Origin of the sequence: Candidatus Accumulibacter sp. ACC005 (assembly GCF_907163215.1) — a bacterium.
Taxonomy (GTDB): domain Bacteria; phylum Pseudomonadota; class Gammaproteobacteria; order Burkholderiales; family Rhodocyclaceae; genus Accumulibacter; species Accumulibacter regalis.
Genome location: NZ_CAJQUB010000016.1, coordinates 1 through 111,387 on the forward strand (window position 1 = coordinate 1; position 111,387 = coordinate 111,387).

The following is a 111,387-nucleotide window of genomic DNA, read 5'->3' on the forward strand; positions in this document are numbered from 1 at the left end:
CCCCGAGGGAGGGCCCTTGCCTACGGGGATGAGCCAGCTTGGTTGGTATGTTGGTATTGCCGCGCCCGGCCTTGACCGTCGTGCGTTCAGGCAGGTGCGGGTGGCGCGCTTGGCGCCGCATCCGGCGTATTGCCGCCTGAGGGAGCGCTTGGCATCCTGGTCTGTGGCTGCTTCGGCGGGCGTGGCGGTTTGCCCGCCATGATGTCGTCGATCTGGTCGCTGTCGATAGTTTCAAGTTCGAGCAAGGCGGCTGCCATCGCCTCGACCTTGTCACGATGCTCCTCGAGGAGCTTGCGGGCGAGGCCGTACTGCTCATCGATGATGCGGCGTATTTCCTGGTCGACCTTCTCCATCGTCGCTTCGGACATGTTCTTGTGCGTGGTTACCGAACGCCCGAGGAAGACCTCTCCCTCGTTCTCGCCATAAACCATCGGGCCGAGCGCATCCGACATGCCGTAGCGGGTGACCATGTCACGGGCCATTTGCGTTGCCCGCTCGAAGTCGTTGGAGGCGCCGGTGGTCATCTGGTCCATGAACAGTTCTTCGGCGACGCGGCCACCAAAGAGGACCGCGATGCGACTCATCAGATAGACGCGATCGTAAGCGTAACGGTCCTCTTCCGGCAGTTGCATGGTCAGTCCAAGTGCCCGACCGCGCGGGATTATGGTGACCTTGTGCACCGGGTCGGACTTCGGCATCAGTTTGGCGACCACGGCATGTCCGGACTCGTGGTAAGCGGTATTGCGCTTTTCGTCCTCGTTCATGACCATGCTGCGCCGCTCGGCGCCCATCATGATCTTGTCCTTGGCTTTCTCGAAGTCATCCATGTCCACCAGACGCTTGTTGCCGCGCGCCGCAAACAGGGCGGCTTCGTTGACCAGGTTGGCGAGATCGGCCCCGGAAAAACCGGGTGTGCCACGGGCGATGATGTCGGCCTTAACGTCTGGCGACAGGGGTACCTTGCGCATATGAACGATCAGAATCTGCTCGCGGCCACGAATGTCGGGCAGCGGTACGACCACCTGGCGGTCGAAGCGACCGGGACGCATCAGTGCCGGATCGAGGACGTCGGGACGGTTGGTGGCGGCGATGACGATGACCCCGACGCTGCCTTCGAAGCCGTCCATCTCGACCAGCATCTGGTTCAGGGTTTGCTCGCGCTCGTCATTGCCTCCGCCCAGTCCGGCTCCCCGCTGCCGTCCGACGGCATCCAGTTCGTCGATGAAGATAATGCACGGGGCGTGCTTCTTGGCGTTTTCGAACATGTCGCGGACGCGCGCCGCGCCGACACCGACAAACATCTCGACGAAGTCCGAGCCGGAGATCGAGAAGAAAGGCACCTTAGCCTCGCCAGCAATTGCTTTCGCCAGCAGGGTCTTGCCGGTTCCCGGGTTGCCGACCAGCAGCACGCCTTTCGGGATACGGCCACCGAGTTTCTGGAACTTCGAGGGGTCACGCAGGAAGTCCACCAGTTCGGAGACCTCTTCCTTGGCTTCGTCGCAACCGGCGACGTCGGCAAAGGTGATGGTATTGGTCGACTCATCGAGCAGGCGTGCCTTGCTCTTGCCGAATGAGAAAGCCCCGCCGCGGCCACCGCCCTGCATCTGACGCATGAAAAAGATCCAGACGCCAATCAGCAGCAGCATCGGGAACCAGCTGACGAAGATGCTCATCAGGAAGGACTGTTCCTCTTCCGGCTTGGCTTCGATGGTGACGCCATTCTTCAGCAGATCCGAGACCATCCACAGGTCTGGTGGCGCGTAGCTGGTCAGCTTGCGCCCATCGGTTGTCGTCGCCTTGAGCACGCGGCCCTCGATCACCACCTTGGCAATTGTTCCCTTGCCCACCTCGTCGATGAATTGTGAATACTCCATCGTCGATTGAGCGACCTGGCGGGTGTTGAACTGGTTGAAGACGGTCATCAAGACCAAGCCAATAACCAGCCAGACTGCCAGATTCTTGAACATGTTATTCAATACTTCACCTCTTCTACGTTGTCCGGCGCACCAGCGCCGGAAACCCTGCTGTTCCACGAACTCAGCATTCTAAACCGATTAATGCTCGTTGAAGCAAAGACGGCATCGCAGATGCTCTCACGTTTTCAAGGCCTTGCCCAGCAGGTAGACTTCCGGGCTACGATCCCTGGAGGCATCCGGTTTGCGTGCAGACACGGTTCTGAATGACTGGCGCATTTCCTGCAGAAATTCGCCGAAGCCATGGCCCTGAAAAATTTTGACCAGAAAAGCGCCGTCGGGTTTCAGCCAGTTGCGCGCAAATTCCAGGCCCAGCTCGGCCAGATGCATTACCCGAGCCTGGTCGCAGACGGCGATGCCCGATATGTTGGGGGACATGTCTGAAAGAACAAGCCCCGGCCGGGCTCCGGCGAGCAATTCTTCCAGCGCGAGCAGGACGTCCTGCTCGCGAAAGTCGCCTTGCAGAACAGTGACGCCGCGCATCGGCGCCATTTCCAGCAGGTCCAGGGCGATGACGCGACCACTGCCCCGTAGCCTCTGCGCCGCGACCTGTGACCAGCCACCCGGCGCGGCTCCCAGATCGACGATCGCGTCGCCGCTGCGGATTAGGCCATCCTTGTCGTCGATCTCCATCAGCTTGTACGACGCGCGCGAACGGTAGCCTTCGGCCTTGGCCCGTTGCACATAGGCGTCGTTGACATGTTCGTTCAACCACGCGGTGCTTGATCTGCTTCGTTTCATTGGCTGAAACCCGCTAAAATGCGTTGCTCAAGAAAAGGTGTCCCGCATGCTCAATCTCAGCTCCGACGAGCGCCGCGTCCTGCGCGCCCGTGCGCACTCTCTGCAGCCGGTCGTTTCGATAAGCCAGAACGGCCTGTCCGAATCGGTCGTCCGCGAGGTCGAGGTCAATTTAGGCAGCCACGAACTGATCAAGATTCGTGTCTATAACGACGACCGGCAGGTTCGCGAGCAGTTTCTCGCGACCCTCTGCGAGCGCCTCGAGGCTGCCCCGGTCCAGCACATCGGAAAGCTGCTGGTCATCTGGCGGCCGCGAGCGGACGATCCGGCGCCGCCCGCCAGGCCGCGCGCGAAACGCAGCGAGCCCCGCCGGAGCAAGCGCAGCTTCCAGAGCGGTTCGGGCGCTTGAGACGAACGTCCGGGCGAGGCGGTGGTCGCCAGCCCGGTAGCCCACTCTGCGAGGCTGGCCAGCTGCTCGCGCCGTGACCTATTTGACGGGACGCCGGAATACACTGATCAGGAGCACGCCGAGCAGGCTCTGCGCGACGTAGACGACGCCGGAGACGCCATGCCAGATGGCAAAGCGCTTGTTCAGCACGCTTTCCATCGCTTGTCTTGCCAAGGTGTCGGCCTTGATCTGCGCCAGCAGCGGCTGAATGCCGAACAGATTGACGACGGTGAGCAGCAGCATGCCGATCAGCAGCCAGAAGGTCCACCGGCGCAAGGCGGTCGTCCCCATGCGCAGCAAGCTGTGCAACAGGAGGTAACTGGCACAGCCCAGACCGACCCAGCCGATCAAGGCAAACAACTTGCCGGCGAGCAGGCCGGCCAGCTGGCGATCACTGGCGAGGGCGGAAAAAAAGCGTTGGCGCGACGAGAAAACCGATGGCCCACAAGCCGCCGACCCACAGCGTCAGCGTGATGTCATAGAGCGCGTCGGCGAAGCGTCGCATGGTCAGGACTATTCGTAGCGCACGGCGATGATTTCGTATTCGCGCACACCACCAGGGGCCTGCACTTCGGCAATGTCGCCAGCAAACTTGCCGATCAGCGCCCGTGCGATCGGCGAGTTGATCGAAATCTTGCCAGCCTTGATATCGGCTTCGTCTTCGCCAACGATCTGGTAGCTGACGCGGGCGCCGGTTTCCTGGTCGTCAAGATCGAGCGTTGCTCCGAAGACGCAACGCCCGTCGGCGTCGAGCAGTTTCGGGTCGATGATCTGGGCATTGGCCAGTTTGCTCTCGACTTCCTGGATGCGCCCTTCGACAAAGCCTTGCCGTTCCTTGGCCGCATCGTACTCGGCGTTCTCCGAGAGATCGCCGTGCGAGCGTGCTTCGGCGATCGCGGCGATGGTTCGCGGCCGCTCGACGGTCTTCAGGTGACGCAGTTCGGCGGCCAGTTTTTCAGCGCCATTTACGGTCAGAGGTGTCTTGGTCATTTCTCTCGCTGCCAACGGCGAAGCACCGACACCCGCCAGGCGGGTGGTCGCGACGCTTCGATGGATTAATCAACGCAATTGTGCGTGCAATTCCTGGATCGGATAGACGACCAATGCGCCGCGATTTCTGATTCCTGCGGCGGCTGCTTCGGCGCCCCAGATCGTGGTGTAGATGGTTACGCGCGCGGCCAGGCCGGAGGTCCGGATAGAGCGCGAGTCGTTGATCGCCGTACGCTTCTCGTCCACGGTGTTGATGATCAGGACGACTTCGTTGTTCTTGATCATGTCGACGACGTGCGGGCGCCCTTCGGTGACCTTGTTGACCGGCGTTACCTCAATTCCCGCCGCGGCGATCGCGGCGGCCGTGCCGCGCGTCGCAAGCAGGGTGAACCCCTCCGCGCGCAGATCGCGGGCAATGACTACGGCCTGCGGCTTGTCGGAGTCCTTGACACTGACGAACACCTGCCCTGAGCGGGGAAGGCGCACACTGGCCGCCGTCTGGCTCTTGACGAAGGCCTCGGCAAAGCTGACCCCGACGCCCATGACCTCGCCTGTCGATTTCATTTCCGGGCCAAGAATGGTGTCCACGCCGCGGAACTTGACGAAGGGGAAAACGGCTTCCTTGACCGAGAAGTAATTTGGGATCACTTCCTTGTTGAAACCCTGGCTGGCCAGTGACTGCCCGACCATGCAGCGCGCCGCGATCTTGGCCAACTGCAGGCCGGTGGCCTTGGAGACAAAGGGCACGGTACGCGAGGCGCGCGGGTTGACCTCGAGGACAAAGACAATGTTGTCCTGGATCGCGAACTGGACGTTCATCAGGCCGCGGACGTTGAGGCCCTTGGCCATCAGCCGTGTCTGCCGGCGCATTTCATCCTGCAACTCGGCCGACAGTGAATGGGGCGGCAGCGAACACGCCGAATCACCGGAGTGGACCCCGGCCTGTTCAATATGCTCCATGACGCCGCCGATGAGCACCTCGTCGCCATCGCAGAGGGCGTCGACGTCGACTTCGCAGGCGTCGTTGAGGAAACGGTCGAGGAGGACCGGCGAGTCGTTGGACACCTTCACTGCTTCACGCATGTAGCGTTCGAGGTCGCGCGGGTCATGGACGATTTCCATGGCCCGCCCGCCGAGGACGTAGGACGGACGGACGACCAGCGGGTAGCCGATCTCGGCGGCCAGGCGCAAGGCGTCGGGCTCGGTACGTGCGGTACGGTTGGCCGGCTGCCTGAGACCTAGATCGTGCAGCAGTTTCTGGAAGCGTTCACGGTCTTCGGCAGCATCGATCATGTCCGGGCTGGTGCCGATGATCGGGACTCCGTTGGCTTCGAGGTCGCGCGCCAGTTTCAGTGGCGTCTGCCCGCCATATTGTACGATGACGCCATAGGGCTTTTCGACGGCGACGATTTCCAGGACGTCTTCGAGCGTCAGCGGTTCGAAGTACAAGCGATCCGAGGTGTCGTAGTCGGTCGATACGGTCTCCGGATTGCAGTTGACCATGATCGTCTCGTAGCCATCTTCGCGCAGTGCCAGCGCCGCATGCACGCAGCAGTAGTCGAACTCGATCCCCTGACCGATCCGGTTGGGGCCGCCGCCGAGGACCATGACCTTCTTGCGGTCGCTGGGATTTGACTCGCACTCGTCCTCATAGGTCGAGTACATGTAGGCGGTATCGGTTGCGAATTCGGCGGCGCAGGTGTCCACGCGCTTGTAAACCGGGCGTACCTGCAGGGCGTGGCGGCGCTCGCGAACCGCGGTCTGGGTGGTCTGCATCAGCGTCGCCAGACGCTTGTCCGAGAATCCTGCGCGCTTGAGGTGCCGCAATTCCTCGCGTGACAGCGACTCCAGCGGCTGGCCGCGGATTTGTTCTGCCTGCTTGTAGAGGTCCTCGATCTGCGCCAGAAACCACGGGTCGATCGCCGTCAGGCGGTGAATTTCATCGACGCTCATGCCGATGCGCATGGCGTCAGCGATGTACCAGATCCGTTCCGGGCGCGCTTCGCTTAACGCTATCTCGATTTCCTCACGGTCGGTTGTCCGCTCGTCGAAGCCATCGACGCCGATTTCCAGACCACGCAAGGCTTTTTGCAGCGACTCCTGAAAGGTCCGCCCGATGGCCATCACTTCGCCGACCGACTTCATTTGCGTGGTCAGGCGCGAGTCGGCCTCGGGGAACTTCTCGAAGGCGAAACGCGGTACCTTGGTGACCACGTAGTCGATCGACGGTTCGAATGACGCCGGCGTCTTGCCGCCGGTGATTTCGTTGGCCAGCTCGTCGAGCGTATAGCCGATCGCCAGCTTGGCGGCCACCTTGGCGATCGGGAAACCGGTGGCCTTCGACGCCAGCGCCGACGAGCGCGAGACGCGTGGATTCATTTCGATGACGATCATTCGCCCGTCACGCGGGTTGATCGCGAACTGCACGTTGGAACCGCCGGTGTCGACGCCGATCTCGCGCAAGACCGCCACCGAGGCGTTACGCATGATCTGGTATTCCTTGTCGGTCAGCGTTTGCGTTGGCGCGACGGTGATCGAATCGCCGGTGTGCACGCCCATCGGGTCGAGGTTCTCGATGGCGCAGACGATGATGCAGTTGTCGTTGCGGTCGCGAACGACCTCCATCTCGAACTCTTTCCAGCCGATCAGCGACTCCTCGATGAGCAGCTCGCGGGTCGGGCTGGCCTCCAGGCCGCGCTCGCAGATGTCGAGGAATTCCTCCTGGTTGTACGCAATACCGCCGCCCGAACCGCCCATCGTGAACGAGGGTCGGATGATGGTCGGATAACCAATCATCGCCTGCACCTGCAGCGCTTCCTCCATCGAGTGCGCCATTGCCGAGCGCGCCGAGCCGAGACCGATCCTGGTCATCGCCTGCTTGAACTTCTCCCGGTCTTCAGCCTTGTCAATGGCCTCCTTGGTGGCACCGATCATCTCGACGCCGAACTTGTCGAGAACGCCATGCCTGGCCAGGTCAAGGGCGCAGTTCAGCGCCGTCTGCCCGCCCATCGTCGGCAGCAGCACGTCGGGCCGCTCGCGGCTGATGATCTTCTCGACGGTCTGCCAGTTGATCGGCTCGATGTAGGTCACGTCGGCCATGTCCGGATCGGTCATGATCGTCGCCGGGTTCGAGTTCACCAGGATTATCCGGTAGCCTTCCTCGCGCAGTGCCTTGCAGGCTTGCGCGCCGGAGTAGTCGAACTCGCAGGCCTGACCGATGACGATCGGACCTGCGCCGATGATGAGAATGCTCTTGATGTCAGTGCGTTTGGGCATTTTGCCCCTTCTTGTCTTGCATCATCTGGACAAAGCGGTCGAACAGATGGGCGATGTCGTGTGGCCCCGGGCTGGCTTCCGGATGGCCCTGAAAGGAAAAGGCGGCGACGTCGCTGCGTGCGACGCCCTGCAGCGAGCCGTCGAAGAGCGATACGTGCGTCGGCAGCAGTGTCGGTGGCAGCGTTTCGGCGTCCACCGCGAAACCGTGGTTCTGGCTGGTGATCAACACCTGCCCCGTACGCAGGTCCTTGACCGGGTGGTTGGCGCCATGATGACCGAACTTCATTTTCGTGGTTCTGGCGCCCGACGCCAGCGCCAGCAGTTGGTGGCCAAGGCAAATACCGAAAGTCGGCACCCCGGCGGCAAGGATTTCACGGATCGCCTCGATGGCGTAGGCGCAGGGTTCCGGGTCGCCTGGGCCGTTGGACAGAAATACGCCGTTGGGCTGTCGCCTGAGGACTTCGGCAGCCGGTGTTTGCGCCGGCACGACCGTGACCTGGCAGCCGCGATCGGCAAGCATGCGCAGAATGTTGTGCTTGACGCCGAAATCGTAGGCCAGGACATGAAATCGTCCCTTGGCGACCGAGCGATAGCCGTCCAGCGTCCATTCGCCGGCTGCCCATTCGTAGGGCGCAGCAGTGCTCACCACCTTGGCCAGGTCCATGCCGGCGAGACCGGGGAAGTTCCTTGCTGCGGCGATTGCCTCCTGCTCATCAACGTCGACGGCCATGATGCAGCCAGCCTGGGCACCGCCTTCGCGCAGAATGCGGGTGAGCTGGCGAGTGTCGATGCCGGCGATGGCGACGATACCGTGTTTCTGCAGGTAGTCGGGCAGGGTTTCCTGCAGGCGCCAGCTCTCGGCGCGAATCGGCAGGTCGCGGATGACCAGGCCGGCCGCGTAGTTGCCACGCGACTCGAAGTCTTCGGCGTTGCAGCCGACGTTACCGATGTGCGGGTAGGTGAGAGTAACGATCTGGCGGCAGTACGAGGGATCGGTAAGAATCTCCTGATAGCCGGACATCGCGGTGTTGAATACGACCTCGCCGCTGGTGCTGCCGCCGGCGCCGATGGCATGGCCGCGGAAAATCGTCCCATCGGCCAGTGCGAGAATCGCCGGCGGAAGAGTGGGTAACAAGGGCACGAAAGACTCCTGTTGATGCTGCTGGTGAATGCGTCGCCGGTCCGGGCTGAAGACATGCAAAAGCGGGACGGGCGCACGGCCCTCCCGCTCGGATCCTTGCAAGCCGAGGCATTATACGGGAGCGCACCGTTGTTGGGCAATCTGCGCCGTGCGTTGGGGTGTGTCGCAAGGTGCATCGAAGGGAGCGTGGGCTCACCCGGAGGGCATCGACAGTGTCCTACACGGTCCGCTCGCCACGTACGAAACGATCCATTTCGGGTTTCAGCCGCTCCATTTCCTCGGCAAGCGCGTCAGCGAGCCGAATGCACTGCGACCAATCGACTTCGCCACCGGCGGCGGGCTTCGCTGCATGCTCGATAGCGAGCGCCAGACGGCGAGCCTTCTCGGCATGAAACATGGCGAGCAGGCTTTTCAGGGTATGCGCGCCCATCGACAACTGTGCCGCTTCCCGGTTGCGCAGACTGGTCGTTATCCACCCCAGGTGCTGTTGCCATTCGGCGACCAGCATTCCGGCCATGGTCAGCAGCAACTCGCGATCACCCAGATCACGCGCTGCCGCCGTCAGATCGAGCGAGGTGGCCGACAGCGTCGCATTCGGCAGTGACGGTGCCGAATCCTCGTTGCTTTCCGGGGCCAGGCAGCGATCGATGGCTGCATACAGATCTTGTGGCTTGACCGGTTTGGCGACGTAGTCGTTCATCCCCGCTTCGAGGCATAACTCGCGGTCACCCTCCATGGCGTTGGCGGTCATGGCAATGATGCTCACCGATTTGAACTCGTGCGACATTACCCAGCTGCGCCGCATCTCGCGGGCGCGAATCGATTCCGTCGCCTCGATTCCGCCCATGACCGGCATCTGCACGTCCATCAGGATCAGATCGAAGGGCTGCTGCTCAAAGTGATCGATCGCTTCCGCGCCGTTGTTGGCCAGGGTTACCTGGTAGCCGCGCTTTTCCAGAAGGCGTCGCGCAAGTTCCTGGTTGACCGGATTGTCTTCGACCAACAAGGCGTTGATGTGCCCAGTGCTTGTCCGTCCCGCGTCCGCCGCGAAGTCAAAGGGCGCCAGGATCTCCGTTCCTTCGTCACCGGCGCCGGAGAGCAGCTTGAGAGCGGCGACCAAGTCCTCGGCGGCGATCGGTTTGACCAGGTGCGTGCCGACGGCTAGCTCGCGCAGGCGATCGAGCTCTTGCCGCTGTTGTTCGGTGGTCAGCAGGACGATCAGTTTTTCGGGACAGCTGCCTCCCCGCCATGACTCGGCCAGGGCCAGTCCGCCCGGCGGCGGCATCAGCGCGTCGACCAGTACGTAGTCGTAAGGGAAGCCGATGGCGCGTGATTTTTCGATCGCCCGGATAGCGGCCTCGGAATCACTGATTTTCGCCGTGTCAACGCCGCATTGCGCGAGTACTGTGGCCAGTTGTGCGGCAACGGTCGGGTGCCGTTCAAGGAGCAGGGCGCGTTGGCCGCTGAATTGCGCTACCGGTGGCGACCGTTGCGCGCTGGCATCGACACCAAGACGGGCGGTGAAATAGAAGCAGGAACCCTGGCCTTCGACACTGTCGAGCCACACCCGGCCCTTCATCATCTGTACCAGGTGGGTACAGATCGTCAGGCCCAGGCCGGTCCCACCAAAACGCCGCGTTGTCGAATCGTCCGCTTGCGAAAACGCGCCAAAGATGGCCGCCTGCCGGGACGCAGGAATGCGGATACCGGTGTCGCGAACGGCAAAACGCAGGAGGGTCGACTCGGTCCTTGCCTCGTCGATCGAGACGGTGACCTCAATCTCTCCGCGCTCGGTGAACTTGATCGCGTTGCCAATGAGATTGCCGAGTACCTGACGCAGGCGCGCGGGGTCGCCAATTACCCTGCCCGGAACATCCGGAGCCAGCGAAATGATTAGCTCGAGTCCTTTCTTGTGGGCGGTGATCGCCTGCGTGCGGGCGGCGTCGAAAACCAGATTGGACAACGGAAAGGGGATTTCTTCAAAGCGCAGTTTGCCCGCTTCGATCTTGGAAAAGTCAAGAATGTCGTTGACGATGGCCAGCAGAGACTCAGCCGAAGACTTGACCGTTTTCAGATAGTGCCGCTGCTCGGCGTCCAGTTGCGTGTCGAGCGCGAGGTCGGTCATGCCGATGATTCCGTTCATCGGCGTGCGAATTTCGTGGCTCATGTTGGCCAGGAAGGTGCCGCGCGCCCGGTTCGCCGATTCGGCCGCTTCTTTGGCCACCAGGGCCGCTTCCTCGGCTTGTTTGAAGTCGCTGATGTCGCGCTGTAGAAGCAGCATTCGCAAGGGGGCGCCATGCTCGTCGTGGGCGATGATCCGGCCTTTCAGCAGCAGCCATTTCCATTTTCCTGTCTTGGTGCGCAGGCGACAGGTGCAATGGAAGACGGGTGTCTCGCCCTGAGCGTGCGCGGCGACCACTGCATTGAAGGCCTTCAGATCCTCCGGATGAGCCAGCTTGCGCCAGGCAGCGATACTGTCGGCAAGTTCATCCTCGGCGTAGCCGAGAAGCTGTTTCCAGTTGCGCCCCGACTCGATGCGACCGCCGCCAAGGTGCCAATCCGAAAAGGCATCCCCCGAAAGTTCGGATTGCACGCCGTGCAGGCGCGCGTATTTCGATACCAGGCTGTCGGCCGCTTCGAGAACGCGGGAAACGCTGCTCGCCAGTGCGGGCGACTGCTCGGCAAGCACGGACTGCAGATGCTCAAGCGCAGCCTCTGGATCGTCGCCCAGTACGCTGGCCAGTTTGCGCGCCAGTTGCGGGTTGTGCAGCGCCAAAGTCGGGGCCGTCGGCGGAAGGTTGGGGAGGCTTCAGCGCAGGCCGAGGACATCCTGCATGTCGAACAGGCCGTGCTTCACACGCGACAGAAAATGGGCCGCACGCAGGCTGCCCAGCGCATATGGCATACGGCTGCTTGCCCTATGGCCGATCTCCACGCGTTCGCCGAGACCGCAGAAGAGTACATCGTGATCGCCGACGATATCGCCACCCCGGACAGTGGCAAAGCCGATGGTCGACGGCAGTCGCTCGCCGGTGACTCCCTGGCGACCGTAGATCGCGCAATCTCCCAGATCGCGACCAAGCGCATGGGCGACGACCTCGCCCATGCGCAGTGCGGTTCCTGACGGCGCGTCGACCTTCTGGCGGTGGTGCGCCTCGACGACCTCTACGTCATAACCCTCGTTCAGGATTCGGGCGGCCACGTCGAGCAGCTTGAAAACGACGTTGACGCCGACGCTCATGTTCGGCGCAAAGACCACCGGGATATCCTGCGCGGCGGCGGCAATCGCCTTTTTGCCGACGGCATCAAATCCGGTGGTGCCAATGACAATTGCCGTACCATGTCGGCGACAGCTTTCGAGGTGCTGAAGCGTGCCCTCGGGTCTGGTGAAGTCGATCAGGCAGCTGGCCTGGGCAATTCCGGCGTCGCTGTCGCTGCTGATCGCTACCCCGCAAGGTGCGCCGACCATTTCGCCCGCATCCTTGCCAAGCACTGCTGCGCCGGGTTGGTCGATTGCCGCAGCCAGCGTCGCGTGCGCGTCCTTGAGCGTGGCTTCAACCAGCATTCGCCCCATGCGTCCGCCAGCGCCTGCGATAGCGATTCTCAATGCGTTCATGTCACAGTCCCACGCTGTTCAACATTTTCCCAAAAAAGCCCGGTTCGTCCGGCGGCGGCACGGCTACACTTCCGTCGGTCGGGAGCGAGCCGAGGTCGATCTCCCGAATCCGGTTTTCGGGCCTCGCGGCACCGTCCCCTGGCTCCGCTGGCGCGACATCGCCAGCGACTCGCGCCAGCTTGCCGTCATCGTCAAAGAAAACGGCAAAACGCCGCGTCTCGGCCTTGGTGCTATTGCCTTTCTTCAGCCAATAGAAATAATCCCAGCGATTGGCATGAAACATGTCGACCAGGACCGGCGTGCCCAGAATGAAGCGTACCTGATCCTTGGTCTGTCCGGGGCGCAACTGTGAAACCATCTCCTGCGTCAGCACGTTTCCCTGCTGTACGTCGATCCGATACTCGGAAATGATCCGCGGGACCTCGGAGCAAGCCGATAGCGCGCAAAGAACAAGGACGGTAGTGGCAAATCGCGGGAAGATCATGTTTGGGTCGGATCGTGGTAAGTGATCAAGGAAGAGTGAGTGTTGGCCTGCGGGTAGCCACCACCGGTACCCGGATCGACCGTCAAACCGATGGAATAGGCGCCGCGGCTGATCACGAGGGCAGTCGACGGTATATGATAACCGAAAAAAAGGCCCACTCCGTCCGCAGCTGACCAAGGTAAACGATGAGTAACTCCGACAATCTGAAGAGTATCGGGCTGAAAGCCACGCTTCCGCGCCTCAAGATTCTCGCCCTGTTCGAGAGGACCGAGGTCCGCCACCTGACGGCAGAGGATGTCTATCGGCTGCTGCTCGCCGAGAACCTTGACGTTGGCCTGGCGACCGTTTACCGCGTTCTCACCCAGTTCGAACAGGCGGGCTTGCTCGAACGTCACTATTTCGAATCGGGCAAAGCGGTTTTCGAACTCAGTGCCGGGCAACATCACGATCATCTGGTGTGCATCGACTGTGGACGCGTCGAGGAATTCTACGATGCCGAGATCGAGCGCCGACAAACGAAAATCGCCAAGGAGCGCGGCTTCCTGATTCGCGAACACGCGCTCTACCTCTACGCGGAATGCAGCAAGGCGCAATGCCCGCATCGCGCCAGTTCGAGCAGCAATCCTGGCGAGCGCGACAAGTTGACACCCCCTGACTGAGGCGCGGCGGCGTCGACCGTCTATCGTCGAACCCGTAGGTCGAGCGCTCATGCGCTGGCCAGCGCTGACCGTTACCGACCACGTACCGCGCAAACCTTGTTGACGGTCCAAGGCGTCAGCGTGCTTCGCCGGGCCTGGTCACGAACAGTTCCGGATTCACCATCGCGCCGTTGAGGATCACGCTCCAGTGCAGGTGGGGACCGGTGGCCCGACCGGTCATTCCGGTAGCGCCGATGCGCTGCCCCTTGGCTACGGCGTCGCCGGGGTGCACTGCGGCGCTGTCGAGATGGCAGTACATGCTGATCAGGCCGTTGCCGTGATCGACAAACACCGTCTTGCCGTTGAAGAAATAGTCATCGACGGCGAGCACCTGGCCATGCGCACTCGCCTTGACCGTAGCCCCGCGCGCGACGGCAATATCGAATCCGGCATGCGGTGAACGGGGTTCGCCGTTGAAAAATCGGCGCAAGCCAAAACGCCCGCTGTGGCGTCCTTGCGCCGGCAGGACGAAAGCCAGGTCGGTGTCCGCCGCCTCCCGCCAGTGGCGCTTCAGTTGCTGGATGGTGGCCAGTTCCCCCTCGGCACGCGTCAGGTCGCTGGCCGACAGCTGCACCTTGCTGCTGTCCTTCATCGTGATCCGCTGCGCGGGATAGTCCTTGTCGGCGACGGTAAAGGGTTGCAACTGCCATTCGCCGGCCATGTCGACGAGCAACTCGTACGTCCCCGCCGCGGTCGCCAGGTCGAGGCCGACCACTGCGACCCACTGCGCGTCCTCGGCGGCCACCAGTATCTGCTGTTCGCCCAGCCAGGCCAGCGGCCGGGGGCTGTTGGCCGCAATCGGGCCAAGGACGATCAACGCCACGCCGCCCGGGACACTGGCTGCCGTGGGCAGGGCGGCGTGCGCTGATGGTGCTGGCAACAGGGCCATCAGCAGAGCCGTGCTCGGGAGCGCAGCTCTGGCGACGATCCTGGCCATGCGCTCGGCCATCACAGCGACTCCGGCGAAAAAGTGTCGCATTGTCGGACGTCGCCGCTGTCCATGCCGCGCTTGAACCAGCGTACGCGTTGCCTGGACGTGCCGTGGGTGAACGATTCCGGCACGACCTGGCCCTGCGTTTGTCGTTGCAGGCGATCGTCGCCGATCGCCGCGGCTGCAGCCAGCGCCTGCTCCATTTCGCCGGGTTCGACGATCTGCTGCATGGTGTCGGCGCGATGACCCCATACGCCGGCAAAGCAGTCGGCCTGCAGTTCGAGTCGCACCGACAGTTCATTGGCCGCCGCTTGTCGGCCGCCGCCTTGCTGTGCGGCGTGTATCTTGGCCGAGATGCCGAGCAGGTTCTGCACGTGGTGAGCCACTTCGTGGGCGATGACGTAAGCCTGGGCGAACTCGCCAGGGGCACGAAAGCGTTCCTGGAGGTCGCGGTAGAATGCCAGGTCGATGTAGACCTTCTGATCCGCGGGGCAGTAGAAGGGACCCAGCGCCGAACGGCCGGTGCCGCATGCGGTGGGTGTTGCGCCGGTGAACAGGACCAGTTTCGGTTCCTGGTAGCGCCGCCCTGCCTGCTGGAAGATGTCGTGCCAGACGATTTCGGTGCTGCCCAGCACTCTGCTGACAAAGCTCGTCATCTCGTCCTTGGTTGCTGGCGCCCTCGCCGGCCGCCCGGCCGGCGAGGGCGTGCTGGTGCCCGACCCGGAATCCATAATTAGGGCAGGGTCGATGCCCAGGAAGTAGCTTGCGGCGAGCGCAATGACCAGGGTGCCGATGCCGACGCTGCCGCGCAGCATGGTTCCGCCGCGGCGGTCCTCGACGTTCTGACTTTCGCGTTGATTGTCCAGGCGCATGATTTGTCCTCGGGGTGAACATTTTTTGCTGAAAATGCCATCGTAAAGTGTGCTAAACAAAATTTTCGTGCATAATCCGCCCACTTTTTACAAGTAGAGGTCCGCAGAGGCCTTTTTTACAAGAAGGGTGCGTATGGATACTTTGTTCTGGATGGCTGTAGCCACAGTGGTGGTCGTGTTGATCTTCGACTACACCAACGGCTTTCATGATGCCGCAAATATCGTGGCCACTGTGATCGCGTCGCGGGCGATGACCCCGATTCAGGCCGTTTGCATCGTCGGGTTTTTCGAATTCATGGGCCCACTGCTCGGCGGCACCGCGGTCGCCAACACCATCGGCAAGTTCGTCGATCTGGGGGATGTGCAGCCACAGCTTGCGGTGCTGATCATGTTCTGCGGCCTGCTTGGCGCCATCGTCTGGAACCTGGCGACCTGGTGGCTCGGCATTCCGTCTTCGTCGTCGCATGCCCTGGTAGGTGGGCTGGCCGGCGCCGTGGTTGCGGCGGTGGGTTCCGACCATGTGATCTGGGGCTTTCAGGAACTGATGACTCAGGGCAAGCTGACCGGGGTGATGAAGGTTCTCCTGGCGCTGTTCGTTTCGCCCCTGCTCGGGTTCTGGGTCGGTTTCGGGATTCACCGCCTCGGGCGCCGGCTGCTGGCGGGCGCCAAACCGACGGCCAACGCGACCCTGCGCAAGATGCAGTTCGTTACCGCCGCCGGGCTGGCCTTTTCGCACGGCGCCAACGACGCACAGAAAAGCATGGGCATGCTCACCCTGGTGCTGTTGCTCGGCGGCTTCATCCCCACGTTCGAAGTGCCGTTCTGGGTGGTGCTGTCTTGCGCTGCGGCGATTACCCTAGGCATCATGTCCGGCGGCTGGCGCATCGTGCGTACCCTCGGCTTTGCCATCTATCGGGTTCGCCCCTTGCACGCTTTTGACTCGCAACTCACTTCGGCGCTGCTGATTTTTTCCGCGTCGATGATCGGCGCGCCGGTATCCACGACGCACGTGGTTGCCACTTCGATCATGGGCATCGGCTACTCCGAGCGTCCACGTGCCGTACGCTGGAAAAAGGCGAAGGACATCGCCAAGACCTGGGTGATTACCATCCCGGCTTCGGCGCTCACGTCAATCGTTATTTATGCCATTACCAGAATCATGCTTGGCCAGACCACCTGACACCTGACACTTGAGGAGATGAACCATGGAAGAAAACGAGACCCACGCCAACAAGCCAATTTTCCGCCGTCTGTACGAGCGCGTCTTCCCGACGGTCGCCGACTTTTTCGGCATGCTTGCCGAACAGAGCGCCAACGCGGCCGAGACCACGCGTCTGCTGGTCGAGTTCATGGAGACCGGCGACGTGGTGGTGAGCCAGAAAGTCCGTGCCGACGAGCACCAGGCTGATCGCATGAAGGCCAGCAACCTGGGCGTTCTGGCAGAGGCGTTTTCGACGCCGATCGACCGCGAAGACATCCACCGCGCGATCATGACTCTTGATGACATTGTCAACTACTGCAAGTCGACTGTCGTCGAGATGGATGTTCTCGGCCTGCAGCCCGACAAGTACAGCCTCGAAATGGCGCTACACCTCAGGGAGGGTGCCGACGCGCTGGCGCGCGGCTTTGCCCGCCTGGCGAGCGACCCGGCTGCTGCCGGCGTCGACGCCGCTGCCGCCCGAAAGGCTGAACGCACGGTCGAGAAAGCGTATCGGCGAGCGATTGTCGAGCTCTTCCAGGGCGACGATTACCTCAATATGTTCAAGCGGCGTGAGACCTATCGCCACATGTCCAATGCCGGGGATCGGGTGGCCGATGCCGCCAACGCCCTCGATGACATCGTCGTCAAGCTGTGCTAAAAACCGCTGTTGCGATCGGGGTTGTATTGGCCAGACCTTAGGCCTACATTGGAGCTGCCAACGTCGGCACAGTCACAAGGAGATGCGTATGAAGAAGCTTACCGCCGGCCTGATGGCCTTGGCGTTGACGCTGTCAAGTGCAACGGCTGTTGCCTGTTCGGCTGATAAAGCCAAGGATGGCCGGGCTGAAATGAGCACTCCGTCAAAGCCCAAGAGCTGACCGGTCGGGACCCTTTAACCACCGCGGCGCGTACCCCAGGTACGCGCCGCGGTCATTTTGTCGCTCACGCTATGCTTATGCCCAGCGTGGTCAGTCGCAACTCGCGCGGCAGGCGGCTGGATGGCCAGCACAGTCGCCTTTGCCGGCGACGGTGCATTGTCGCCGCGAACGATAGCTGAAGCTGATACCGTCGCCGTAGCTGCAGGTCAGCAGGCTTATCTTGCCCTGCTTGCCCGCCGCTATGCGTGATACCGGCATCGCCTTGATCGTTTCCGCTGCCAGGTCGCACGAGACGTAGGCGGAAAAGGCGCCGTCGGCCGATTCCCATTGGGCGACATTCTTCAGTTTTCGATAGGCCTGATAGTCGGTGCACACGCTGGTGTCTTGCTCGTACATGCGTCGATTGTCGCTGCAGTAGCCGTTGAAGGTGTACTTGAGCTCTGCCTCGCTGGGGCAGGTGCCGACCTGGACGGCAGTGGCCAGGTCCGGGCACGACAGGGTCTCGGCGGCACTTCCGGCGGCTGCCGATGCGAGGACAAGAAAAGCGACAATAGCGGATGATTTCATGGCATGGTTCTCCGATGGCAAGAGACTACTTTGAAGCGGGCGCCCGGCGCAGTCCGTTGCTGGCCATCATGTCTAGAACGTGCTCGGCGATCTGTGCTGCCGGCATAGCATAGGCAAATTTCCGGATAAAGCGACCGTCGGGACCGAGAAGAATCATTCCTGCGCTGTGGTCGACCGCGTACTGGTCAGGTGGAGCATCCGGTTCGCGAACTTTTTCGTAGCGCACCTTGAAGTTGTCGGCAGCTTTCCGGACCAGCGCTGGCGAACCGGTCAAAGCGATGATGCGCGGGTCGAAAAAGGCAACGTAGCTGCGCAGGGTGTCCACAGTGTCACGCTCCGGGTCCACCGTGATGAACAGCGCTTGCAGCGCCTCGGCGTCCTTGCCGAGCCGGTTGATGACCATCGCCATCTCGGCGAGCGTCGTCGGACAGACGTCCGGGCAGTAGGTGTAGCCGAAGGTGAGCAACTGAAAGCGGCCGCGGAAGTCCTGGTTGCTGACCGCGCGCCCGTTGGCGTCCATCAGCAGGTAGCGGCTATTGATGACGCCTGTTTCGCGCTCGGGGGGCACCTGTTCTGCGGCAAGATCGACCGCCGCGGACGGTAGCGAAAGCCCTGCGGCAAGAGCAAGCAGGAGCAGCCGTTTTTTCATCATGCCCTACTGCCCTGCAGCTTGTGTCGCTGGCAGCAAGGTCTGCAAGCGGCTGGACAGTTCACCTAGCCGGCTGGCAAAAGTCGCCGCCGAGGGGCAGGGCGCCTGGCCTTTCTGACCCTGGGCGAGGAAGGCGGCATTGGTCTGCTCCTCGAAGGCTTCGCCGTAATGACGGCTTTTCGGCGCATGCCGGATGACCAGTTTCTTGGCCTCGCCGGCGGTCGCCATCTCGCCACAGGCGAGCGCCTGGCCGTTCAGCTGTCCGAGATCGCCGATCGTGGCGATTGCGGAAGCGGCGGCTTGCGGCGTTGCCACGGCCGGCCCGGCGAGAAAGCAAAAGACGGCGAACAAGGTCAGGCGTTTCATGGCGGCTCCAGTGCGTACGGTGCAGTATGCGGCGCTTGATTATAGGGGCTGCCGGCCGGGGCATTCGTTGATGGCGCTCAAAAAGTCCCCTGCCGAGTGCGGCGCTGGACGGCCAGCAGGCACCGATTTCGGCAAGGGCCCGCAGCGCCGATGGGCGTAGCCGGTGTGGCTGGTGTACACTGCGCCGCTCTTACCTCAATGCCGCTTGGACATAGCGCCGGGCGCTGGATACCCCGCATGGCCCAACTCGTTCTTTTGCCGGGCAAGGATCGTTCCCTTGCCCGCCGTCATCCGTGGATCTTCGCTGTTTCGGTCGATCGCTTGCGGGGTCGTGCCCGCCCCGGCGACACCGTTGATGTCGTCGCCGCCAACGGTCGGCCGCTGGCAAAGGCCGCCTGGAGCCCGGAATCGAAGATTCGCGCCAGGGTGTGGAGCTTCAATGCCGACGAAATCATTGACGACGCTTTCTTCAAGCGGCGCATTCTGACGGCCGTCGAGCGTCGCCGGCTGATGCCGGAATTGAGCAGCGAGGGAGGCATGCGCTTGATCCACGGCGAGTCCGACGGCCTGCCGGGCCTGATTGCCGATCGCTATGGCGATACGGCGGTCGTCCAGCTGACCGCCACCGGCCCGGAAAAGTGGCGCGCGGCGATTGCTGGCGCGCTGCAACTGGCAACGGGCTGCAAGCGCATCTACGAGCGATCCGATTCGGACGTGCGTCGGCTGGAAGGGCTCGAACCGGTGAGCGGCTGGCTGCTCGGCGAGGCGTCGGAAGCAGCGCTGCTCATCGTCGAAAACGGTGTGCGTATCAAGGTTGACGTGGTTACTGGCCACAAGACCGGCTTCTATCTGGATCAGCGCGACAATCGCCTGCTCACTCGTCAGCTTTCTGCCGGCCGCTCGGTGCTCAACTGCTTCTGCTACACCGGCGCATTTTCGCTGCAGGCGCTGGCCGGTGGCGCGGCGAGCGTGCTGTCGATCGATTCGTCGGCGCCGGCGCTGGCCATGGCTGCCGACAATCTGGCGCTCAACCCGCAGCTCGATGCAGACCGCGCCTTGTGGCGCGAGGCCGACGTCTTCGAGTCCTTGCGCGCGCTGAAAAGCGATGGCCAGCGTTTCGACCTGATCATTCTCGATCCGCCCAAGTTCGCGCCATCGGCGGCGCACGCCGAACGCGCCGCGCGCGCCTATCGGGATATCAATGCATTTGGTTTTCGCCTGCTCAACCCGGGTGGGTTGTTGATGACTTATTCATGCTCCGGCGGCATACGCAGCGAGCATTTCCAGCAGATCGTCGCCGACGCCGCGGTTTCTGCCGGTTGCAGCGCTCGCATCCTGCGCCGCCTGGCCGCGCCGCCCGATCATCCGGTGGCGCTGCACTTCAGCGAGGGCGAATATCTCAAGGGCTTGCTCTGCCAAGTGGATTGAGGGCCGTCAGACAGCCTCGCAGCCTGTCTGACGGCCGCAGCTAGCGACTACCCCACAGATTCTGCACCCGGATGTCGCGCCCGCAACCGCTGCGGTAATAGGCGTAGCGGACAGGGTTCTTCTTGTAGTAATCCTGGTGATATTCCTCGGCCAGGTAGAAGGTCGATGCCGGCTGCAACTCGGTTTCGATGCGCGCGATCTTGCCGCTCTTGAGAAGTGCGTCGCGACTGCTTTCGACGACCTTCCGCTCGGCGTCGTTTTGCCAGTAAATACCACTGCGGTACTGGCTGCCGACGTCGCAGAACTGGCGGTCCTTGACCGTCGGATCTATGTGCCGCCAGAAGTATTCGACCAACTGTGAATAGCTGACTTTTTGCGGGTCGTAGCGCACGCGGACCGCTTCGGTATGTCCGGTGCCTCCTGCACTGACCTGTTCGTAGGTCGGGTTGACGGTCTGGCCAGCGGTGTAGCCGGATTCGACGGCAATCACCCCGGGTAGCTTTTCGAAATCGGCTTCGATGCACCAGAAGCAACCGCCGGCAAAGATCGCCGTCTGTGGCGCGGCCGGGCTCGGCACCGCCATCATATTGTCCGGCCGGTGCGTGGGCGTGGGCTCCGTTGCGGTTCCCGCTGCGCCGGCTGTGGTGCCGAGAACCAGCAAGGACAGTGCCGTCAGGAGTCGCCGAGCGCTCATGTCCGCAACTCCGGCAGCTTCTCGTTACGCGCCACGAACTGTAGCGCGACGCCATTGTTGCAGAAGCGCTTACCCGTTGGTTTGGGGCCGTCGTTGAAGACGTGCCCCTGATGCCCACCGCAGCGCGTGCAGTGATATTCGGTGCGCGGATAGAAGAGCTTGAAGTCGGTCTTGGTGGCCACGGACTGTGGCAGGTGCGCCCAGAAACTCGGCCAGCCGGTACCACTTTCGTACTTCGTCGAGCTGTCGAACAAGGGCAGGTAGCAAGCGGCGCAGATGAACGTTCCGTCACGCTTTTCCTGGTTCAGGGGGCTAGTACCCGCGCGTTCCGTATCCTCCTCGAAAAGGACACGATAAGCGGCTGCTGGCAGCAAGTCGGCCCATTCCGTTTTCGATTTTGACAGCCCGGTGGTGGCGGCGGCGCCGCTACCTCCCCAGCTGGTGCCGGGAATCGCAAGCGGCAGGATGAAGGCGGTCAAGCCGCCCAGCCATTTTAGTGATTGACGACGATCCATTGTTTTCTCCATAGAAAAATCAGCTTCGTGCTGCCGTGGCGGCGGTCGGCTGCAGGCAGCCAGGCATGGCTAGCGCTTGTAAGACATCACCGCCTTGTGGATCCTGCACAAAGGCCGCGACGCCGAGATGCTTGCGCTGCCAGTCGGCCGGGATTTTCAGTGTCTGCCGCCAGAGTGCGCTTCCGCCTGCACTGCCGAGCGGCAAGGCCATCGACCAGAAGCGGACCACTCGGTCGTGTTGCAGCTTGACGCCGCTGTTTTCGCCGGCACGAATGTCGCTGCGCAGCTGGTTCTCGTAAACGATCACGAAGGCTTCCGCCGCACGTTCCACGCGCGCGCCTTCGCGGAGCGTGAAGCGTGCCTCCAGATCAATGGCGTTATCGCCTGCCGGCCGCATCTGCAGAGCGATGTCGGCGGCCGCGGGCAGCCGGTTGATTTTCTCGATGCGCTCGGCGAAGTGAGCCGGGGTGTGCCATGCGCGCAATTCCTTCATGTTCGTAAACACCTCGGGGGTGTACACCGTGCTTGATCTGGCCAGACGCGCCAGCCAGCGCTGCCGTTCGGCGAAGGCTGGCCGGGCGAAGGGATCCTGCCAGCCAATGTAGTCCCAGTAGTCGACGTGCAGTGACAGGGCGACCAGCTGTTCGGCCGAAAAGCGTTGCGACAGTTCCCCCAGCCACTGGTCTGCGGGTGGGCAGCTGCTGCAACCTTCGGAGGTGTACAGCTCGACCAGCGCAACGCGGTGCGCGGGACTCTGTTTCGCGCAGCCCGCCGCTTGCGCAGCGGGCGACGGCGTCAGGCAGAGTACGCCCAGCACAGCAACTGCTGCTGACCATCTGCGCGTGGAAGACATCGTTTTCTCCTGGTTGGATTTGCCAGATGGTCGTAGCAGGACGAGAAAACCTTACTCTTTTTTCGGCGGGCAAGGGCTGCACCGCCGGACACCCTGCTTGGCAGAGAACATCGTCTGCGCCGTTAATTTGCAGCCCTGCCACGCGTAGACCTGCAGCGGGCCACTCCGGTCATCCTGCTGGTTTCCTCGGTGCTGGCAAGGCGATGATGCTGCTCAATCATCTGCTGCGGCAGCCGGAGCTCGCCGACGCGGCGGGGATGATCAAGGAGTTCGGCGAAGTCGCGGCAGATCACCAACTGGTCGAAAAAGCTGACGACGATCTCATCGTTCTCGCTTCCGCCTGCCTTTGTTGCAGCGTTCGTGGCGAACTTGCGCGTAGCCTGCGCGACCTGTTCATGCGCCGCTTGCGCCGCGGAATTCCCGCTTTCTCGCGCCTGCTGATCGAAACCACGGGTCTCGCCGATCCCGCCCCCCGTGTGTTAGACCTTGCGCGAAGACTTTTTCATCGCCGAGCGCTTTCGTATCGGCGGAGTCGTCTCGGCGGTCGATGTCAGGCACGCGGATGGCCAGCTCGGGCGCCATTTCGACGCCGTTCGTCAGGTGGCGATGGCTGACTGCCTGTTGCTCGCCGAATGCGATCTGGCGACGTCCGACGAGATTGCCCGTGTGGCCCGGCGCTTGCCGTGCGTCAATCCTGGTGCAACACAAATCGAGCTCCGTCTGGGGCGCGTCGACGCCGTGCCCCGACCGGAATCGACATCGCGCCAGCGGCCGAAGGCGCCTCAGCTGCTCATTTCGCTGACTTTGCCGAAGTCGCCGGATTTCTCGAATCCGGGTTCAAATTGCAGTGTGCTGGACGATGTGTTACAAGGGGATTCCATCGCAAAATCACCTGCATTCCCTCTCGCCCATGGTCTTTTCATTTTTCAAGAAGCAGCCGGAAAAGATAATGCGTGCCCGGCCGGCAGCTGTCCCGCAGCCAACAAACGATCGCGGCTCGGCCACCGGCGTTTCGTCCAAGGAAAAGCCGAAGCCGGTCGCTGCTCCGGTGGGTCTGGCCCGCTCCGATGTCCCCTTCGCCACGCCGGCGCCGACCGGCGAAAATCCGCCGCTGGATCTCAGCGAGTTCGTGTTCAGCGAGATTGCTGCCGAGTTTCAGGTCGAAGCGGAACTTGATCCGCTTGACGCCGAAGCCGAAGAGGCGGCGATGTTTTTTGCCAATGGGCAGGACGCTGCGGCTCGCGCGTTGCTGGAAAAGTCGACCAGCGCACGTCGCTCTGGCCCTGGGGAGCGGTTGTGGCTGATGCTTTTTGATCTCCTTCGCCTGACCGGGCAGAAATCCGCCTTCGAGGCCCTTGAGATCGAGTACGCGCAAGCCTTCGAGAAGCAGCCTCCGGTGTGGCGCGACGCCGCAGTCGGCGCACGCGAGGCGGGAAAAGTGGTTGGAACGGCGCTCTTCAAGGGTGACTTGCTCGGCGACAACGACGCCGGCTTTGAGGCGGTTCGCCTGGCACTCAAGACGAATTCGCAGCTTCGCCTTGATTTGTCGAAGGTGCGTCAGCTGGACGCGGCGGGCTGTGAACGGCTCCTCGCGCTGCTGCAGCAGGCGCGTCGGGGTAGGGGAGCGATCGATTTGCTGGGCCGCGATGGTCTCGGCGCCCTGCTTGACAGCCGCATTGCTGCCGGCCGCCCGGAAGACCGGGCTTGCTGGTTGCTGAAGCTCGAGCTTTGCCAGCTGCGCGGGCAGCTGGAAGTGTTCGAGGAAATGGCGATCAACTACGCGGTGACCTTTGAAATATCTCCGCCGTCCTGGGAGTTTGAGCGAGTGGCCGATAACGAGCCTGCGCCGCTCGAACTGGCAGCGGCCGACCAACTGCTGACCGAGGCCTATGTCATCAAGGGCGAAATCAGGGGTGCCCGTTTCAGCGACCTGCAGGCGTACGCTGCGGCCAAAGATCCGGTTCTGGTCGACTGTTCGACGGTGACGCGCATGGACTTCCTCAGCGCCGGAGCCTTGCTCAACGCTTTGACCACGGTCAAACGCTCGGGGCGACAGATCATTGTCCGTCATCCCAACCACTTGCTTGCCGAGTTGTTCCGGGTCGTGGGCTTGCGCAGCGTGGCGGAAATCGATCTGGCCAGGAATTAACAAACCACGGGAGTTGTTGATGGATCAGTACCACGGGACGACGATTCTGTCGGTTCGCCGCGGCAAGCGTGTGGCCATGGGCGGCGACGGGCAGGTGACACTGGGCAACCTGGTGATCAAGGCCAGCGCGCGCAAAGTTCGCCGCATACACCAGGGCGAGATTCTCGCCGGCTTTGCGGGCGGAACGGCGGATGCCTTTACGCTTTTCGAACGCTTTGAAGCGAAGCTCGACAAGCACCAGGGAAATCTTATGCGTTCGGCGGTCGAACTGGCCAAGGACTGGCGCAGCGATCGGGCGCTGCGACGCCTTGAGGCGATGCTCGCCGTTGCCGACCGGGAGAATTCGCTGATCATCACCGGCAATGGAGACGTCGTCGAACCGGAATACGGAATCGTTGCCATTGGCTCCGGCGGCGCTTTTGCGCATTCGGCGGCGCGGGCACTGGTCGAGAACAGTGAGCTTGATCCGACCGAGGTGGTTCGCAAGTCGCTACAGATCGCCAGCGATCTTTGTATCTACACCAATCAGAATTTCACCATCGAGGTGCTGGAATAAACATGTCGTCCATGACTCCGCAGGAAATCGTCCACGAACTCGACAAGCACATCGTTGGTCAGGGCAAGGCCAAGAAGGCGGTGGCCATTGCCCTGCGCAACCGCTGGCGGCGGGCGCAGGTGGCCGAGCCGCTGCGGCAGGAGATTACCCCCAAGAACATCCTGATGATCGGCCCCACTGGCGTTGGCAAGACGGAAATCGCTCGCCGCCTGGCGCGGCTGGCGAACGCGCCCTTCATCAAGATCGAGGCCAGCAAGTTCACCGAGGTTGGCTACGTCGGGCGCGACGTCGAGACGATTATTCGTGACCTGGTCGAGATTGCCATCAAGAGTGTACGTGAGCAGGCGATGACGGGCGTTCGCGAGCGCGCCCAGGACGCCGCCGAAGAGCGTGTTCTCGACGCTTTGCTACCCTCCGCGCGTGCGACCTACTTCAACGACACGCAGGCGAGTGAAGAGAGCACGACAAGGCAGAAGTTTCGCAAGAAGCTGCGCGAAGGCGAGCTCGATGACAAGGAAATTGAAATCGAGGTGGCAGCACCATCTATGCAGGCCGAGATCTTTGCGCCGCCGGGCATGGAGGAGCTGACCTCGCAAATCCAGGGCATGTTCCAGAACATGGGTGGCGGTCGCAAGAAGTCGCGCAAGCTGAAGATTTCCGAGGCGCGCCGGCTGTTGGTCGACGAGGAGGCCGCGAAGCTGGTCAACGATGAGGACGTCAAGCTGACGGCGGTCAGAAGCGTCGAGCAGAACGGCATCGTCTTTCTCGACGAAATCGACAAGATTGCCTCGCGTAGCGACACCCAGGGCGTCGACGTCTCGCGCCAGGGCGTGCAGCGTGACTTGCTGCCGCTGGTCGAAGGTACGACCGTGTCGACCAAGTACGGGATGATTCGTACCGACCACGTGCTGTTCATTGCCAGCGGTGCTTTCCACTTGGCCAAGCCCTCGGATTTGATTCCCGAGTTGCAGGGCCGCTTTCCGATCCGTGTCGAACTCGATTCGCTGTCGGTGGCCGACTTCGAGTGCATTCTGACGCAGACCGACGCCTGCCTGACCAAGCAGTATGAGGCCTTGTTGACCACCGAAGGCGTGACCCTCGACTTTTCGGACGAGGGTGTCAGGCGGCTGGCCGAGATCGCCTGGTCGGTCAACGAGCGTACCGAAAACATCGGCGCCCGGCGGCTGCATACGGTGATGGAGCGCTTGCTTGAGGAGGTGTCGTTTGTTGCCAGCGAGGGACGCTTCGAGAGAGTGGCCATCGACGCCGCCTACGTTGACGCGCGTCTCGCCGAACTGGCGAAGAACGAGGATCTGTCGCGCTACGTCTTGTAGGCCTTGTCGCAGGCGGTGGCCGCCGTCACCTCGATGAGCGCCTCCGGCGCAGCCCTGCGCCAGATTTTTCCTCGAGTCGGATTGACGAAGTCGCCGTGTGACGAGCGTGCGGCGTTGCCTATTTGATCACGACGACTGGCAACTCGGACAGATGTACGACCCGCGTGGTGACCGAGCCGAGCAGGATGCCGGCGACCGCGCCGAGACCACGCGAGCCCATGACGATCAGCGTGCAGTCGTGCTCTCTGGCGTAATCAGCGACGGCCTGGGAGGCTTCGCCGACCAGGATGTGCGTCGAGTAAGCGATGCCCGCCGCCTCCAGTCTGGCGCAGGCTTGCGCCAACGCCGCCTCGCCGGATTCCCGGTGGTAGTCGTCGACGTTTTTCTTGCTGACAAAACGCGTGATGTCCGAGGGTAGTGCCGCCTGCACGTTCACTAGGCTGATCGTCGGCGTGACGGTAGCGGACGGCGCCTGGCGCACGACATATTCGACGGCTCGCAGACTGGGCGCCGAACCGTCGACAGGAACCAGCCAGTGTGCTCTCACTTCGGTTTTCCTTCCATTAGTTCTCTGCCGCTTGCCGTGGTCAGCTCGCCACTCGGATGTCCTGCATGCTGCCGGCTCGCCAGCGCCTTTCCGGCCAGGACCACCAGCAGTGCCCCCAGTGCTGACGCCAGATAAGTACTGTAGGGAACGATTTCGCGCCAGCTTGCCGGGATGGTGGGGTCGGTAAGCAACATGCCGCCGCCGATCCAGCCCAGCAGTCCGCCGCCGGCGGTGATCACCACCGGGTAGCGATCCATCAGCAGAAGGACCAGTTTGCTGCCCCAGACGACGATAGGGACCGAAACCGCGATGCCAAAGACCACGAGAAGGATCGATCCGTGCGACGCTGCAGCGACGGCGATGACGTTGTCGACGCTCATGACGGCGTCGGCGACAATGATGGTCTTGATTGCGCCGGCCAATGTCGCGCTGGTCGCGACGTTGCCATGTCCCTCGTCGTTCTCCGGGATTACCAATTTGATGCCGATCCAGAAGAGCAGCAATCCGCCGACGATCTTAAGGTAAGGAACGGCAAGGAGTTGCAGGGCGAAATAGATGAGGACAACACGTAGGCCGATCGCTCCGATTACCCCCCAGAAAATGCCTTTCTTGCGCTGCGCATCGGGCAGCTTACGGCAGGCCAGCGCAATGACGACGGCGTTGTCCCCGCCGAGCAGAATGTCGATGGCGATAATCTGCAGGACTGCGATCCAGAAGGTCGGTGAGGCGAGGTCGAGCATGGGTCTGTCTATCCTTGTTGCAGCTTCCTCCGGCCACCCGTCCGCGTGCGGGGAGGTTCCGACATCGGAGGCGCGATGCGAGGGTGATGCGCTTTGGAGTGCCGAGCTTGCTGATTGTCTCACACCTGCCCGGGCCGATTGACCCCGTCGATTCAGTTGGTGACGGACTGGAAAGCCTTCGCGTCGCGGCTCTGCGCAGGAAGACGGCGGACGCGGGATTGGCCAATGAACAAAAAAAGGCGCCGCGTACGTGCGGCGCCTTTTCAGCGAGCTTTTTGCGCCGCCCTCAGTCCATCGCTTCGTACAGCGGCAGGGTCAGGAACTCGGGGTACTCGGCGCTCAGCGACATCTTGTCGAAGATCACCGCGGCCCGGTCGTAGGTGGCCGTGTCTTCACCCTGTTCGCTGACTGCCGCCTTCACCTTCACCAGTTCCTCGGCAATCATGGCGCGCACCATTTCGGCGGTGACCTTGCGCCCATCGTCGAGAACGCCTTTCGGGGACACCACCCATTGCCAGACCTGCGAGCGCGAGATCTCGGCGGTTGCCGCGTCTTCCATCAGGTTGTGGATGGGCACGCAACCGTTGCCGGCGAGCCAGCTGCCGAGGTAGTGGATGCCGACGTTGATGTTGTTGCGCACGCCTGGTTCGGTGATCGGTTGCGAGGGCTGGAAGTCGAGGAAGTCGGCCGCGGTAAACACCTCGTGGCGCTGTTTTTCCCATTGATTCGGGCGATCGCCGAGCACTTTCTGAAACTCCTCGGCGGCGATCGAGACCAGGCCCGGGTGGGCGACCCAGCCGCCGTCGAAGCCGTCTTTGGCATCGCGCGCCTTGTCGTGGCGGATGCCGGCGAGCGCCTTTTCATTGGCCTGCGGATCGTTCTTGATCGGAATCAGAGCGCTCATGCCACCCATCGCCGGCGCGCCACGCGAGTGACAGACCTTGACCAGCTGCAGCGCATAGCTGCGCATGAAGGGAACTTCCATGGTGATCGCGGCACGGTTGGCGAGGCAGAAGTCCGGATTCTTCTTGAACTTCTTGATGCACGAGAATATGTAGTCCCAGCGGCCGGCGTTGAGACCGGCCGAGTGTTCCCGCAGTTCATAGAGGATTTCTTCCATCTCGAAGGTCGCCAGAATGGTCTCGACCAGTACCGTCGCCTTGATCGTGCCGCGCGGCAGGCCGACATGCTCCTGAGCCATGACGAAGATGTCGTTCCACAGACGCGCTTCGAGGTGCGACTCCATCTTCGGCAGGTAGTAGAAGGGGCCGGCGCCGCGCGCGATCTGCTCTTTGGCGTTGTGGAAGAAGACCAGCGCGAAGTCGAAGATGCCGCCGGAAACGCGTCGACCGTCGACGGTCACGTGCTTCTCGTCGAGGTGCCAGCCGCGCGGACGAATCTGCAGCGTGGCGACCTTGTCGTTGAGGCGATACTCCTTGCCGGCTTCGTTGACGAACGACAACTCGTGCCGGATGGCCTTGTAGAGGTTGACCTGGCCCTGAATCTGGTTGTCCCACTTCGGGCTGTTCGAGTCTTCGAAGTCGGCCATGTACGAGTCGGCGCCAGAGTTGAAGGCATTGATGACCATCTTCGCTTCAACCGGACCGGTGATCTCGGTGCGCCGCCGCTCGAGTGCCTTGGGCAGCGGGGAAACGCTCCAGTCGCCCTCGCGGATATTCCTGGTCTCAGGCAGGAAGTCGGGCATTTCGCCAGCGTCGATAGCCGCCTGGCGGTCGATGCGCGCCTGCAGCAACTCCTGGCGGATGCCTTCGTACGCACGGTGCAGTTTGGCGACCAGAGCCAGCGCGTCAGCAGTCAGAATGGTTTCGTAACCGGGCTTGATGGGGGCGTTGATTTCCATTCCAGCGGGCAGATTGAGGCTCATGTCGTGGCTCCTGTCGAAGGTTTATGATGCAGTGCGGCAATTCTATTAGACGCAGCATTGAAAGAGAAGACCGATTAGAATCAAATGATCTTTTACTTCTGGTATGTAATCGCTGGCGTGGATCACCTCAAGCAAATTCGTGCTTTCGTTGATTCAGCGACGCGCGGCAGCCTGTCGGCGGCGGCCAGGGTCGAGGGCGTCACTCCCGCGGTCATCGGACGCCGTCTTGACGCGCTCGAGGCGCGCCTTGGCGTCAAGTTGCTGCTGCGCACGACGCGAAAGCTGTCCTTGAGCTTCGAGGGACAGGCCTTTCTCGAAGACTGCCAACGCATCCTCAATGAACTGGCGAATGCCGAAGCGGCGGTTTCTCTTGGTGGCGTTCGTGCCAGCGGTCACCTCAAGGTTTCAGCGCCAGCGGGTTTCGGACGGCGGCACGTGGCGCCACAGGTGGTCGCTTTCATTGAGGAGAACCCCGACGTCAGCGTACGGCTGGACCTCAGCGATCGCGTCGTCGACCTGCTCAACGAGGGCGTTGACTGTGCCGTGCGCATCGGGGAAATGGCGGATTCGAGTCTGGCCAGCAGCAAGCTCGGCGAAATGCGGCGGGTGGTGGTGGCCAGTCCCGCCTATCTGGCCAGGCACGGGCAGCCCTTGGCTCCTGCCGATCTGGCGGCGCATAACTGCCTGTCGCTTGACCAGCAGCGTGGCTGGACCTTGCGCGAAACACCGGCCGGAGAGGTCGTGCAGCGCAAGGTGTCGGGAGCATTCGAGTGCAACGATGGCGCGGTTCTGCACGAGTGGGCAGTGGCCGGCAAGGGCCTGGCCTGGCGATCCGTATGGGAAGTGGGGGACGACCTGCGCTGCGGGCGACTGATTTCCCTGCTCGACGACTATGCCGCACCGCCGGTGGGCATTTACGCGGTATTCCCACAACGCCGCCATCTGCCGCTGCGCGTACGCTTGTTCATTGACCGCTTGAAGACGACTTTCGGCAACCCGCAGTACTGGGGGCTCGGCCGTTGAAACCCTGGCGCGCACGCCTTGCGGTGGCGCTCGCTGCGCGAGTGCTCGCCTTCTGGCGGCGAGCCGGTGAAGTGCCGTGGCGCCGGGCAAGAATTCCCGGCCAAGCGCTTGCTTGCCGGGCTGCCCAGCGCCGTCCGCCGTTTATTGAGAGCTGGCGGCTGCCTTCTTCGCGGCTCTCAGCAAGGCCTTGCGCGCCTTCTCGGCCTTGATGTGCGCTAGTGCCTGCGCACGGTTGCACTCCTTGCAGTAGGAATGCAGGCCATCGGCACTGCGCGAGTTCTTGTGGAACTCGAGCAGGGGTTTTTCCTGCTTGCACTTGACACAGACTTTCGTGGTCATGGGGGTTACCGGATCAGGGGAGTGGTTTGCGGAAAGGGCGCCGGCAAGCGTGCAGACTCTCTGCGACGGAGACGCGTAGGGGGCCGTGTCCTTGGCTTTCTCGGCGCACAGGCCATGCTCGCGAATCTCGTTCAGATGGCGTGGAAAAGGCGGTGGCGATCGGTCGATGCTCGTCGCTGGATCGCTTGGCGGGGGGGCAGTGAGCGTTTTCATTGGCTAAGTGAGTCGCGCAATAGCTGCTCGAGGCAGCGGTTTTTCGGAACTATCGTGGTCATCAACATCGGGGTACGGCAATGTGCTCGGGCGGAAAACTGTAAAAACTCTGTTAATGCACGGCATGGGTTTGTGCCTCGCCAATAAGTGGTCGCCAGGCCGTTCGCCGCTTAGGTGAACGGCGGCTTTTGCCGCCCGCCGGCGACGGAGGCGCCGAACGAAACAGTCTGCGGAATCCGTGCTGGCGACAAGCGCCTGCGCCGCTCCATGACCGCAAAGCGCCTGCGGCTGGCTTAAAAACCCCATTCCGTTCAATGGCCTAGCGCAGCGTCTGAGGCGCTCGACCAAGAAACCTCCGGGAGGCGGCAAGTCGTGGCGCTCGCCCGGTCCTCGCCCGGGAACCCGCCAGCCTTGTCAATCATAGATAAGCAAGGACCATGCCGGCACATAAGGGGGGCTTATGTAATCAGTGAGTTACAGGCTGATTTATCAGGTCGTTTTAATGTTCCCCGCTGTCGCTGTAAAGAAAGCTGACAGTCTTCTCCTGCCGGGATCGGGGCGACTGACGCCGCCGGTTCATGGCGTCGCGTCGCAGTTCACGACCTCTGCCGGAAGGGGGCGGGAGTTCGATCAGTTTTTGGGAAGTGAGAACCCGGAGCGCAGGTCCACCCCGCCGGGCGTCAAGTGCCGCGAAACGCGTGTGTCGACGGCACTTTCGGCGCGCTGGCCAAGGCTCCGCCGGTCGCAGGCGAAGTGGGGGGGTGGTTCCTAACGCCTGTTCAGGAAAGCCTCGACGGTGCTGCGGAGCTGGGACAACGTGAAGGGCTTTGCCAGGTAGCCGTCCATTCCTGCCGCGTAGCAGGCTGTGGCGTCGCCTTCGAAAGCGTTGGCCGTGACTGCGATCACCGGCACTCTCGGCAGACCCAGTGCAGCCTCGCGCTGGCGAATCCTGCGAGTGGCCTCGAAGCCGTCCAGGACCGGCATCTGGCAATCCATTAGGACCAGCACGAAGGAATCCGATGCCAGCGCAGCGAGCGCCTCTTCGCCCTGGGTTGCCTCAACAACGGTGAAGCCTAGCGATGACAGCATGCTGTTCCCGACCAGGCGATTGATCGCGTTGTCGTCGACCAGCAGCAGTTTTCCGGCAAGTGCGGAAGCCGCCGTTCGGCCTGTCAACAGCGCGGGAAGGTCTTCCTTTGCTGCCGTGGCCGAAGCCGCGGCCGCCGGCTCTACATTCGGCTGCTCCTCATCGCTCGTCCGAGGCTTCTGGTACGGGATGCGGACGATGAAAGTCGATCCACTGTTTCCGGCGGCAGTGCTGCTGTGCCAGCCTATGCTACCGCCCATGGCGTCGGCGAGCTGTTTTACCAACGCCAGGCCCAGACCTGTGCCTTGATGCTGCCCGGTGCTCACCTGGTCGGCCTGGCTGAATGGCTGAAAGAGCGCTGCGTGCCATTTCTCGTCAATGCCGACACCGGTATCGCGGACGGTGAACAGAATCATCGGCGACTGATCGTCGCTGGCGGCGTCGGCATCGTCCTTCCCCACGGAGAGCGAGATTTCGCCGCGCTCGGTGAACTTGAGCGCATTGCCGAGCAGGTTGAGCAGAATCTGCCGGGTGCGCGCCGAATCGCCGATCAATCGTCGCGGGATGTCTGGTGCCAGGGTGGCAAACAAGCGCACGCGCTTGCCCGCCGCAGCTGCCGAAAAGAGGGCGACGGCTGCCTCGGCGACAGCAGCCGGGGAAAACTCCTCCTGGCGAAGCCGCAGCTTTCCGGCTTCGATCGACGACAGGTCGAGGACATCGTTGATGACCTCGAGCAGCGCGCGGCTGGAGGATACCGCCGTATTGACCCAGCGCTCCTGCGTCGCCGTCAATGGCGAGTTGGCCAGCAGATCGAGCGTGCCGATCATGCCGTTCATTGGCGTGCGGATCTCGTGACTCATCGTCGCCAGGAAGCGCGACTTGGCCAGGTTCGCGTCGTCGGCCTGTTGTTTGGCAAGCGCCAGCGCCGTGGCAGCATCTTCGAGAGCGATCCGTTGCCGAATCTCGGCGGTGGCCGCCGCGAGCTGGTCGCGTGCAGCACGGACAGTGATCAGCCCGTAAACGGGCGCCACGGCGGCCAGGGCGTGACCGTGGCCGTCACCCTGGAGCAGCGAAACGACCATCGTCGTCAACAAGGGGGGCAGCAGCCAGAGCAGGAGTGCCCACCTGACAAGGGTGAGAAACAAGGCCGCGACGGTGAGCGCGGCGAGAAGGACGATGAGAACCAGCGCTGCCGCCTGCGCGGGTACTTGCGGATAGACCGTCGCAATGCTGAGCACGTTGATCGTTGCCAGCACGCTGACCATCCCCAGGAAGCTCAAGCGCGCACGCCGGAAGCCCGTCGCGGTCGACGCCATCAGTGGCCAGCTGTGGTGCAGGGCGCGTCGCCAGGCGGCGACAAGCACCGCCGTCGTCAGGATCAGCAGGGCGATCCCCTGCGAGACGTAGAGCCAGGCGATCACGGCGACGATGGCTTGACCAAAGACCATTGCCAGCGCCGAGGCGCTGGCCTTCTGGATGGCGCTACCGGTCAGCTCGAGGTCGACGCGATCAGCGTCAGAAGTCATCGTTCATCGGCGGGTGGTAGTCGGAGTCACGCGCTGCTTGCGCAGCTGTTCGAGAGTCCACTTTACACCAGCGTGCGCCAATGTTTTTCCGAACGCCGATGTCGTGGATCGGCGGCAAGAACGGGCTGCGCGCGGCTGCTCGCGAGAAGGGTGTGCTGGAAGCGGAAAAAAAAAACCGCGCCTGCGCGCGGTTCCCTTGGCTGTCCCTGTCGCTTAGTGAAACTGGTCTTCTTCGGTCGATCCGGTCAGTGCGGTGACCGACGAGGTGCCGCCCTGGATGACCGTGGTTACGTCGTCGAAGTAGCCGGTACCGACTTCCTGCTGGTGCGATACGAAGCTGTAGCCGCGATCGCGCGCCGCGAATTCCGGTTCCTGGACTTTTTCGACGTAAGCGGTCATGCCGCGTTTGACGTAGTCCTGCGCCAGATCGAACATGTGGTACCACATGTTGTGGATGCCGGCGAGGGTGATGAACTGGTACTTGTAGCCCATCGCGCCGAGTTCCTTCTGGAATTTTGCGATCGTTGCGTCGTCGAGGTTCTTCTTCCAGTTGAACGATGGCGAGCAGTTGTAAGCGAGCATCTTGCCCGGGTGTTTGGCATGCACGGCTTCGGCAAACTGGCGCGCGAATTCGAGATCGGGCGTGCCTGTCTCGCACCATACCAGGTCGGCGTACTCGGCGTAGGCGACGGCGCGTGAGATAGCCTGTTGCAGACCTTTCTTGGTCTTGTAGAAGCCTTCCGAAGTGCGCTCGCCGGTGACAAAGGGCTTGTCGTTGTCGTCGCAATCGGAGGTCAGCAGATCGGCTGCTTCAGCGTCGGTACGGGCGATGACGAGGGTTGGTACGCCGCAGACGTCGGCGGCGAAGCGCGCGGCGATCAGCTTCTGGACCGCTTCCTGCGTCGGCACCAGGACCTTGCCGCCCATGTGGCCGCATTTCTTGACCGACGCCAACTGGTCTTCCCAGTGCACGCCGGCTGCGCCCGCGCGGATCATCGCCTTCATCAGTTCGAAGGCGTTCAGCACACCGCCAAACCCGGCCTCGGCATCGGCGACGATTGGCGCGAAATAGTCGATGTAGCCCTTGTCACCAGGACCGATGTCTTTCGAGCACTGGATTTCATCGGCACGACGGAAGGAGTTGTTGATGCGCTCGACGACCTTGGGTACCGAGTCGACCGGATACAACGACTGGTCGGGGTACATCGCCGCGTACGAGTTGTTGTCGGCGGCAACCTGCCAGCCGGAGAGATAGATCGCTTTGACGCCGGCCTTGACCTGTTGCATCGCCTGGCCGCCGGTGAGCGCACCGAGGCAGTTGACGAAGGGTTCGTTGTTGACCAGGTTCCACAGCTTTTCGGCGCCGCGACGGGCGACGGTGTGCTCGATTGGGAAGGAACCTCGCAGGCGCACGACATCGGCAGCCGAGTAGCCGCGCTTGATGCCCTTCCAGCGGGGATTCTCGGCCCAGTCTTTTTCCAGTTCGGCGATCTGCTGTTCTTTGGTACTCATGATTGGCTCTCCAAAATTAGGAAGTGCGGTTGCGACAAGAGTGGCGCCCGGGGTCGAAGCAGCAGGGGGTCAGAGGCTCGACAGCGGGTAACCAATGGCATCCAGTATAACGGCCTTTGCTAATGCTCGCAATGGTCTTATATAAGACATAAGATATATTTTTTGTCGAGACAAAACAGCCGTTTGTCGTCGTGTTTTCGCATTACGAGACGTAATTGTCGTGTGCGAAATGCTTCTTGCCTATGCTCAAGGGATTTCTGGTACCAAGGCCCGTCCCGGAAGGGTCACTTTCCAGCGTTCTTGGCGCAGCTGGCCGAAGGGCGCTCTGGCTTGCTGCCCGTGCCCTCGGCGACAGCGCTCTCGCGGCAGTACTCGTCCACCGCTTCGGTGAGCATCGCGACCAGCCGGGCTGGGCTCTCCGTTCGCTGGTCGAAGTGGACGGTGATTGCGCCGCTTGTAACCAGGCAATTGGCGTAGCCGTTCAGCCAGACGAGCTACGCCTGCGTTTCACGCCGGCGCCAGAAGTGTGCGCTTTCCTTGTTGGCCATATCTGCCCCGGAACGCCGCGCGCTGTACGCTGGCTGCAGCTATTTCCACACTCGCGCGCGATCAGCGTACAGCGTGCTCACTCGCCATCGCCGCTCAGGGCGAGCAGTCGCGGGCGGATTCGTGCCGCTACTTCTTGTCCATGTCGCGTGCCGCACGGATCAGGTCGGCGTCTAGGACCGAGGTGTCCGTGCCGTAGCAGCGGATCATTTCGATTTCCTCGAAAACCGGGTGTTCGTCGCTCGACTCTGCTGCCTCGCTGGTGCTCGTCGCGCCGTAGTGGCGCCCGCGCCAGCGCGCGATCAGCATTTCCTGGTCGGTCAGCCCGGTCACCATGCCAGGTGGGACATCGGCCCCCAGTTCGATCAGTGCCTTCACAACTTCGGTCCGGCGACCACGAAGGGCCATCGACAAGGGCGAGGTGAGCTGGCCGTTGTCCGCTGTATTGACTTTTGCGCCGCGGCTGATCAGTTCCCGAACGATATCAACGTGCCCCATGAAGCACGCAACACCCAGCGGTAAGCCGGGATCTCCCCGGCCGTCATCTATCTCGACCGAGGTCCCGGCGTCGAGCAGGGCTCGTACCTCTTGCAGGCGGCCTGTCCGGATCGCTTTGAGCAGGTCAATGGCAGTGGTCACAACGTATCTCCGATTCTCTTGGCAACTCCACGATAGCTGGCAGGCGAAGTATCGTCCGTGTCGCCCCTCTGGTCAATTCGTGGCGCCTGCGCTCTTGACAATATTACCGAGGCGGGCGCAGGACCAAGTACTTCCGGCCTTCAGCAACGCATTCAGTACCCGTACTCTGGGCGGCCTGGAAAGGGTGGCGGCGCGTTGGTGCGCTTGGCATGCATCGATCACTGTCGCGGTGGAAGAGACGCCACCAAGTGCGCGCTCACGCCACTGTCGCGCTTGCGGGAAATGTTCAGCGTCAACCGCTGGCGGGTCCTCGCGCCGTTCAAGTCAGTGGCTGGTCGCTGACAACCAGGCCGTCGTCATCGACATAGATCCAGTCTCCGGGCCTGAAGGTCACGCCGCCAAAGCTTACCGGCAGGTCTCGTTCGCCAACGCCCTTCTTGATGCTTTTCAACGGGTGCGTGGCAAGTGCACGCACCCCAATCTTGATCTCGCCTATGTCATGCGAATCGCGGATGCAACCGTAGACGACAATTCCCTCCCACCGCTTCTGGTGCGCCAGGATGGCCAGCTGATCGCCGACCAGCGCGCAGCGCAGGGAGCCGCCACCATCGATGACCAGAACCTTTCCTGCACCATCCTCGGCAAGCGCTGCGCGCACCAGAGAATTGTCCTCGAAGACCTTTAGAGTGACGATCTCGCCACTGAACGTACTTTGCCCGCCGTACGGATGAAACATCGGCGTCACGACGCGAACACTTTCGTCGCGCAGCTTGCTTTCGTTGTCGTCGAGCAGATCGGCGGTCTTGAAACTCATTGTGCGTGCCTCGTGTGCTTGGTTTGCAGTTGTTCGACGAGCGGCGTGCGTGTCCCGTGGCGGTCGCCACGGCCTGCCATGATCAGGCAATCGCCTCGGACGCCTCTTCGAAAATCAGTTTCACTTTCTGGTCTTCGTCAAGGTCGACGGTGACGTGGCCCCCGTGCGCCAGCCGGCCGAACAGCAACTCGTCAGCCAGCGAAGCGCGGATGGTGTCCTGAATCAGACGTGCCATCGGACGCGCGCCCATCATCGGGTCAAAGCCGTGCGTAGCCAGATGAGCCTTGATCGCCGCAGTGAAAATGGCTTCGACCTTTTTCTCGTGCAACTGGGCTTCGAGTTGCATCAGGAACTTGTCCACGACCCGCAGGATGACTTCGTGATCGAGCGACTTGAAGGAGATCGTGGCGTCGAGCCGGTTACGAAACTCGGGCGTGAAGATGCGTTTGATCTCGATCGCTTCATCGCCCGCCTGTCGTGATGCCGTGAAGCCCATCGTCGCTTTTTGGATTGCCTCTTGGCCGGCATTGGTGGTCATGATGATGACCACGTTGCGAAAATCTGCCTTGCGGCCGTTATTGTCGGTAAGCGTGCCGTGGTCCATCACTTGCAGCAGGATGTTGTAGATGTCCGGATGCGCTTTTTCGATCTCGTCGAGGAGCAGAACGCTATAAGGTTTCTTGGTAACGGCTTCGGTCAGCAGGCCGCCCTGGTCGAAGCCGACGTAGCCGGGTGGCGCGCCGATCAGCCGCGAAACCGCGTGCCGCTCCATGTACTCGGACATGTCGAAGCGTATCAGCTCGTTACCGAGGCAGTACGCAAGTTGCTTCGCGACTTCCGTTTTTCCGACGCCGGTGGGGCCCGAAAAAAGGAAGCTGCCGATGGGCTTGACCGGGTTGCCGAGGCCCGAACGAGCCATCTTGATGGCCCTGGCCAGCGCGTCGATCGCCGCATTCTGACCAAAGACGATAGCCTTCAGATCACGGTCGAGGTTGCGCAGGTTGTTGCGGTCGTCTGCTGAGACGTGCGTCGAAGGGATGCGTGCGATCTTGGCAACGATTTCCTCGATGTCGACCTTGCCAATCATCTTTTTCTGCCGGGACTTGGGCAGGATCCGCTGCGCGGCGCCCGCTTCGTCTATGACGTCGATCGCTTTGTCCGGGAGGTGACGGTCCGTGATGAAGCGCACCGACAGCTCGACCGCCGAACTCAGCGCCGCGGCCGAGTACTTGACGCCGTGGTGGGCTTCGAAGCGCGATTTCAAGCCCTTGAGAATGTCTACCGCTTCCGCACTCGACGGCTCGTTGACGTCGATCTTCTGGAATCGCCGCGAGAGCGCGTGATCTTTCTCGAAAATGCCGCGATATTCGTTGTAGGTGGTCGCGCCGATACACTTCAGCTGCCCTGAGGACAGTGCCGGCTTGAGCAGATTGGACGCGTCGAGGGTGCCGCCCGAGGCCGAGCCGGCACCGATCAAGGTATGGATCTCGTCGATGAACAAGATTGCCTGTGGATTTTCGCTGAGTTGCTTGAGAACGGCCTTCAGGCGCTGTTCGAAGTCGCCACGATACTTGGTGCCAGCGAGCAAAGATCCCATGTCTAGGCAGTAAACGTTTGCTTTGCCCAGGATTTCGGGAATGTCGCACTCGACGATTCGCCGCGCCAGCCCCTCGGCGATCGCTGTCTTGCCAACCCCGGCTTCGCCGACCAGCAGGGGGTTGTTCTTGCGCCGGCGGCATAGCGTTTGGATGACCCGTTCAAGTTCCCGGTCGCGACCGATCAGCGGGTCTATCTTGCCCTGAAGAGCCAGGGCGTTGAGATTGATGGTATAGCTTTCGAGCGGCCCGGCAGCACTTTGCTGTTCGCCTTCGGGTTCGACCTCCGGCTCACCGCGTGGCGTGCTCTGTGGAATCCTGCTGATGCCGTGGGAGATGAAATTGACCACGTCGAGGCGGGTCACACCCTGCTTCTGCAGGTAATACACCGCGTGCGAGTCCTTCTCGCCAAAGATGGCAACAAGAACGTTGGCCCCGTTGACCTCCTTGCGACCAGACGACTGGACGTGCAGGATGGCGCGCTGGATCACACGCTGGAAGCCGAGCGTCGGCTGCGTATCGATTTCGTCCTCGCCAGCGACGGTTGGCGTGTGTTCACCGATGAAGCGGGTCAGATCCTTGCGCAGTTGCTCGATGCTGGCGCCGCAGGCGCGCATGGCTTCGGCTGCCGACGGGTTGTCGAGCAGTGCGAGCAGGAGGTGCTCGACCGTGATGAACTCATGACGCTTCTGTCGCGCTTCAACGAAGGCCATGTGCAAACTTACCTCAAGTTCCTGCGCAATCATTCAGTTTTCCTCCATTACGCACGCCAGGGGGTGCTGGTTGCTTCGTGCGAAGGCTGTGACCTGTTCAACTTTCGTGGCCGCGACGTCGCGCGGATAGACTCCACACACGCCCCTTCCGTCGGTGTGAACTTTGAGCATGATTCGCGTCGCGTGTTCTCGATCCATTCCAAAAAACCGCTGCAGAACGACAATCACGAAATCCATCGGGGTGAAATCGTCGTTCAGCAACAGGACCTTGTAAAGTGGTGGCGGCTTGAGCTGCGTGCGCTGCGCTTGGAGTAGAGAGTTGTCTTGATGCTGTGTTGCCATGCGTGAATTCTAACCAGTCTTTCCGGATCCGCAATACCACCCGTCACCAATTCTCGGTACCCGGGGGCGGCGGTGCAGGCGCCAGACAATGAAAACGCTTGACGCATCAACCTCACTTGGCGTAAAAAGGTCGAATGTTTTCGTTCACGGCTGCGTTGTGCCGGTTTTCGTTCCCGAAGATCCGTCAGCGCAGTGCTTGAATTGGAAACATGCAAGTCGGGCTCCGCCCGGATTTAGTCTTTTTTCAAGGAAGTGGCAATATGGCAACTGGTACAGTTAAGTGGTTCAATGACGCTAAAGGTTTTGGCTTCATTACTCCGGATGATGGTAGTGAAGATCTCTTCGCCCATTTCTCCGCGATCACCATGGGTGGATTCAAGACCCTCAAAGAGGGCGAGAAGGTTTCCTTCGACGTGACGCAGGGCCCGAAGGGCAAGCAAGCATCGAATATCGCGCGCGCCTGATTTCTTTGGGTGTGCAATAAGGGACCCGCCTCTGGCGGGTTTTTTTTGGCTCCTTTTTGCCTTTCGGCATTGTGTCGGCAGGCGTCAGTTTGCAGTCCAGTGGCCAGACCTGCCGCCGGCCTTTTCAAGAAGTCTGATGTTCTCGATACGCATGCCGCGATCGACCGCCTTGCACATGTCGTAGATGGTCAGCAAGGCGATGCTGGTGGCACAAAGGGCTTCCATCTCGACGCCGGTGCGACCAACGCACTCCGCCCGCGTCAGGCAATGTACCGCGTTGGCCTCGCTGTCGATCTCGAAGTCGACCGAAACCTTGCTCAGCGCGATCGGATGGCACAAGGGGATCAGGTCGGAGGTTCGCTTGGCGCCTTGTATGGCGGCAATTCTCGCGACGCCCAGAACGTCGCCCTTCTTCGCCGAACCGCCGACGATCAGAACCAGGGTCTCAGGGAGCATCAGGATGCTGCCGGCGGCGCATGCCTGGCGGGCGGTCTCGGCCTTGTCTCCGACGTCAACCATCTGGGCCTGGCCCCGTGAATTGAAATGAGTAAGTGGACTGACTGACATAGGCGGTAGGGGAGGCATGAGGGTCGCTGACGGGGATGATGCCAGTCGCGGGGATCGCTTGACAACCAGCCGAGGGCGCCGAGTAACGCTTGGTGACAATTCACCAGACTACAATTGGGTATCATAGCAAATCTTTGTTGGCGGGCGCCGAGGCTGGCCGGGGGTTTCGTCTTGAGCAGAATGATTTGTGCCGCAGTGTCCTTGACCTTTGCGGTTTTCGCGGGCAGTTCCCCGCCGGTTGCGGCCGATGGCCTTCCGGAGCTTGGTGACGCGTCGCGGGTTGACCTCTCGCCGCAGCTTGAGCGCAAGATCGGAGAGCGGATCTTCAATGACATACGCGTGCGCGAGCCGAGCTACGTTGACGACCCCGAGATCAATGACTACCTGAATCTCCTTGGTGGCCGCCTGGTCGCCGCGAGTTCGAATGCGGCGGGCGATTACTATTTTTTTGCGATTCGTGACAACACGGTGAACGCCTTTGCGATGTTTGGCGGTTTCATCGGGGTCAACACCGGCACGCTGCTTACCGCGCAGTCGGAGTCCGAGTTGGCCGGGGTGATCGCGCACGAGATTTCGCACGTGAGTCAGAATCACCTGGCGCGGCAGATTGCCAGGGAAAAGCAGAGTTCGATCGCCACCATGGTCGCCATGGCCGTCGGTGTTCTTGCTGCGCGTTCGAACTCACAGGTGGCGTCTGCGACGATCGCCTCGGCGCAGGCCGCGTCGATTCAATCGCAACTGGCCTACAGTCGCGACTTCGAGCGCGAAGCCGACCGGCTCGGCTATCAAACGCTGGCCAAGGCCGGCTACGACGTGCGTGGCATGGGCGACTTCTTTGGCCGCATGCAGCTGGCGGGTCGGGTGTACGAGAACAACGCGCCGGTTTATCTGCGTTCGCACCCGCTGACCGTCGAGCGCATCTCCGACATGCAGAACAGGTCGCAGGATGCTTCCTACCGTCAGGTTGCCGACAGCGTTGATTTTCATCTGGTGCGCGCCAAGCTGCGGGCGCAGGCGGCTACGCCTGGCGAGGCGGTCAGCGAGTTCAGCAAGCTGCTGCGCGAAAAGAAATATGCTTCTGAGGTGGCGACCCGCTACGGACTCGCGTATTCGCTCTTGCAGGCCAAGGATCTCGCCGCCGCGCAGAAGGAGCTGGGTGCGCTGCTGGCGCTCAAGGCTTCATCGCCGATGATCGCCGGCCTGGCGGCACGCACCGAAATTGCCGCTGGCAATCAAGCCGGCGCGACAAAGATCTATCGCGACGCGCTGCAACGTTATCCACAGTCCAAGGCTTTGGTTTACGGCTACGCGGACGCCCTGCTGGCGGGGCGGCAATACGAGCAGAGCTTGAAGTTTCTCGACTCGCAGCTACAGCTCTACAGCGCCGACTACAAGCTGTATGGATTGCAGGCGAAGACTTTTGCCGCGCTTGGCAAGCGCCTGCAGCAACACCGTTCGCAGGCCGAGTCCTACCTGTTGCTGGGGCAGTTGGGTGCTGCCGTCGAACAGTTGCAGTTCGCGCAACAGGCTGGTGACGGCGACTTTTTCGAGAAGTCCGCGGTCGACGCTCGCCTGCGCGACCTGCGCAAGCTGCTGGCGGAAGAGGTCAATGAGAAGAAGCGCAATGGCGGTTAGAGTAATTGGAATGGTTAAAATACGCCCTCGATTTTGTTCTGGACCAACACATGCATTGCGATCGCGAGCTCGACGTCCGAGGGCTGAAGTGCCCACTGCCGATTCTGCGTACGAAGAAGGCGTTGTCCGAGATGGCGTCGGGTGATGTGCTGCACGTCCTGGCGACTGACCCGGGTTCGGTCAAGGACTTCCAGGCTTTCGCCAAACAGACCGGCAACGAACTGCTGTCGAACGGCGAAGGCAATCAGGTTTTCGAGTTCTACCTCAAGCGCAAGTAGTGTCCGCAGCTGCGACGGAGCGCTTCAGCCGGCGCCGCTGGGCCAGGCCTGCGCGCACTGTCGATTCGCTGACTGATGCTTGCTGGCGTTCGGTTCGCGCTGTTCGATGGCGACGCTGGCCGTGCCGTCCTGCTGACGGGGTTCCAGCGCTCCATTGTCCTTGCGGCTTCCGGCGACCCTGGCGCCGCTTTTAGCACGATTGAAGCGGCGCTTGCGGCTGGTCAGTGGCTGGCTGTGGCCGCCGACTACGCCCTCGGCGCATCCTTCGAGCCGGCAGTGCCCGCGGTACCCGGCGACCGGCCGGTGTTGCGGGCCTGGGTATTTACCGAGGGTCGAGTGCTCGATGCGCCGGCCGGCGCCGCCTTCCTTGCCGAGCAGCTGGCGGCGCTGCCCGAGTACCAGAAGGTGGCGGGAATTGCGGAATTGTGTCCTGCCGTCGATGCGGCGAGGCATGCCGCGCAGGTCAGGCAGATTCATCGCTGGATCAGGGACGGCGATTGCTACCAAATCAACCTCACATTTCCGCTGACGTTCGAGTCTTACGGACATCCGCTGGCGCTCTATGTGCGTCTGCGCGAACGACAGCCGGTTCGTTATGGGGGCTTTCTCGGCGGCGACGACGAAGCAATCCTCTCTTTCTCGCCAGAGTTATTTTTCGAGCGCGTCGGTGACCAAGTAGTCACCCGGCCGATGAAAGGAACGGCACCGCGCGGCCGGACGCCACTGGAAGATCAGGCGAATCGTGCGGCCTTGCTGGCGTCGGCCAAGGAGCGGGCGGAGAACATCATGATCGTCGACCTGCTGCGCAACGACCTGGGGCGCCTGGCGCAGCCCGGAAAGGTGACTGTCGAAGCCTTGTGTGCGGCGGAGGCCTACCCGACCCTTTGGCAGATGGTGTCCACTGTCGCCGCGGACTTGCCGGGCGTTGGGATCGCCGAGCTCTTTGCCGCCCTGTTTCCCTGCGGTTCGATCACCGGGGCGCCGAAGATCAGAGCCATGCAACGCATCGCCGAGCTTGAAGAGTCGCCGCGCGGGCTGTACACGGGAGCTTTTGGCTGGCTGTCGCCGGGCGGTGACTGTCGCTTCAACGTCGCCATTCGCACCGTCGAGGCCGGCCCGCATGGCCAGGCTCGGCTCGGCGTGGGCAGTGGCATCGTGATTGACTCCGACGCGCAGCGCGAGTACGCCGAATGCCTGCTGAAAGCAAGCTTTCTGACTGCCTTCGATCCGGGATTCGAACTCGTCGAGACCCTGCGCCTTGAAGAAGGCCGCTATCCACTGCTGGACCTGCATCTCGAGCGCCTGCAGGCGTCGGCACGCAGCCTCGGGTTCGCCTGCGCGCTGGTCAGCGTCTCGGCGGCGCTGTCTGCCGAGGCCGCGGCGCGGCCCAAGGCATTGTTTCGCGTTCGCCTGACCCTGGCACACAACGGGAGCTGCCGGGTCGAGGTCTCCGCTTTGCGCGAAGAACCCGGGAAAAGCTGGCGGGTGTGCCTGGCGAGCGAAGCGCTACCTGCTGATGACTATCTGCTGCGCCACAAAACCACGGCGCGTGCTCGCTACGACCGCACGCTGGCGGGGCTCGCCGCGCGGCCAGCGCTGTTCGACGCGATCTTCCTCAACCGCCGCGGCGAGGTGTGTGAAGGTGCGCGCAGCAACGTTTTCGTCGAGCGCGACGGCGTGCTGCTGACTCCACCGCTGGCTTGCGGGCTACTGCCAGGCGTCATGCGGCGCACGCTGCTCGAGTCCGGACGTGCCGTCGAGCAGGTCCTGCGGCGTGAGGACCTGCTGCAGGCGCCTGCCTTGTACGTCGGCAACGCCTTGCGTGGCCTGCTGCCGGTGGTCCTTGAAGCCGACCCGGGTTAGCGGCGCAGGCGTTCGCGCTGCGGGGCGAGTTTTTCCAGCGTCGCCAGGAAGTCGTCGAGACGCTTCTTTTCCTGTTCAACAACTGCCGCTGGGGCGCGCGCGACGAAGCTCTCGTTGGCGAGTTTGGCTCTCGCCTTGTCGATCTCGCCGCCCAGGCGGGCGATCTCCTTGTCGAGCCGCTGGCCTTCGACGGCGACGTCGATTTCAACCTGCAACATGAGCTTGGTTCGTCCGACGATGGCGATCGGTGCGCTGGCGTCGGCGGGCAGGTCGTCGACAATCTGCATTTCCGAGAGCTTGCAGAGCGGTTTCAGGTAAGGCGCGAAGGCGGCCAGCGTGGCGCTGTCGCCACTGGCGAGCAGGGGCACCTTTTGCGCCGGCGAAAGATTCATCTCCCCGCGCAGGTTGCGGCAGGCGTAGGCCAGGTCCTTCAATTGCTGGACGCTCGCTTCGCTGACCGGGTCGATTTTTTCCGGCTGCGCCTGCGGATAGGCGGCGAGCATCACCGAATCGTGCGTCTTGCGGCCAGCAATCGGCGCCAGGGCCTGCCAGAGTTCTTCGGTAATGAATGGCAGCAGCGGATGCGCCAGGCGCAGGACGGTTTCCAGTACCCGTGCCAGCGTCCGGCGCGTGGCGCGAACTTCCTGTTCGTTGCCGTTTTGCAGTTGCACCTTTGACAGCTCGACGTACCAGTCGCAGAACTCGTCCCAGACGAACTCGTAGACCGAGCGCGCGAGCAGATCGAAGCGATAGTCGGCGTAGCGTTGCGCGGCCTCGGCTTCGGTGCGCTGCAACTTGCTGACGATCCAGCGGTCGGCGAAGGAGAAGCTCAGTGCCGTCGAGCAGCTCTCCGGGGTGCAGGCGGACAGCCCAAGATCCTGGTCTGCCGTGTGCATCAGCACGTAGCGCGTCGCGTTCCACAGCTTGTTGCAGAAATTGCGGTAGCCTTCGCAGCGGCTGAGGTCGAACTTGATGTCGCGGCCGGGACTGGCCAGCGACAGGAAGGTGAAACGCAGGGCGTCGGTGCCGAAGGCCTGAATGCCCTCGGGGAACTCCTTGCGGGTGCGCTTTTCGATCTGCGCCGCCTGCTTGGGGTTCATCAGGCCGCTGGTCCGCTTGCTGATCAGCGCGTCGAGATCGATGCCGTCAATGAGGTCGATGGGGTCGAGGACATTGCCCTTGGACTTGCTCATCTTCTGCCCTTCCGCATCGCGGATCAGGCCGTGCACGTAGACATGCTTGAACGGGATCTTGCCGGTGATGTGGCGGGTCATCATCACCATGCGCGCGACCCAGAAGAAAATGATGTCGAAGCCGGTGACCAGCACCGTAGACGGCAGATACAGGTCGAGGGCAGTATTCGTCTCCGCCGGCCACTGCGGCGTCCAGTCGAGCGTCGAGAAAGGCCACAGCGCGGACGAATACCAGGTGTCGAGGACGTCGGGATCGCGACTCAGCGGGCCGTCATAGCCCTGTGCGTCGGCCTGGGCCCTGGCCTCGCCTTCATCGTGGGCGACGAAGATGCGCCCATCGTCACCGTACCATGCCGGGATCTGGTGGCCCCACCACAGTTGCCGCGAGATGCACCAGTCCTGAATGTTGTTCAGCCACTGGTTGTAGGTGTTGACCCAGTTTTCAGGGACGAACCTGATCTCACCCGAGGCCACGCATTCAAGAGCCTTGCCGGCGATGCTGCTGCCGTCGGCACCGGCCTTGCTCATGGCGACGAACCACTGATCGGTGAGCATCGGTTCGATGACCACACCGCTGCGGTCGCCGCGCGGCACTTTCAGAGTATGTGGCTCGACCTTGTCCAGGAAGCCCTGTTTTTCGAGGTCGGCGACGATCTGCAGGCGCGCGGCAAAGCGATCCATGCCCTGGTAGCATGCCGGCGCATTCTCGTTGATGCGGGCGTCGAGCGTCAGAATCGGGATCATCGGCAGCTGGTGGCGCTGACCGACTGCGTAGTCATTGAAGTCGTGAGCCGGAGTGACCTTGACGCAGCCGGTACCGAAGGCGAGGTCCACGTAGGCGTCGGCAACGATCGGAATCTCGCGCTCGCAAAGCGGCAGTCTGACCATCTTCCCGAGCAGGTGACGATAGCGCTCGTCGTCCGGATGGACCATCAGGGCGGTATCGCCGAGCATCGTTTCCGGTCGCGTCGTGGCAACGGTCAGCGTTGCACTGCCGTCGCTCAACGGGTAGCGAATGTGCCAGAGGTGGCCCTGCTCTTCCTCCTGCGCGACTTCGAGGTCGGAGACCGCCGTCTGCAGCACCGGATCCCAGTTGACCAGGCGCTTGCCGCGGTAGATCAGGCCTTCCTTGTACAGCCGGACGAAGGTCTCGGTGACCGTCTTCGACAGGCCTGCGTCCATGGTGAAGCGTTCGCGGCTCCAGTCCGGCGAGGTACCCAGGCGACGCATCTGCTGGGTGATGGTGTTGCCCGAGAATTCCTTCCACTGCCAGACTTTCTCGAGAAACTTCTCGCGGCCGAGGTCGTGTCGGGAGACCCCCTGTCCGTCGAGCTGGCGTTCGACGACGATCTGAGTCGCTATGCCCGCATGATCGGTTCCCGGCTGCCACAGCGTGTTGTCGCCGCGCATGCGATGGTAGCGGGTGAGCGCGTCCATGATCGCCTGGTTGAAACCGTGCCCCATGTGCAGGGTACCAGTGACGTTCGGTGGCGGCAGCAGGATGCAGAAGGCGTCTTCGGGTTTCTTGTCGGTATCGAGGCCGGCGCCGAAGTAGCCTCTGGCTTCCCATTCGGGGTACCAGCGACGCTCGATGTCGGCCGGTTCAAAGCTCTTGGCGAGTTCCATGGAGGAGGGTGAGGGTGGATTTCAGGAGCGCGCATTATACCGGATCGCGCTGCAGCTCCGGGCCGCGACGCTGACCCGGTCCAAGCCGATCCGCCCGGCTCCTACTCCTGCTCCTGCTTGGCTTCGCCGCTCGCCGGATCCTCGAGCGGCAGTTGCAGTTGCCCGCGCTGGGCAATGAAATCGCGCGCCGCAGTGGCAATGCTCGCTTCGATACCCTGGCGCAGGTTCGCGGCAGCCTCGGCAGTGGCGGCCTCCACCAGTACCGGCAAGGCCGCGGCCAGGTGTCGGTCGATGAGTTCCGCAAACTCCGCGGCAAGCGTCGGGCGCAGGTTCGCAGCGATGTCATCGACGCTTGTTTCGGGTTCGGCCTCGACCACGACGACGACATCCGTCAGCAGCGGCAGATCATCGTCTTCGCTGCCCCTGAGGCCAAAGCGCCGTCCGCCGTCCGCATGGTCAGCATCTGCCGAGGCCAGGAAGCTGCGCCGCCTGCGCATCGGGCGCGCGCTGTTGCTCGACTCGTCGCGCCTTGCCCCGGCGTCAGAGTTGATCAGCGAATTGGCGCGGTCGAGCAGGTCTTCGTCATCGGCCATCAGTGCTTTCCTGTGCAATCGAGATATCTGACATCGTAGCCACGATCCTTGTAGAAGCGGGCGCGCTTGCGGCCGTCGGCGCGTTCCTCGTCGCCGCGGCCGACGATTTCAATCAGGCTCGTGAAACGGGAAAAGCCCGGCGGCACATCGCTGGAAAGGTTGAAAAGCCGTTCGTCGTGGGGTAGTGACTCCAGCGTGCTGGCGATGACAACCGGTGTTTGAGCGGCCAGCGGCGAGCCGGCGCCGACGTGCGGGACGAAGCCCGTTGGCGGCTGCGCCCATAGCTGTCGGTCGAGCGCGGCCGCGATCTCGGCGTCGGGCGCATAGACCAGCAAGGCCTTCTTCTGCGCGAAGGTCCTGCCGATGAGGAAGGCGGTCGTGCCGATACGGTTCGCAGCGTTGTGGTAGAAGAAAATCTGCGTCACTTGAGCTTTCCGGCGCGCTTGAGCAGGTAATGCATCAGCAGCGGTACCGGTCGTCCGGTGGCTCCCTTTTCGGTGCCCGACGTCCAGGCGGTGCCGGCGATGTCAAGGTGGGCCCAGACGTATTTCTTGGTGAAGCGGGCAAGAAAGCAGGCAGCGGTAATGCTGCCGCCCCAGCGGCCGCCGATATTGGCCATGTCGGCGAAGGGGCTCTTGAGCAGTTCCTGATAGTCATTCCAGAGCGGCATTTGCCAGGCGCGGTCGTGTGCTTCGTCACCGGCGTTTTCCAGCTCTCGGGCCAGCGTATCGTTGTTGGCGAACAGTCCGGTCGCGACATGACCAAGCGCGACGACGCAGGCGCCGGTGAGGGTGGCGACGTCGATCACCGTGTCCGGCTCGAAGCGCGCGGCGTAGGTCAGGGCGTCACAGAGAATCAGGCGGCCTTCCGCGTCGGTGTTGAGGATTTCGATGGTCTGCCCGGACATCGAGGTGACAATGTCGCCCGGTCGGCTGGCGCCGCCGCCAGGCATGTTCTCCGTGCTCGGCACGATCACCGTCAGGTTGAGCGGCAGCTTCATCAGGGCTGCCGCCTTGATGGTGCCGAGTACGCTGGCGGCGCCGCACATGTCGTACTTCATCTCGTCCATTTCGGGCGCCGGTTTGAGCGAAATGCCGCCGCTATCGAAGGTGACGCCTTTGCCGACCAGGACGACCGGCTTCTCGTCGCTCTTGCCACCCTTGTACTGCAGGACAATGAGCTTCGGCGCCTGGTGTGAGCTCTGCGCGACCGAGAGCAGCGCGTGCATGCCCAACGCAGCCATCTCCTCGCGTTCAAGAACCTGACACTCCATCAGGTGTTCTTCGGCCAGCTTCTGCGCGGTTTCGGCGAGAAAGCTCGGGGTGCACACGTTGCCGGGAAGATTGGCGAGATCCTTGGCCAGCGACATGCCTTCGGCGATGGCCTGCCCTTCGCACAGCGCTTCTTCGGCGACGGCCAGCTCGTTGCGACGATCAACAATGAAGGTCAGCTTGCGCAGCGGACGACGGACCTTATCCTTCTTGCTCTTGAACTGGTCGAAGCGATAGACCGTCTGCTGGGCAACCAGCGCCGCCTGGCGTACGCGCCAGGCGGCGCTGCGCTTGCGGACGCTGGTTTCGGTGAGGAAGACCGTGCCGTCAAACGAGCCCGTTTCGTTGAGCGTCCTGACGGCACTGCGAATCGCGTCGCAGTATTCCCGATCGCCAAATTCCTTTTCCTTGCCGAGGCCGACCAGGAGGACACGGTCGCAGAGTGTGCCGGGAACGTTGTGCAGCAGCAGGGTGGTGCCGGCCTTGCCCTCCATGTCGCCGCGGCGAATGATGTCCGAAAGATGGCTGCGCGCCGCGTTGTCGATGAGCTCGGCGGCCAGCGTCAGCTTGCGGGGTTCGAAAACGCCGACCACCACACAGGCGCTGCGCTGCTTCTCCGGGTTACCGCTTTTTATGCTAAATTCCACTCACCCTCCCCAGGACAGGCGTGTTTCGTCGAAAACGCCGATTATCACTGCAGTTTTTCACCAAAGTCAAAAAATGATCTTCCAGCGTGCTGTCCGACGCGAGTTCGCCCACTCGACCGCCGGTGTTTTCATAGCGCTTTTTGCGATCCTGGTGACCACGCAGTTGATCCGCCTGCTGAACGAAGCTGCGCAGGGCGAAGTCGACCCCGGGGCTGTGGCCGCGCTGCTGGGTTTCGCAGCGCTCAATTATCTCCCGCCGCTGTTGTCGCTCTCCTTGTTCGTTGCCATTCTGTTGACCCTTTCGCGCAGCTATCGTGACTCGGAGATGGTCGTCTGGTTCTCTTCCGGGCTGTCGCTGACGGCCTGGATGCGACCGGTATTCACCTTTGCCCTCCCCCTGGTGGTCACCATCGGCTTGCTGTCGCTGTTTCTCTCGCCCTGGGCCTTGTCGCAGAGCGCCGAATACCGCGGCAAGCTGAGCAACCAGAAGGATGCCGGACAAATCTCTCCGGGAACCTTCCAGGAATCATCGGCGGGTGACCGGGTGATCTTTGTTGAAGCGGTGGCCGAAGATACCACCCACGTGCGCAACGTCTTTGTCAGCGAAGCCGCACCCGAGCGCCTCGGGGTGACGATGGCCGGAACGGGGCACCAGGAGACGGCGGCCAACGGTGATCGCTTCATTGTCCTGCAGGACGGCCGTCGTTACGAGCTCGATCCGGGCACGGCCGGTTTCCGTATTCTCGAGTACGCACGCTATGCTGTTCGCCTGGAGACCAAGGAGGCGCGTGGCATCGAGCGGACACCCAAGAACATGCCGCCGCTGGAGTTGCTGCAACTCGACTTGCCCCCCTATCGGGCAGAGTTGCTGTGGCGCGTTGGCATGCCGCTTGCTGCAGCTGTGCTGGCCTTGTTGGCGATTCCGCTGTCGTTCGTCAACCCGCGCGCGGGTCGTTCGGCGAACATGCTCCTGGCCATACTGGTTTACGTGATCTACAACAATCTGCTGACCATCAGCCAGGGCTGGGTAGCCAGTGGCCAGGTGTCTTTTGCCGTCGGCGTCTTGGTGGTCCATCTGTTCATGCTGCTTCTCTTGCCGTTTCTTTTCTACCACCGTATCGCCATGTCATCTTTCCTGCGCCTCGCCCGATGAAGATCTATCGTCGTTATCTGGTGCGTGAGGTGTCTGCCGCCATCCTCCTGGTGTTGCTGGCGTTTCTGGCACTGTTCGCTTTTTTTGACATGCTTGGCGAGGTCAAGGACATCGGGCGGGGCGGCTACCAACTCCACCATGCGTTTGGTTTCGTCATGCTACGTCTGCCGGGGCGGGTCTACGAGCTGATGCCGATTGCCGTTCTGATCGGGACGCTTTACGCCTTGTCGTCGTTGGCTCGGCATTCCGAGATCACCGTTCTCCGGGTTTCTGGTCTCTCTTCGGGAGCCTTGTTGCGTGGCTTGTTTCTGGTCGCCGGCTTGTTTGCCGTCGCCACCTTCCTGATCGGCGAGTATGTGGCGCCGACGGCCGAGCGAGAGGCCAACCAATTGCGCTTGAAAGCCAGGGGTCGAATGATCGGGCAGGACTTGCGTTCAGGATTGTGGGTCAAGGACGAGCGAAGTTTCATCAACGTGCGCGTTGTGCTGCCGGATACGCGTTTGCGGGGGATTCGTATTTACGAGTTCGACGAGGAGGCGAAGTTGCACTCGTTCACCGAGGCCGCCGAGGGCGAATACGTGCTTCCTGACAGCTGGCGCTTGAGCAATGTAGTGCAGACGGTCCTGCATGCCGAGCGTGCCGACGTTCAGCAGATCCCCGAGATGGTCTGGCATTCGGCGCTGAACCCGGACATCCTGGCGGTACTTATGGTTTCTCCCGATCGGATGTCCCTGCGACACTTGGCGACCTATACCAAGCACCTGTCCGACAATCGCCAGACCACCAACCGCTATGACATTGCATTGTGGAAAAAGGTGGTCTACCCCCTGGCTGCATTCGTGATGGTCGCTCTGGCTCTACCCTTTGGTGGTGCGCACTACCGGTCTGACGCAGTGGGCCTCAAGATCTTCTCCGGGGTGATGATCGGTATCCTGTTCCACATGCTCAACGGCTTGTTTGCCAATCTTGGCGCGATCAATAGTTGGTCGCCATTGCTCAGTGCGGTCACGCCGTCTTTGCTCTTCCTGCTGGCCGCGATCACGATGATCTGGTGGGTCGAGCGACGCTGATTGGCGGAGTGCGTTGACCGGGGGAACTGCGCAAGGTCGCTTGGGCAGGCTATTGAAATCCTTGCCCGTCGCCGGATGGTTCGCCTAGCCCAGTTACGGGCTATGGCTTCTTCGCCAGATCTCCACTCAGTACGAGTTGCGTGCCGGCGAGACGGTCGTGCAGAAACAGGCGCTCGCGGTCCACGACGGCCCAAAGGATGCCAACTCCTCCCAGGATGATGCTTGGCCAGCACAGGAGGTAGCGCAGCAGCGCCTGGGCCGGCCGGACGGTTTGCCCGTCACGGGTCAGCAGGCGCATGCGCCAGGTCTTCATGGCCAGCGTTTGCCGCCCGTTACTCCAGAACCAGAGGCAGTAGGCGAGCAGCACGATGAAGGTATGTGCCTGCACGACGACCGGCGTCGCCAGGCGATGGGTCAGGGTGCCGAGCAGGAAGTGTGGCACAACAAGCAGCGCGACAAGGACGCCGAACAGCAGCAAGGACTCGTACAGCATGCTGGCCAGACGACGGGTGATGCTCGGTCGCTTGACGGGGGCCTCGGTTGCCGCCGTCAATCCCGGTTTTCCAATGCGCTTGCCGGCGCAGCCGTGGTGACGGGTGCTGGCGGAGTATGATGGCTGCCGAGCGGCAACAGCGTCGTCGATGGCGGCGGCGAGGTCAGGTTGCCCGCTGTGCCACTGCTGCCCGGCAGCCCCGGTTTGGTCGGCGCCGCCCGTTTGGCCGCTTGCTGCTTGAGCCTATCTTTCTCTTCGTCCGGCAGGCTTGAGTACTCCTGCCACTTCAGCCTGAGTTCCTGCTTCTTCTCGACGGGGAGCTTGTTGGCGGTGATGAAATTCTCGCGCGCGACTCGCCGTTGTTCGGGTGTCAGCTTCCCCCAGTCCTGCATCTGGACCTGCACTCTGCGCTGCTCGTCGGCGGTCATGTTGTAGAAGCGCCGCGTGATTCCCAGCCATTTCTTCTGGCGCGCATAGTCCATCCCGTCCCAGTCGTAACTGAGCGGTGCGAGGATTGTTTTCTGCTCGACCGTGAGTTCACCCCACTGCGGTTGAGCTGGCGTCGCAATGGCAGACGGGCTGAGCACATCGGCCCAGCCCGTGACGGCTACGAAGCTGCTGAGGATCAGTGCGACGCGGAGCTTTTCAACCATGCATCAAAGCCCCTGTCGGTGAAGGCCGCGATCGGCAAGTCGTCGGCGAGCAGGGCGCTATCAATGACCTCCAGTTCGGCGATGCTCCGGTCGGCCTGCCAGTAAGCGTAGAACATTACGCCGAGAACCAGCGCCAAGGCAACGAGAATTTGCCGCAGGTGCAAGCCTTCCGTGTGCTCCTGAACAAAGCTCCCCGCCGCCACCAGTATCGATTGGTGGACGGCAAGTTTTTGCCGAGCCAGCGCCCGCTCTCGGGCGGCCTGCAGGCGCGACTGCGTTGATGGTGGCAGTTCATGCAGCCCCCGGTTCAGGTGCTGTCTGGCTTTGAAGGCAAAATGTAGTTCATTCATAGGGTAATTCCTTTTGCTTTCAGTGCGGCCGCGAGAGCGTGATTGGCACGTGAACAGTGTGTCTTGACGCTCCCCTCCGAGCAACCCATGATCGACGCCGTTTCGGCAACGTCCATATCCTCCCAGTAACGCAGAAGAAACGCTTCCCGTTGACGCCCAGGCAAAGATTCTATCTCTTTCTCGATCATTCCCAGGACCTGTGCCTGCTCAAACTGACCGTGCGGCGTTTTAGGGCCGTTGGGCCCTGATTCGCTGTTGATCGTTTCGAGAGGGTCGTGCTCCTCGTCATCATTCGGCGAAAGGGCGGAGAGGAGCGTTGTCCATAGCGAGCGGACCTTGCTGCGTCGATAGTAATCGCGAATCGTGTTCTGCAGGATCCGCTGGAAAAGCATGGGCAGTTCTGTTGGCGGGCGGTCGCCATATTTCTCGGCGAGCTTCATCATCGCATCCTGGACGATGTCGAGTGCGGACTCTTCGTTGCGCACTGCGAACATTGCTTGCTTGAAAGCGCGGCGTTCGACTGCTGTGAGGAAGTCTGACAGTTCGCGTTGGCTGGCCAGGGTGGAAATCCTTGCGGTTGTGGGGCGGGAAGCCTGCTTTCCCCGGCGTCGGTTTTCGTGAATGCCTTGACCAAACCACGTCTAAGCTTTAACGTTGCAGACTTTTTTCGAGCAATTTGCTTGCTGGGGCGACGGTAATGACAATGATGACCGGTGCGGAGATTGTAATCAGGTGCCTGCAGGAAGAAAAGGTCGAGTACGTATTCGGCTATCCTGGCGGGGCTGTCCTTCACATGTACGACGCGCTCTTCAAGCAGGATCAGGTCAAGCACATTCTCGTTCGTCACGAGCAGGCGGCTGTACATGCCGCCGACGGCCTGGCGCGCTCGACGCACAAGGTCGGCGTGGCATTGGTCACTTCAGGGCCCGGTGCGACCAATGCGGTGACCGGCATCGCCACGGCGTACATGGATTCGATTCCTCTGGTCGTCATCGCCGGGCAAGTGCCGACCGAGTACATCGGTCAGGACGCCTTCCAGGAGTGCGATACCGTCGGCATCACCCGGCCCTGCGTGAAGCACAACTTCCTGGTCAAGGACGTGCACGACCTGGCAGTGACCATAAAGAAGGCTTTCTTCATCGCCAACAGCGGTCGTCCGGGTCCGGTGGTGATCGATATCCCCAAGGACATTACCGCCGCCAAGTGCAAGTTCGAATATCCGGAAACGATCCAGCTGCGCTCGTACAACCCGGTTGTCAAGGGGCATCTGGGGCAGATCAAGAAGGCCCTGCATCTTCTGCTCGAGGCCAAGCGGCCGATGGTCTACAGCGGTGGGGGAGTCATCCTCTCCAACGGTGCCGAGCAATTGACCAAGCTGGTACGGCGGCTCGGATTTCCGATTACCAACACCTTGATGGGTCTCGGTGCGTATCCGGCGAGCGATCCGCAGTTTCTTGGCATGCCCGGCATGCACGGTACCGTCGAAGCCAACCTTGCGATGCAGAACTGTGACGTCCTGCTGGCTATCGGTGCGCGCTTCGACGACCGGGTGATTGGTAATCCAGCCAACTTTTCGTCCATTCCACGCAAGATCATCCACATCGATATTGACCCCTCGTCGATTTCCAAGCGCGTCAAGGTCGATGTGCCGATCGTCGGCAACGTCCCGGACGTTCTCGACGAAATGTCCAAGTTGCTCGATGCCGGCAATGCCACTCCGGATGGGGAGGTGCTGGCCGGCTGGTGGAAGCAGATCGACGAGTGGCGCGCCAAGCAGTGCATGAAATACCGCATGAAGAAGGGCGTCATCATGCCGCAGTACGTCATCGAAAAGCTCTATGAGGTGACCAAAGGCCAGGCGATCGTGACTTCCGACGTCGGTCAGCATCAGATGTGGGCCGCACAGTACTACAAGTTTGATCAGCCGCGCCGCTGGCTCAACTCCGGGGGTCTCGGGACGATGGGGGTCGGCCTGCCTTACGCCATGGGGGCGGCGCTGGCGAACCCGGAAATGCAGGTTGCCTGCGTCACCGGCGAAGGGTCGATCCAGATGTGTATTCAGGAGCTGTCGACTGCCAAGCAGTTCCGCTTGCCGATCAAGATCATCAATCTCAACAACCGCTACCTGGGAATGGTTCGCCAGTGGCAGGAAATGTTCTATGGCAGCCGTTATTCGGAGTCGTACATGGATTCGCTGCCCGACTTCGTCAAGCTCGCCGAGGCGTATGGCCACGTCGGCATCCGCGTCGAGCGGCCGGAGGACGTCGAGGGTGCGCTGAAGAAGGCATTCATCGATCACAAGGATGACCTGGTATTCATCGACTTCATCACCGATCAGAAAGCGAATGTCTTTCCAATGGTGGCGGCCGGCAAAGGCCTGGCGGATATGCTCCTGACCGAAGATCTGTAAGGGAAAGACAAGATGCGACACATAATTTCAATCCTGCTGGAGAACGAGGCGGGAGCTCTGTCGCGGGTGGCCGGTCTGTTTTCGGCGCGCGGCTACAACATCGAGACCCTCACCGTGGCTCCCACAGAGGACGTTTCGCTGTCCCGCCTGACCATCGTCACTTCGGGGACCGACGCGGTGGTCGAGCAGATCACCAAGCAGCTGAACAAGCTGATCGACGTCATCAAGGTCGTCGATCTCTCCGAGGCGGCACACATCGAGCGCGAACTGATGCTGCTGAAGGTCCGCGCCACCGGCAAGGACCGCGAGGAACTCAAGCGCCTGACCGACATCTTTCGCGGTCACATCATCGACGTCACCGAGTCGACCTATGTCATCGAGCTGACCGCCAGCGGAGCAAAACTCGATTCCTTCATCCAGGCGATCGACGCGGGACTGATTCTCGAAACCGTTCGTACCGGCGTCTGCGGCATTGGCCGCGGCGAGCGCATTCTAAAAGTCTAATCAGACCGACCAGTAAATAGAGGAATTTGAATGAAAGTTTTCTACGATAAGGACGCCGACCTTTCCCTGATCAAGGGCAAGAAGGTCACCATCGTCGGTTACGGCTCCCAGGGGCACGCGCACGCGCAGAACCTTAGCGATTCCGGCGTCAAGGTGACGGTCGGTCTGCGCAAGGATGGCGTTTCGTGGAGCAAGGCCGAGAAGGCTGGCCTGAAAGTTGCCGAGGTTGCTGCCGCAGTCAAGGGCGCCGATGTGGTGATGATGCTGCTCCCCGACGAGACCATCCCGCAGGTCTACAACGCCGAGGTGGCGCCGAACATGAAGAAGGGTGCCGCACTGGCTTTCGCGCACGGCTTCAACGTTCATTACAACCAGGTTGTGGCACGTGACGATGTGGACGTGATCATGGTCGCCCCGAAGGGCCCTGGGCATACGGTGCGTTCCGAGTATCTCAAGGGTGGCGGCGTGCCGTCGCTGATCGCTGTCCATCAGGACCGTTCCGGCAAAGCCCGCGACATTGCCCTTTCGTATGCCGCGGCCAATGGCGGCACCAAGGGCGGGGTGATCGAAACCAATTTTCGCGAAGAGACCGAGACCGACCTTTTCGGCGAGCAGGCGGTCCTCTGCGGGGGGGCTGTAGAGCTCGTGAAAATGGGCTTCGAGACGCTGGTCGAGGGCGGTTACGCGCCCGAGATGGCCTACTTCGAGTGTCTCCACGAACTCAAGTTGATCGTCGACCTGATGTACGAAGGCGGCATTGCCAACATGAACTATTCGATCTCGAACAACGCCGAGTACGGCGAATACGTGACCGGGCCGGAGGTGATCAACGAGCAGTCCCGCGTTGCCATGCGTGCGGCGCTCAAGCGAATCCAGAACGGCGATTACGCGAAAATGTTCATCCTCGAAGGGCGTACCAACTACCCGTCGATGACTGCCCGTCGCCGCCTGATGGCCCAGCACGAGGTCGAGATCGTCGGCGCCAAGTTGCGCGACATGATGCCCTGGATCAAGAAGAACAGGCTGGTTGATCAGAGCAAGAACTGATCGGCGCCGTGGCTTGTCCGGCGGCGGCGCGACGAGGGTCGCGCGCTCGTCGGACAAGAACGCCGAGGTATTGAATCCCTCATGACCTGCCCCTCTCCGCCTCCGATTCCCGTCCCGATAGCTGCTGCCTCCGGTTCCTTTCCTCCTCAACCGGCCTGAGCCAGCGGCCAAACGACAACTGCGCAATGCCCGAAATGAAACCTCGCAAGACCCTCTTCAACCCGGAGTTGCGGCGTCGAGGGATCTATCTGTTGCCGAACCTGTTTACTACCGCAGCGCTGTTCTGTGGTTTCTTCGCCATTGTCCAGGCGATGAAAGGTGGCTTCGAGGCCGCGGCCGTGGCGATCTTTGTGGCCATGGTGCTCGACGGTCTTGATGGGCGAGTGGCGCGCATGACGAGGACCCAGAGTGCCTTCGGCGCCGAGTACGATTCACTTTCCGACATGGTTTCCTTTGGCGTCGCGCCGGCACTGGTCAGCTACGCGTGGGCACTCAAGGATCTTGGCCGGCTTGGCTGGATCGCTGCCTTCATCTACTGCGCCGGTGCTGCGCTACGCCTGGCGCGCTTCAACACAACGCTGGAAGTCATCGACAAGCGTTACTTCCAGGGCCTGCCGAGCCCGGCGGCTGCGGCACTGGTGACGGCCTTCCTGTGGGTCATGATCGACAAGGACGTGGCCGCGGCTGACGTGCGCTGGGCGGCCTGTACACTGGTAATCTTTGCCGGCATCTCGATGGTCACCAACGTCCGTTTCTACAGCTTCAAGGACGTCAATCTGCGGCGCAGCGTGCCCTTCATCTTCGTGGTCGCCATTGCCCTTGGCTTTGCCTTCGTTTCCTACGACACACCGGTGGCCCTGTTTGGACTTTTCGTCGCCTATGCGCTTTCCGGCTATGTCCTGGCGCTGACGCACCGCCTTCGACGCAAGGCGCCACCACCACCGATCGAACAGCGCGGCGCTGACGACTGACGGTTAATTCGCGATGGTCGCGCGTTGCCGGCAGCGCCGCCGCTGTGCGGCAGGCATTAGAATCACTCCCGGCCATGCCTGTTTTCGGCCGCTTGCCGAACACCGGCCGTCACGCCGTGTATTGACACCCTCACTTGCGGAGTCGGGAAATGAAAGATCATCTGGTAATTTTCGATACCACCTTGCGCGACGGAGAACAGAGCCCCGGCGCTTCGATGACCAAGGACGAAAAGCTGCGCGTGGCGCGCCAGCTCGAGCGCATGCAGGTCGATGTGATCGAAGCGGGGTTTGCCGCGGCTTCGCCGGGCGACTTCGATGCCATCAAGTCGATTGCCTCGATCGTCAGGGAGTCCACCGTGTGCTCCCTGGCCCGTTCCAACGAGAATGACATTCGTCGCGCCGGCGAAGCGATCAAGCCAGCGGTGAGCGGTCGTATTCATACCTTCATCGCCACCAGTCCGATCCATATGGAGAAGAAGCTGCGGATGACGCCCGACCAGGTGGTCGAGTCGGCCATACGGGCGGTGAACTGGGCGCGCGAATACACCGACGACGTCGAGTTTTCCGCGGAAGACGCGGTACGCTCCGACGTTGACTTCCTGTGCCGGATTTTCGAGGAGGTGATCAAGGCCGGAGCGCGGACAATCAACGTTCCCGATACGGTCGGCTATAGTGTCCCGTCGGTGTGGGGTGACCTGATGCGGACGCTGATCGAGCGGGTGCCCGGTGCCGGACAGGTGGTGTGGTCAACGCACTGCCACAACGACCTGGGAATGGCGGTCGCCAATTCGCTGTCAGCGGTCCTCGCCGGCGCGCGCCAGGTCGAATGCACGATCAATGGCCTTGGCGAACGAGCCGGCAACGCCTCTCTTGAAGAGGTGGTGATGGCGGTAAGGACGCGCGCTGACCTTTTTCCGGTGCAGACCCGTATCGACGCCACGCAGATCGTTCCGGCGTCCAAGCTCGTCTCGCAGATCACCGGCTATCCCGTGCAGCCCAACAAGGCAGTCGTTGGCGCCAACGCCTTTGCGCACGAATCGGGGATTCACCAGGACGGCGTCCTCAAACACCGGGAAACCTACGAGATCATGCGTGCCGAGGACGTCGGCTGGGCGCAGAACAAGCTCGTTCTCGGCAAGCACTCGGGGCGCAACGCCTTCAAGTCGCGCCTGGCGGCGCTGGCGATCGTGCTCGATAGCGAAGAGGCTCTGAATGCCGCATTTGCCCGCTTCAAGGAACTCGCGGACAAGAAGCACGAGATCTTCGACGAAGATCTCCAGGCGCTGGTTTCCGACGAGGACGTCACGCAGGAGGGCGAGTATTACAAGCTGGTTTATTCGCGCGTTTGCTCGGAAACCGGTGAGACGCCGGCTGCGGATGTCACCCTGAACGTCGATGGCGTCGAGAAAAAAGCGGCCGGGATCGGCAGCGGGCCGGTAGACGCGACCTTCAAGGCCATCGAGTCGGTGGCCGCAAGCGGCGCGCAACTCCTGCTTTACTCGGTCAATGCGATCACTACGGGCACCGACGCACAGGGCGAAGTGACCGTTCGCCTGGGGAAAGACGGTCGCATCGTGAACGGCAATGGAGCGGATACCGACATCGTCATCGCCTCGGCGAAAGCCTATCTCAACGCCTTGAACAAGCTGCAGATTCCCGATCGCGTCGACCCGCAGGGTGACGTTTGACGCCTGCCGCGAACGAAGTGGCAGAGAGTCGCGGCTACGGGCGCGCCGGCGCTTCGCTTTTCTGCGCCGACGGGCGCGTGAGTCTGGCGTAGGCGACGGTCGCACAGAAGAAGATCAGGGAGAGGGCTGTTTCGGCGGTTGCCAGCAATTGTCCCATTCCCGTCTCGGTGGTGGCGCGCACGATACCCTCGGTGAAGTAGAGCAGAATCAGCATGCTGGCCCACTGGTACGCGTAGCGGCGGCCGTTGAGAATGCCGAACAAGGGTGCCAGCAGCGGCAGGCACTTCAACGCCAGCCATGAGCCGCCAGGCTGGATCGGTGCCAGCCGCAATTCCCAGGCCAGGCACAGGAAAATCAGCGCAATCAGGCTGCTGCACGCTGCCAGGTACAGGCCGCGGATCATCGGGCGCCGAGCTTCATGGCAATGGCAGCGAGGCGGCGCCCCTGCGCGAAGGCCAGTTGGCGCTCTTCCTCGCTGAGCGTCGGGTTTCCCTCGGCACCGGCAAGATGGCTGGCGCCATACGGTGTGCCGCCACCACGAGTGCTCGTCAAGGCCGCTTCGCTGTAGGGCAGGCCGACGAGCAGCATGCCGTGATGCAGCAGCGGCAGCATCATCGACAACAGCGTGCTCTCCTGTCCGCCGTGAGCGCTGGCCGTCGATGTGAAGACGCAGGCGGGCTTTCCGGCCAGGGTTGCAGACGACCACTGTGCGGCAGTGCTGTCCCAGAAATATTTCATTGGCGCCGCCATGTTTCCGAAGCGCGTCGGGCTGCCGAGCGCAAGGCCTATGCATTCGTCAAGGTCGGCGGCGGCTACGTAAGGTGCTCCGTCGGGCGGTATTTCCGGAGCAGTTGCGACGCAGACGGACGACACCTTGGGAACCGTCCGCAGACGCGCTGTCGCGCCGTCCGTTGACTCTATACCGCGGGCGATGTGCTGGGCGAGAGCCCGCACCGAACCCCGGTGGCTGTAGTAGAGAACCAGTATTTCCGACATTGCGCCATTATCCCGGAAACTGTGGCGAACGGTTCTTTTCCCCCGCGGCGGTCGCGGGCCCGCTCGCCTTTCCGGTCTTCGTGCTGCGACCTGTCGTCCGCTGCCTCTGGGCGCGGCCTAGAGGCGTCTCTGGTCGGGTTCTATCGACAGGATGTCAACGCTGCCCGTCTGCTCGTCGATACCAATGCTCTTGATTTCACGAACCACCAGGTTTTCGTCCTCGATGACCAGCACCAGTTTCTCGTTGTTCTGGGTCAGCATACCCGACGCAACGACCAGCAGCTGGCTGGTGCGCAGCAGAGGAATTTCCGGCAGCACCAGGACGCGCAGATGTTCCGTTCCTTCGCCCTCGACAGGACGGGCCAGAATCGCCGCGACAGCCTTCGGAGCCAGGATCTGCAGGCCCAGCTCCAGATCCTCCGGGTTTTCGGATACCGCCCAGCGCACCATGCAGATCTGCCAGTTCTTTTCGTCGCCCGTGCGCACCGCGACGACGTTGCCGACCGACAGGGTGCCGATCTTGCCGGAGACGTGCCTGATCGCATAGCCGTCCGGGCTTTCGTTGGTGATCATCCAGCTCGACAACTCGACAGCGGCCGAGTCGCCTTCCTTGCTGAGTTGCCAGAGTCCGTCGATGCCGGTGCCCAGAACCGTCCGATAGCCCTGTCGCCGACGATGGAAGCGGCGCTTGCCGAAGTCGCTCCAGCGTCCCGCCAGGCGGCGCAGGACGCCGACTCCGGCGGGAGTGCTGGCCAGCTCTGGAAGCCCGATTTCTTCGGCTGGCGTGCCCGCGTTGAGCTGGGCGATCTGCGTCTTCAGCAGCAGGCCCAGGCGGGCGCACGAAAAGTACTCGAGGGGAGCTGTCGACGGCGCCAGCTTGCGCGAAAACGGCAGGGCGGGCGCGTCGCGCGTCGGATCGACCCAGAAGCTCCCCGGAGCGGTGGCGGCGGCTTCCGCCGAGATGGTCTCGATCTGGCCGGCGAAGCGCTCGAAGTAAGCGGCAAGGAAGACCACCTCACGTGCCGTCAACGACGCTGGCTGGGCGCAGCCGAGCAGGACGGCCGCGTGATAGATGTGCTGCAGCTTGCGTGACTGGCCGCGTGGGATGGCCGCTTCAAGCCGCCGGTCGCGTGCCCTGGCGTAGGTCTGATGCAGTTGTTGCCAGGCACCGGTAGGTGCCGGAGAGGCGATCAGGTGACTGATCATCAGTTGTTGCGCGACGGCATGCAGGCTACGCCAAAGTGCCAGGTCGGGCGCTTGATTGCGGTCGGTGGCATCGTGCCGAGCGCCCTCTTCGGCCATCGCCAGCGTGTCATCAGCGAGCATCTGCAGCAGGTCGAGAACGCTGCGGACCAGGCGTCGCGACTTGCGTGGGATGGGCAAGGTCAGCTCGGTCAGTTCAGGAAGCAGTGCCGCAACAACCGTGCAGCTGCGCTCGTACAAACCGTTCAGCGCCAGAGCGCGCTGCTGTGGCGAGCCGCCGACCTCGTTCCAGGCCTTCACCTGGGCACGCAGCGAGGGGAGCTCATCGGCCGGGTGGGGCGCCATTGGCGACTCGAGCCATAGCAGAATGGTGCGTATGCCTGAGTGCGAAGTCACGGTTTCCGCTACGCCATGCTGATTGAAAGCGGTGTTGGTCATCTTGCCACCTGCCAAACAAGTTTGTGTCGTCACGCCGTCCGTCGGATCGCTACCCTGCCTCTTCCGGCACATGGGTAACTGCGGCTGGGTCGAGCAGCTGCTGCGCAAGCGACCTTTACGCTGTCGACCTTATTACTCGCAATTATAGCCTGCAAGCTTCGACTGCTGGCTGGCGGCAGACGCTGCCGCCGCCCCCCCTCGTCGCTTTCCGGTCGACGCCAGCCGCGGGCGCAGCAAGATCATGTTGAAAAGACTCTTTTTTGCTATAATCCGCCTCTTTTTCTGATTTCGGAAGAGCTGATCATGGTTGTCATTCGTCTTGCCCGTGGGGGCTCCAAGCAGCGCCCCTTCTACAATATGGTGGTCGCGGATTCGCGTTTCCGCCGCGATGGCCGTTTCATCGAGCGCATCGGCTTCTACAATCCGCTGGCTTCGGAGAAGGAAGAGGGCTTGCGCATCGCCACCGACCGTCTCAGCTACTGGCAGGAGCAGGGTGCGCAACTGTCGATGACCTGTGCTCGCCTGCTCAAGCAGTCGGCGGCCAAGGTCGCCGCCTGAGTCTTGCCCGCCAGTTCGCGGTCTGACGGGGCTGGCACTGTGGCTGTGGCAGGAATCGACGTCGATCCGGCTGCTGTCGAGGACATCGTCGTCCTCGGCAAGGTCGCCGGTGCGCACGGGCTGCAGGGTGCGGTGCGCGTTTATCCGTTTGCCGATGATCCCGCTGCCTGGTCCCGACTGCCGCAGTGGTGGCTGGGTCACGAGGGTGATGCGCCTGCGTTGTGGCGTCCGACGCGGCTGATCACCTGCCACCTGCGCAACGAGATGCTCATTGCCCAGCTCGAATGTGTTGCTGACCGGTCTGCTGCCGAGGCCGTCGCCGGGGTGCTGGTGGGCGTTCCGCACCGGGCCTTGCCGGCGACCGCGAGCGACGAATACTACTGGGCCGATCTGCTTGGCCTTGCGGTGGTCAATACGCAGGACCAGTCTCTGGGCAGGGTTCTCGGCTTGATCGAAACGCCGGCCAACGCGGTGTTGCGCGTTGGCGACGGCCAGGGCGTCGAGCGCTTGTTGCCTTTTGTCGCCGCGGTGGTACTGGAAGTTGAGCTTGCGCAAGAGCGAATTCGCGTCGATTGGGAAATCGACTGGTGACTTCGCCAGGCGGCGCGTCGCTGCCCGAGAGCCCGTTTGTCGTTGATGTGCTGAGCCTGTTTCCCGAAATGTTTACGGCGGTGAGCCACTCGGGGGTGACCCGGCGGGCACTGGAGACCGGACGCTGGACCCTGCAGCTGTGGAATCCGCGCGACTTCACCGAGGATCGGCATCGCACCGTCGATGACCGTCCCTACGGCGGCGGCCCGGGAATGGTCATGCTGGCCCAGCCGCTGGCGGCGGCGATCGCGGCGGCGAAGGCGCGGCAGCAGGGGGCCGGAGTGGCCTCCAGCCGTGTGATCTGCCTTTCGCCCCAGGGCTCGCTGCTCACGCACCAGCGGGTGATGGAGCTGGCGCACGGCGACGAAGCGCTGGTGCTGGTTTGCGGGCGCTACGAAGGGATCGACGAACGGCTGATCGACGCGGGCGTCGATGAAGAAATTTCTATCGGTGATTTCGTCCTTTCGGGTGGCGAAATACCGGCGATGGCGCTGATCGACGCCGTCGTCAGGCAGTTGCCGGGCGTGCTCAACGACGCCGAATCGGCACAACAGGATTCGTTTGTCGCGGGCTTGCTTGATTGCCCGCACTATACGCGGCCCGAGGAGTACGACGGGCGGCGGGTGCCGGATGTGCTCTTGTCCGGTCACCACGAGGAAATACGACGCTGGCGTCTGCAACAGGCGCTGGGTCGGACGTGGCAGCGGCGTCCCGAGTTGTTGGCGGGGCGTTCGCTGTCGAAAACGGAAACGCAACTCCTGCGGCAGTTTCAGGAGCAATGCGGTCAGGACAAGAATGCGTAGTTCGCATACATGGAGTCAAGAATATGAATCTGATCGAGCAACTTGAGCAAGAAGAAATTGCCCGTCTGGGCAAAGTCATTCCCGTCTTTGCGCCGGGCGACACCGTCGTCGTCCAGGTCAAGGTGCGGGAAGGTACGCGCGAGCGTTTGCAGGCCTACGAAGGGGTCGTGATTGCCAAGCGCAATCGTGGTCTCAACTCCAGCTTCATCGTGCGCAAGGTTTCGTCGGGCGAGGGCGTCGAGCGCACCTTCCAGACCTACTCGCCGCTGGTCGCGGCGATCGAGGTCAAGCGTCGTGGCGACGTTCGTCGCGCCAAGCTTTACTACCTGCGTCAGCGTTCGGGCAAGTCGGCGCGGATCAAGGAGAAGCTGGTCCGCAAGCAGCGCTGAACAGCCGCGCTGCTGGCGTAAACAAAAACGTGGCGGAGTCGAGAGACTCCGCCACGTTTTTTTCTTCTGCCTGGTTCACCAGCGCCGGGTCAGCCTGCTGCGGCGGCTCGCTTGTCGTTCTCGATCAGCGCGTACGCCGAATGATTGTGGATCGACTCGAAGTTCTCGGACTCGACCACGTAGGCGTCGATGCGGCATTCGGCGTTGAGGCGTGCGGCCACGTCGCGCACCATGTCCTCGACGAACTTCGGGTTGTCGTAGGCTCGTTCGGTGACGTACTTCTCGTCCGGGCGCTTGAGCAGGCCATAGAGCTCGCACGACGCCTGCGCTTCGACGAATTGCACCAGCTCTTCGATCCACAGGTGATCGTTGATGCTCACCGTGACCGTTACGTGCGAGCGCTGGTTGTGGGCGCCGCGCTCGGAAATCTCCTTTGAGCACGGGCACAGGCTGGTGACCGGAACCACCACCCTGATGGTCGACGTGATATCGCCATGGCCGATTTCGCCGACCAGAGTGACGTCGTAATCCATCAGGCTCTGCACCCCGGACACCGGAGCGGTCTTGTTGATGAAATACGGGAAGTTCATTTCGATGTGACCGGTTTCCGCTTCCAGCCGGTCGACCATGTCGCGCAACATGGCCGGGAAGTTTTCGACCGAAATCTCGCGTTCATGGCTGTTGAGGATTTCCACGAAGCGCGACATGTGCGTGCCCTTGAAATTGTGCGGCAGGCCGACGTACATGTTGAACATGGCGATGGTGTGCTGTACGCCGCCGGACTTGTCGAGCACCTTGACCGGGTGCCGTATCGCCTTGATGCCGACCTTGTTGATGGCGATGCGGCGGGTATCGGCTGAGCCCTGGACGTCCACCATCGTGGTCGGTTGTGGGTTTTCTGGTGCGTTCATTACTGCTCCTGATTGTTTTCTATATGCTGCCCGCGACGATTTCCTCGGCTGCCCCTGCGGCGCTGTCTTGCCGCGCACGCACCGCAGCGACGATTCCGTCACGGTCCAGGCCAATTTCCGCCAGCAAGAGTGCCTGGTCGCCATGCTCGATGAAGCGGTCGGGGATCCCCAGGCGCAGGAGTCGAGTCGTGCCGGCAACATCTTCGAGAACCCGCGCGACCTCGGAACCGGCGCCGCCGATCAAGGAATTCTCTTCGACGCTTACGAGCAGAGAATGTTCCGCGGCCAGGGCGATGATCAGCTCGCGGTCGATAGGCTTGACGAAGCGCATGTTGGCCACCGTCGCGTCGAGCTCTTCGCCTGCTTCGAGCGCCGGCGTCAGCATGCTGCCGAAAGCGAGCAGGGCTACCTGCGAACCGCGGCGACGGATTTCGCCTTTGCCAAGCGGCAGCCCGACCAGCGCCTTGTCGATCGTCGCGCCCGTGCCGGTGCCGCGCGGGTAGCGCACGGCGCTCGGTCCGTCGAGGCGATAGGCGGTGGTCAGCATCTTGCGGCACTCGTCCTCGTCGCTGGGCGTCATCAGTACCATGTTCGGGATGCAGGTCAGGAAGGAAACGTCGAAGGCGCCGTGGTGCGTCGGGCCGTCGGCGCCGACCAGTCCGCCGCGGTCGAGGGCAAAGACCACCGGCAGGTTCTGCAGGGCCACATCGTGCACCAGCTGGTCGTAGCCGCGTTGCAGGAAGGTCGAGTAGATGGCCAGCACCGGTCGCATGCCTTCGCAGGCCAGGCCGGCGGCGAAGGTGACGGCGTGCTGCTCGGCGATGCCGACATCGTAGTAGCGGTCCGGGTAACATTCGCTGAAGCGCAGCAGGCCGGAGCCTTCGCGCATCGCCGGGGTAATGCCGACGAGTCGCGGGTCGGCCGCCGCCATGTCGCACAGCCAGTCGCCAAAAACCTGCGTGTAGCTCGGCTTTGCGCCGGGCTTGCCGCCGGCAATCCCGACCTCCGGCTTGAACTTCGAGACACCGTGGTAGAGGATCGGATCGACCTCGGCAAGCTTGTAACCCTGGCCCTTCTTGGTGATGACGTGCAGAAACTGCGGGCCCTTGAGGTTCTTCAGGTTGAGCAGGGTCGGCACCAGCGATTCGAGATCGTGGCCGTCGATCGGGCCGATGTAGTTCAGGCCCAGTTCCTCGAACAGCGTTCCCGGGGTCAGCATTCCCTTGACGTGCTCCTCGGCGCGCTTGGCGAATTCGAGCAGCGAAGGCGAAAAGTCGAGAATCTTCTCGCCGGCCTTGCGTGCCGCGTTGAAGGTGTTGCCGGAGAAGAGCCGCGCCAGGTAGCGGTTCAGTGCGCCCACGGGCGGCGAGATCGACATGTCGTTATCGTTGAGGACGACGAGCATGTCGGCGTCGGCGACGCCGGCGTTGTTGAGCGCCTCAAAGGCCTGGCCGGCCGACATCGCGCCGTCGCCGATGATGGCCACGACCTTGCGCGTTTCGTGCCTGATCTTGGCGGCGAGCGCCATGCCCAGGGCCGCCGAGATCGACGTCGACGAGTGGCCGACGCCGAAGGTGTCGTACCTGCTCTCGCTGCGCTTCGGGAAACCGGAGATGCCGCCATGCATGCGCAGCTTGGCCATGCCCTCGCGGCGGCCGGTAAGCGCCTTGTGCGCATAGGTCTGGTGCCCGACGTCCCACACCAGGCGGTCGTGGGGCGTGTCGAAAACGTAGTGCAGGGCGACCGTCAGTTCGACCGTGCCGAGGTTCGACGACAGGTGGCCGCCGGTCCGGGAGACCGAATCGACCAGAAAGGCACGCAACTCGTCAGCCAGTTGTGGCAACTGGCGGCGGTCGAGCTTGCGCACTTGCGCCGGATCGCTGATGGTGTCGAGCAGAGGGTAGAGGGTCATGGTCTTGTTGGGTCCTGCAGAAGCGCTCGCCGGTGGCGGCGAGCAATGAGCGGAAGCGGTGCCTAGAACTTGCGCTGGGTGATGAAGCCGGTGAGCTCGACAAGGCGCTGGCGGCGTTCGCCGAAAGGCGCGAGTGCTTCGAGCGCCTGCTTTCTCAGATCGTCGGCAAAGTCGCGGGCGCGTTCGAGGCCCAGCAGGCTGACGTAGGTCGGTTTTTCGGCAGCCGCATCCTTGCCGGCGGTCTTGCCGAGGGTGGCGGTACTGGCCGTGCAGTCGAGAATGTCGTCGACGACCTGGAAGAGCAGGCCGGCGCGTTTGGCAAAACGGTCCAGCGCAGCGCTTTCGCCGGTGCTCAGGGCTGCGCCGCAGAGGGCGCCGAGCAATACTGCCGCGCGGATCAAGGCGCCCGTCTTGAGCGCGTGCATCAGTTCCAGCTCGGGCTGGTTCAGGCTCTTGCCGACGGCTTCGAGGTCGATCGACTGGCCACCAGCCATGCCGCACGAGCCGCTGGCGCGCGCCAGCAGGCGCAGCATTTCCAGTTGCCGGCCCTGTTCGCCGAAATCCTTGCGCGCCAGCAGTTCGAAAGCCAGCGCTTGCAGGCTGTCGCCGACCAGCAAGGCAGTCGCTTCGTCAAACTCGACGTGGCAGGTCGGGCGGCCGCGCCGCAGCACGTCGTCATCCATCGCCGGCAGGTCGTCATGGACCAGCGAATAGCTGTGGATCAGCTCGACCGCGCAGGCCGCGATTTGCAGTCGTTCCGCCGGGGCAGCGGTCAGCTCTCCGGCCGCGAAAACAAGCAGCGGCCGTATCCGTTTGCCGCCATTCAGGCTGGCATAGCGCATGGCCTGGTGCAGGCGCGCCGGAATGGCTTCCGCCGGCGGCAGGTGGCGGGCGAGGGCCGCTTCGACCTCTGCCTGGACGCAACGCATCCAGTCCGCGAAGGCAGGCGCCGCTGGCGCCGGCGGGACTTGCGTCGGCGCGCTCATCCGGCCTCGCCACGCGGGGGGTCGAAAGCGCGCAGCGCGCCGTTTTCGAGCACCTGAATCTGGCGTTCGGCGTCGCTGAGTTGCTGCTGGCAATGGGTCAGCAGTTCGCTGCCACGGCGATACGCGGCCAGTGACTCCTCGAGTGGCAGGCGGCCACCCTCCATGTCCTGAACGATCTGTTCAAGTTCGGCGAGAGCCGCCTCGAACTTCAGTTTGCCGACGGCTGTTTCGTCCATCGCGGGCGCGCTGGCGTCGACAGCTTTGTCGGAGTTCGGTCGTGGCATGGCAAGGGCTCGAATCAAACCGCCGAAAATAGCGTATTAGTGGCCTTGCGGTCAAATGGAAAGCATTCCCGCGAGTCCTGCGCGGGCTGCTCTGGCGAACCGCCCGGTGGCCACCGGCGATGGCCTGGAAGGGCGGTATCCGCCGGCGGCGCTCGCCATGGTCGCGCTGCCCTGCACCGGCCGGGCGCAGCACAAGCGCCAGCGCGGGGACTGGTGCTACACTTGCGCAACGAAAAAACGGGAGGATGCCATGATAGTCATCGAAAACCGACCGCGGCGGGTCGAGGTCACGGTTTATGCGGAATTCACGCTCGCCGATTATCAGGAGTTCGAAAACGCCGTCAACTACGTGATTCAGTTCGAGGGGCAGGTCGACCTGTTTTTCGACTTGCGCGAGATGGCCGATTTCACCCTCGACGTGGCCTGGGAAGACATCGTCTTCTCGCGAGCCCACGCCAAGGATTTCAGCCGCATCGCCGTGCTCACCGAAAGTCAGTGGGTGGCGTGGAGTGCCTGGCTGTCGCAGATTTTCGTCGAAGCCGAGATGCGCGTCTTCGACGAGGAAGTCGAAGCGCGCGCGTGGCTGGCCGAAGGGGAAGGCGAGGGCCTGGCGTGAGCTACTCGACGGTGGTCAGTCCCGCTCTCCTGGCGCATCATCTCGATGATCCCGGCTGGCGCCTATTCGATTGTCGCCATCAGCTGAGCGATCCCGACGCCGGCGCCCGCGCCTACGCCAGCGGGCATTTGCCCGGGGCGAGCTTCCTGCATCTGGATCGCGACCTGTCCGGGCCGATGAACGGCAGCAACGGTCGTCATCCCTTGCCCGACCCGCAGCTTCTTGCCGCCAGGCTGGGCGCCGCCGGCGTTTCGCGGGACACCCAGGTGGTGGCCTACGATGACGCTGGCGGCATGATCGCCAGTCGCTTGTGGTGGTTGTTGCGCTGGCTTGGTCACGATCGCGTCGCTGTTCTCGATGGCGGCATCGAGCGCTGGGTGGCAGAGGGCAGGCCGCTGTCGACCGAATCGCCCGCTGTTGCGGCGGTGCTCTTCGAGGGCGCGCCGCGTGACTGGGTGGCGACGACCCAGGAGGTGCTCGCCGACGTGCGCGAAGGCCAGTTCTGCCTGATCGACGCGCGCAGCCCGGATCGCTTCCGCGGCGAGAACGAAACGCTCGACCCGGTCGGCGGCCATATTCCCGGCGCGCGCAACCGCTTTTTCCGCGACAACCTCGATAGCGACGGCTGTTTTCGTCCGGCCGCGGAACTGCGCCGCGAACTGCTGGCGCTGCTTGCCGGGACCGATCCGAAACAGGCGGTGATGACCTGCGGCTCGGGCGTCACCGCCTGCCACAACCTCCTGGCCATGGAAATCGCCGGCCTGCACGACGCGCGTCTCTACGCCGGTTCGTGGAGCGAATGGTGCAGTGACCCGGCGCGGCCGGTCGCCAGCCAGGTTCCCTGAGGCAGCGAACGGCGACCAGGTCGGCGGCGGACTCTCGCCTCCTCCCTGCCGATCCCTTGCGATTGAATTAATGCGTTTGTCCAAGATGTTGTTTTTTTGTGAGTTTCATTCGCCGGCGAGGCGATCTATACTGGCGTTTCCTGTTTCTCAACATCACGGGGGAAGAAAAGACATGAAAAAGGTTGCAGCTCTGGTAGCGGGGGGTTTGTTGCTGTGCGGTGGTGTCGGTGTCGCGACGGCGGGTTCTCGATGTGAACCTTTTCAAGGTACGCTCAAGCTGGATCCAGGGCCGACTAATTGCACGGCCTTCACCACGATAATGCGAAAAGAGCGCATTTTTGAGGACGCGGATTTCGGTCCATCGGGGGCGCCGGCGATCTGTTTTTCCGCGGTGATTTCGGGCACGTTGGGAGACCATGAAGTTACGGGCACGTCCCTATCAGCTGTGACGGCGGATAGCTTCTGTCGTCTTAATGTTCAGCCAGGTCAAGAGGAGGCGGTATGTGGACCAGGTCGCGTCCCACCTGACCCTACATTCCCCCGATTCCCCCAATTCACAGCGGCAACGGTGGTGACGATTACTGCGGACCGAGAAGCCAGAAAAGACAAAGAACTGGGCCAGATATTTCTGCGTGATACGGCTGTTTTGCGCGGGGACGGGTACGCGGTTGAGCAACTGATTGGCGTTGGTGGTACCAAGAAATTCTCCAAGGCGAGCGTGTCCATGGAGATCAGGGGCTACGAGACTGTAGGTGCTGACGTCAGCGGCACCATCTGCCGCTAAGCGACTCCGGCCAGCGAGGTGCACAGGAACCGCTGACCAACAGCGGTCAGCGCACCTCGCCCCGGTCGTATCCGCAGGTTCGAACGATGCAGGTATCGGGCGCCGTTTGGGAAGGCGCGGTTGGCGAGCGCGCCATCGTCGGCGGCCAGTTCCGGCCTGCTCAGGCAGTGAAGTGTTGTTCCGAGGGGAAAGAACGGTGGTAGAGGGGACCCGCAAGCAGTGCCCGATCATCCCTGTACGGCTGCTCATGGCTCTGGCAGCGTGTGCCTGCTGTCTGCCGCTGGCCTCGGCGACTGCCGCGACCGTCGGCAGCGTCTTCGTTTCCTACGCCGATGACGGGAGTCCTCGTTATGCCAGCCAGCGTCTCGACGCCAGTTACCGCCTGTTCATTCGCGGCGAGACAGTGCGCAAGCAGCGCAGCACCGGGCCACGAAAAACGACAATTGCCAGCCGGCAACAGGGGCGGCAGAACTTGACGCCGTTGATCGAGCATTTCGCTCGCCTGCACCAGGTCGAGCCGCAGCTGGTCGCGGCGGTGGTCGCCGTCGAATCCGGCTTCGACGCCGCTGCCGTTTCGCCGCAAGGGGCGACCGGTGCGATGCAGCTGATGCCGGCGACCGCGGCACGCTACGGGGTGACCAACGCCGCCGATCCGGCGCAGAACATCGACGCCGGCGTGCGCCACCTGAAGGACCTGCTCCGCCTGCACGGTGGCAACGTTGCCCTGGCGCTGGCGGCCTACAACGCCGGCCAGGGAGCGGTGGCCAGGAACGGCGCGCGCATTCCGCCCTATCGCGAAACCATGCTCTACGTGCCGGCGGTGCTGGCGGCGGCGGCAAGGGGGGGAGGGCTGTGAGCGGGACCCGGCAGCGTACTTTCCAGGCGCGCAGCGCGGCCGGCTTCACCCTGCTCGAACTGCTCGTGGTGGTGACCATCATCGGCCTGCTCGCGGCCTACGTTGGACCGAAGTACTTCTCGCAGCTCGGGCGCTCCGAACAGGGAGTGGCCAAGGCGCAGGTCGAGGCCTTCGCGCGCGCGCTCGACACCTATCGCCTGGAAGTCGGCCGCTATCCGACGACGGAAGAAGGGCTCAACGCCTTGCTCAGCAAACCGGCAGGTGCGGCGCGCTGGAACGGCCCCTACCTGCAGAAGGCGGTGCCGGACGACCCCTGGGGCCACCCCTACCTCTATCGCTCGCCAGGCGTCAGCGGCGACTTCGAGATCACCTCGTATGGCAAGGACGGCCAGCCCGGGGGGACCGGCGACGCCGCCGACGTCACCTATCAATGACAATCCGGCGGAGCGAGGATGCGCTTTGAGGTTCGTGCCCTATCTGCCGATAACCTGATCGAGACGCACAGCGTCGACGCCGCGGATGCCGGGGAGGTCGGCAGGCTGCTCCAGCAACGGCGGCTGCAGCCGTTGTCGATCAAGCCTGCCGGCGGTGCCGGTGACTCGGGGCGCCTGCCCGGACGTGGCCGGCGGACTTTTTCCCTGCTCCTCTTCAGCGCCGAGTTGCTGGCCCTGCTCGAAGCCGGCCTGAGTCTGGTCGAAACCTTCGAGGCCCTGCTCGAGAAGGAAGGCTCACCGACCGCTCGCGCGGTGCTCGAACGGCTCACCGCCCACCTGCGCGAAGGCCTGCGCTTCTCGGCCGCGCTGGCCCGCCAACCCGAGGTCTTCCCGCCGCTCTACGTCGGCATCGTCAGGGCTGCCGAGGGGACCGGCGACCTGCCGCACGCCCTGGCGCGCTATATCGACTACCAGACGCGGCTCGACGCCGTGCGCAGCAAGGTGCTCAGCGCCGCCATCTACCCGGCCATCCTGCTCGCTGTCGGCGGTGCGGTGACCGTTTTTCTGATGGCCTACGTCGTGCCGCGCTTCGCCGGCGTGTACCAGGGCAGCGGCCGTTCGCTCCCCTGGCTGTCACAGCTCCTGCTCGACTGGGGAGAATTGGTCAGCGAGCATAGCGACGTCGTCTTCGGGGGACTGCTGGTCGTGGCGCTGGTCGCCGTTTTCTGGTTGCGGCACTTCATTCGCAGCGGGCGCTGGATCGTTTTCCTGACCCGCCTGCCGGGTATCGGCGAGCGCATCCGGCTGATCGAGTTGTCGCGCCTGTACCTGACCACCGGCATGCTCCTCGAAGGGGGCATTCCGATCCTTGCCGCGCTCGACATCGTCGGCGACACCGTTTCACCGACCACCCGCGAGGCGCTGCGCTCCGCGCGGCGCACCATTTCCGACGGTGGTTCCCTGTCGGAAGCCTTCGAGCGCTGTGGCCTGGCGACGCCGGTCGCCCTGCGCCTGCTGCGCGTCGGCGAAAGATCGGGGCAGATGGGCGCCATGCTCACCCGCTCGGCGCTGTTCTATGAAGGCGAGAGTGCGCGCTGGATCGAGCGCTTCGCGAAGGTCTTCGAGCCGCTGCTGATGACCGCCATCGGGCTTCTCGTCGGGCTGATCGTGGTGCTCCTGTACCTGCCCATTTTCGACCTTGCGGGTGCCCTGCAATGAACGCTCCCGGCGCTGCCGCCAACCAGGGCTTTGACGATACCCTGCTGCAGAAGGCCAGGAACCTGGCGCGGCTGTCCGGGCGCTCGCTGCTCGGCGAACTCGAGGCGCTGACCGCCGGCGAACCGCGCCAGCTGGTCGACGTCCTGGCGCGGCGTTTTCGCCTGCAGGTCATCGATACCACCGGGATGCTCGCCTGTGGCGCGGCCTTCGACCTGCTGCCGCTGGTCAGGGCGCAGCAGCGTGGCTGCCTGCTGCTGCGCGCGGTGGCTGGCGACGACGCGGCTGAATGCCCGATCATCGCCGTCATCGCCGACCCTTTCGATAGCGACTGCATGGTCTGGCTGAGCAGCCTGGTCGGCACGGCGGTGCATTACCGTCTGGCGCTGGCGGCGGACATCCAGGCCTATCTGTCGAAGCACGAGGAGTCGGTGCATGCCGTGCAATCGCTGGTGCACGACGGCGCTGGCGTTACCGAGAAGCATCGGGGTGCCGAGGTCCTCAGTTTCGCGTCACTCAGCGAAGCGTCGAGCCCGGCGGTAAAGCTGGTCAATTCGACCGTCTATGACGCCGTGCGGGCGGCGGCCAGCGACGTCCATCTGGAGAGCACGCCGACCGGCATCACCATCAAGTACCGTCTCGACGGGGTGCTCGACACGGTCGCGCAGATCAGCGGCGTGCTCCTCGCCGAGCAGGTGGTGTCACGTCTGAAAGTGCTCGCCGAGCTTGACATCGGCGAGCGGCGGACGCCGCAGGACGGCAGCTTCCGGGTGCAGGTCGCCGGCCGCGACATCGACCTGCGGGTGTCGATCATGCCCAGCATTCACGGCGAGGACGCGGTCGTCCGCATCCTCGACAAGCGCGGCGTCATCGAGGCGCATGGTTCGCTGACGCTGGACCTGCTCGGCTTCGACGCGCATTCGCTGAAAGCCCTGCGGCGCCTCGTCGAAGAGCCCTACGGGATGCTGCTGGTCACCGGTCCGACCGGCTCGGGCAAGACGACGACCCTGTACGGCGCGATTTCCGAGATCAACAGCGGTCGCGACAAGATCATCACCATCGAGGACCCGGTCGAGTACCAGTTGCCCGGCGTCCTGCAAATCCCCGTCAATGACAAGAAGGGCCTGACCTTTGCGCGCGGCCTGCGCTCGATCCTGCGGCACGATCCGGACAAGATCATGGTCGGCGAAATCCGCGATCGCGAGACGGCCGAGATCGCGGTGCAGTCGGCGCTGACCGGGCACCTGGTGCTCACCACCGTGCATGCCAACAACGTTTTCGACGTTTTCGGCCGCTTCACGCACATGGGCATCGACCCCTACGCCTTTGCCTCGGCGCTGAACGGTATCTGGGCGCAGCGGCTGTTGCGCGTGAACTGCGCCCGCTGCAGCGAGTCCTATACGCCCGGCGACGCGGCGCTCGAACGTTACCTCATTGCCGCCGATGCGCTGGCCGGTTTCGACTTCCGCCGCGGTGGCGGTTGCGGCGATTGCCGGGGTACCGGCTATCGTGGGCGCAAGGCGATTGCCGAGGTCCTGAATCTGAACGACGAGTTGCGCGAGCTGATCATCGAAAAACGGCCGATCCGGCAACTCAAGGAAGTCGCCTACCGCAACGGCACGCGCAGCCTGACCGAAGCCGCCTTGCGTCTGGTCGCCAGCGGCGAGACCACTCTCGAGGAACTGCACCGTGTCACGCTTTCAGGCTAGGCGCCTGTTGCTCGGCTGCAGCGCCGGCGAAGTCGTCCTGCTGGCCGATCCGGAAGCGGGCACGGCGACGGCGCAGCAGCTCGTCGCGCAGTCCGTCGCTCCGGCGTCGGCGGCGCTCGCCGACGTCAGTGCCGCCTTGTGTGCGGCGCTGCAAACGCTGAAGACCGCCCGGCCCGAGGCCTTCGCCAGCGTGGCGGACGCTCGCTCGCCCGCTCGCTCGCCTGCTCGCCTGCTGGTCGTGACCCTTGACGACAGCCTGGCCCGGAGTTTCGTCGTCACCCCGCCACGCGGGGCGCAGGGGCTGCGCGAATTGCGCGCCACGGCGGCGGCCCGCTTTGCGGCACTCTACGGCGAGTCGGCCGACGATTGCCTGCTGGTTGGTGACTGGCATGCGACATCGCCATTCATCGTCTGTGCGCTGCCACGGCCGCTCCATCAGGCGCTCGACGAGTTGGCGCAGGCGCATTCGTGGCGGCTCGCTTCGCTGGCTCCGGCCCTCATCCGCGTTGGCAATCGGCTGTGCACGGCGATCCCGGCCGACGGCTGGCTGCTGGTCGGTTTCGGGCTGACGCTGACCTTGCTCAATACCTGTCACGACCGGGTCGTGGCGACACGCAGCCTGCGCCTGCCCTGCGCGCCGGATCTTGCCACGCTGGAAACCCTGGTCGAGCAGGAACGCCTGCGCAGCCCGGGTTCGGGCGAGAGCGCCAGAGGACAGTCGCTGCTGTGGGCGGGCGCTGCCGACTGGCTGCCGGAGCCGACCACGATTGCCGGCCTGGAATCGCGGACGATGCCTTTGTCGGGCGTAGTTTCGCCGGCCGCAACGGGCTCGGCAGCGGCGCAGCTGGCGCTTGCGGGTCGTCGGCCATGAAGCCCCTGCACGTCGATTTCGTCGTTCGCCCGTTGTGGCGCCAGCCGGTGGCGGCGCGCGGACGGGCGATTCTCGTCGCCCTCGGCGCAGTGGCTGGCGTCGCGGCTGTCGCGTTGAGCTGGCAAGTGCTGCACCTCGAACGGCAGATTGCTGAAACGACGCAGGCCATTGCCCTGGCCCGGCACGAGGTCGCCGCACGGACGCCGCCGCCACGACCGCCGCTGCTCCTGTCCGAGGCGCAGGTGCTGGCCATCAACGGCGCCATCGGCCAACTGAATACGCCCTGGCCGGCGCTGCTCGACGCTTTCGAGAGCGTCGCCACGGCCAAGGTCGCACTGCTGCAGATCGAGCCGGACAACCGGCGGCGCCTGGTGAAGGGAGTCGCCGAGGCCAGGGATCACCAGGGGATGCTCGACTATCTTGCCGCGCTGGGATCGGCCGCCCCCTTTGTCAGGGCGGTGGTCAGTAAACAGGAAATCAACGACAGGGACCCGCATCGGCCCTTGCGCTTCAGCTTCGAGGCCCTGTTCGACGAGACGTCCGGCGACAGCGCGGCCGACAACGGCGCCGCAAACCGGGCCGCGCCAGGCGAGCATGCCCGGGAGCGCCAGTGAACAGGATTTCTCTGCTCGTCGACCGCCTGCGGCTGAGTGCCGAGATCGCCTTGCACCGGCACGGGCCGTGGTGGCTGCTTCTGGCGCTGACCGCCTGCTTGCTGCTGCTCGTGTCCGGAATGCTTGTTCCCGCCCTGCACGCCGAACTGGTGGAGAAGCAGGACAGTCTGCGTGCCTTGCAGGCGCGCGTGCCCGGCGGCGCGCCACCCGTGGAAGCGCCGGAATCGGCGTCGGAACGCCACTACCAGGCTTTCCGGGAGGTGCTCGCCGAAGAGAGCCAGGTCCTCGCGACGATTCAGGCGGTGCTCGATTCGGCGGTCAGGCATCAGCTGCTGAGCACGCGCGCCGAGTACCAGCGTGGCCGCGACCGGCAGGCGCAGGTCGATACCCTGCAGATGACCGTCCCGGTGAGCGGGCGCTACGCGGATGTGCGCCGCTGGATCGAGGAAATACTGGCGACGCAGGCCTTCGTCGCGGTCAATGAACTGGGATTCAAGCGCGACGAAATCGGCCGCAACGAGATCGAAGCGAAGGTTCGCCTGACCATCTGGCATCATCGGCCCACGCCGCCCGAGCGCCTCGGAGCGGCGAGTGTGGATGCGGCGGATGTGGCGGATGTGGTGAATGAGGTGAATGAGGTGGGGCGATGAACGCGCGTCGCCTGCTGCTCCTCGCCCTGCTGCCGGTCGCTGCCTGGCTGGCGCTGTTCGGCGACAAGACGCCGCCGGACAGGTCGCCAGTGGAGGTCGTCGCGCCGACCTCGCCGCGACGAGCGCCCGCGACCGAGCGTACGGCAAAGGCCGCTGGAAAACTCGAAATCGCGGCGCTGATTGCGCGCGAGCAACTGATTCCCGGCGTCGGTGAGGCGCACGAAAGTCGCGATCTGTTCCCCTCGCTGAGCTGGAGGCCGCCGCCACCGCCCACGCCGGCGACGTCTGAAAAAGCACGCGCGCCAATGGCACCGCCGCCGCCCTTCGTGTACCTTGGCAACAAATTCGAAGCCGGGCAGTGGGAGGCCTACCTCGGACGCGGCGAGGAAGTGTTCATCGTTCGCGAGGGGATGACGCTCGAAAGGAACTACCGGGTCAAGGCGATTACCCCGTCCACGCTGACCCTGATCTACCTGCCGCTGAAGCAGTCGCAGACCATTTCCATCGGAGGATCGCCATCGTGAGCAAGGAGAAGTCGGAGCAGCGCAGACCGGCAGGCAGGTGGAGGGGCTGCCTGGGCGTGGCTGCGGCGCTGCTGCTGGCAGGCTGTGCCGCGCAGACGGCGTTCACCGAAGGCCAGGAGCTGCTTGCGGCCGAACAGGTCGATGCCGGGCTGGCCAGGATTCAGGACGCGATCGCCCTCGAACCAAGCTCCGCCGAGTATCGCATTGCCTATGCGCGGGCGCAGGAACGCTACGTCAATGCCAGCCTCGACAACGGCGAACGGGCCCTGGCGGAAGCGCGCTACGACGCCGCCAGGGCTGCTTTTCGACGCGCGCTGGCGTTGCAGCCGGGTAACGAGCGGGCGTTGGTCGGTCTGCAGCTGGTGGACGCGGCAGGTCGCCACGACATCCTGTACAGCGAAGCGCTGGCCGCGTGGAGCAGGAGCGACGCCGCCGCGGCGCGCGCGAGCCTGCGCAAGATCCTCGCCACCAACCCCCGCCACGAACGCGCGCTGGAACTGCTGCGCGTCATTGACGAGAGCAGTGCCCGTGTCGCCAAGGAGTCGGTGCTGGAAACGGCCTACCGCAAACCGATCACCATCGAGTTCCGGGATACACCGCTGAAAACCGTTTTCGAAGTGATTTCGCGCACCTCCGGGCTGAACTTCGTTTTCGACAAGGATTTGCGCGCCGATCAGAAAGTCACCATTTTCCTGCGCAACAGCAGCATCGAGGCGGCGATCAACCTGGTGCTGCTGACCAACCAGCTCGAACAGCGTGTCCTCGATGGCAACTCGATCCTGATCTACCCGAACACGGCGGTGAAACAGCGTGACTACCAGGCGCTGACGGTGAAGACCTTCTACCTGGCCAATTCCGACGCCAAGACCGTCGCCACCACGCTGAAGACAATCCTCAAGAGCAAGGATGTGGTGGTTGACGAGAAGCTGAATCTGCTCATGATTCGCGACAGCCCGGAAGCGATCCGCGTCGCCGAGAAGCTGGTTGCCCTGCAGGATGTGCCGGAGCCCGAAGTGATGCTCGAAGTGGAGATCCTCGAGGTCAAGCGTTCGCGACTTCGCGACCTGGGCGTCAACTGGCCGAACGCGCTGGCACTGACTCCGCTTCCGTCGACGAGCGGCGGAACGCTGACCTTGAACGACCTGCGCAATCTCAACTCGTCGTCCATCGGGGCCGCCGTCGCTCCGGTCGTGATCCGCGCCAACCAGACCGACGCCGACGTCAATCTGCTGGCCAATCCGCGCATTCGCGCGCGCAACCGCGAGAAAGCCAAGATCCTGATTGGCGAACGGGTGCCCAACATCACTTCGACGGCCACGTCGACCGGCTTTGTCTCCGAGTCGATCACCTACATCGATGTCGGCCTCAAGCTGGACATCGAACCGACGATCTACCTCGACAACGAAGTGGCCATCAAGGTGACCCTCGAGGTGAGCAATATCGTCGATCGGGTGGAGACCAAGTCGGGTACCGTCGCTTATCGGATCGGCACGCGCACGGCGACCAGCGTCCTGCGTCTCAAGGACGGCGAGAACCAGTTGCTCGCCGGACTGATCAGCGACGAGGACCGCCGGACGGCGAGCAAGCTGCCCTTTCTCGGTGACATTCCGGTGCTCGGTCGCCTGTTCGGGGGGCATCACGACGAGGGAATCAAGACGGAGATCGTGCTCTCGATCACGCCCCGGGTGCTGCGCAACATCCAGCGGGCGGCGAACCATCTCGCCGAGTTCGACGGGGGCACCGAAACCAGCTTCCGTGGCCGGCCGGTTGCCCAGGGAGCGGCGCTCGCCGCCCCCGCGGACGCGGCGGCGCGCAGCGCATTGCCGCCGGGATTGCCGGGTCAGCCTGCCGGCGCGGCCGGTGCGCGCGGTGGAGCGCCGGCAAATCCCTTCGCGCAAACGGCCGCCGGCAACGGCGCTCAGTCAGCGCCGGCGGCCATTGCACAGGGCGCCCCGGCGGCCGCCCAGCCGGCCGTCCAGTCCGGCGGCGCGGCGCAGCTGCTCTGGCAGGGTCCGACGCAGCTCACCGCCGGCGACAGCTTCGCGCTGCAGCTGATCATGCAGGCGGACCAACCGGTGGTCAGCCTGCCGCTGGCGATCGCTTTCGATCCGCGCGTGGTGCAGGTCGCCGACGTCAGCGAGGGGGGCTTCCTCAGGCAGAATGGCGGCGAGACCAGCTTCACCTATCGCGTCGACCCTGCCGGTCAGGTCCTGATCACCGGCACCCGTTCCGGTGACGGCGGTGCGACCGCACAGGATGTCGTCGCCACGCTCAACTTCCGCGCGCTGGCGCCCGGCGATTCACGCGTCGAGCTGATTACCGTCGCTCCGGTCGGTTCGCGCGGATCGGCGATCAGCGCCAGGCTGCCGCCGGCGCACCGCGTGATCGTCGTGCAGTGAGCGATGAAGAAGGCGCTTGTCAGGCCGCTGCCGACGCGTTTTTCGCTGCCGACGGGCGCGCGCGCGGCCGGCTTTTCGCTGATCGAGCTGCTCATCACCCTGGCCATCGTCGCCGTCCTCGCCGGGGTCGTCGTGCCGGTCGCGCAGACCACCATCCAGCGCGGCAAGGAACAGGAGCTGAGACTCGCGCTGCGCGAACTGCGTGCGGCCATCGACCACTACAAGCGGGCCGGTGACGAAGGACGTATCCGGACGGTGACGAGCAACAGTGGCTATCCGGCGAATCTGCAGATTCTGCTCGAGGGAGAGGTCGATCTGCGCGACCCCAAGGGGCGAAAAATCTATTTCCTGCGGCGGATTCCCCGCGATCCGCTGCATGCGGACACCCGCCTGCCGCCGGCCGACACCTGGGGAAAACGCGCTTACGCCAGCGACGCCGATAACCCGCGCGAGGGCGACGACGTGTACGACGTGTACTCGAAATCCGGCGGCGTCGGCTTGAACGGCGTGCCCTACCGGCAATGGTGAATCGTCATCGGCAGCGGCTGCGCGGGCGGGGTTTCACGCTGATCGAGTTGCTCGTCGTGTTGTCGATCATCGCTCTGCTGCTCACTCTGGCCGTGCCGAGGTACTTCAACAGCATCGATGTCTCGAAGGAGGCGGTGCTGCGCGAAAACCTGCATCTGGTGCGCGAGACGATCGACAAGTTCTACGCTGACAAGGGACGCTACCCGGACAGCCTCGACGAGCTGGTCAGCGAGAAATACCTGCGCTCGCTGCCCCACGATCCGATCACCGGCAGTACTCGCACCTGGTTGCTGATCGCGCCCGATTCGGTCGGCGTCGAGGGCCGGGTCTATGATCTTAAGAGCGGGGCCGCCGGCGCCACCCGCGACGGCCAGCCGTTCGCCGAACTGTAGCGATGGCGCGCGCTTGCCGAGGCCACCGCGAAGCCGGCTTCACTTACCTCGGGCTGCTGATCCTGGTAGCCATACTGGCGCTGGCGACCAGCGCCACGCTGACCCTGGGTGGCATCGTGCAAAGGCGGGAGGCCGAGGAGAGGCTTCTCGAAGTGGGTGACGCGTATCGGCGGGCGATTGCCAGCTACCTGAACAGCAGCCCGGCCGGCGACCGCCGCTACCCGGGTGCGCTCGCCGACCTGCTCAGGGACCCGCGCTATCCGGGCGTTCGCCGGCACCTGCGACGGCTCTATCCGGACCCGATCAGCGGCAGCAACGAGTGGGGTCTGGTCGCCGCGCCGGGTGGCGGAATCATGGGCGTGCATAGCCTTTCGAACGCGAAACCGATCAAGGTCGCCGATTTCGATCTGGAAAACGAGGCTTTCGAGGAGGCGACGCGCTATACGCAATGGGTGTTTGTCGTCCGCCTGGCGGGCCGAGGCAGCGGCGCGATTCCGCCACTGGGAGGCCGGCCGCTGACCCCCGCCCCGGCCTTGACGCCGCCATCGCCGGTGCCGGCAGCGGCCGCGACGTTCGCCCCGCCGGGCGGAACGGCCGCACCGTAAAGCTTGATCGCCGCAGCGTTCGCGCGCCTATAATCGGATTACCGTTGCATTCTTGCGGCATGGGCAGCATTCGCAGGGGAACATCATGAGTGACAGAGAGAATTCGCTGATCAAGCTGCAGGATCTCGCCAGTTTTCTGGACGCAGGCAGCTTCGACGACAACATGCAGCAACTCGCAGCAATTGCCGCGCGCGTGCTCAACTCCGAGAACTGCTCGCTGATGCTGCTCACCGAGACCGAAGACGAGGCGGGCGAGATGAACGACCTGTGCCTGCGCGTCTGCGGCAGCTGCGGTCCGCTGCCAGCCGCGGCCTACAAGGAGACCACGCGCACCGGCGAGGGAATTGCCGGGCGGGTGGTCGCCACTGGCAAGCCCTTGCTGATCGAGGACATCGAGCGCTCCGAGTTTGCGCAGTGGGCACGGCGGGCCAGTGACCCGCGCAAGAGTCTGCTTTCGTCGCCGATCGCCATCGATGGCAAGACCATCGGCGTGATCAATATCAGCGGGCACCTGCAAGGGCGCAGCTTTACCAGGGACGACCTGAGTCTGCTCGACGTCGTTGCGCTGTTCGTCGGCAAGGCGATCCAGGTGGTGCAGCTGCAGAACATCCTGAAGTCGCGCTTCACCCAGATGGCACTGATGCAGTTCGCCGAGAAGGACATTGGCAGTGCACTGGAGTGTGCCGTGGCCAATCCTGACCAGGTGGCCAGAATCCTTGCCAAGTCTTTCTACAAGGAGATGACGCGCGCCGGTTTCGGCTCGAGCCAGATCATCAATGCCGCTTCGGAGATCGTTGGCCAACTGAGTGGCAGCCTCAGCCGGCATAGCAAGCGGATCGAGCAGAACACGCCCGGATAGGCCGAGCAGGGACGGGTCGCCGCGGTAGCAGGGTGGTTTCCGAATTCCCGGGGAGCAACGCGTTCCCATAGCGTTTGCGTACGCTTGCCGGTTCTCATCCTCCTGGTTTGCCGCCGTTTTCCTGCGCCAGGGCCATGTGCGCTTGGCCGGTGATGAATGCTGATCAACGCAACGCAGATCCCAACGCAGATGCTCGACGCGTGTCGGAATTCTTTACACTGTAATGTTGTTATTTGGGAGGGTCGAGCTTCCGATGCCTTCAATCCATTGAATAGAAGGAAGTTATTTAACCATCTTCCCGAAGTGGCATAAATGCTGCTTGTTGCTAAGGGCACGCTACAGGTCTGTTTTGTTTTGACTGGCGAGCGTGTGCTTACAATCATGGAGGAGATGAAGATGGTTAAGTGCAGAACGATGGTGATGGCCGCCTTGGTTCCGACGCTGTTCTCAGTCAGCGTTCCAGCAAGTGCGGGCCTTGTTTTTGGTACGTCGGCCCGCACCCAGTTTGACGGCTTTGTTGCCACGCTAGGCGATACCTACGAAAGCTTCGACGGGTTTCCCGGGCAAACCAACCTGACCACTCAAGTACCGGGCGTCACTTTCCGCACGACGGCGGACGGCTTCGGGTTTGGTTCCTTCCGTCCCCCGGTCGACCTTGAGGTCAACGTGATATGCAGCCCTGCGAACCCGTTTTCCAGTTCTTGTGGCAGCTCAGAAACCGACCATCTGATCGGTGGCGTCAGAGCCGGAGGCATCACTGACGGTCAGTCGGTCTATGAGATCGTCTTTGCCACGGGACAACTCAGGGCCGGACTCACCAGAACGATGAATACCTTTGCTCTGACCCGGTTCTTTAGCGGAACGACGCTGCTTGCGGAGCACCAGAGCACCACTGGCGAAGAATTTGTCGGCTTCCTCACCGATGCCTTGAACCCGATAACGCGCATCGAGATCGACGGGCTTATTCATCCAAATGCCACCGGGTCCATCTATCAAGTGGGCTATTCGGACGACCTCTACTTCGGCAGTGTCGCGGAGAACACGGGCGGTGGCGGCAGCACTCCTGAACCGGCGACCTGGCTGTTGGCCTTGCCGGCTTTGCTGGCGATGCGTCGCAAGTTGCTCACCTGAGTCGCTGGCGAGTGAGTGCCCATCGAGGGCACTTCCTTCCCTGCGACTTCAACGGCACGGGCGCCTCGCTCTGACTTGGCGTCGGCACCGTGCTCGGAAAACGCACACGTCACACCTGCAAGGCACTCCACGGCAACGGCATCGCGGCAGCAGCAGGCGAGACCGGCGGGTAGGGCGACGACCTTGTTCGGAACGCCTTGCTACTCGCCGAATTTCTGGCCGATCAGTGCCCAGGCATCGTTGAATCCACTGCCAACACCCCAGCCCAGGTTGCGCCCGGTTGCCCTGATCTCGCCCAGTTCGACGAGGAAGTGCTCGCGCTTGGCTTCCGGCAAGGTCATGACGGTGGTCAGCGCCTGCTCGAACATGCGCACCAGGGCGTCGAAATACTCCTGGTCGGCAACGCCAACTTCGGTGCTGAAACCGACGGCGTGCCGGCAGTAGAAGATCATCAGTTCGGCCAGACCCTCGGGGTCGCCAACCACCCGCTGGTAATCGGCAAGCGGTTTCTGCGCGTTGGCGACCGAATAGCTCTGGTTGCTGAACACGTCCGGCCACAGCCAGCGATCGATGATCGTCTTGTACGGTTTCAGGGCATCGCTCCCGAGCCCGAAACGGGAGTGCATGAAAGTCTGATTGTCCTTTCTGGCGGCGTACAGATCCTCGATCAGACCCAGCAGGTCGGCACGGTCGAAATCCTTCAGGGTGGCTTTGACGTCGCTCCACGTTGGTGGTTTCTTGCTGTTCACCATTGCGTTCTCCTTCTGCTGAATGCCTCGCCGGGCGCGCGCTGACGATCGGGCATTCTCCTGGTGAAACGCGCAGCGCCTCGTCCCATAGTAGACGTTTTTTTACCGCAGACATTTCTTCTGCCGGTGGCTTCAACGTCCATTCCGTGTTCAGCGAGCCAGGCGGCGCGCTTCCCATCACCGGGGGACGGTCGTCTGCGCGCCTTCGTCAGGGGTCGGATCAGCCACGCGATCAGACCGAGGAGCGCGCGTGCGCCTGCTTGCATCCGGCGCCGGTATGGCTACCTGCTCGTTGCCAGTGGCGTAAAGCGCGCCTGCTCGGCTGGCTGGCCGGGCAGCGTGAGCGTCACGACGACCTTCATGTCCGGTGTCGACGCGTACTTGGCGAAGCCTTTCAGGCGGTTTCCACCGTCGGCAGCCAGGGTCACCGTGGCCTTGATCTTGCCCGCCAGGAGCGTTGCCGTCGCCCTCGCTCCGGCCGTCGGAATGGCGACGCCGTCATGGTCCGAGACATGCAGAACGATAGGGTTTTCGCGCACCTCCCGGCTGTCGGTGGCGACCACCAGTTCAAGGTGATAGGGACCGGCGACGCGCAACTCGCCGCCGTTGGGTGCCTTCTGGGTCGCCAGAACCTCGTCGGTGTGGGCGAGCGAATTCTCGCTGGCGACGAGGAAAGCCACGCTGGCGAGCGAGAGAAAGAGAGTCCTGATTGGCGACATGGCTGGCTCCTGGCAGGGGGTAGATGCCCGTAAACCTTCGGTCGTCTCCGCGCCGTAGGTGACCCCGGCCTCAGCGCCTCAGTGGCGCGCGTAGACGCTGGTCGATCCGTTGCGCTCAACCAGCAGGGTGTCGTAGGGAACCGGGCGCGGGCTCTCCATTCCCGGCGATCCTGCCGGCATCGACGGCACCGCGAGTCCGAGGGCTTTGGGCTTGTCCTTGAGCAGGCGCTTGATGTCCGCCGCCGGGACGTGGCCTTCGATCACGTAGCCGTCGACCTTCGCCGTGTGACACGAGCCCAGTTCCTCCGGCATGCCCAGCGTCTTGCGATTGGCGGGCACGTCGTCGATATCGTGGGTGGTCACGGCGAAGCCATTCTCGCGCAGATGGTCGACCCAGCCGCCACAACAGCTGCAGGCGGCGTTCTTGTAAACCTCGACGCGCGGGGCGCTCTGGGCGAACGCGCCGGTGGCGGAAAGCAGCACAAGGGCGAAGAAGAGGCGAATCAGCGTCATGGCAGGATCTCGTTGGGTGGCCGGGGTGCGGCAGAAGAGGAGGTCAGGGACCGCGGCGGCTTGCGGCCAGCGTGCGTTGGCGAAGGAAAGGCGACGGGTGAACGCTTGCGAAATAGGCATTTTGCGCAGGGCAAGCGTACCGCAAGCTGACAGCGAGATTACATTTTCGTAATTCTTTGCTCCAGGCATTTCAAGGCGTGCAGTTGAGCGCACAATCCACCGCTTTGCGACCCACAGGTTTCACGATGAAGATTCTTCTCGTCGAAGACGAACCCAAGACCGGTGATTACCTGAGACAGGGCTTGAGCGAAGCCGGCTTCGTCGTCGACCTGGCGCGCGATGGTGCCGATGGCCTGCATCTGGGCAAGACGAACGAGTACGATCTGGCAATCCTCGATGTGATGCTGCCCAGCCTGGATGGCTGGCAGGTGCTGGCGGGAATGCGCAGCGCCGGCATTGGCATACCGGTCTTGTTTCTGACGGCTCGTGATCGCGTCGAGGATCGGGTGAAAGGCCTCGAGCTGGGCGCCGACGACTACCTGGTCAAGCCCTTTGCCTTCGCCGAACTGCTTGCCCGGGTGCGCACACTGCTGCGCCGCGGGACGTCGAGCAAGGAAGCGGAGCTGATGCAGGCCGCCGACCTGCAGCTCGACCTTCTCCGCCGTCGGGCCAGCCGCGGCGGGCGGCGCATCGACCTTACGGCGAAGGAGTTTGCGCTCCTTGAACTGCTGCTGCGCCGGCGCGGCGAAGTCCTGTCGCGCTCGCTGATCGCCTCGCAGGTCTGGGACATGAACTTCGACAGCGACACCAACGTCATCGATGTCGCCGTGCGCCGACTGCGCGCGAAAGTCGACGACGACTTCGAGCCCAAGCTGATCCGCACCGTGCGTGGCATGGGCTACGTGCTCGAGGTCGACTCGCGGTGAGGAGGCGACGTCGATGAACCGCTCTGTCTTCTACGCCTTGCTGGCCGCCGTTCTGTTCGGCGCCAGCACTCCGGTCGCCAAACTGCTGGTCGGCGACGTGCAGCCGCTCCTGCTTGCCGGTCTGCTCTACCTCGGTAGCGGTATCGGGCTGAGTGTGGCGCGGCTGATTCGCGATCGGCGTTGGCAGCCTTCAGGTCTGGCGCGCGCGGAATGGCCGTGGTTGCTCGGCGCCATGCTCTTCGGCGGCGTCCTCGGACCGGTCGCCCTGCTCTACGGGCTGGTGCACACCAGCGGGGCGACGGCGTCGCTGCTGTTGAATCTCGAAGCCGTTCTCACCGCGCTCCTCGCCTGGCTGGCCTTCAAGGAAAATGCCGACCGGCGCATCGTCCTCGGCATGCTGGCCATCGTCGCCGGCGGCGTGCTGCTCTCGTGGCCGACCGGCGACACCGGGCAGGACAGTTGGCTTGGCCCGCTGGCGATCAGCGCTGCCTGCCTGTGCTGGGCGATCGACAACAATCTCACGCGCCACGTCTCCGCGTCCGACGCCCTGTTCATTGCCGGCAGCAAGGGTCTCGTCGCCGGTGGCGTCAACACGCTGCTGGCGCTGGCTCTGGGGATGACGCTACCCGGTGTGGCGACACTGATCCCGGCGATGACCCTCGGCCTGCTCGGCTACGGGGTGAGCCTGGTGATGTTCGTGCTTGCCCTGCGCGGCCTCGGCGCTGCGCGTACCGGCGCCTATTTCTCGACCGCACCGTTCATCGGCGCCGCCGTTGCGCTGCTCCTTCTCGGCGAGTCCACTTCGCCGGTGTTCTGGGCCGCGGCGGCGTTGATGGGCGTCGGCGTCTGGCTGCACCTCACCGAGCAGCACGGCCACCAGCACACCCACGACGACCTGCAGCATGCCCACAGCCATCGTCACGACGAGCATCACCAGCACCCACATGACCCCGGCTGGGCCGGCGACGAGCCGCACAGTCATCACCACCGGCACCTGCCGATGGCGCACAGCCATCGCCACTTCCCCGATATCCACCATCGGCACGAGCATTGATTGGTCGGCAAGGGTAGCGACGTCGTAGGGGCGCCGCCCCGCAGGGGCCGCAAGCTTGTCCATACTGCCAAGGCACCGCCGGGCAGCGAGTGCCCGCTGCAGCACTGACTCAGGCATGCCACCCCGGCATTCCTCGCCGGGGTGCTATCGGTAACGGTAATTCCGGGGGCTCGGGTTGTTATTGATGATAGTCGTAGTCGTGTCTGGCTCGCGCATCCCGCACGCCGAATACATGCGCCGCTTCGCCGCTCCGATTGTCGCGCCAGTCGAACTATTGGACCCTGCTGCGAGGTCGTAGCTCCACTGCGCTCTTTCGCAGTCCTGACTACGCCTCGATTCCGCTCGCAGTTCGTCGTCTCTACGCTCATATCGTTGCTCAGCGTCTGAAACCATTTGCCACTGCTTCTCGGTAACCGCCAAGCTCTTGGCTTTGCTGAAGTCGCGTGTAGCCAGTGCTTCGGCGACTTTCGCATCGAGCATGCTGGTTTCGCGATCCCGTGTCCTGGCGACCTCCCGAGGGTTCGGGTAGACCTGCACCGACCCTTGAAAAACTTGCTGTTCGCGATCCCCGCCGGAGCAAGGGGCATCGGAGAAAGCTGTTCCGCCTGACGGGGTTTTGCATTTGTAGTATGTCTGCCCGATGGCCGTCGACGACATGGCAACACTCACGACCAACAGGGCGGCAGCGGCTTTCAATTTCCATCCTTTCAGTACGTGTAATGGCCTGTTTCGTCTGTATAGCATGGCCGCGAGTTTCAAAGCAAGCGACCGGTATCGGCGCTACCAATCAGGCGTCCGGAGGCACGCCGGGTATTTTCGTCGGCGGAATGGGCTTGGCAGGATTGATTCGGATTGCTCGAATCCGCCTACGATTTGCCGACTTTTTCGCAGACGACAAAAAGCCCGACCTTGTGAGCCGGGCTATCTGCTTGATTTTCTTGGTGGGTCGGGTGAGGCTCGAACTCACGACCAATGGATTAAAAGTCCAGTGCTCTACCGACTGAGCTACCGACCCCCGAGGAGGGCCGAATTATAGGCAAGGGGCAGATGCCTGTCAATGCTGTGGTGGATCGATTGGCGCAACAGATGCCGTCCCGTGGCGCCGACGAAAAAGGGCCCTGCGAAGGACCCTGTGACGCCGATGCGGCGGATTCGTCGGAGCCGGGCGCCGCTTCGCGCGATAATGCCGGCTGCTGGGCAGGTCTCTGCCTGCAACCGATTTCCTCCTGCCGGGTCTATTCCCGCTGCTGCCACCCGAACCCGTTCCTGGAAGCCCAATGGATCCCTTGACTCATGCTCTGCTCGGCGCCACCGCCGCACAGGTCGCCCTTGGCCCGCGCCTTGGCCGCCAGGCGTGGCTGCTCGGCGCCGTCGGTGGCGTGCTGCCCGATGCCGACATCGTGATCCGGAGTTCGGCAGACCCCTTGCTGGCGATTCAGTACCATCGCCACTTCACGCACGCCCTGGCGTTCATTCCGGTGGGTGGCATCGTCGCCGCCCTGCCGTGGCTGGCGCGGCAGGCTCATCGTCCGAACTGGCGGCCGATCGTCGCGGCGACGACCATCGGCTACGCCACCCATGCCGTTCTCGACGCCTGTACCAACTACGGAACGCACCTGCTCTGGCCGTTCTCGCCGCTGCGCGTCGCCTGGAACTGGATCACCACCATCGGCCCGCTGCTGACGCTGATGCTGCTCGTCGGGCTGGTCTTCGCCGTCCGCCGCGGCGCGCGACTTCCGGCGGCCGTGGCGCTGCTGCTCAGCGTTGCCTACGTCGGCACGGCGGCCTGGCAGCGCGAGCGCGCGCTCGAGATGCAGGTGCGCATCGCCGCCGCCCGCGGCCATCCGCTCGATCGTGCCGAAATGTTCCCGACCGTCGGCAATCCGCTGCTCTGGCGATCGGTCTATCAGTCCGGCGAAACGCTGTACACCGACCGGCTGCGCGTGGTGAGCCGCGCCGCGACGCGCTGGAAGGAGGGCAGCACGGTCGACCTTCTGCTGGAGAAGGATCTGCCGCCGCCGGCGCTCGCCGATGAACGTGTCCGCCGCGACTACGCGCGCTTCAGCTATTTCTCCGCCGGCTGGGTGGCGCGCGCCAGCGCCGACCCGAGCGTCATCGGCGACGCGCGCTACTCGCTGCGGACAGACGGCTTCGAGCCGATCTGGGGCGTCCGCTTCCACCCCGGCACGGCGACGCCCACCGAGTGGGTCGATCGGACGATCAAGAACCGCGTGCCGATCAGCGAGCTGTGGCGGGAGCTGACGGGGACAGCAGCCGGTTACATGGCCGTGCCGCTGGCGCGCAACTGAGCGCGCCGACCGGCCGGTCGATCGCCGAGATTGCCGGCTGACGGCAGGGCAGCGCTTGCGCCATGGTGCGGATGGCACGACGGTGAATCGTCACCCCTGGCGGGAGAGAAATCAGCGAAAATCGGCGAGCTGACTTTGACTGTCAGCATCACAAATCCTTGCCCAAGGCCCTCTGGATTTTTCATCCTTCATCGGTGCCGTGGGCGCGTGAAACCGAACTCAAGATTTTTCGAACATGGAGGCGAAATGGACAGCAGATTTTCAGTCTGGGGAGGCCGCGGACTCCTTGCTTTCACGGTCCTGTTGCTTGCCGCCTGCGCCGGTTACAGCGGCAGCAATCTCCAGCCGGGTGTGGCGACGCTTGCCGACGTCGTGGCTTCCATGGGCGAGCCGGCGATGAGCTGGAAGGATGCCGATGGAAGCGAGCAACTGGCTTACCCGCGCGGGCCGGCCGGCACGCAGACTTTCATGGCCTTTGTCGGCCCGGATGGCAAACTCCAGCGCATCGACAAGGTGCTGAACGCCGCCCATTTTGCGCGTGTCCAGGGCGGAATGACCAAGGATCAGGTGCTGCGCATCCTGGGTCCCTCGGGATCGCAATGGACGCAGTTCTACGCGCGCAGCAATCAACTCGCCTGGTCATGGCTGTTCTGCAACAGCTGGAATCAGCAGGAATTCTTTGACGTCATGTTCGATGCCAGTACCGGCATCGTGCATTCGACGGGGCAGCATCCGAATCTGGGCGGGCGAGACGGCAGTCAGCCGCCCTGCGGGCAGTGACGAAAACCCTCGCGCGTCGCATCGTCGGTGGGGCGCGAGCGTCCCCGCCCCCGGTTACCCGCTATCGCCAGCGTTGAACGAGCTGATCGGCGAGATCGGTCAGTTCCGACGCGATCACGTCCGGGACAGGAACTTCTGCTGCGGGCAGAATGGCGTTGTGAGGACGGGTAACGAGTGCGCCACGGCAGCCAGCGGCCTGGGCGCCGATCGTATCCCACAGGTGGCAGGCGACAAGGCACAGGTCTGACGTCTCGACGCCCAGTTGCTCGGCCACCAGGCGGTAGGTCTCGGGGGCTGGCTTGAACCTGCGCACCGACTCGACACTGAAAGATTGCTCGAAGAACCCGCCGATCCCGGCGCGCTCAAGCGGCGTCGGCGAAGACGCGCTCGCCGAGTTGGTCAGCGTGACGAGCCGGAATCCCGCGTCGCGCAGCCGGCTGAGCGCCGGAACGGCGTCGGCATGCGCCGGCATTGCGCTCATCCGCTTCTTCAGTTCGTCGATGTCGCCGTCGGCGACGCTTACCCCGTGGATCGACGCCACCATGCGCAGGCTGCCGACGCCCAGTTCGCCGAACGGCGTGTAGAGGCCCGAGAGCGTCATTGTTTGCGAGTAGAGGATCAGTTGCGCAAACCACTCCCTGAGAACGGCCCGGTCGCCGAAGACGCGATCAAACAGGGGTTCGAGCGTGGTGATGTCGAGCAGCGTCTCATTGACGTCGAAAACGATGATCGAAGGGGGTTTGTCGTGGGACATGGGGCATCCTTTGTCAGTTTGTCGGTGCGGGTCGCAACATCGGGAATGTCGGTTTTCTGACGGCCCACTTCAACGCGACCGCTACGGAAGACGGAGGAGTCAGGACGGTCGATTGTAGCCCGCCGACGGGTGGACCAGAAGGACGAGTCAAGCCGGTTCGTCCTTGTCAAAGCTCGAACGTGCAAGACGCTGGCGGATTTTCTGCCAGGCTTCACCAAGCCGCGGCGCTTTCAGCACCAGTCAGTCGAGTGTAGCGCTGCATTCTTGATGAGACTTTTGGCGACCGCTGAAAGCAGGGCGAAAACCCTGTAGTGGCCGAAGTTCGCAGGGTCCCTGCCGGGGTGGCCCTCGTCGCCACCACTGGCGCTCATCCCCCCACGCCGTCATTGCGAGGAGGCGAAGCCGACGCGGCAATCCAGGGGTTTTGCTCTTCACGTGGTCGATGCGGCGGAAGATAGTCAGAGGATGAAGCTGGATTGCCGCGTCGGCTACGCCTCCTCGCAATGACGAGCGGGCTGGCGTGTTGCCGCCTTCCCGACGAGTCTTTCAGCATCCCCGACAGCCGCTTGAAACCAAGTCGCCGCGGGCATTCTTGTGTTCCCTGCTGCGTGCAACACTACCCTGCTGTAGCGCGGCATTCTTGATGAGGCTTTTGGCGCCCGCTGAAAGCAGGGCGAAAACCCTGTAGTGGCCGAAGTTCGCAGGGTCCCTGCCGGGGCGGCCCTCGTCGCCGCCACTGGCGCTCATCCCCCCACGCCGTCATTGCGAGGAGGCGAAGCCGACGCGGCAATCCAGGGGTCTTGCGCTTCGCGTGGTCGATGCGGCGGAAGATAGTCAGAGGATGAAGCTGGATTGCCGCGTCGGCCACGCCTCCTCGCAATGACGTGCACGCGGCTGCGGCGCTGTATTTCCGACGCGACTTTCAGGACGCCGGACAGCCGCTTGAAACCATGTCGCCGCTGGCATGCTTGTATTCCCTGCTGCGTGCAACACCACACTAGGTCTTCGGAGCGAAATCCGAGGCGTCATGGCGCTCGTGCAGCTGCCCTGAAGGCTCGCCCCAGTTGCGGTTCACCCTGCATCCGCGCTGGACGGCGGGGCGCTCAAGGATCTCGTCGGCCCAGCGGCGCAGGTTGATGTAGCTTTCGACCTGCAGAAACTCGCCCGCGCCATAGGCCTTGCCGAGCACCAGGTTGCCATACCAGGGCCAGGTGGCGATGTCGGCGATGGAGTATTCGTCGCCGCCGAGATAACGGTGCCCCGCCAATTCGCGGTCCAGCACGTCCATCTGGCGTTTCACCTCCATCGTGAAACGGTTGATCGGGTACTCGTATTTCTCGGGCGCGTAGGCGTAGAAGTGCCCGAACCCGCCGCCCAGATAGGGTGCCGAGCCCTGCAGCCAGAACAGCCAGTTCATGACCTCTGTGCGCGCCGCGGCGTCCCTGGGGAGGAAATGGCCGAATTTCTCGGCCAGATAGAGAAGGATCGCTCCGGACTCGAAAACTCGACTGCCGGTCTCGGTATCCAGGAGCGCCGGGATTTTCGAGTTGGGATTGACTTCGACGAAGCCCGTCGAGAACTGCTCGCCGTCGCCAATCCGGATCAGGTGGGCGTCGTATTCCGCGCCCGTCTCGCCGAGAGCCAGCAACTCTTCGAGCAGGATGGTGACCTTCTGGCCATTCGGCGTGCCCATCGAATAGAGCTGTAACGGATGTCTGCCGCGCGGTAGCACGGCCTCGTGCGTGGGCCCGGCGATCGGACGGTTGGTCTTGGCCCATTTCCCGCCATTTTCGGCGTCCCAGGTCCAGACCCTCGAGGGTTGGTATTTGCTGGTGTCAGACATGATCCTGAATTCCTTGATGTTTGTTAAGCGCTTGCTCGATCCTGCGTCGCGGCCAACTGTTCCAGAATGCGCCTGTAGTTTTCGACCCCGTGCGCACCGGAGTAGGTGGCGACGCTTGCAGATCATTGCCGGTACGCCGCGAACGCCCTGGTTCAGCCAGTAGTCTTCGGCATGGCTCAGCGGCCGCGCGTCGCTGTCAAGTGATCGACTGCCTGAATCGAGGGGCTTAAATATAGACGGATTAAACCGATTGGCCAGCACAATCTTTGTCGACGGCAAACTGAGCGAGTGCCGGGACGCGTCAGCGCAACCAGCGCTGCGCCGTCGAATGTGCCGCTGCTGCGCGGGGGGCGGGGCGGCGTCCTCGGCGCGAAGACCGTCGCTTGACGAGCGAGTGGCAAGTGCTAGCCTATGCTTTTCCTTGTACCGGAGACTGCGATGAAAATGCGACAACTGGGCCGCGACGGCCCGCAGGTATCGGCGCTGGGTCTGGGTTGCATGGGCATGAGCGATTTCTACGCCGGGCGCGATGACGGCGAATCGATCGCCACCATCCACCACGCACTCGATCTGGGCATCAACTTTCTCGACACTTCCGACATCTACGGCCCGCATACCAACGAGGAACTGGTCGGGCGGGCGATCAAGGGGCGGCGAAACGAGGTCTTCCTGGCGACCAAGTTCGGTATCCTGCGCGACCCGAACGATGCGTCGATGCGCGGATTCGACAGCCGCCCCGAGTACGTGCGCAGTGCGGTCGAAGGCAGTCTGCGGCGCCTCGGTGTGACGACCATCGACCTCTATTACCAGCATCGGGTCGACCCCAGGGTGCCGATCGAGGACACGGTCGGCGCGCTTTCCGAACTCGTCCACGCCGGCAAGGTGCGCTACCTCGGCCTGTCCGAAGCGTCCGCCAGCACGCTCGAACGCGCCTGCCGGGTGCACCCCGTCACTGCCTTGCAGAGCGAGTATTCCTTGTGGTCGCGCGACCCCGAGGCGGAGGTGCTGGCGGCGTGCCGGCGGCTTGGCGTCGGCCTGGTTCCGTACAGCCCGCTCGGCAGGGGCTTTCTCACCGGTGCGCTCACGCGACCCGAGGATTTCGCTGCCGACGACTACCGGCGTTCGAGCCCGCGCTTCCAGGGTGAGAACTTCGCGCGCAATCTGGCGCTGGTCGACCGGGTCCGGGCGCTGGCCGCCGAGGTCGGCTGTACTCCGGCCCAGCTCGCGCTGGCGTGGGTCCTTGCGCAGGGCGACGACATCATCCCGATCCCCGGTACCAAGCGGCGCAAGTATCTCGACGACAACGTCGGCGCGCTCGCCGTTCGCCTGACGCCCGCGCATCTGGCTGCGCTCGACGAGGCCTTCCCGTTCAACGCCGCCGCCGGCGAACGCTACCCGGCGAACATGATGAGCGCCGTCAATCGCTGAGCTTCGCGCCGACGAGTCGCGGCGCACCGCCGGCAGCTCGCTGGCGTTCCCTACGGTCGGTGCCGCGAGTATTTCGTAATGAACCTGAATGAGGTACGATCGACCTGTTTTCAGCTCTGTGCCGCCCATGTCAAACCTTGCCAACAATGGAGTTTCCAATGCCTTGTTCAGCCGAACGCTGAGCGGCGTGCTGGCGCTGCTCTTCGGACAGCCGGGAAACTCTTTCTACACGCGCGAAATCGTCCGGCGCGTGGGGACTGGCGGTAGCCAGGTCCACAAGGACCTGGAGCGCCTGACCGGCGCCGGACTGATTCTCCGCGAGCCGCGCGGAAACCTCGTTTTCTATCGCGCCAATCCAGACGCGGCGGTGTATCCCGAACTCGTCGGCCTGGTCGGCAAGTCCTTTGGAATTGCCGACCGACTGCGCGCTTGTCTCGAGCCGGTCGCGAGCCGCATTCAGTGCGCGATCGTTTTTGGTTCGGTAGCCAGACGAGAGCAGCGTGCCGACAGCGACGTCGACCTGCTGCTTATCGGCGAAGTGCGCCTCTCCGAACTGGCCGTTCCCCTGCACGCGGCAGAGGAAGCGCTTTGCATGCGGATATCGCCGACGCTGATGAGCGTCGAGGAGTTCCGGCGCAAGCGTCAGAATGACGACTACTTCCTGAAGAACGTCCTGGCGGGTGAACTGATTACGCTTTGGGGCGCGCTTGACCCGACGGTGGCGCCGTGAGCGCTCTTGAAATCCTCGTGCGTATCGGCCAGCTCAAACTGGAACCGCCTTCAGACGACGAAATCGCCACTGCCCTGCGCAAGGCTGCCATCTACCTGGCCGACGCGGCATTCCCTCGCTGAGTCCGCCGGGCCGTTTCATGCTTGCCTACGACGCCGCACGCGCTCTGGCTTTTGCTGCCTTGCGCGCCAGCGGCTACCGCCCCGATAGCGGGCGCGGCCATCGGGCCGTGGTTTTCCAGACCCTGGCGATCACCGTCAATGCCCCGCCGCAAGTCTGGATCACCCTCGATCGCTACCATACCCGGCGCAACGCGTCCGAATATGGAGGCATGGTCGAAGCCAGCGCCGGCGAGGCTGATGACCTGCTGGCCACGGCTCGCGCGCTTCAGGATCTGTTGCGAAACTGGCTGGCGAGCCATCGTCCGGCTGCTCTGTCCTGATTGAGCAGCGTCGCGCATGAACGAGCAGGTGACCCCCCTCGGGGAGCTTGAACAAACGAACCATTTGGGGGAGTCTATGGTTACGAAGGCGAGAGCTGGTGGGCCAGTACTTGCGCCCGGCCCGTGTTCGCTACGGGATATATGTGCTCGGCAATACCGATCCCCAGCGACAATGGAAAGAGCCAGACAGCGGTGACCTGATCGGTTTTGACGAGTTGGTGAGACGCGTCGTGGCACGAGCAGCGGCCCTGCAGACGAAGTTAGCAGAAGAGGTGGATGCACTGGCGGTGATCGCTATCGACTTCTCGGATCCCAGGCAGCGCGGGCGACCAGTGACCGAGGCTGCCGCCGCTTCGTGAGCAAACGCTCAAGCGCCGGCGTGACGGCACTCAGGTTTGGGCCGCGGAGTGTGTCGGGCGCGCGCCGGGGCGACAAATGCCCGGGTCAGTCGATCGGCGTCTCGACCGAGTCGGCGAACAGCAGCTCTTGCTGCCGCGCTGGCGCACGATCCGCGGCAGCACGGCGCGTCGACAGCGCACTGACGCGTACCCCGAGCAGGCGCAGCCTGCGGTCGAGCGGCACGCGGCGCAGGCATTCGCCGGCGGCGCGGCGGATCGCCTGCGCGTCGTCGATGGCGGCGGGCAGGGTCAGGTCGCGGGTGACGGTCTGGAAGTCGGCGAAACGCAGCTTGACGCCGATCGTCCGCCCCTGGTAGGCCTTGCGGCGCAGGTCCTCGGCGACCTGCGTGCATAGCGCGGTGAAAATTCCGCCCAGCGTCTGGCGATCGGCGCGCGGATGAAGGTCGCGTTCGAAGGTCGTTTCGCGGCTGATCGATTTCGGCTCGGACGAGGTGCTCAGCGGTCGTTCGTCGATGCCGTGCGCGGCGGCAAGCAGCCAGCTGCCGTAGCTGCGGCCGAAGTGCTGCTGCAGGAAAGTGGCGTCGGCTTGCGCCAGATCGCCGATGCAGTGGATGCCCAGCGTCGCCAGCCGCGCGCTGGCTTTCGGGCCGATGCCGTTGATCTTGCGCGCGGCCAGTGGCCAGATGCGCTGCGTCAGGTCCGCCGCGTTGAGCAGCGTCAGTCCGTCCGGCTTGTCGAGATCGGAGCCGATCTTGGCGAGCAGCTTGTTGGCGGCGACGCAGATCGAGCACGACAGCCCGGTGGCGGCGCGTACGGCGTCCTTGATGCGCTGCGCGAGGGCGCGCGTGTCTTCGGCGAGCGCGCTCAGGTCGATGTAGATTTCGTCGATGCCACGGTCTTCGATCTGGGGCGCGACCTGCGCGACGGCGGCCTTGAAGAGGCGCGAGTAGTGCCGGTAGGCGGCAAAATCGACCGGCAGAAGGATTGCCTCGGGTGCCAGTCTGGCCGCCTTCATGATTCCCATCGCCGAAAAAACGCCCAGGGCGCGCGCTTCGTAGGTGGCGGTGGTGATCACGCCGCGGCCGGCGTAGTCGCGCAGGCGCGCAAAACGCCGCTCGCCGTCGGCGAGCAGCAGCGGCTGCTGCGCACGACTGCCGCCGATGACCACCGGCAGGCCGCGCAACTCCGGGTAGCGCAGCAACTCTACGGAGGCATAGAAAGCGTCCATGTCGAGATGGGCGATACGGCGCTGCGGCGGCGTATCGCGCGGTGCGCCAGCGGCCGGCATCAGTAGAGCAGGAAGGCCTTGCGCGCGTCTTCCCAGGCGTCTTCGTCGGCACGGGTCAGCGCGTCGAGGTCGGCCGGGGTTGCCGCCGGGTCGTCGACCCATTCGCGCAGCAGCGGCGAGCCGTTGATCAGGTCGATGGCCAGGCGCTGGTGTTCGTATTCGTAGGCGAAATCGCGCCACAGGGGGTAGTCCGGCTGCACCTGTCGCAGCGCCTTGAAGGCCAGGCTCTGCAGGCGCCACGGGCGGAACCAGGCGTGCTGGTAATGGACGTCGTCGACGTGGATCTGTATTCCCTGGCAGAGCCTGCCGGCGTGCTTGTGGAAGGTCGGTTCGAACCAGCAGGCGCGCAGCCGGCAGCCGAGCAGCCAGTCCGGCGCCAGTGCGTTCATGGTCCTCAGCAGCTGGCCGGCGTCGATATCGGGAGCGCCAAAAAGCTCCAGTGGGCGAGTCGTTCCGCGCCCTTCGGAGAGTGTCGTCCCTTCGAGCAATACGGTGCCGGCGTAGCAGCGCGCCATCGACACGTTCGGCGCGTTCGGGCTGGGGTTGATCCAGCTGCGCTGGCCGCCTGGCCAACCGTAGCCGGGCGCCGCGGCGGGTGCCCAGCCGTGCATGGCGATGACCGTGCAGTCGACGTCGAGGTCCAGCGTGGCGATGAACCAGCTCGCCAGTTCGCCCATCGTCAGGCCGTGGCGCATCGGCAGCGGTCCGGCGCCGACGAAACTTTCCCAGCCCGGGCGCAGCAGCAATCCCTCCAGCGGGCGGCCGGCCGGGTTCGGGCGGTCGAGTATCCACACCTCCTTGCCGTGCTCGGCCGCGGCTTCGAGCAGGTAGCGCAGGGTGGTGATGAAGGTGTAGATGCGGCAGCCAAGGTCCTGCAGGTCGATCAGCAGGACGTCGAAGCTGTCGATCATCGCCGGCGTCGGACGGCGCACGTCGCCGTACAGGCTGAACACCGGGATGCCGTGCTCCGGGTCGACGAAGTCGGGCGATTCGACCATGTTGTCCTGCTTGTCGCCGCGCAGACCGTGTTGCGGCCCGAACGCCGCGCTCATCCGCAGGTCGGGCAGCGCGGCCAGGGCGTCTAGGGCGTGTGTCAGGTCGGCGCTGACCGACGCCGGGTGGGCGACGAGTGCGATACGGCGGCCGAGCAGCGGCTTGCGCAGCTGTGCCTCCTTGAGCAGGCGGTCGAGTCCGAAGTCGATGGCGGGCATGCGACTTTCCTTCAGGCAGGGGACGACGGGGACGAAGACGACCGCGGCGGCAGTTCGAGGGCGAAACCGTCGCGGCGGTGAAAGTCGGGCAAGGGCGCGGGGTGGCGCAGCGCCCAGTAGCTGTGGCAGCCATCGACGGTGTCGGCGGCTTCGACGACTGCCGCCAGACCCACCTCCAGCGTCGCTGCGGCCACCATCGGCGGCAGATCCGCGGGGGCAACTACGGCCTCGATCTCGAGCCGGCCGGCGAAGCGCCTGGCGACGATCTGGGGTGCGCTGAAGCACCGCACCGCTTCGTCTCGCTGCCGGTAGCCCGAGAAGGCATAGCTTGCCCATTGACCGGATGGCGAGAAGTTGAACTCGCGGTAGGCGGAATCGCCCGTGACGCCGACGAAGGCCTCGAAGCAGGTGTGCTCCCACAGGCCGTCGGTGCAGTCCGGCGTGCGCGGCTCCGGAATCAGCAAGCGCACCATGTCGCCGCGCAGGCACCAGGCGAGATCGAGATGCCCGTCGGCGCGCAGTACGGCGTGCACGTCGATGCTGCGCACGACGGGAGCGGGAGTGGCGGGATGCGGGCGCAGGGTCAGCGTGAATTCGCTCGGGAACATGGGGCGGAAGGGCGTCGTGGCAAGGTGATCGGCGGGGTAGCGCGTGGCGTGTTTCAGAAGCTGCGGGGGCTATGTTGGCGCAAGCCTTCGCGCAACGCAACGGCCGCGCCAGTCGGGGGCTGGAAGCGGCTTTCAGGCTTCCGGACAGCATTATTGTGTCAGTTATGTTTCCGTATTCCTAGAGGAGAAGACGAGTGATATCCACCACGCTGGCAGTGATGGTAAGGGCTGCAGCCTCAATTCCCAGGGCCGTCTCGACATGGCAAGACCATTAAAGTTCAATATTTGTGTCGGATAAAATGGCGATTGACTGGGCGCGAGAAAGAGGTAGATACTGCGCCTCGCAGCGCGACGGCGTTCAATAATCACACTACGGAGGTGCCTGTGTTCGGTATCCTGGGAATTGTACTATCGCTGGTGCTGCTGATCGCTCTCGCCTATCGCGGCTGGAACGTGATCATCATTGCGCCCATCTGCGCCATGGTCGGACTGCTCTTCGGCGGGCTCGATGCGCCGATCATCGCCACCTACACGCAGGTCTTCATGCCCGCACTGGGTAATTACCTGATCAAGTTCTTCCCGCTGTTCCTGCTCGGTGCGGTCTTCGGCAAGCTGATGGACGACTCCGGTTGCGCACGGACCATCGCCCACAAGATCGTCGAGTGGACCGGCAAGGAACGCGCGATCATCGCCATCATTCTCGCCTGCGGCGTCCTCACCTATGGCGGCGTCTCGCTTTTCGTCGTCGCCTTCGCGGTTTTTCCGGTCGCCATCCAGATGTTCCGTGAAGGCAACCTGCCGAAACGACTGATCCCGGCGGCCATAGCGCTCGGCTCGTTCACCTTCACGATGTCGGCATTGCCCGGTTCTCCGGCGATCCAGAACGCTATCCCGATGCCGTATTTCCATACCGACGCCTTCGCCGCGCCGGGTCTGGGCATCATCGCCGGGCTGGTGATGTTCGGTTGCGGCAGTGCCTGGCTGATGATGCGTGCGCGGCGCGCGCGCAATGCCGGCGAAGGCTACGGTGATGACGAGCCGGCCGCCGTCGCGGGCGACCCAGCGTCGATGCCCGCCGGTGACATGCCGTCATTCACGGTGGCGATCATCCCGGTTCTTCTGGTCCTGGTGCTCAACTTCATTTTCAGCAAGTACATCATCCCGGCGATGGACACCGACTACCTGGCGCTGCCCAAATACGGCAAGACGACGGTCTCCGCTGTCGGCGGCACCTGGGCGATCATCCTGGCGATGCTGATCGCCTGCGTGGTGCTGATTGCTCTGACCTGGAAGCGTTTCCGCAACGTTCGCCAATCGCTGACCGATGGCGCGCTCGGTTCGATGCTGCCGATTCTCAACGTCGGTTCCGAGGTCGCCTACGGCGGGGTGATCGCCAGCCTGGCATCGTTCATAATCATCAGGGACTGGCTGATGGCGCTCACCGACAATCCGGTTATTGGGCTGGCGATCGTGGTCAACGTCCTTGCCGGCATTACCGGATCGGCTTCCGGTGGCATGAGCATTGCGTTGCAGGCTGTCGGCCAGACCTACCTCGAGCTGGCGCAGGCGGCAGGCATCACCCCGCAAATCCTGCACCGCGTTGCCGCGCTCGCTTCGGGAGGCCTCGACGCGCTGCCACACAACGGGGCCGTGATCACCCTGCTGGCTATTTGCCGGTTGAATCACAAGCAGTCGTACTTCGACATCTTCATGGTCGCGGTGGCTTTCCCGCTGCTGGCGATGCTGCTGGTCATCGTTCTCAACGGCATGTTCGGCACTTTCTGAGGAGAACGCCGGTGCGCATTCTTTTCGCTTTCCTTGCCGCCTCGCTTGCCCTGGCGCCGCACTCCGGCGCGCAGGCGCAGGTGAGGGCGGACGAGCTGCGTTTGCTGGCTGCGGAGCTTCCGCCCTACACTTTCCAGATCCCGCCAGTCAGCGTTACCGAGACGCCTGGCGTCAAGCAAGGCTTCGTTTATGAGCTGGTGAGCGAAATGGCCAAGCGCGCCGGCCACAGCGGCGTCATCGAGTTCATGCCCTGGGACGCGGCGCAGCGGATCGCTCAAACGCAGCCGAACATCGGCATACTCGCCCTGACCCGCAGTCCCGAGCGGGAAGCCAAGTACAGCTGGCTGGCGAAGATCTACACCGACGATCTGGTCGTCGTCGGCGGCGCCGGCATCGATGTCTCGGGCCTGGACAAGGTCAAGGATCGCCCGATCGGGGTGCTCAGCAACTCTGGCGCCGAGGCACTGCTCGAGGAGCGAGGGTTCAAGCGCATCCGGCCCCATCGCGAAGAGTGGATGAACGCACGCCTGATGCAGCAACGGCGGATCGATGCCTGGCTCGCGCCGCGGCTGATGGTCATCTACGGCATGCGCGAAGTCGGCGCCAACCTCGAGGCGCTCAACTTTGGCGAGATCGTGCGCCAGAGCGAGATCTATCTCGCCGGATCGAAAGACCTGCCCGATGCCGAAGTGCAGAAATGGCGGAAGGCCCTCGAGGAGGTGAAGGCCGATGGCACCTACCAGCGCATTGCCGATCAATACAACCGCCTGAAGGTCGAGCCGATTCCTGATGACATGCGGCTGCGGTTCAGTCAGCCGGTCTGGGAGTAGGGGGTTGGCGCGCTCGCTCGTGGCGCGCCCCCGGCAATCTTCTGTTGCGTTTCTTTACGACCACGCAGGCGGCTCTGGCGAGCCTCGCCGGCCTCAGCAGCCGGCCAGTCCGTGCCCTTCGCACAGGACCCGCTTGACGTAGGCGAGCACGATCCACAGCCAGAACGTCAGGAAAAAGGCGACGAAGGGGACGTGGCGGTCGACAACAACCTTCGGCGTCAGCCAGCGAACCAGGCGGACGACCGGCCGCGTGACCACCTGGAAAAGCCGATAGACCGGATTGCCGGCGCGTCGGGCGCCGGAGAGCAGGCCGACGGCGCCTTGTCCGAGGAGTGAGAGCAGGGCGACTTCGACCAGCGCACGCAGTATGGATACGACAAACAGATCGGGGTGGCTCATGGTATCTTGGCGTTATCTTCTCGGACTTGCTGCGGGGGCGTGTGCAGATGAATTTCGAGTATTGGCGCCATTATGCCCGCGCCCGGCTGTGGCGCTTCTTCGGGCGCGACGAAAAGGCGTTTGCCGAGTATCTGATCGCCCATCGCCTGCGGCCAGACGACCTGTCGTCGGCGCAGCATCTGGCGTGCATCGCGGCCGAGAGGACGCGTTACGCGCTCGCCGCGGAATGGTTTGTCGAATGCCTGCGTCTGGCGCCCGAAGATGCGGAGATGCATTACAACCATGGTTTCGTCTGCGAGCAGGCCGGCGATCCGCGCGCGGCGATCGCCGCCTTTGCCGAGGCGGTTCGCCGCAAACCGGTGCTCGACCGGGCCTGGTACGGGATGGGTCTGGCGCACGCTCGTCTTGGCGAACACGCTGCTGCAGCGGAGGCATTTGCACGTTCGGTCGCACTGCAACCTATGCACGGCGAGGCTTACTATCTGTGGGGAATGGCCTGTCATCGCGCCGCGCGTCCGCAACAGGTCGAGGAGGTCATCGGACGCCTGGTCGATTTTGACGCCAGGCTCGCTGCCAGGCTGGTGCGCGACGTCGGGCGTGAAGAGGAACTGGGGCCGCTGCTTCCCGAGATGCCCTTCTGAGCGACGAGGCGGCAGCAAGCGGGTCGGGGACGCTCGCTGCGGAGTTCCGGCGTCTTCATGGTCGCTGGTCTATACTGTTTCTGTGTCATTACAATGGCTTGGCGCGCCGCAGCCGTGGCTTGGCAACGGCAACGCCCTGTCCCGCGCTGGCTTAGTGATGGCGAGCGTCGGCTTCTCGGCGGCCATCACGGGTTCGCAGGCTTGCTTTTTCCATTGACGTTGTTGGCGACGAGGAGAGCGGAGATGTGGCGATTCGCAGAGGGGACGGCAGCAATAAGAGAGACGTTTCGGATCGGTCGCAGCGGCTTGCTGTTGGGGCTCGGGCTGCTGACTGTCGCAAGCGCCGCGCAGGCGGCCGTGCTGACCGCGATCCATGACTACCGCTATCTGGTCAGTGGCTTGCCTCTTCCGCAAAGGGAGTTTCCGTCGCTGGTGCATGAGTTCGAGGGCCTGGCCTTCACCAGCGACGGAAGTCTCTGGGCGTCGATCGCGCCCAATCCAACGGACGCCAGAAGGGAGTTGTGGCGGCTCGACCTGGCCAGCAATTCGGTGGCCGAAGTGATTGCCGACAATCACGTGTCGGTCTTCGGTCTTCCGGTCGCCAATCCCGTTGCCCTCGGCGCTGCCGGTGCGCAACTGATCGTCGGCGAGAATTTCCGCTACGCGAGGACGCATGGCATTGCCCTGAACGACGTAGTCTGGGCGTTCACGCCAACGCTCAGTACGCCACAACTGGCAGACTGGAGTTTCTCGCTGCCGCCGGCGCTCTGTGATGGTGTGGAAGGTGCTGCGTCAGTCAATGGACAGGTTTACGTCAGCTGCGGGGGCAGCGGCCGGATTGTCGAGTTTGATCCGCTCAGGGCTCTGCTCGGCAGGCAGTTCTCCCTTGGCGCCTATGCTCTCGGGCTTGAGGCGCTCGACGACCATCGCTTGCTGGTCGGCGACTACAGCACGCACCAGCTACACATCTTCGATCTCGCCCTCGAGCGGATTACCGAGTCGATCGACCTGGCCGATCTCTTCCTGGGCGACAGCAGCGACTATTTTGGCCTGACCAATGAAGTCTATTCTGTCCAGGTGGTTCCTTCGGAGAGTCCCCGGCGCATGCCGGATCCGGACGGCCTTGCCTACCGGGATGGCTCGATCTACATGTCCTTCGATGGCGACCTGCGGATATTCCAGATCGCCTTGGACGTACCTCGGCCGGGGACGCCTCCCCCGGTCGCCTTGAACGTACCCGAGCCAGGGGCGATGGCTCTGGTTGCCATCGGCCTGCTTGGTTTGGCCGGGGCGTTTCGACGCTGGTGCGTATAGCATGGGCGCGGCCGCGGCCAGGGTGACGGCCGGCGGCCAACGAAGCACTGAAAAAGTGGGACGCGGTGACCGTTGCCGGCTGCCGCGTGCCTTATCATCGCCGTCTGCCCGCCGGCATTCATTTGATCGCCGGCCATCCTCATCCCGTAAAGGAGACAAGCATGCCGCTTGACCGTCACCCCATGGCCGCTTCGCTGCGGGTTTCAGATACCGGCAAGGTGGTCTCGGCCAGTGCCGCAGTGCGCCTGATCAACGACGGCGACACCATCGCCACCAGCGGCTTCGTTGGCATCGGTTTTGCCGAGAATATCGCGGTGGCTCTCGAACAGCGCTTTCTCGATGCGGCCGAGGCTGATCCTTCCGGCCTCGGCAGTCCGCGCGACCTGACGCTGGTCTATGCCGCCGGACAGGGCGACGGCAAGGAGCGCGGTCTCAATCACCTCGGGCACGATGGTTTGCTCAGGCGCGTCGTCGGCGGCCACTGGGGGCTGGTTCCCAAGATGCAGCAACTGGCGGTGGCCAATCGGATCGAGGCCTACAACCTGCCGCAGGGAGTGATCACGCACATGTTCCGTGACATCGCCGCGGGCAAGCCGGGAACGATCACCCGCGTTGGACTCGGAACTTTCGTCGATCCGCGCTTTGGTGGCGGAAAGCTGAACGAAAAGACGACCGTCGAACTCGTGCGGCTGATGGAAATCGACGGTGAGGAGTACCTTTTCTACCAGTGCTTCCCGATCCACGTCGGCATCATTCGCGGCACGACCGCCGACGCCGACGGCAACGTAAGCATGGAACGCGAGGCGCTGACCCTCGAAGCACAGGCGATTGCCATGGCCGCCAGGAACTCGGGAGGGATCGTCATCGTGCAGGTCGAGCGCATCGCCGAGCGCGGAACGCTGAACCCGCGCCAGGTCAAGATTCCCGGCATCCTGGTTGACTGCGTGGTGGTCGCCGAAAAGCCCGAATACCACATGCAGACCTTCGTCGAACAGTACAGCCCGGCCTTCGCCGGCGAGATCAAGGTGCCGATGTCGGCCATCGAAGCGATGCCGATGAGCGAGCGCAAGATCATCGCCCGGCGGGCGGCCCTCGAGCTGCGCACCAACGCGGTGGTGAATCTGGGTATCGGCATGCCCGAAGGGGTGGCCAATGTGGCCGCCGAGGAGCAGATCATCGACCTGCTGACGCTGACCGCCGAGCCGGGCGTCATCGGCGGCATTCCGGCCGGCGGGCTCAGTTTCGGCGCGGCGACCAATGCCCAGGCGATCATCGACCAGCCCAGCCAGTTCGACTTCTACGATGGCGGCGGCATCGACCTTGCGTTCCTCGGTCTGGCGCAGGCCGACCGCGAGGGCAACCTGAACGTTTCCAAATTCGGCCCGCGGCTGGCCGGCGCGGGCGGTTTCATCAACATCTCGCAGAATGCCAAGAAGGTCGTTTTCGTCGGTACCTTCACTGCCGGGAACCTTCAGGTCGCGGTCGAGGACGGCAAGCTGCGCATTCTCGAAGACGGCAAGGCGACGAAGTTCGTCGCCGCCGTCGAGCACCGTACGTTCAGTGGCGGGCAGGCGGTGAAATGGGGCAAGACGGTGCTCTACGTCACCGAGCGCTGCGTTTTCCGCCTCTGTGCCGAAGGGCTCGAACTGGTCGAAATCGCTCCCGGTGTAGATCTGCACAAGGACATCCTCGAACGCATGGACTTCGTGCCGGTGATGCACTCCGCGCCCGTGCTGATGGACGCCCGCATCTTCGCTGACCAGCCCATGGGTATCCGTCCGGACCTGCTGGCCATGCCGATGAGCGAGCGCCTTTCTTACGACAAGGAGAAGAATCTGTTCTTCATCGACTTTGCCGGTCTGAGCGTGCGCAGCGCGGCGGACGTCGAGCACATTCGGCAAGCGGTCGAAGAGCGTTTGGCGCCGCTCGGCCACAAGGTCAACGCGATCGTCAACTACGACCGCTTCTCGATCGTTCCGGAGCTGGTCGACGACTACGTCAACATGGTCAAGGGCCTGATGGATCGTCATTACCACGACGTCACCCGCTACACGTCGAGCACCTTCCTGCGCATCAAGCTGGCCGAGGAGCTTGAAAAGCGGCAGGTGCCGGCGCATGTGTTCGCCAGCCAAACCGAGGCGCACGGATACTTCCGCATGCCATGAAGTTTGCGGGTTGACCAGCGTGCTCGCCGTACGGCCTGTCGCCTGTATGCCAGATGGGTCGATTTTTTTCGGCGCGGGCGATTTGCCCCAAGGAACGTGATTTGGTCGGCAGCGTTCGTCTTTTCATGCCGCCAGCTTGCTGTGCGTAGCGATCTGCGGCATGATTTGGCCCGATGCCGACGCTGGCCCGCCACCTCCTTTTCCCCGTGAGCCGATGACCCGACTGCGCCAACGCCCCGCAAACCTGTCGTGCCGCCCGCTGCCGGCCGGCGCCGGGATCTAGCCCGCGCATGGGGTCGCTGACACGCCTGATCCGGGAACTCCTCCAGGACGCCGGGAGGGATCTTGCACCTACGCTGATCGTCGTCGCCATTTTCCAGGCCTTCTTCATCCAGCGCATGCCGGAGAGCCTGGGCGCGCTGGTGGGCGGATTTGCCGCTGTCCTCATCGGTCTCGCCCTGTTCGTGAAAGGCCTCGACGCGGCGATTTTCCCGGCCGGCGAGACGATGGCCTTCGATTTTGCCCGCCGCGGCTCATTTCTGTGGCTGATGGCCTTTGCCTTTTGCATCAGCTTCGCGTCGGTGGCCGCCGAGCCGGCGCTGATGGCCGTGGCCTACAAGGCCGAGGCCGTTTCCGGCGGCAGCATGGGGGCAATGACCCTGCGCATGGTGGCGGCGCTGGCCGTCGGCCTGGCGGTCATGATCGGCGTCTGGCGCATCGTCCTCGGGCATCCGATCGCGCTGTACCTGATACCCGGATACCTGATCGTCGTTGGTCTGACGGCGCTATCCCCTCCGGAACTCGTCGGCCTGGCCTTCGATTCGGGCGGCGTCGTCGCTTCGACGGTCACGGCGCCGCTGCTGACGGCGATGGGCGTCGGCCTGGCGGCGACCATCCGGGGCCGCAATCCGATGCTCGACGGTTTCGGCCTGATCGCCTTCGGCGCGCTCGCGCCAATGATCATCATCCAGCTCTACGGCATCATGTTCTTTGTTCCCGCCGAACATGGCACGGCGGTGATCATGATGCCGAGCGACGACGAGCACCATCTGGGTGCCATGGCAATGCTCGTCAGTTTCCTGAACATGGTCAAGAACCTGCTGCCGATCATCGCCGTCGTTCTCTTCTCGAGCTTCGTCGTCCTGCGCCGGCCGCTCGCCGATCCCAAGGGGCTGGCAGTCGGCATGCTCTTCGTTGCCGTAGGCCTGTATCTGTTCGACGAGGGCCTGCAGATTGGCCTCTTCCCGCTCGGCGACGAAATGACCAGCGGCCTGATGCAGGACGGCGCGGCGATGTGGGTGCTCTATCTCTACGGTTTCCTGATCGGCTTTGCGACGACCATGGCCGAGCCGGCGTTGATTGCGCTGTCGATCAAGGCCGACGAAGTCAGCCTCGGCCAGCTGAAGGGCTTCTGGCTGCGCTCTCTGGTGTCCATCGGCGTCGGGGTCGGCCTGGTCATCGGCTGCGCGCGCATCGTCGATGGGACGCCGATTGCCTACTGGCTGATCCCTGGTTACCTGCTGGTGATTGCGATGACCAAGATTGCGCCGCGCTTCATCATTCCGATCGCCTTCGACTGTGGTGGCGTGACGACGTCGACGGTGACCGTGCCCCTGGTCACCGCCCTTGGCGTCGGGCTCGCCGAGCGCACGCCGGGGCGCGATCCGATGATCGACGGCTTCGGTCTGATCGCCTTTGCCTCGCTAACGCCCATGATTATTGTCATGTCCTACGGCATCATTGCCACCTTGCTGCACAAGTCAAGGAAACGTGTCAGGGAGCAAACCTCATGAAATTCTCTGCTGTCGTGCTGATCGTTCCCGACGAGGACGAAAACAGCGCGGTCGAACTGCTCAAGCAGGCCGGAGCGACCGGCATCACGATCATCAAGGGCAAGGGCTTGCGGCACAACGAACGCAAGACCTTTCTCGGCCTCGGCCTGGAGCGCAAGGAGTCGCTGCTGCTGTGCGTCACGGAACAGCAACTGGCGATGCGTATCCTGCGGGCGGTCAAGTCGCAGATGAAACTTGATCTGCCGGGTGGCGGCCTGGCTTTCTCGATTGCGCTGGGCAGCGTCGTCGGAATCGGGCTGGAGCAGATGAAGCTCTTCCGTCGCGGAGTCGAGGACGGCCTTTAAGCGGTTGCGCGGCGCCGCCTGGGCGCCTTTCGATTACTGACCAGGACCATTGAGTAAAGGAGTTCTCGCAATGCTGGTTGCCGGAATAATGAAGAGAAGCGTCGTCACGATCAACCCGCTGGCTACCGTCCGCGAGGCGCTGATGGTGATGAAGGAAAGCGGGGTCAAGTCGCTGGTTGTCGAGAAGCGTCATTCCGGTGACGCCTATGGCCTGATCGCCTATCGCGACGTCGCCAGGGCGGTGATTGCCGACGACGGCGACATCGATCTGCTCAACGTCTATGACATCGCGCAAAAGCCAGCGCTGCAGGTTTCGCAGCACCTGGAAGTTCGCTACCTGGCGCGCTTGATGATCCAGTACGCGGTGAAAAGCGTGCTGGTGATCGACAACAACGATCTGCAGGGCTTCGTCTCGGATACCGATGTCGTCGGCAGCCTCATCGAACGGGCAGCAAAGGAAGGCTAGAGTCCGCCAGCCATGGAAAAGAAAATTCGCCGCTATTCGGCCTTCATCCCCCGCTGGTGCCAGGCTTTTGGCGACCACGCGCCTGATCCCGGCGGCGAAGGCCGGGCCGTCGAATGGCTGCTTGGCGCCGACAGCGTCGGCGTTGTCGTCCTGCCCGACATTCGGCGCTTTCTGACCCACGAGCTGCTAGGTGCGCAACAGCCCGCGCTCGAGCTTGGTGAACGCTTCGTACGCCTCAACCAGCGCACCTACGCCGAGATGAATATTCTCGGACATCCCGGTTACACCGCCCTGCGCCAGTTGCTGCTTGCTGCAGACGATGCGTACATGTTCCTCACCTATCATCTGATCTACCCGCCGGGGACGCGGATCATCACCATTTCACGCAAGCCGCCGCTGCCGCTGCTGTACAAGGAAATGGCGCCGCTGCCGATCACCGTCAGCGACTGAGCAGCGGGTCCGGCGCCGCCGACGCCGGCGCTGGGCTTCGCCAGCCATGGCGGCGTTCCGTCGGCGTCGGGCGCGAAGTCGCCGGTGCTATAATCGCGGCTCTTTTTTACGCGCTCTTCAGATGCTTATCACCCGTCGCCTGGAGTTTGACGCAGGCCACCGAATTCCCGACCACAAGAGTCAGTGTCGCCACCTGCACGGTCATCGCTACGCGCTCGAGATCACCCTTGGCGGCGAGATCATCGAGCAGAGCGGGAATCCGGCCAACGGCATGGTGATGGATTTCTCCGAAGTCAAGGCCCTGGCCATGCGCCATCTGGTCGACGTCTGGGATCACGCCTTTCTTGCCTGGGCAGGCGACCAGCCGGTGGTCGACTTCCTGCATTCGCTGCCCGAACACAAGACGGTACTGTTCGATTGCGTGCCGACTGCCGAGAACCTTGCCCAGCGAGCATTCGCGATTCTCGACGCCGTCTATCGCGACAGCTACGGCAATCACCTGCGCCTCGAACGCGTGCGCCTCTACGAGACGCCCAACTGCTGGGCAGAGGCGGTTCGCGGATAGGGTATTGCCTTGTTGGTACTGCCTGTTCGGCGCCGGATTCTTGTACCATTCCGGGCAGGGCAACCATCGCAAGGCTCCAACGACGATGAAAGCAGAGCATTCTGCAGGCGCCGCTGAAGGCAAGCGCGCCCTCGTTCGCTGTCCGCACGGCAGCATTCCGTACCTGCCTGCCGGCATGCCGCAGCGACGATGCCGCTGCGGCATGCCGGGGCCGGGGGCGACGTTGAGCTGGCGCATGCTCGACGTCGGCGATACGGCGGTGACCATCGAGTTCGGCGACGGCGTCGATCAGCGCCTGCTGGCGGCGGTCGCCGCGCTTGATCAGGCCATCGCGCGCCAGGTGGCCAGCGGCCGTGCGCCGGGAATCGTCGAAACGGTGCCGACCTTCCGTTCGCTGACCGTGATCTACGATCCGCTGCGTACCACGCGCAGCGCCATCGAAGCCGTTGTGCGTGCCGCCAGCGA

117 protein-coding genes and 1 tRNA gene (1 of these 118 only partly in view) are annotated in these 111,387 nt (G+C 63.3%); 64 read left to right on the forward strand and 54 right to left on the reverse strand.

Features of this window, described 5'->3' with window-relative positions; translation table 11 throughout:
* Positions 1-86: 86 nt before the first annotated feature.
* On the reverse strand, positions 87-1,976 hold the full coding sequence (ftsH, locus tag QZ613_RS19030; RefSeq protein WP_043564098.1) for an ATP-dependent zinc metalloprotease FtsH: 1,890 nt from the start codon (positions 1,974-1,976) through the stop codon (positions 87-89).
* 117 nt (positions 1,977-2,093) lie between these two features.
* On the reverse strand, positions 2,094-2,714 hold the full coding sequence (locus QZ613_RS19035) for an RlmE family RNA methyltransferase (protein WP_043564096.1): 621 nt from the start codon (positions 2,712-2,714) through the stop codon (positions 2,094-2,096).
* Positions 2,715-2,760: 46 nt separating this feature from the next.
* Here QZ613_RS19035 and QZ613_RS19040 point away from each other — a divergent pair, with 46 nt between their 5' ends.
* Positions 2,761-3,120, forward strand: coding sequence for a YhbY family RNA-binding protein (locus QZ613_RS19040; RefSeq protein ID WP_043564095.1), 360 nt, complete (start codon positions 2,761-2,763; stop codon positions 3,118-3,120).
* Positions 3,121-3,198: 78 nt separating this feature from the next.
* Here QZ613_RS19040 and QZ613_RS19045 read toward each other — a convergent pair whose 3' ends face one another.
* The 7 genes from QZ613_RS19045 to bamE form a co-directional block, all read right to left on the reverse strand.
* Entirely contained in the window at positions 3,199-3,519 is a 321-nt protein-coding gene (locus QZ613_RS19045; RefSeq protein WP_291983622.1) for a DUF4149 domain-containing protein, read from the reverse strand.
* Positions 3,520-3,672: 153 nt separating this feature from the next.
* A complete protein-coding gene (gene greA / locus QZ613_RS19050; protein WP_043564092.1) occupies positions 3,673-4,149 on the reverse strand; it encodes a transcription elongation factor GreA in 477 nt (158 codons plus the stop codon).
* A gap of 69 nt (positions 4,150-4,218) precedes the next feature.
* Positions 4,219-7,425: a carbamoyl-phosphate synthase large subunit gene (gene carB, locus QZ613_RS19055; RefSeq protein ID WP_043564090.1), complete on the reverse strand. Its 3,207-nt coding sequence runs from the start codon at positions 7,423-7,425 to the stop codon at positions 4,219-4,221.
* Entirely contained in the window at positions 7,409-8,566 is a 1,158-nt protein-coding gene (gene carA / locus QZ613_RS19060) for a glutamine-hydrolyzing carbamoyl-phosphate synthase small subunit (protein WP_043564185.1), read from the reverse strand. The genes carB and carA overlap by 17 nt, the downstream gene beginning before the upstream one ends.
* A gap of 217 nt (positions 8,567-8,783) precedes the next feature.
* A complete protein-coding gene (locus QZ613_RS19065; RefSeq protein WP_291983625.1) occupies positions 8,784-11,342 on the reverse strand; it encodes a response regulator in 2,559 nt (852 codons plus the stop codon).
* Positions 11,343-11,375: 33 nt separating this feature from the next.
* Entirely contained in the window at positions 11,376-12,182 is an 807-nt protein-coding gene (dapB, locus tag QZ613_RS19070) for a 4-hydroxy-tetrahydrodipicolinate reductase (protein WP_043564088.1), read from the reverse strand.
* Position 12,183: 1 nt separating this feature from the next.
* A complete protein-coding gene (gene bamE / locus QZ613_RS19075) occupies positions 12,184-12,666 on the reverse strand; it encodes an outer membrane protein assembly factor BamE (protein ID WP_043564086.1) in 483 nt (160 codons plus the stop codon).
* Positions 12,667-12,851: 185 nt separating this feature from the next.
* Between bamE and fur the strand changes: the two genes are divergently transcribed.
* Positions 12,852-13,325, forward strand: a complete 474-nt coding sequence (gene fur, locus QZ613_RS19080; RefSeq protein WP_043564084.1) for a ferric iron uptake transcriptional regulator — start codon at positions 12,852-12,854, stop codon at positions 13,323-13,325.
* A gap of 115 nt (positions 13,326-13,440) precedes the next feature.
* Here fur and QZ613_RS19085 read toward each other — a convergent pair whose 3' ends face one another.
* Together QZ613_RS19085 and QZ613_RS19090 are read right to left on the reverse strand one after the other, a co-directional pair.
* Complete coding sequence (locus QZ613_RS19085; RefSeq protein ID WP_291983627.1) at positions 13,441-14,313, reverse strand: peptidoglycan DD-metalloendopeptidase family protein; 873 nt, start codon at positions 14,311-14,313, stop codon at positions 13,441-13,443.
* A complete protein-coding gene (locus QZ613_RS19090) occupies positions 14,313-15,167 on the reverse strand; it encodes a neutral zinc metallopeptidase (RefSeq protein ID WP_043564081.1) in 855 nt (284 codons plus the stop codon). The genes QZ613_RS19085 and QZ613_RS19090 overlap by 1 nt, the downstream gene beginning before the upstream one ends.
* A 133-nt stretch (positions 15,168-15,300) precedes the next feature.
* On the opposite strand from QZ613_RS19090, the gene QZ613_RS19095 reads away from it, so the two are divergent.
* The 3 genes from QZ613_RS19095 to QZ613_RS19105 all read left to right on the forward strand — a co-directional run bounded on the left by QZ613_RS19095 (position 15,301) and on the right by QZ613_RS19105 (position 17,246).
* Complete coding sequence (locus QZ613_RS19095; protein WP_043564078.1) at positions 15,301-16,347, forward strand: inorganic phosphate transporter; 1,047 nt, start codon at positions 15,301-15,303, stop codon at positions 16,345-16,347.
* 25 nt (positions 16,348-16,372) lie between these two features.
* The gene (locus QZ613_RS19100) at positions 16,373-17,026 is read left to right on the forward strand and encodes a DUF47 family protein (protein WP_043564077.1); all 654 of its coding nucleotides are present in this window, start codon (positions 16,373-16,375) and stop codon (positions 17,024-17,026) included.
* Between the two features lie 88 nt (positions 17,027-17,114).
* The gene (locus tag QZ613_RS19105) at positions 17,115-17,246 is read left to right on the forward strand and encodes a hypothetical protein (RefSeq protein WP_291867295.1); all 132 of its coding nucleotides are present in this window, start codon (positions 17,115-17,117) and stop codon (positions 17,244-17,246) included.
* A 90-nt stretch (positions 17,247-17,336) separates the two neighbouring features.
* On the opposite strand, the gene QZ613_RS19110 is transcribed toward QZ613_RS19105, so the two are convergent.
* From QZ613_RS19110 to QZ613_RS19120, 3 genes are read right to left on the reverse strand one after another with little or no spacing between them, the layout of a single operon-like run.
* Positions 17,337-17,813 (reverse strand): hypothetical protein, encoded by a 477-nt coding sequence (locus QZ613_RS19110; RefSeq protein ID WP_043564075.1) that lies wholly within the window; start codon positions 17,811-17,813, stop codon positions 17,337-17,339.
* Between the two features lie 25 nt (positions 17,814-17,838).
* Positions 17,839-18,465: an SCO family protein gene (locus tag QZ613_RS19115; RefSeq protein WP_291867300.1), complete on the reverse strand. Its 627-nt coding sequence runs from the start codon at positions 18,463-18,465 to the stop codon at positions 17,839-17,841.
* A gap of 3 nt (positions 18,466-18,468) precedes the next feature.
* Positions 18,469-18,828, reverse strand: a complete 360-nt coding sequence (locus QZ613_RS19120; RefSeq protein WP_043564072.1) for a hypothetical protein — start codon at positions 18,826-18,828, stop codon at positions 18,469-18,471.
* A 237-nt stretch (positions 18,829-19,065) separates the two neighbouring features.
* Between QZ613_RS19120 and QZ613_RS19125 the strand changes: the two genes are divergently transcribed.
* Entirely contained in the window at positions 19,066-20,256 is a 1,191-nt protein-coding gene (locus QZ613_RS19125; RefSeq protein WP_043564070.1) for a class I SAM-dependent rRNA methyltransferase, read from the forward strand.
* A gap of 40 nt (positions 20,257-20,296) precedes the next feature.
* Here the strand turns inward: QZ613_RS19125 and msrA are convergent, their stop codons facing one another.
* From msrA to QZ613_RS19140, 3 genes are read right to left on the reverse strand one after another with little or no spacing between them, the layout of a single operon-like run.
* Entirely contained in the window at positions 20,297-20,950 is a 654-nt protein-coding gene (gene msrA, locus QZ613_RS19130) for a peptide-methionine (S)-S-oxide reductase MsrA (protein ID WP_291867304.1), read from the reverse strand.
* Positions 20,947-21,465, reverse strand: coding sequence for a peptide-methionine (R)-S-oxide reductase MsrB (msrB, locus tag QZ613_RS19135; protein WP_043564068.1), 519 nt, complete (start codon positions 21,463-21,465; stop codon positions 20,947-20,949). Before msrB ends, msrA begins: the two co-directional genes overlap by 4 nt.
* Positions 21,466-21,484: 19 nt before the next feature.
* Positions 21,485-22,318, reverse strand: a complete 834-nt coding sequence (locus QZ613_RS19140; protein ID WP_043564067.1) for a thioredoxin family protein — start codon at positions 22,316-22,318, stop codon at positions 21,485-21,487.
* A gap of 203 nt (positions 22,319-22,521) precedes the next feature.
* On the opposite strand from QZ613_RS19140, the gene QZ613_RS19145 reads away from it, so the two are divergent.
* The 5 genes from QZ613_RS19145 to hslU all read left to right on the forward strand — a co-directional run bounded on the left by QZ613_RS19145 (position 22,522) and on the right by hslU (position 26,357).
* Complete coding sequence (locus QZ613_RS19145; protein WP_291903771.1) at positions 22,522-22,932, forward strand: GTP-binding protein; 411 nt, start codon at positions 22,522-22,524, stop codon at positions 22,930-22,932.
* The gene (locus QZ613_RS21235) at positions 22,841-23,494 is read left to right on the forward strand and encodes a hypothetical protein (protein ID WP_324593346.1); all 654 of its coding nucleotides are present in this window, start codon (positions 22,841-22,843) and stop codon (positions 23,492-23,494) included. The genes QZ613_RS19145 and QZ613_RS21235 overlap by 92 nt, the downstream gene beginning before the upstream one ends.
* A 589-nt stretch (positions 23,495-24,083) precedes the next feature.
* A complete protein-coding gene (locus QZ613_RS21240; RefSeq protein ID WP_324593347.1) occupies positions 24,084-24,467 on the forward strand; it encodes an STAS domain-containing protein in 384 nt (127 codons plus the stop codon).
* Between the two features lie 19 nt (positions 24,468-24,486).
* Entirely contained in the window at positions 24,487-25,023 is a 537-nt protein-coding gene (gene hslV / locus QZ613_RS19155; protein ID WP_043564063.1) for an ATP-dependent protease subunit HslV, read from the forward strand.
* 2 nt (positions 25,024-25,025) lie between these two features.
* Entirely contained in the window at positions 25,026-26,357 is a 1,332-nt protein-coding gene (gene hslU / locus QZ613_RS19160) for an ATP-dependent protease ATPase subunit HslU (RefSeq protein WP_043564061.1), read from the forward strand.
* 118 nt (positions 26,358-26,475) lie between these two features.
* Here hslU and QZ613_RS19165 read toward each other — a convergent pair whose 3' ends face one another.
* From QZ613_RS19165 to aceB, 3 genes are all read right to left on the reverse strand, one after another.
* Entirely contained in the window at positions 26,476-26,904 is a 429-nt protein-coding gene (locus tag QZ613_RS19165; RefSeq protein ID WP_043564059.1) for a universal stress protein, read from the reverse strand.
* The gene (locus QZ613_RS19170; protein WP_291983630.1) at positions 26,901-27,644 is read right to left on the reverse strand and encodes a TerC family protein; all 744 of its coding nucleotides are present in this window, start codon (positions 27,642-27,644) and stop codon (positions 26,901-26,903) included. Before QZ613_RS19170 ends, QZ613_RS19165 begins: the two co-directional genes overlap by 4 nt.
* Positions 27,645-27,930: 286 nt before the next feature.
* On the reverse strand, positions 27,931-29,529 hold the full coding sequence (gene aceB / locus QZ613_RS19175; RefSeq protein ID WP_043564054.1) for a malate synthase A: 1,599 nt from the start codon (positions 29,527-29,529) through the stop codon (positions 27,931-27,933).
* 117 nt (positions 29,530-29,646) lie between these two features.
* On the opposite strand from aceB, the gene QZ613_RS19180 reads away from it, so the two are divergent.
* The gene (locus tag QZ613_RS19180; RefSeq protein ID WP_291983725.1) at positions 29,647-30,552 is read left to right on the forward strand and encodes a LysR family transcriptional regulator; all 906 of its coding nucleotides are present in this window, start codon (positions 29,647-29,649) and stop codon (positions 30,550-30,552) included.
* A gap of 141 nt (positions 30,553-30,693) precedes the next feature.
* Here the strand turns inward: QZ613_RS19180 and QZ613_RS19185 are convergent, their stop codons facing one another.
* From QZ613_RS19185 to clpS, 7 genes are all read right to left on the reverse strand, one after another.
* Complete coding sequence (locus tag QZ613_RS19185) at positions 30,694-30,891, reverse strand: hypothetical protein (RefSeq protein ID WP_043564052.1); 198 nt, start codon at positions 30,889-30,891, stop codon at positions 30,694-30,696.
* Positions 30,892-31,872: 981 nt separating this feature from the next.
* Positions 31,873-33,717 (reverse strand): response regulator, encoded by a 1,845-nt coding sequence (locus QZ613_RS19190; RefSeq protein ID WP_291867326.1) that lies wholly within the window; start codon positions 33,715-33,717, stop codon positions 31,873-31,875.
* A 213-nt stretch (positions 33,718-33,930) separates the two neighbouring features.
* Positions 33,931-35,229 (reverse strand): isocitrate lyase, encoded by a 1,299-nt coding sequence (aceA, locus tag QZ613_RS19195; RefSeq protein ID WP_043564050.1) that lies wholly within the window; start codon positions 35,227-35,229, stop codon positions 33,931-33,933.
* A 675-nt stretch (positions 35,230-35,904) separates the two neighbouring features.
* Entirely contained in the window at positions 35,905-36,414 is a 510-nt protein-coding gene (locus QZ613_RS19200) for an ankyrin repeat domain-containing protein (protein WP_291867331.1), read from the reverse strand.
* A gap of 319 nt (positions 36,415-36,733) precedes the next feature.
* Positions 36,734-37,228, reverse strand: coding sequence for a ribonuclease E activity regulator RraA (rraA, locus tag QZ613_RS19205; RefSeq protein WP_291983632.1), 495 nt, complete (start codon positions 37,226-37,228; stop codon positions 36,734-36,736).
* Between the two features lie 82 nt (positions 37,229-37,310).
* Positions 37,311-39,569 (reverse strand): ATP-dependent Clp protease ATP-binding subunit ClpA, encoded by a 2,259-nt coding sequence (gene clpA / locus QZ613_RS19210; protein WP_043564046.1) that lies wholly within the window; start codon positions 39,567-39,569, stop codon positions 37,311-37,313.
* Positions 39,570-39,878, reverse strand: a complete 309-nt coding sequence (clpS, locus tag QZ613_RS19215; protein ID WP_043564044.1) for an ATP-dependent Clp protease adapter ClpS — start codon at positions 39,876-39,878, stop codon at positions 39,570-39,572.
* A 260-nt stretch (positions 39,879-40,138) separates the two neighbouring features.
* Between clpS and QZ613_RS19220 the strand changes: the two genes are divergently transcribed.
* A complete protein-coding gene (locus QZ613_RS19220; protein ID WP_042335273.1) occupies positions 40,139-40,342 on the forward strand; it encodes a cold-shock protein in 204 nt (67 codons plus the stop codon).
* A gap of 84 nt (positions 40,343-40,426) precedes the next feature.
* Here QZ613_RS19220 and moaC read toward each other — a convergent pair whose 3' ends face one another.
* Positions 40,427-40,909, reverse strand: coding sequence for a cyclic pyranopterin monophosphate synthase MoaC (gene moaC, locus QZ613_RS19225; protein WP_043564042.1), 483 nt, complete (start codon positions 40,907-40,909; stop codon positions 40,427-40,429).
* Between the two features lie 180 nt (positions 40,910-41,089).
* Here moaC and QZ613_RS19230 point away from each other — a divergent pair, with 180 nt between their 5' ends.
* The 3 genes from QZ613_RS19230 to pabB all read left to right on the forward strand — a co-directional run bounded on the left by QZ613_RS19230 (position 41,090) and on the right by pabB (position 44,685).
* Positions 41,090-42,544 (forward strand): M48 family metalloprotease, encoded by a 1,455-nt coding sequence (locus QZ613_RS19230; RefSeq protein ID WP_043564041.1) that lies wholly within the window; start codon positions 41,090-41,092, stop codon positions 42,542-42,544.
* A gap of 50 nt (positions 42,545-42,594) precedes the next feature.
* Entirely contained in the window at positions 42,595-42,822 is a 228-nt protein-coding gene (locus tag QZ613_RS19235) for a sulfurtransferase TusA family protein (RefSeq protein WP_043564039.1), read from the forward strand.
* A gap of 75 nt (positions 42,823-42,897) precedes the next feature.
* Entirely contained in the window at positions 42,898-44,685 is a 1,788-nt protein-coding gene (gene pabB, locus QZ613_RS19240; RefSeq protein WP_291867338.1) for an aminodeoxychorismate synthase component I, read from the forward strand.
* Here pabB and QZ613_RS19245 read toward each other — a convergent pair.
* From QZ613_RS19245 to QZ613_RS19260, 4 genes are all read right to left on the reverse strand, one after another.
* Positions 44,682-47,504: a valine--tRNA ligase gene (locus QZ613_RS19245; protein WP_291983634.1), complete on the reverse strand. Its 2,823-nt coding sequence runs from the start codon at positions 47,502-47,504 to the stop codon at positions 44,682-44,684. The two genes, pabB and QZ613_RS19245, sit on opposite strands and share 4 nt — an antisense overlap.
* A gap of 101 nt (positions 47,505-47,605) precedes the next feature.
* Positions 47,606-48,097 (reverse strand): hypothetical protein, encoded by a 492-nt coding sequence (locus QZ613_RS19250; protein WP_043564032.1) that lies wholly within the window; start codon positions 48,095-48,097, stop codon positions 47,606-47,608.
* Positions 48,097-48,522 carry a DNA polymerase III subunit chi gene (locus QZ613_RS19255; RefSeq protein ID WP_043564030.1) on the reverse strand — a complete coding sequence of 142 codons (426 nt, stop codon included), beginning with the start codon at positions 48,520-48,522 and terminating at the stop codon, positions 48,097-48,099. The genes QZ613_RS19250 and QZ613_RS19255 overlap by 1 nt, the downstream gene beginning before the upstream one ends.
* Positions 48,519-50,015, reverse strand: coding sequence for a leucyl aminopeptidase (locus tag QZ613_RS19260; RefSeq protein ID WP_291983636.1), 1,497 nt, complete (start codon positions 50,013-50,015; stop codon positions 48,519-48,521). The genes QZ613_RS19255 and QZ613_RS19260 overlap by 4 nt, the downstream gene beginning before the upstream one ends.
* 73 nt (positions 50,016-50,088) lie before the next feature.
* Here QZ613_RS19260 and lptF point away from each other — a divergent pair, with 73 nt between their 5' ends.
* Both lptF and lptG read left to right on the forward strand, forming a co-directional pair.
* The gene (gene lptF / locus QZ613_RS19265; RefSeq protein ID WP_043564026.1) at positions 50,089-51,168 is read left to right on the forward strand and encodes an LPS export ABC transporter permease LptF; all 1,080 of its coding nucleotides are present in this window, start codon (positions 50,089-50,091) and stop codon (positions 51,166-51,168) included.
* Positions 51,165-52,238 (forward strand): LPS export ABC transporter permease LptG, encoded by a 1,074-nt coding sequence (gene lptG / locus QZ613_RS19270; RefSeq protein WP_043564024.1) that lies wholly within the window; start codon positions 51,165-51,167, stop codon positions 52,236-52,238. Before lptF ends, lptG begins: the two co-directional genes overlap by 4 nt.
* A gap of 100 nt (positions 52,239-52,338) precedes the next feature.
* Here the strand turns inward: lptG and QZ613_RS19275 are convergent, their stop codons facing one another.
* The 4 genes from QZ613_RS19275 to QZ613_RS19290 are packed head-to-tail and all read right to left on the reverse strand — an operon-like array spanning position 52,339 to position 54,294.
* On the reverse strand, positions 52,339-52,791 hold the full coding sequence (locus QZ613_RS19275) for an RDD family protein (protein WP_291983638.1): 453 nt from the start codon (positions 52,789-52,791) through the stop codon (positions 52,339-52,341).
* Complete coding sequence (locus QZ613_RS19280) at positions 52,788-53,384, reverse strand: DUF3106 domain-containing protein (RefSeq protein ID WP_291867359.1); 597 nt, start codon at positions 53,382-53,384, stop codon at positions 52,788-52,790. Before QZ613_RS19280 ends, QZ613_RS19275 begins: the two co-directional genes overlap by 4 nt.
* The gene (locus QZ613_RS19285) at positions 53,357-53,734 is read right to left on the reverse strand and encodes a DUF3619 family protein (RefSeq protein WP_291983640.1); all 378 of its coding nucleotides are present in this window, start codon (positions 53,732-53,734) and stop codon (positions 53,357-53,359) included. The genes QZ613_RS19280 and QZ613_RS19285 overlap by 28 nt, the downstream gene beginning before the upstream one ends.
* A complete protein-coding gene (locus QZ613_RS19290) occupies positions 53,731-54,294 on the reverse strand; it encodes an RNA polymerase sigma factor (protein ID WP_043564020.1) in 564 nt (187 codons plus the stop codon). Before QZ613_RS19290 ends, QZ613_RS19285 begins: the two co-directional genes overlap by 4 nt.
* A gap of 137 nt (positions 54,295-54,431) precedes the next feature.
* Between QZ613_RS19290 and ilvB the strand changes: the two genes are divergently transcribed.
* From ilvB to QZ613_RS19315, 5 genes are all read left to right on the forward strand, one after another.
* Positions 54,432-56,144: a biosynthetic-type acetolactate synthase large subunit gene (ilvB, locus tag QZ613_RS19295; RefSeq protein ID WP_291867363.1), complete on the forward strand. Its 1,713-nt coding sequence runs from the start codon at positions 54,432-54,434 to the stop codon at positions 56,142-56,144.
* A 12-nt stretch (positions 56,145-56,156) separates the two neighbouring features.
* Positions 56,157-56,648, forward strand: a complete 492-nt coding sequence (gene ilvN / locus QZ613_RS19300) for an acetolactate synthase small subunit (RefSeq protein WP_043564016.1) — start codon at positions 56,157-56,159, stop codon at positions 56,646-56,648.
* 30 nt (positions 56,649-56,678) lie between these two features.
* Positions 56,679-57,695 (forward strand): ketol-acid reductoisomerase, encoded by a 1,017-nt coding sequence (ilvC, locus tag QZ613_RS19305; RefSeq protein WP_291983642.1) that lies wholly within the window; start codon positions 56,679-56,681, stop codon positions 57,693-57,695.
* Between the two features lie 185 nt (positions 57,696-57,880).
* Positions 57,881-58,666, forward strand: coding sequence for a CDP-diacylglycerol--serine O-phosphatidyltransferase (gene pssA / locus QZ613_RS19310; protein ID WP_043564011.1), 786 nt, complete (start codon positions 57,881-57,883; stop codon positions 58,664-58,666).
* A gap of 149 nt (positions 58,667-58,815) precedes the next feature.
* Positions 58,816-60,354 carry a 2-isopropylmalate synthase gene (locus QZ613_RS19315; protein WP_043564009.1) on the forward strand — a complete coding sequence of 513 codons (1,539 nt, stop codon included), beginning with the start codon at positions 58,816-58,818 and terminating at the stop codon, positions 60,352-60,354.
* A gap of 34 nt (positions 60,355-60,388) precedes the next feature.
* On the opposite strand, the gene QZ613_RS19320 is transcribed toward QZ613_RS19315, so the two are convergent.
* The 3 genes from QZ613_RS19320 to QZ613_RS19330 all read right to left on the reverse strand — a co-directional run bounded on the left by QZ613_RS19320 (position 60,389) and on the right by QZ613_RS19330 (position 62,898).
* Positions 60,389-60,757 (reverse strand): DUF2069 domain-containing protein, encoded by a 369-nt coding sequence (locus QZ613_RS19320; protein ID WP_291983644.1) that lies wholly within the window; start codon positions 60,755-60,757, stop codon positions 60,389-60,391.
* Positions 60,754-61,350, reverse strand: coding sequence for an NAD(P)H:quinone oxidoreductase (gene wrbA, locus QZ613_RS19325; RefSeq protein WP_043564004.1), 597 nt, complete (start codon positions 61,348-61,350; stop codon positions 60,754-60,756). Before wrbA ends, QZ613_RS19320 begins: the two co-directional genes overlap by 4 nt.
* Before the next feature lie 117 nt (positions 61,351-61,467).
* Positions 61,468-62,898: a hypothetical protein gene (locus QZ613_RS19330; RefSeq protein WP_291983647.1), complete on the reverse strand. Its 1,431-nt coding sequence runs from the start codon at positions 62,896-62,898 to the stop codon at positions 61,468-61,470.
* Between the two features lie 396 nt (positions 62,899-63,294).
* Here QZ613_RS19330 and rpsP point away from each other — a divergent pair, with 396 nt between their 5' ends.
* Genes rpsP through rplS form a run of 4 tightly spaced genes read left to right on the forward strand, consistent with a single transcriptional unit; the run spans position 63,295 to position 65,332 of the window.
* Positions 63,295-63,549 (forward strand): 30S ribosomal protein S16, encoded by a 255-nt coding sequence (rpsP, locus tag QZ613_RS19335; RefSeq protein WP_043563998.1) that lies wholly within the window; start codon positions 63,295-63,297, stop codon positions 63,547-63,549.
* Between the two features lie 45 nt (positions 63,550-63,594).
* On the forward strand, positions 63,595-64,140 hold the full coding sequence (gene rimM, locus QZ613_RS19340; protein WP_291903765.1) for a ribosome maturation factor RimM: 546 nt from the start codon (positions 63,595-63,597) through the stop codon (positions 64,138-64,140).
* Positions 64,137-64,943 carry a tRNA (guanosine(37)-N1)-methyltransferase TrmD gene (gene trmD / locus QZ613_RS19345; RefSeq protein ID WP_291903763.1) on the forward strand — a complete coding sequence of 269 codons (807 nt, stop codon included), beginning with the start codon at positions 64,137-64,139 and terminating at the stop codon, positions 64,941-64,943. Before rimM ends, trmD begins: the two co-directional genes overlap by 4 nt.
* 23 nt (positions 64,944-64,966) lie before the next feature.
* On the forward strand, positions 64,967-65,332 hold the full coding sequence (gene rplS, locus QZ613_RS19350) for a 50S ribosomal protein L19 (RefSeq protein ID WP_043563996.1): 366 nt from the start codon (positions 64,967-64,969) through the stop codon (positions 65,330-65,332).
* An 89-nt stretch (positions 65,333-65,421) separates the two neighbouring features.
* Here rplS and folE2 read toward each other — a convergent pair whose 3' ends face one another.
* The 4 genes from folE2 to QZ613_RS19370 all read right to left on the reverse strand — a co-directional run bounded on the left by folE2 (position 65,422) and on the right by QZ613_RS19370 (position 69,377).
* Positions 65,422-66,243: a GTP cyclohydrolase FolE2 gene (gene folE2, locus QZ613_RS19355; protein WP_043563994.1), complete on the reverse strand. Its 822-nt coding sequence runs from the start codon at positions 66,241-66,243 to the stop codon at positions 65,422-65,424.
* Positions 66,244-66,262: 19 nt separating this feature from the next.
* Positions 66,263-68,155: a 1-deoxy-D-xylulose-5-phosphate synthase gene (gene dxs / locus QZ613_RS19360; RefSeq protein ID WP_291983649.1), complete on the reverse strand. Its 1,893-nt coding sequence runs from the start codon at positions 68,153-68,155 to the stop codon at positions 66,263-66,265.
* A 62-nt stretch (positions 68,156-68,217) separates the two neighbouring features.
* Positions 68,218-69,141, reverse strand: a complete 924-nt coding sequence (locus QZ613_RS19365; protein WP_291983651.1) for a polyprenyl synthetase family protein — start codon at positions 69,139-69,141, stop codon at positions 68,218-68,220.
* Positions 69,138-69,377 (reverse strand): exodeoxyribonuclease VII small subunit, encoded by a 240-nt coding sequence (locus tag QZ613_RS19370; protein WP_291983727.1) that lies wholly within the window; start codon positions 69,375-69,377, stop codon positions 69,138-69,140. Before QZ613_RS19370 ends, QZ613_RS19365 begins: the two co-directional genes overlap by 4 nt.
* A gap of 298 nt (positions 69,378-69,675) precedes the next feature.
* Between QZ613_RS19370 and QZ613_RS19375 the strand changes: the two genes are divergently transcribed.
* The 17 genes from QZ613_RS19375 to QZ613_RS19455 all read left to right on the forward strand — a co-directional run bounded on the left by QZ613_RS19375 (position 69,676) and on the right by QZ613_RS19455 (position 84,457).
* Positions 69,676-70,041, forward strand: coding sequence for an STAS/SEC14 domain-containing protein (locus QZ613_RS19375; RefSeq protein ID WP_043564163.1), 366 nt, complete (start codon positions 69,676-69,678; stop codon positions 70,039-70,041).
* Positions 70,038-70,886, forward strand: a complete 849-nt coding sequence (locus QZ613_RS19380; protein WP_291983653.1) for a sulfurtransferase — start codon at positions 70,038-70,040, stop codon at positions 70,884-70,886. The genes QZ613_RS19375 and QZ613_RS19380 overlap by 4 nt, the downstream gene beginning before the upstream one ends.
* Before the next feature lie 70 nt (positions 70,887-70,956).
* A complete protein-coding gene (locus tag QZ613_RS19385) occupies positions 70,957-71,670 on the forward strand; it encodes a hypothetical protein (protein ID WP_291983655.1) in 714 nt (237 codons plus the stop codon).
* A gap of 196 nt (positions 71,671-71,866) precedes the next feature.
* A complete protein-coding gene (locus tag QZ613_RS19390; protein WP_291983656.1) occupies positions 71,867-72,526 on the forward strand; it encodes a lytic transglycosylase domain-containing protein in 660 nt (219 codons plus the stop codon).
* Entirely contained in the window at positions 72,523-72,960 is a 438-nt protein-coding gene (gspG, locus tag QZ613_RS19395) for a type II secretion system major pseudopilin GspG (protein WP_043563987.1), read from the forward strand. The genes QZ613_RS19390 and gspG overlap by 4 nt, the downstream gene beginning before the upstream one ends.
* 18 nt (positions 72,961-72,978) lie before the next feature.
* Positions 72,979-74,178, forward strand: a complete 1,200-nt coding sequence (locus tag QZ613_RS19400; protein ID WP_291983658.1) for a type II secretion system F family protein — start codon at positions 72,979-72,981, stop codon at positions 74,176-74,178.
* Positions 74,175-75,884 carry a GspE/PulE family protein gene (locus tag QZ613_RS19405; RefSeq protein WP_291983660.1) on the forward strand — a complete coding sequence of 570 codons (1,710 nt, stop codon included), beginning with the start codon at positions 74,175-74,177 and terminating at the stop codon, positions 75,882-75,884. The genes QZ613_RS19400 and QZ613_RS19405 overlap by 4 nt, the downstream gene beginning before the upstream one ends.
* Entirely contained in the window at positions 75,865-76,755 is an 891-nt protein-coding gene (locus tag QZ613_RS19410; protein WP_291867397.1) for a hypothetical protein, read from the forward strand. Before QZ613_RS19405 ends, QZ613_RS19410 begins: the two co-directional genes overlap by 20 nt.
* The gene (locus tag QZ613_RS19415; RefSeq protein ID WP_291867400.1) at positions 76,752-77,369 is read left to right on the forward strand and encodes a hypothetical protein; all 618 of its coding nucleotides are present in this window, start codon (positions 76,752-76,754) and stop codon (positions 77,367-77,369) included. Before QZ613_RS19410 ends, QZ613_RS19415 begins: the two co-directional genes overlap by 4 nt.
* On the forward strand, positions 77,366-78,019 hold the full coding sequence (locus QZ613_RS19420; RefSeq protein ID WP_291983663.1) for a hypothetical protein: 654 nt from the start codon (positions 77,366-77,368) through the stop codon (positions 78,017-78,019). The genes QZ613_RS19415 and QZ613_RS19420 overlap by 4 nt, the downstream gene beginning before the upstream one ends.
* Positions 78,016-78,543 carry a hypothetical protein gene (locus QZ613_RS19425; protein ID WP_291983665.1) on the forward strand — a complete coding sequence of 176 codons (528 nt, stop codon included), beginning with the start codon at positions 78,016-78,018 and terminating at the stop codon, positions 78,541-78,543. The genes QZ613_RS19420 and QZ613_RS19425 overlap by 4 nt, the downstream gene beginning before the upstream one ends.
* Entirely contained in the window at positions 78,540-80,942 is a 2,403-nt protein-coding gene (locus QZ613_RS19430; RefSeq protein WP_291867411.1) for a secretin N-terminal domain-containing protein, read from the forward strand. Before QZ613_RS19425 ends, QZ613_RS19430 begins: the two co-directional genes overlap by 4 nt.
* Positions 80,943-80,945: 3 nt before the next feature.
* On the forward strand, positions 80,946-81,470 hold the full coding sequence (locus tag QZ613_RS19435; protein WP_291983667.1) for a type II secretion system protein: 525 nt from the start codon (positions 80,946-80,948) through the stop codon (positions 81,468-81,470).
* Complete coding sequence (locus tag QZ613_RS19440; RefSeq protein WP_043562941.1) at positions 81,464-81,862, forward strand: prepilin-type N-terminal cleavage/methylation domain-containing protein; 399 nt, start codon at positions 81,464-81,466, stop codon at positions 81,860-81,862. The genes QZ613_RS19435 and QZ613_RS19440 overlap by 7 nt, the downstream gene beginning before the upstream one ends.
* A gap of 2 nt (positions 81,863-81,864) precedes the next feature.
* Complete coding sequence (locus QZ613_RS19445; protein WP_291867417.1) at positions 81,865-82,467, forward strand: type II secretion system protein; 603 nt, start codon at positions 81,865-81,867, stop codon at positions 82,465-82,467.
* Positions 82,468-82,552: 85 nt separating this feature from the next.
* On the forward strand, positions 82,553-83,326 hold the full coding sequence (locus tag QZ613_RS19450; protein WP_043562942.1) for a GAF domain-containing protein: 774 nt from the start codon (positions 82,553-82,555) through the stop codon (positions 83,324-83,326).
* Positions 83,327-83,638: 312 nt separating this feature from the next.
* Positions 83,639-84,457, forward strand: a complete 819-nt coding sequence (locus QZ613_RS19455; protein WP_291901763.1) for a hypothetical protein — start codon at positions 83,639-83,641, stop codon at positions 84,455-84,457.
* A 200-nt stretch (positions 84,458-84,657) separates the two neighbouring features.
* On the opposite strand, the gene QZ613_RS19460 is transcribed toward QZ613_RS19455, so the two are convergent.
* The 3 genes from QZ613_RS19460 to QZ613_RS19470 all read right to left on the reverse strand — a co-directional run bounded on the left by QZ613_RS19460 (position 84,658) and on the right by QZ613_RS19470 (position 86,438).
* Positions 84,658-85,209 carry a hypothetical protein gene (locus QZ613_RS19460; protein WP_043562945.1) on the reverse strand — a complete coding sequence of 184 codons (552 nt, stop codon included), beginning with the start codon at positions 85,207-85,209 and terminating at the stop codon, positions 84,658-84,660.
* Positions 85,210-85,487: 278 nt separating this feature from the next.
* A complete protein-coding gene (locus QZ613_RS19465; RefSeq protein ID WP_043562947.1) occupies positions 85,488-85,925 on the reverse strand; it encodes a hypothetical protein in 438 nt (145 codons plus the stop codon).
* Between the two features lie 78 nt (positions 85,926-86,003).
* Positions 86,004-86,438 carry a DUF411 domain-containing protein gene (locus QZ613_RS19470; RefSeq protein WP_291983669.1) on the reverse strand — a complete coding sequence of 145 codons (435 nt, stop codon included), beginning with the start codon at positions 86,436-86,438 and terminating at the stop codon, positions 86,004-86,006.
* 245 nt (positions 86,439-86,683) lie between these two features.
* Between QZ613_RS19470 and QZ613_RS19475 the strand changes: the two genes are divergently transcribed.
* Both QZ613_RS19475 and QZ613_RS19480 read left to right on the forward strand, forming a co-directional pair.
* Positions 86,684-87,364: a heavy metal response regulator transcription factor gene (locus tag QZ613_RS19475; protein ID WP_043562949.1), complete on the forward strand. Its 681-nt coding sequence runs from the start codon at positions 86,684-86,686 to the stop codon at positions 87,362-87,364.
* Between the two features lie 13 nt (positions 87,365-87,377).
* A complete protein-coding gene (locus QZ613_RS19480) occupies positions 87,378-88,418 on the forward strand; it encodes a DMT family transporter (protein ID WP_291983671.1) in 1,041 nt (346 codons plus the stop codon).
* A 144-nt stretch (positions 88,419-88,562) separates the two neighbouring features.
* On the opposite strand, the gene QZ613_RS21245 is transcribed toward QZ613_RS19480, so the two are convergent.
* On the reverse strand, positions 88,563-89,162 hold the full coding sequence (locus tag QZ613_RS21245) for a DUF4124 domain-containing protein (protein ID WP_366144477.1): 600 nt from the start codon (positions 89,160-89,162) through the stop codon (positions 88,563-88,565).
* 195 nt (positions 89,163-89,357) lie between these two features.
* Positions 89,358-89,433: transfer RNA gene (locus QZ613_RS19485), tRNA-Lys, on the reverse strand.
* A 262-nt stretch (positions 89,434-89,695) separates the two neighbouring features.
* Here QZ613_RS19485 and QZ613_RS19490 point away from each other — a divergent pair.
* On the forward strand, positions 89,696-90,727 hold the full coding sequence (locus QZ613_RS19490; protein ID WP_291864871.1) for a metal-dependent hydrolase: 1,032 nt from the start codon (positions 89,696-89,698) through the stop codon (positions 90,725-90,727).
* A gap of 246 nt (positions 90,728-90,973) precedes the next feature.
* Complete coding sequence (locus tag QZ613_RS19495; RefSeq protein WP_291983674.1) at positions 90,974-91,507, forward strand: hypothetical protein; 534 nt, start codon at positions 90,974-90,976, stop codon at positions 91,505-91,507.
* A 61-nt stretch (positions 91,508-91,568) separates the two neighbouring features.
* On the opposite strand, the gene QZ613_RS19500 is transcribed toward QZ613_RS19495, so the two are convergent.
* Both QZ613_RS19500 and yghU read right to left on the reverse strand, forming a co-directional pair.
* On the reverse strand, positions 91,569-92,261 hold the full coding sequence (locus QZ613_RS19500; protein WP_291983676.1) for a haloacid dehalogenase type II: 693 nt from the start codon (positions 92,259-92,261) through the stop codon (positions 91,569-91,571).
* A 997-nt stretch (positions 92,262-93,258) separates the two neighbouring features.
* The gene (gene yghU, locus QZ613_RS19505; RefSeq protein ID WP_291864880.1) at positions 93,259-94,104 is read right to left on the reverse strand and encodes a glutathione-dependent disulfide-bond oxidoreductase; all 846 of its coding nucleotides are present in this window, start codon (positions 94,102-94,104) and stop codon (positions 93,259-93,261) included.
* 438 nt (positions 94,105-94,542) lie between these two features.
* Here yghU and QZ613_RS19510 point away from each other — a divergent pair, with 438 nt between their 5' ends.
* The 5 genes from QZ613_RS19510 to QZ613_RS19530 all read left to right on the forward strand — a co-directional run bounded on the left by QZ613_RS19510 (position 94,543) and on the right by QZ613_RS19530 (position 97,063).
* Positions 94,543-95,532, forward strand: coding sequence for an aldo/keto reductase (locus QZ613_RS19510; RefSeq protein ID WP_043562964.1), 990 nt, complete (start codon positions 94,543-94,545; stop codon positions 95,530-95,532).
* Positions 95,533-95,695: 163 nt separating this feature from the next.
* Positions 95,696-96,262, forward strand: a complete 567-nt coding sequence (locus QZ613_RS19515; protein ID WP_291864885.1) for a nucleotidyltransferase domain-containing protein — start codon at positions 95,696-95,698, stop codon at positions 96,260-96,262.
* Positions 96,259-96,384, forward strand: a complete 126-nt coding sequence (locus tag QZ613_RS19520) for a hypothetical protein (protein ID WP_291983678.1) — start codon at positions 96,259-96,261, stop codon at positions 96,382-96,384. The genes QZ613_RS19515 and QZ613_RS19520 overlap by 4 nt, the downstream gene beginning before the upstream one ends.
* Before the next feature lie 17 nt (positions 96,385-96,401).
* The gene (locus QZ613_RS19525; protein WP_291864890.1) at positions 96,402-96,704 is read left to right on the forward strand and encodes a hypothetical protein; all 303 of its coding nucleotides are present in this window, start codon (positions 96,402-96,404) and stop codon (positions 96,702-96,704) included.
* Between the two features lie 98 nt (positions 96,705-96,802).
* Positions 96,803-97,063: a hypothetical protein gene (locus QZ613_RS19530; protein ID WP_043562968.1), complete on the forward strand. Its 261-nt coding sequence runs from the start codon at positions 96,803-96,805 to the stop codon at positions 97,061-97,063.
* Between the two features lie 85 nt (positions 97,064-97,148).
* Here QZ613_RS19530 and dinB read toward each other — a convergent pair whose 3' ends face one another.
* The 3 genes from dinB to QZ613_RS19545 are packed head-to-tail and all read right to left on the reverse strand — an operon-like array spanning position 97,149 to position 100,170.
* Positions 97,149-98,351, reverse strand: coding sequence for a DNA polymerase IV (gene dinB, locus QZ613_RS19535; RefSeq protein WP_291983680.1), 1,203 nt, complete (start codon positions 98,349-98,351; stop codon positions 97,149-97,151).
* Entirely contained in the window at positions 98,351-99,562 is a 1,212-nt protein-coding gene (locus QZ613_RS19540) for an exo-beta-N-acetylmuramidase NamZ domain-containing protein (RefSeq protein ID WP_043562972.1), read from the reverse strand. The genes dinB and QZ613_RS19540 overlap by 1 nt, the downstream gene beginning before the upstream one ends.
* Positions 99,563-99,573: 11 nt before the next feature.
* Complete coding sequence (locus tag QZ613_RS19545; protein ID WP_043562974.1) at positions 99,574-100,170, reverse strand: DOMON-like domain-containing protein; 597 nt, start codon at positions 100,168-100,170, stop codon at positions 99,574-99,576.
* Between the two features lie 384 nt (positions 100,171-100,554).
* On the opposite strand from QZ613_RS19545, the gene QZ613_RS19550 reads away from it, so the two are divergent.
* The gene (locus QZ613_RS19550) at positions 100,555-101,955 is read left to right on the forward strand and encodes a GntP family permease (protein WP_043562976.1); all 1,401 of its coding nucleotides are present in this window, start codon (positions 100,555-100,557) and stop codon (positions 101,953-101,955) included.
* Positions 101,956-101,966: 11 nt separating this feature from the next.
* On the forward strand, positions 101,967-102,785 hold the full coding sequence (locus QZ613_RS19555; protein ID WP_043562978.1) for a transporter substrate-binding domain-containing protein: 819 nt from the start codon (positions 101,967-101,969) through the stop codon (positions 102,783-102,785).
* A gap of 93 nt (positions 102,786-102,878) precedes the next feature.
* On the opposite strand, the gene QZ613_RS19560 is transcribed toward QZ613_RS19555, so the two are convergent.
* Positions 102,879-103,184, reverse strand: coding sequence for a hypothetical protein (locus QZ613_RS19560; protein WP_043562980.1), 306 nt, complete (start codon positions 103,182-103,184; stop codon positions 102,879-102,881).
* A gap of 47 nt (positions 103,185-103,231) precedes the next feature.
* Here QZ613_RS19560 and QZ613_RS19565 point away from each other — a divergent pair, with 47 nt between their 5' ends.
* The 9 genes from QZ613_RS19565 to pxpB all read left to right on the forward strand — a co-directional run.
* Entirely contained in the window at positions 103,232-103,825 is a 594-nt protein-coding gene (locus QZ613_RS19565; RefSeq protein WP_043562983.1) for a tetratricopeptide repeat protein, read from the forward strand.
* A 243-nt stretch (positions 103,826-104,068) separates the two neighbouring features.
* Positions 104,069-105,139: a PEP-CTERM sorting domain-containing protein gene (locus QZ613_RS19570; RefSeq protein WP_291983682.1), complete on the forward strand. Its 1,071-nt coding sequence runs from the start codon at positions 104,069-104,071 to the stop codon at positions 105,137-105,139.
* Positions 105,140-105,300: 161 nt separating this feature from the next.
* A complete protein-coding gene (locus QZ613_RS19575) occupies positions 105,301-107,304 on the forward strand; it encodes an acyl CoA:acetate/3-ketoacid CoA transferase (RefSeq protein WP_043562987.1) in 2,004 nt (667 codons plus the stop codon).
* A gap of 290 nt (positions 107,305-107,594) precedes the next feature.
* Positions 107,595-109,097 carry a DUF1538 domain-containing protein gene (locus tag QZ613_RS19580; RefSeq protein WP_043562989.1) on the forward strand — a complete coding sequence of 501 codons (1,503 nt, stop codon included), beginning with the start codon at positions 107,595-107,597 and terminating at the stop codon, positions 109,095-109,097.
* The gene (locus QZ613_RS19585; protein ID WP_043562991.1) at positions 109,094-109,441 is read left to right on the forward strand and encodes a hypothetical protein; all 348 of its coding nucleotides are present in this window, start codon (positions 109,094-109,096) and stop codon (positions 109,439-109,441) included. The genes QZ613_RS19580 and QZ613_RS19585 overlap by 4 nt, the downstream gene beginning before the upstream one ends.
* 70 nt (positions 109,442-109,511) lie before the next feature.
* Positions 109,512-109,907: a CBS domain-containing protein gene (locus QZ613_RS19590; RefSeq protein WP_043562994.1), complete on the forward strand. Its 396-nt coding sequence runs from the start codon at positions 109,512-109,514 to the stop codon at positions 109,905-109,907.
* 12 nt (positions 109,908-109,919) lie between these two features.
* Positions 109,920-110,357 (forward strand): hypothetical protein, encoded by a 438-nt coding sequence (locus QZ613_RS19595; protein WP_043562996.1) that lies wholly within the window; start codon positions 109,920-109,922, stop codon positions 110,355-110,357.
* A gap of 121 nt (positions 110,358-110,478) precedes the next feature.
* The gene (locus QZ613_RS19600; protein WP_043562997.1) at positions 110,479-110,922 is read left to right on the forward strand and encodes a 6-carboxytetrahydropterin synthase; all 444 of its coding nucleotides are present in this window, start codon (positions 110,479-110,481) and stop codon (positions 110,920-110,922) included.
* 85 nt (positions 110,923-111,007) lie between these two features.
* Positions 111,008-111,387: the start of a 5-oxoprolinase subunit PxpB gene (gene pxpB / locus QZ613_RS19605; protein WP_291983684.1), read on the forward strand. It continues 526 nt past the right edge of the window; only the first 380 of its 906 coding nucleotides appear in the window; its start codon is at positions 111,008-111,010; the stop codon falls past the right edge of the window.

Coding starts and splice junctions, on each gene's coding strand:
- QZ613_RS19035 (WP_043564096.1), bottom strand. CDS start 2,714: ATGAAACGAAGCAGATCAAGCACCGCGTGGTTGAACGAACATGTCAAC.
- QZ613_RS19040 (WP_043564095.1), top strand. CDS start 2,761: ATGCTCAATCTCAGCTCCGACGAGCGCCGCGTCCTGCGCGCCCGTGCG.
- greA (WP_043564092.1), bottom strand. CDS start 4,149: ATGACCAAGACACCTCTGACCGTAAATGGCGCTGAAAAACTGGCCGCC.
- carB (WP_043564090.1), bottom strand. CDS start 7,425: ATGCCCAAACGCACTGACATCAAGAGCATTCTCATCATCGGCGCAGGT.
- dapB (WP_043564088.1), bottom strand. CDS start 12,182: ATGAACGCATTGAGAATCGCTATCGCAGGCGCTGGCGGACGCATGGGG.
- bamE (WP_043564086.1), bottom strand. CDS start 12,666: ATGATCTTCCCGCGATTTGCCACTACCGTCCTTGTTCTTTGCGCGCTA.
- fur (WP_043564084.1), top strand. CDS start 12,852: ATGAGTAACTCCGACAATCTGAAGAGTATCGGGCTGAAAGCCACGCTT.
- QZ613_RS19085 (WP_291983627.1), bottom strand. CDS start 14,313: ATGGCCGAGCGCATGGCCAGGATCGTCGCCAGAGCTGCGCTCCCGAGC.
- QZ613_RS19090 (WP_043564081.1), bottom strand. CDS start 15,167: ATGCGCCTGGACAATCAACGCGAAAGTCAGAACGTCGAGGACCGCCGC.
- QZ613_RS19095 (WP_043564078.1), top strand. CDS start 15,301: ATGGATACTTTGTTCTGGATGGCTGTAGCCACAGTGGTGGTCGTGTTG.
- QZ613_RS19100 (WP_043564077.1), top strand. CDS start 16,373: ATGGAAGAAAACGAGACCCACGCCAACAAGCCAATTTTCCGCCGTCTG.
- QZ613_RS19105 (WP_291867295.1), top strand. CDS start 17,115: ATGAAGAAGCTTACCGCCGGCCTGATGGCCTTGGCGTTGACGCTGTCA.
- QZ613_RS19110 (WP_043564075.1), bottom strand. CDS start 17,813: ATGAAATCATCCGCTATTGTCGCTTTTCTTGTCCTCGCATCGGCAGCC.
- QZ613_RS19115 (WP_291867300.1), bottom strand. CDS start 18,465: ATGATGAAAAAACGGCTGCTCCTGCTTGCTCTTGCCGCAGGGCTTTCG.
- QZ613_RS19120 (WP_043564072.1), bottom strand. CDS start 18,828: ATGAAACGCCTGACCTTGTTCGCCGTCTTTTGCTTTCTCGCCGGGCCG.
- QZ613_RS19125 (WP_043564070.1), top strand. CDS start 19,066: ATGGCCCAACTCGTTCTTTTGCCGGGCAAGGATCGTTCCCTTGCCCGC.
- msrA (WP_291867304.1), bottom strand. CDS start 20,950: ATGAGCGCTCGGCGACTCCTGACGGCACTGTCCTTGCTGGTTCTCGGC.
- msrB (WP_043564068.1), bottom strand. CDS start 21,465: ATGGATCGTCGTCAATCACTAAAATGGCTGGGCGGCTTGACCGCCTTC.
- QZ613_RS19140 (WP_043564067.1), bottom strand. CDS start 22,318: ATGTCTTCCACGCGCAGATGGTCAGCAGCAGTTGCTGTGCTGGGCGTA.
- QZ613_RS19145 (WP_291903771.1), top strand. CDS start 22,522: ATGATGCTGCTCAATCATCTGCTGCGGCAGCCGGAGCTCGCCGACGCG.
- QZ613_RS21240 (WP_324593347.1), top strand. CDS start 24,084: ATGGCGATCAACTACGCGGTGACCTTTGAAATATCTCCGCCGTCCTGG.
- hslV (WP_043564063.1), top strand. CDS start 24,487: ATGGATCAGTACCACGGGACGACGATTCTGTCGGTTCGCCGCGGCAAG.
- hslU (WP_043564061.1), top strand. CDS start 25,026: ATGTCGTCCATGACTCCGCAGGAAATCGTCCACGAACTCGACAAGCAC.
- QZ613_RS19170 (WP_291983630.1), bottom strand. CDS start 27,644: ATGCTCGACCTCGCCTCACCGACCTTCTGGATCGCAGTCCTGCAGATT.
- aceB (WP_043564054.1), bottom strand. CDS start 29,529: ATGAGCCTCAATCTGCCCGCTGGAATGGAAATCAACGCCCCCATCAAG.
- QZ613_RS19185 (WP_043564052.1), bottom strand. CDS start 30,891: ATGACCACGAAAGTCTGTGTCAAGTGCAAGCAGGAAAAACCCCTGCTC.
- QZ613_RS19190 (WP_291867326.1), bottom strand. CDS start 33,717: ATGACTTCTGACGCTGATCGCGTCGACCTCGAGCTGACCGGTAGCGCC.
- aceA (WP_043564050.1), bottom strand. CDS start 35,229: ATGAGTACCAAAGAACAGCAGATCGCCGAACTGGAAAAAGACTGGGCC.
- rraA (WP_291983632.1), bottom strand. CDS start 37,228: ATGAGTTTCAAGACCGCCGATCTGCTCGACGACAACGAAAGCAAGCTG.
- clpA (WP_043564046.1), bottom strand. CDS start 39,569: ATGATTGCGCAGGAACTTGAGGTAAGTTTGCACATGGCCTTCGTTGAA.
- clpS (WP_043564044.1), bottom strand. CDS start 39,878: ATGGCAACACAGCATCAAGACAACTCTCTACTCCAAGCGCAGCGCACG.
- QZ613_RS19220 (WP_042335273.1), top strand. CDS start 40,139: ATGGCAACTGGTACAGTTAAGTGGTTCAATGACGCTAAAGGTTTTGGC.
- moaC (WP_043564042.1), bottom strand. CDS start 40,909: ATGTCAGTCAGTCCACTTACTCATTTCAATTCACGGGGCCAGGCCCAG.
- QZ613_RS19230 (WP_043564041.1), top strand. CDS start 41,090: ATGATTTGTGCCGCAGTGTCCTTGACCTTTGCGGTTTTCGCGGGCAGT.
- QZ613_RS19235 (WP_043564039.1), top strand. CDS start 42,595: ATGCATTGCGATCGCGAGCTCGACGTCCGAGGGCTGAAGTGCCCACTG.
- pabB (WP_291867338.1), top strand. CDS start 42,898: ATGCTTGCTGGCGTTCGGTTCGCGCTGTTCGATGGCGACGCTGGCCGT.
- QZ613_RS19245 (WP_291983634.1), bottom strand. CDS start 47,504: ATGGAACTCGCCAAGAGCTTTGAACCGGCCGACATCGAGCGTCGCTGG.
- QZ613_RS19250 (WP_043564032.1), bottom strand. CDS start 48,097: ATGGCCGATGACGAAGACCTGCTCGACCGCGCCAATTCGCTGATCAAC.
- lptF (WP_043564026.1), top strand. CDS start 50,089: ATGATCTTCCAGCGTGCTGTCCGACGCGAGTTCGCCCACTCGACCGCC.
- lptG (WP_043564024.1), top strand. CDS start 51,165: ATGAAGATCTATCGTCGTTATCTGGTGCGTGAGGTGTCTGCCGCCATC.
- QZ613_RS19280 (WP_291867359.1), bottom strand. CDS start 53,384: ATGGTTGAAAAGCTCCGCGTCGCACTGATCCTCAGCAGCTTCGTAGCC.
- QZ613_RS19285 (WP_291983640.1), bottom strand. CDS start 53,734: ATGAATGAACTACATTTTGCCTTCAAAGCCAGACAGCACCTGAACCGG.
- ilvB (WP_291867363.1), top strand. CDS start 54,432: ATGACAATGATGACCGGTGCGGAGATTGTAATCAGGTGCCTGCAGGAA.
- ilvN (WP_043564016.1), top strand. CDS start 56,157: ATGCGACACATAATTTCAATCCTGCTGGAGAACGAGGCGGGAGCTCTG.
- ilvC (WP_291983642.1), top strand. CDS start 56,679: ATGAAAGTTTTCTACGATAAGGACGCCGACCTTTCCCTGATCAAGGGC.
- pssA (WP_043564011.1), top strand. CDS start 57,881: ATGCCCGAAATGAAACCTCGCAAGACCCTCTTCAACCCGGAGTTGCGG.
- QZ613_RS19315 (WP_043564009.1), top strand. CDS start 58,816: ATGAAAGATCATCTGGTAATTTTCGATACCACCTTGCGCGACGGAGAA.
- QZ613_RS19320 (WP_291983644.1), bottom strand. CDS start 60,757: ATGATCCGCGGCCTGTACCTGGCAGCGTGCAGCAGCCTGATTGCGCTG.
- wrbA (WP_043564004.1), bottom strand. CDS start 61,350: ATGTCGGAAATACTGGTTCTCTACTACAGCCACCGGGGTTCGGTGCGG.
- QZ613_RS19330 (WP_291983647.1), bottom strand. CDS start 62,898: ATGGCGCCCCACCCGGCCGATGAGCTCCCCTCGCTGCGTGCCCAGGTG.
- rpsP (WP_043563998.1), top strand. CDS start 63,295: ATGGTTGTCATTCGTCTTGCCCGTGGGGGCTCCAAGCAGCGCCCCTTC.
- rplS (WP_043563996.1), top strand. CDS start 64,967: ATGAATCTGATCGAGCAACTTGAGCAAGAAGAAATTGCCCGTCTGGGC.
- folE2 (WP_043563994.1), bottom strand. CDS start 66,243: ATGAACGCACCAGAAAACCCACAACCGACCACGATGGTGGACGTCCAG.
- dxs (WP_291983649.1), bottom strand. CDS start 68,155: ATGACCCTCTACCCTCTGCTCGACACCATCAGCGATCCGGCGCAAGTG.
- QZ613_RS19365 (WP_291983651.1), bottom strand. CDS start 69,141: ATGAGCGCGCCGACGCAAGTCCCGCCGGCGCCAGCGGCGCCTGCCTTC.
- QZ613_RS19370 (WP_291983727.1), bottom strand. CDS start 69,377: ATGGACGAAACAGCCGTCGGCAAACTGAAGTTCGAGGCGGCTCTCGCC.
- QZ613_RS19375 (WP_043564163.1), top strand. CDS start 69,676: ATGATAGTCATCGAAAACCGACCGCGGCGGGTCGAGGTCACGGTTTAT.
- QZ613_RS19385 (WP_291983655.1), top strand. CDS start 70,957: ATGCGTTTGTCCAAGATGTTGTTTTTTTGTGAGTTTCATTCGCCGGCG.
- QZ613_RS19400 (WP_291983658.1), top strand. CDS start 72,979: ATGCGCTTTGAGGTTCGTGCCCTATCTGCCGATAACCTGATCGAGACG.
- QZ613_RS19405 (WP_291983660.1), top strand. CDS start 74,175: ATGAACGCTCCCGGCGCTGCCGCCAACCAGGGCTTTGACGATACCCTG.
- QZ613_RS19415 (WP_291867400.1), top strand. CDS start 76,752: ATGAAGCCCCTGCACGTCGATTTCGTCGTTCGCCCGTTGTGGCGCCAG.
- QZ613_RS19425 (WP_291983665.1), top strand. CDS start 78,016: ATGAACGCGCGTCGCCTGCTGCTCCTCGCCCTGCTGCCGGTCGCTGCC.
- QZ613_RS19435 (WP_291983667.1), top strand. CDS start 80,946: ATGAAGAAGGCGCTTGTCAGGCCGCTGCCGACGCGTTTTTCGCTGCCG.
- QZ613_RS19440 (WP_043562941.1), top strand. CDS start 81,464: ATGGTGAATCGTCATCGGCAGCGGCTGCGCGGGCGGGGTTTCACGCTG.
- QZ613_RS19445 (WP_291867417.1), top strand. CDS start 81,865: ATGGCGCGCGCTTGCCGAGGCCACCGCGAAGCCGGCTTCACTTACCTC.
- QZ613_RS19450 (WP_043562942.1), top strand. CDS start 82,553: ATGAGTGACAGAGAGAATTCGCTGATCAAGCTGCAGGATCTCGCCAGT.
- QZ613_RS19455 (WP_291901763.1), top strand. CDS start 83,639: ATGCTGCTTGTTGCTAAGGGCACGCTACAGGTCTGTTTTGTTTTGACT.
- QZ613_RS19460 (WP_043562945.1), bottom strand. CDS start 85,209: ATGGTGAACAGCAAGAAACCACCAACGTGGAGCGACGTCAAAGCCACC.
- QZ613_RS19465 (WP_043562947.1), bottom strand. CDS start 85,925: ATGTCGCCAATCAGGACTCTCTTTCTCTCGCTCGCCAGCGTGGCTTTC.
- QZ613_RS19470 (WP_291983669.1), bottom strand. CDS start 86,438: ATGACGCTGATTCGCCTCTTCTTCGCCCTTGTGCTGCTTTCCGCCACC.
- QZ613_RS19475 (WP_043562949.1), top strand. CDS start 86,684: ATGAAGATTCTTCTCGTCGAAGACGAACCCAAGACCGGTGATTACCTG.
- QZ613_RS19480 (WP_291983671.1), top strand. CDS start 87,378: ATGAACCGCTCTGTCTTCTACGCCTTGCTGGCCGCCGTTCTGTTCGGC.
- QZ613_RS21245 (WP_366144477.1), bottom strand. CDS start 89,162: ATGCTATACAGACGAAACAGGCCATTACACGTACTGAAAGGATGGAAA.
- QZ613_RS19490 (WP_291864871.1), top strand. CDS start 89,696: ATGGATCCCTTGACTCATGCTCTGCTCGGCGCCACCGCCGCACAGGTC.
- QZ613_RS19495 (WP_291983674.1), top strand. CDS start 90,974: ATGGACAGCAGATTTTCAGTCTGGGGAGGCCGCGGACTCCTTGCTTTC.
- QZ613_RS19500 (WP_291983676.1), bottom strand. CDS start 92,261: ATGTCCCACGACAAACCCCCTTCGATCATCGTTTTCGACGTCAATGAG.
- yghU (WP_291864880.1), bottom strand. CDS start 94,104: ATGTCTGACACCAGCAAATACCAACCCTCGAGGGTCTGGACCTGGGAC.
- QZ613_RS19510 (WP_043562964.1), top strand. CDS start 94,543: ATGAAAATGCGACAACTGGGCCGCGACGGCCCGCAGGTATCGGCGCTG.
- QZ613_RS19525 (WP_291864890.1), top strand. CDS start 96,402: ATGCTTGCCTACGACGCCGCACGCGCTCTGGCTTTTGCTGCCTTGCGC.
- dinB (WP_291983680.1), bottom strand. CDS start 98,351: ATGCCGGCCGCTGGCGCACCGCGCGATACGCCGCCGCAGCGCCGTATC.
- QZ613_RS19540 (WP_043562972.1), bottom strand. CDS start 99,562: ATGCCCGCCATCGACTTCGGACTCGACCGCCTGCTCAAGGAGGCACAG.
- QZ613_RS19545 (WP_043562974.1), bottom strand. CDS start 100,170: ATGTTCCCGAGCGAATTCACGCTGACCCTGCGCCCGCATCCCGCCACT.
- QZ613_RS19560 (WP_043562980.1), bottom strand. CDS start 103,184: ATGAGCCACCCCGATCTGTTTGTCGTATCCATACTGCGTGCGCTGGTC.
- QZ613_RS19565 (WP_043562983.1), top strand. CDS start 103,232: ATGAATTTCGAGTATTGGCGCCATTATGCCCGCGCCCGGCTGTGGCGC.
- QZ613_RS19570 (WP_291983682.1), top strand. CDS start 104,069: ATGTGGCGATTCGCAGAGGGGACGGCAGCAATAAGAGAGACGTTTCGG.
- QZ613_RS19575 (WP_043562987.1), top strand. CDS start 105,301: ATGCCGCTTGACCGTCACCCCATGGCCGCTTCGCTGCGGGTTTCAGAT.
- QZ613_RS19580 (WP_043562989.1), top strand. CDS start 107,595: ATGGGGTCGCTGACACGCCTGATCCGGGAACTCCTCCAGGACGCCGGG.
- QZ613_RS19585 (WP_043562991.1), top strand. CDS start 109,094: ATGAAATTCTCTGCTGTCGTGCTGATCGTTCCCGACGAGGACGAAAAC.
- QZ613_RS19590 (WP_043562994.1), top strand. CDS start 109,512: ATGCTGGTTGCCGGAATAATGAAGAGAAGCGTCGTCACGATCAACCCG.
- QZ613_RS19595 (WP_043562996.1), top strand. CDS start 109,920: ATGGAAAAGAAAATTCGCCGCTATTCGGCCTTCATCCCCCGCTGGTGC.
- QZ613_RS19600 (WP_043562997.1), top strand. CDS start 110,479: ATGCTTATCACCCGTCGCCTGGAGTTTGACGCAGGCCACCGAATTCCC.